Origin of the sequence: Algoriphagus halophilus (assembly GCF_041729275.1) — a bacterium.
GTDB classification, from domain to species: domain Bacteria; phylum Bacteroidota; class Bacteroidia; order Cytophagales; family Cyclobacteriaceae; genus Algoriphagus; species Algoriphagus halophilus_A.
On the sequence record NZ_CP146486.1, the window covers coordinates 980,417 to 1,095,759 of the forward strand.

A 115,343-nucleotide genomic window follows, 5' to 3' on the forward strand; every position below is an offset into this window, starting at 1 on the left:
CAACCACTTTCCTTGGTCTTGCTTGATTTTCATTTCCCTTTTTTGGGCAAATGCCATTTCTACCAACCGATAATCTAGGAATGGTTCTCTCAATTCGGAACTATGCATCATACTTACCCGATCATTGAATCGGAGGGCTCTAGGAATTTTGGTAAAATACACATCCCTGTATTGCTTGTTTTGGAGTGGATTATCAAATGGTTCTGGATAACGTATTTCTCTCGCTTTGGCACAAAGCTCTGGGGATATCACATTTGGCCGTGTCAATGAACTTTTAATTCCCTGTACCAAAGCATTGGAATCGCTCCGGTAATAATCATAACCTGCCCAGGCCTCATCCATCCCCTGTCCATCCAGTAAAACCAAGAAGCCTTTCTGCCTCGCCCTTTCAAAAATCCTTGAATAGGCAATGGTAGGAAATCCCCCAAATGGCTCGTCCTGGAAATAGGCTACTTTCTCTATTAAATCCGGAACCTCGGATTGAGATAAAAGAACAGGGTTTAATGGACTTTTGGTTTTGGAAATTAAATCCTTGACCCATAGTAATTCATCATAGCGCTCATCTCCGGTGTAGAAAGAAAATGCTTCTATATTCTCCATTTCACCTTCCTTGATCCTAGAAATCATGGCCAAGAGAATCGAGGAGTCCAAACCTCCACTCACATTAAAACCGACGGGGACATCCGATCTAAATCTTAATCGGATGGAATCCAGTAACAATTCCAAATACTCTTCTTGAAGCCTTTTCTCGTCCTCAAAAACGGGCTGACTCTTGACCTGATCTACAAAGTCATAGTATTGACTGATCTGAGGCCTGTGATCTCCTTCTCGATACCTAAGACTATGCCCTGGAGCTAATTGGTAAATGTCTTTGAAAAAGTCTCCTCAGGATACCCATAACTCCCATGAACGAAATAATCTGCCCAAACTTCCTCATTCAGCCTTTGGTGGACACCTGCTGCAAATAAAGTTTTGATTTCACTAGCAAATACAAACTGGTACTGGACCATCGAATAATAAAATGGCTTGACTCCAAATCGATCTCTCGCAGCAAAAAGCTGTTTCTCCTCCATATCCCAAATGGCAAAAGCAAACATACCATTGAGATAATTGATCATATTATCCCGGTACTTGAGATACATTGCCAACAGCACTTCTGTATCAGATTTCGTTCTGAAAGGGTAATCCAAGGATTGCTTTAACTCTAGGTAATTATAAATCTCCCCGTTAAAAACAATCACAAACCGCCCGCAACTACTGAAAAATGGTTGGTTTGCCGCTTCAGATAGATCCAAAATAGAAAGCCTGTTGTGACCTAGGCAAACTTCTTCCCCAGACCACATTCCCTTGGCGTCTGGTCCCCTGTGGGTCTGCTTTTCAAGCATACGCTCAAGGGCAATCTTATTTTCAGGATTTCTTCCGACAATACCGGCTATTCCGCACATTCAACTATGTTTTTATACGTTACTTCTGCCTTCTTCCAATCTTCCTGGGTATCCAAATTGGCATAATAAGACTTATCTGATAGCTGGCCTACTGTTTTGCCTCCAACAAGTACTCTGTGTTCCCTGATCAGGGAGACTTTGGAAATATATACTGATCCATCTCTGTGGTAGGCCATGGGCAGCTCCTGTCTTCTTGGGATCAAAGTGGGTTCCCCTGTGGCAATGGATAGGCTTCCTTCTGGATCCATTTTAAAAGTCCAATGTGGATTGTATTCATGGGGAACCTCCAAAACCGAAATAAGTGAGTCTGCATGGGTATCCACAAATTTTTGGATACAGGCATCTATAAAACCCTTGGGACGGAAGGGGCTAGTCGGTTGCAACAAACAAACCGCCTCGAATACCTCTCCGTTTTGCTCAAAAAATCCAAGGCATGTAGCACTACATCTATGGAAGGGGTTTTGTCTTGTGCCAACTCTTTAGGTCGCAAAAATGGAACTTCCCCTCCATAGGATTTTGCAATCTCGGAGATCTTTTCCCCATCTGTACTGACCGCTACTTTGGTTAAATTCTTCGAGGCGAGGCCGTCTTTGATGGAATAGGCAATTAATGGTTGATGACCGAGTATTCTGATATTCTTCCCGGGAATTCCTTTTGATCCTTCTCTTGCGGGGATCAGACCTAGTATTCTCATTAAAAGGTGATGGTTTTATGAAAAATCAAGGGGAGTTCTGCTAAGTGCTGCGCAATTTTCTCACCTGCATCTCCATTTCCGTAGATGGTAGAGATTTGTGGTTTTGGCGAATTTTCTATTTCATTGAGCGCCTGAAGAATTTCTACTCGAGAATAGCCAACATCTTTGACATTATTCCCTCTTTCTCTACTGTTTTGTCGGGAACCGATATTCACGACGGGCACTCCCATAAACGCACATTCTCTAATTCCTACAGAACTATTTCCTATGAGGCCTTTACTGGAGTAAAGCAGCTTTAAGAAGTCCTGGGGTTCCATATTTTTAAAGAAATGAAAATTCTCCAAGTCATGTGTTTCCCTGAAAGATCTGATTCCTGTACTGGTTCCATCCGCTCCTGCATCGACATTTGGCCAAAACCAAAAAACAGGTTGATTTAAACTATACATAGCATGTAGGGTCTCCTCAATATGAAATCTTGAATTACCTACTTCCGTGGTGACAGGGTGTTGCATGACTACCCAATACCCATTGGAATAATCCAGTACTTTTCCTACTCCACCATACTTTTGAATGGGGTCAAAGTCTAACTTGGGGCTTTGCTTTATTTCATAGGCCAAATCAATACTGGGACAGCCCGTATTAAAGACATAAGATGGATTTTCTCCCAGTTTCACTACTCTTTGATACGCATCCTCGGATGCCACGAAATGGTAATCAGATAATTTGGTAATCGCATGCCTCACTTTCTCATCTATATTTCCCGTTACTTCACCTCCTTGGATATGTGCCAAAGGGATGTTCATGTAACTGGCGGAAATTGCCGTGGCCATGGTTTCAAAACGGTCTGCCACCGTCACCACAATATCAGGGTTCAGGTTATTGAAAACAGTGGAAAGCTCCAGAATGCCTATTCCTGTTGTTTTTGCAGCAGCAGTCAAGTTCTCTCCCTCCAGTACATTAAAAACTTTTGCAGAAATCTTAAAGCCGTCTTTCTCAATATTATTTACTGCATTGCCATACCGGTCCAGTAATGCGGAAGCGGCTACTACCAATTGCAATTCCAAATCAGGATGATTGTTAATTGCTGCCAATGCAGTTTTAATTCTGGAATAGGAAGGGCGTGCAGTAATTACAACACAGATTTTTCTTTTCATGAGTCTGTCTTAAGATCTTCTGAATTCAGAAAATCCCATTTTTCTAGATTTCTATTTAACTCTTTTCCAAGGACTAATTGGTATTGAGAGGCAGGAATTCCTTTGTCCCCTGGTTTTTTGGATTCTAAGTCATCCACCGTCAGTAGATGACCTTTTGGTAAGTCTTTATTTACTGCCAGGGATTTTCCAAACATCACTTTCAACTCAGAATATTTCTGGTTTTCAGATTTCACCACTGGATTTCTTAAGGCACTTTGGATTTTCTTAATTCCCTCACAGAGCACCTTTGTTTGGTCTATGGTAATGCTGGCAGGGGAATCTGGTCCAAATTGCCTTTTGTCAAAGACCACATGAAATTCAAAAATCTCTGCTCCCAAAGTTGCCGCTGCTAGGCATGCAAAAATATCTCCACTGTGATCTGAAAACCCAACAGGTACCTGATACCGTGCTTTTAATTCAGCCATCACATTTAAACCCCATTGTTCCGGTTGTGTGGGATAAGCTGTAGTACATTGTAAAATACTTAGGGCATTACCAAAGGACCTTAAAAAATCAACCGTTTTGTCCAATTCCTCAAATGAACTCATCCCTGAACTTAGCATGATCGGTTTGCCGGTACGGGCAATTTTTTCCAACATCAACAAGTTTCCAATTTCTCCTGATCCTATTTTATAGGATTCCACCTGTATTGATTCCAGTAAGTTCACTGCTGCATTACTGAAAGGGGAAGAGATGAATTTCAGGTTCTTTTCTTCACAATGTGCTTTTAATCCCTTCCATTGCTCTGGAGTAAACTCCATTCTTTTCCAGTAGTCAAAACGGGTATCGTCCTGCTTTGAAAACTTCACCGAAAAGGTTCAAAACTAGAAGATTCTGCTTCAGCTATGTGGGTTTGAAATTTTACTGCATCTACCCCTGTTTCAGCCAACGCATCTATAAAGGCATGTGCATTCCCCAGGCTTCCATCATGGGCCTGGCCTATCTCGGCAATTATCATCTATCGAATTAAAATAAATACTCCTCCTTCATCAAACACATTTCCAGACCTGGTTTGGTATTTCACTTTATAAACATAATTACCATTTGGTGCTGGTTTGCCATTCAGTGTACCGTCCCAACCTAAATCTTCCAAAGAATCTGAATGGTAGATCAGTTCTCCCCATGTGTTAAATACATAAAAATCAAGACTGGCAAGTCCTCTATGCATCGGTTTATAATACTGGTTTTTGACACCATCCGGAGTAAAGGCATTTGGCATCATCAACAAATAATCATCCTTCACATCCACCAAAATCGAATAGACACTTTGACAACCAATGGAGTCTGTTGTTTTCAATGTGACAGTAAATGTACCTTTTTTGGAATAGACATGGCTTGGATTCTGTTCTGTACTGGTAGCACCATCACCAAGATCCCACTCCCAAATAATGACTTCCCCACTGGACATGTCTTCAAAATCAACTTTCTCAAGAATCTGAATATCTCCGTTGCTAACAATGATTCCATCGCCTTGGTCGGCATGGTATTCAAAGTTGGATTGTAACATCTCTTCAGCGATCCTTACCAGGATTCGTTGCGATTCTGTCCAACAACCTGAACCTTTCAAGGAGGAACTCACTTCATAATTTCCTGAAACATTTACGGCACTTACTTCATTTCCTGTCAAGGCATTACCCAATGGGCTAATGATATTGTATTCATACACGGATGGATTGTAGCCTTCAATGTAATTGGTCAAATCCACCGTTTCATTTGGATCACAAACGATGGAAGGGTTAGAAACTCTCAAATTCGGGAATGGGCTGACTTTCACTTCCACTTTTTAGGAATCACTCCACAGACTCCCTCGCCACTTACCATCGCATAGTACTCATAAGGTTGATCTCTGGAAGGCAATCCCGAAACAGTCATTTCACCCTCTGAATCAATGGTATAGGTAACTCCATTGACCACACCTGACTGCAGTGGATTATTCATTTCCCCATCAAAGAACCAAGTGAATACAGGAGCGTTGACATTGCTTGGAACTTCTGGAGTGAGAACCGCATCTTGCCCTTCACAAATTTGCTGATCTTCCAAACTGATCTCAGTAGGTACTTCTACCAAATCCAATGGTTCTGAAAGAGTGATGGTACATCCTAATGCATCTGTGATTTCAAAGACAAATTCCCCTTTGCTGATTCCAGATACCGTCACCTCCCCGTTTTGATCAGAAGTTTGGGTTCCCTGGCTTACTCCATCTTTGAGTACTTCTACAGTATAAGGAGCCATTCCACCTGTTAATGCTAGGGTAATCGATCCATTAGACATATCACAGGAGGGATTGATAATATCTATGATCTCTCCTTCCAATGGACTATCTGGACCTACTATTTCAATATTATCCAGTGTGATCTCGCAGGTTTCAGGAGTTGAAATGGTAATGCTATGAATTCCTCTAGGTACATTTTCAAACAAACCGTTATCCTGAGAAATCTGACCATCTAATGTAAAGGTATAATTCCCTGAACCACCTGTAGCAGTTACTTCAATAGTTCCACCATCCTCAAAACAAACTTCATCGGTCTTGACATAGGTAGCAGATGGTGTGCCATAAACCATGGCCTCTGCTTCCGCCACAAATCCAGTACAAACCTCTTCTCCAACAGCTATTACATAATATTGATAAGGGGTGGCTGACACAGACAAACCAGTGATGGTCAATTCCCCTGTGGAAGAATTGATTTCATAGGTAATACCTTGCCCATTAGGAGTAGAACTTGAAGGGATTTTTGGCTGATATTGGCATCGAAATACCACTCAAAAGTTGCCCCGGGCTGGCTGGATCAATAGATGGGGTAAATACCACTTGTTGTCCTTCACAAACAGCTTGATCATCCACCAAAACCTGGGAAGGCCCATCAACCAACTCCAGTTCTGAGGAAATGATCTGACAACCTTGTGCATCTTCAATTTCCAAGGAATAGATACCTGCTCCAAGTCCAGTCATCGCAATGGAACTTCCGGAGTCTTCAATCGTCTGAAGAATTGCTCCGTCTTTGATCACAGTAACTTGGTAAGGGCTCCAACCACCAGTTATGCTTGCTTCAATCTTTCCATTCAATGCTCCACATCCAGGGTCTATTCCCTCCAAAGGAGTAACTTCCAAGGCAGATTCAGGACCCTCTATAGTAAATTCCAGTTCCTGAGGACATCCTGCAGGCGTGGTCACTTCTACTTGATAAGTTCCTGCAGCAAAGCCCATCAACTCAAACTCGCTTTGTGAAATCGGTGCAGCGGAATTGATACTGTATTCATAAGCTGGATTCGTTCCTGATAGGAATGATACTTTTCCATCTTCCCCACCAAAACATGAAACTGGGCTTGTTTCCAGAGCCACTGTTGGTACTGCAAATACCTCTACATCTACTTTAATTTCCTGACCAGTACAAGCGACATAAAAATAGTATTCATACACACCTGCCGGAAGTCCATCGATGAGCAGTCTCGGGTTTAACCAATCCGAGTCGTCTACAGTATAATTCACGCCTGGGATGCTAGTATCAGGCCCTGTCGTGATCAATCCTTGTTGTCCTGCATCCTTGTACCAGAAAACCTCTGTAAATGCTGCTGGAGGCAGATTAGGATCTGGTGCCAAATGAATAGGTCTGATTTCTACTTGCTCCTCTACGCAAACGTCAATTGGTGGAACAATATCATACACTGGATCTGAAAGTGTTCCTACTTCAAATTCAAACGAAATGGAACAGCCTATGGCATCAGTAACTACAGCATAATAAGTGTCAGGCAATAAGTTATTTGCTCCGGTCAGGTCACCCGGAACCACAGGGCCATCAAGGGCACCTTTATGCCATTCTATTGTATAATCGCCCCAACCTCCACTCAGCTGAATATCTTTGATTACACCATTAGCCAATCCACAGGATGCCCGCTCGATGGAGTAATTCGTATTGATGGATATTGGAGCTGCTGGTTCTTTTACCTCAATTCCATCCAAGGTGGTAATACAATCCAAATCATCCTTGATACTTACCTCATAGATGCCTGCAGGTAACCCAGTAAACAAACCATCATTTTTAGAAAAATCCTCAAAAATTCCGTTATCCCCTGACAGGCTAAATTCAAAATCTGAGTAATTATTTCCTGGAATTTGTGCTTGAATACTTCCCGTAGATTCCCCAAAACAAGTTTCAGTCACGATCGGAGGATTCAATTCAGGGCCTGGAGTCACTAAAATTTCTGTAGGAATATATCCTTGATCACAGATTCTATCTCCAGTAACCAGTAAATAATAGATATAAGGGCTTGGATTGGATGTCAAACCGGTAACAGACAGTTCCATGTTTGGACTGATCTCATAAGAAAGATCACCCACTGTCAATCCATCCGTAATTTGTTGATAGTTTCCGAAGCATCTTCATAATACCAGCCATAGGTCGGAGTTCCGGTAGAAGGATCATTGATATCAATGGTAGCAGTCCCTACCTTTCCCTCACAGATTTCAGAACCAAGAGTGGTAAAATTAGATGGTTCATCTCCCGGCACCTCCATAGAAATGCTTGTGTTACAGCCTTGCGCATCTATTACTTCGATCGTATAACTTCCCTCTGCTAGTCCAGAGACAGCATAAATTCCATTTGAAGTGACAGGAACATCTACTCCCCCACTTTGACAGACTGATAAGGCATGTTACCTCCGCTTACCACAAAATCAATCTGCCCATTTGGTAGTTCGCAATAGGCATTGTCAATTTGCGACGGGGTAATTACCAACCCTTCTGATGGGCCTTCTATGATCACCTCTTCCACAGGAGTACTACAGCCTAGGGAAGGTGAACTTCCATAAATTTGATAAGTCCCTGCAGGTAAACTTGAAAATTCTCCCGAGGTGTTGTTTCCAATTGGATTACCTGTTTCATCCAATAAATAGTAGGTGACATCGGTAGCTCCAGTGACGGTACCAATAATTTCCCCTACGTAAGCCAAACACCAATCATCGGTATGTGAAATGGTAAATTCTATTGGTGGGTTTACTAGAACAGTCGCTTTGGTAAGTACGTCCCCTATATATGGACAAAAATTACCTCCAGTTTGAGATTGTGACGCTGCCTCCACATAAAACTCATAAGTAGATGTACCTGCGGAATATTTCAATCCGGATAAAGTCAATTCTCCAATGGAAGAAATAGAAACCTCCACTGGGTTACCTCCGATTGTCACAGTAGATCCATTCACCAATGCTCCTCCTGCCCGATTGGCATTTTGATACCATAAAAAATTAGGCGTTTCTCCTGAAGGATTATTTGCAGGATCAATCAAAGGCAAAAATGAAACATCCTCCCCTTCACAAATGGTTTGATTAGGCACTTCTATATCCACGGGAGTACCATCTTCTTGATCTACAATTACCTCTACCGTTTCGTAACAACCGCCATTTTGGGAGTCTGATGGATTCCAAACGTTTAAAGTATAGATTCCTAAATTGATTCCATCCAATTCAAAGGTGGCTTCACCATTCACCAAAGGACTTACAGAAGCTCCGGATTTTCCAATTGAATTACCATTGTAGAGCCATTCATAATCAAATCCATCTACTAGATCACCTACAATGATGTCAAAAATTCTACCATCTTGCTGACCATCACAAGTAGGATTTTCTATGGAGGCATCTTGAACCTTTACGGGAAACGGATTGGCAACCACTGTAATCTTTGCTGGTTGTGAGGTCAATCCATAATTATCGGTTACATTATAATAAACTGATGCCTCTCCGGTGAAGCCTGGTTCAGGCTCAAATCTAATTGTTGCTTTATTTCTTTCGTCTTCAAAATTACCAGTGTTCAACTCCTCCAAAATGGAGTAAAAGTCCCTATTTTCACACCATTCTGAAATACAGGAACTTCATAATTATCCGGATCACATTTTGCAGCACATAATGAACCGTCAAATCCACAGTCATAATTTGTAGGCGGAACCGTGTTATCAGGTGGACCTGGATTGTTTTCAAATAGCTGCATACAGGTAATAAAAGCATCTGAACCTGCTTGAAGAACGACTGGAAACTCAAACTCTAAATCCTCATCGATACAAATAATTTTATTCTGATCGGAAACTTGTGGTAAAAGTGCTTCAGAAATATCTGCAACGTTTACGTTTACATTTCTAATTTCATGATTATTCTTTCCATACCCAGTGCTCCCTGCAAATCCTATTTTTAATCGATCGGGAGCATCGAATGGATAATCAATGGGGGAAATGAAACTAACTGCTGACCATTCGCAGTAGTATTGACCAGCATTGTAATTTCAATATTGTATCCAATCCCTGAACTTTTAGGGGTCAGTTCAATAAAAACTTTTCTATAACCCGGCAACAGACAATCCGTAGTTCTTACTACACTACTGTGATCAATATCAAACCATTTTGTCGGATCAGCATCTAAAGGTGGCGGTGGGAAATAGTCAATTCCAAATGCATTGACTTTTTTTGTTACATACCTCTCATATACATCGTAATTAAGAATTTCTGGCCCTCGAATGGTAATACTGTTTGAAATTCTAGGGTCCCAGTTTGCAAAAGGTTCTCCAACTGTCCCTACTCCAAAATTCCCCCATTCATCAAAACCTATTCCTACGTATCCACCGGAAATCCCTGGCTGCAAGACAGAACCATCTAAATCTATATAGGGGGCATAAGCCAATGAACCACCTAAGTATCCAATGTCAATGGGCTGATCGGCATCAAACATGAAAAAACTAATACCATCGGCGTTTCCCCTTGGATCAGGAGGGCCGTAAGAAAAATACTCGAATGAGGCTTTTATACCAAACTCCGAAGAAAATGGAATATCAACTATCGCATAGCCTGAATGCCAATATTCCAGGGGAGTTAATTGTAATGATTGTCCTGTTGGATTTGCGGAAAAAGGCTTGATGATTGTATTAGGTGTTTGATTTTCTGGCAATCCTTGATTTGCAGGAATTCTTATTTCTCCTCCAAGAATTGTGTAATCAAAAGGCCCGCTTCCCTGAAAAGGCTGACAATATGGGAATCCCTCACGAGGAATAACAATCACCTGAGCCTCTGCTGAACTCAGTACAAAAATTGAATAGCAAAAAATACTGGCCGCTAAAGCAAACAGCTGAGTCTTCTTTTGAAAAGAAGTCATTACGAGTCTAGCAAGGCCAAGTAAAATTTTTGCCATTTACTTTATTTTATCCATCTATAATTCCTCAAAGGTGTGTAAAAACGCAACCTCATGCAATTGATTTTTATGATATTCAACCTGCAATTTAAGAGTCTAAAAAGTAAACAAAAACTATGCAACTTAGTAGAATAAGCAAAAAAACTATAAGGAACTCGCTGTGAGTTCTTTTTCGGAAGTGCTTTTGATGGTCGTATACTTCGATTTTAGCTTTAAAAATCTTTTTTCAAAATATTGGTAGGAAAGGTAAGATATTACGATAGTCAATACCAAAGAAAGAATGCCCAAGGACGCTAATTTTAGACCTTTTGGAAATGGTAAGAATTGAATGAAGGGGACTAATAATAACACGATCAGCTTGTGGTATACATAAATCCCGTAAGAAAGCTTTCCGATGAAATTGAAAAATTTGTTTTCCAAATTAAGGAGGGGTTTTTTGAGGGTGATGTTTGAAAGGATCAATGAAAGCGTGACCAAGGCCACCAACTGGTGATCTACTAACATGGAAAATCTGAATTCCTCTAATAGCATCACCATTAGGCTGATCAGCACGGTCCACTGAGCAACTTTACTGGTAAAAAATTTAACCATTTTACTTTTTTGGTGATATAGAACGGCCCCAATCCCTCCTATTCCCATGCAATCAAACCGGTTTACTTTCAATACTGAATAAAAAATATCACTATCTGTGTATTTAAAGATCACTAGTGCAAACACTTTTAAGGCATAAAATGCCAAAACAAACACAAAGAGCTTGGTCAGGATTTTTTGGTGTTCTTGAACAACCAAGGCCAGAATATATAAAATTGCTCCTCCACCCCTATGGACCATAAATGACTGATTGCCATCAGTCCCGCTCCAAGAATAAAAGGCACATTGGCAAAAAAGGTTAAGTAATAGAGAAGTTCTGCTTGAATAATACTGGTATCTAGAAAAAAGTAAAGGCAAGCAGCAGAAATAAAAATATAGAGGTAATAAATCGGCCAAATCCTCAGGATTCTCCGAATGTAAAAATCCTTCAGTTTGATGGTCCCTGACTTTTTTTGCTCCATCAGTAATAAACTGGAAATCAAAAAGCCACTTAGGGTAAAGAACATGGTGACTCCATAATTGGCAATGTCCAATTCATCGATCTCCAATTGCGGATAAATATAATTGGCTCCTGTGATAATATGCGAAAGAAGGACTGACAAAGCTGCAATCGCTCTGATTCCATTTAAACCTTTGTAATAAAGGACCTTCTTTGCTTGAACCATTAATTTCTAGGAGAAAAATTAAATTTGATGGGGATCATAAACTTTTAAATTGAACAGTCAACTCTGGGGCTGGAGGCCTCGAATCATTTTTTATTTTAAATAGTTTTGCATATATCCGATGTTCCAATCGGTTAATTTCACCAGTTTTTAATTCTGGAAGGCTGATCAATTCAGGCACATGGTTATTTCTTACAACTTTGTCAAACACCAGATTGTTTTCGGGAGTTAATTGATTTCCCATATGATGGACCAATGTATGTAAGGTACTTAATCTCCAAGTACCTAATTCGTTGATCGGTTTATCAATCCAGTTCAATTCACTACCCGATCCAATTTTGATAAAACTAGGTTCTTTGGGCATTCCAAAAAACAATTCCCTTCTAATGGTAAACACCTGATGGCCGCTTCCCATTACAGCTTGTACTCCTTTGCTATCCACTACAGGCAACAAGCCATCATACCCAGGATCATAATTCCAACCATAGGATTCATACACCTCTTTGATCATTTCATGCTCCGAGGTTTCTTTGAACTTAAATCCCAATTCCCCTTTTATGACCGCTTTTTGGGTGGAAGAGGAATGATAATACATATGTCTGGCGATCGGAAAAGGCGCCACAGAACCTGCTTTGGGAAAATTCATGAAAACCTTTTCCACTTCCTCCTGCCAACCATTCCTAAACAGTATATCACTATCAGATAAGGTAATCAGTTCCTCCCTACATCCTCTGGCTGCGCCCATGATGGCATCAATTTTACCCACATTTTCTCGGTGGGTTATCAAGGTCTCTATGACCCCTTGATCCTGCAAATCCCTCAACCAAGTTTTCACTTGATCGCAGGAACCATTGTCTACCACCGTAATTGCAGATCTTCCATGCTGAGTCAAATGCGCTGATTCAATGCACAATCGGTACACTTCCATCAAATCCTTGAAGTAGCCAGAAATCTCCGGAATAAACACAGGAATGATGATCCTGTGATGATATTTTTGGGCAATTTTGGAATCTAATTTTGCAGGGTTAATTCCTGTTCTCATGACTTCTCCATCTTTTTGGAATTCATTCCAGAGCGTTTAAAACAATATTTATTCAGATTCTTCCACCAATTTCCGGACAACTCTGGCAGGTCTTCCCATTACCAAGGTATTGGGAGGCACATCATGGGTGACCAAAGATCCTGCTCCTACCATGGAATTCTCACCGATGGTACAGCCTCCCAAAATCACCGAAGCGGCTCCAATGGAAGCACCTTTCCTGATAATGGTGCGTTGAAATTCATCTGGATATTGTTTGGAACGGGGATATTTATCATTGGTAAACGTGACATTCGGACCGATGAAAACATCGTCCTCTACCGTCAAGCCATCCCAAAGGAAAACACCGGATTTCACGGTCACCCGATCCCCAATCAACACATCATTTTCAATAAAGGTATGACAGTTGACATTACAGTCTTTTCCAATGGAGGCTCCTTGCAAAACAACTGCATATTGCCATATACGGGTATTTTCTCCAATCTTTTTGGTTTGGACGTCAGCTAGCGGATGAATCATTGGATTGTATGAATTTCAAATAGTCAGAATAATCTCGTATGTAATCCTTCTCATTGTATTTTTCACTTGCCAACACCAAGCAAACCGCTCCAGAAGAAAAATTGATTTCGGAAGCCCAAATACCTGCAGGAATCATCAATCCCAAGTCAGGTCTATTCAATAATACTTGCCTTTTGGAATTCCCATCATCCAATAGGACTTCGAAAGCTCCACTGACTGCCACTAAAAATTGATGGCACTCGTAGTGGGCATGGGCTCCTCTACTTTCCCCTCCCGAATATCATATAAATAGAATACTCTTTTGGTTTCAAAAGGCAATTCTTTCAGGTTGGTGACTGGAGTGATATGGCCTTTTCGATCTCCTAATTTTGGGAGATACACCAAATTGCAATCCCAAATTGTCTTATTCGCCATTTTTTAAGGTTTGGTATTGTTGAAAATCCCGAATATAATCTTCTTTCAGGTATTCTGAATCAGATAAATGCAGCGCGACAGAATTGGTTGAAAAATTTTCCAAATGCCTCCAGGTCATCTTTGGCAAGAACAAGGCCTGATAGGATCTATTCAAGGAAGTTCTGGTTTCATTCCCTTGTTCATCCGTAATGACCACATCGAAGGATCCACTTAAGGCAATAATAAGTTCTTGTTGCTTCCTAAATGCATGCCCTCCACGGATTTCTCCACCTGGAACATCATAGGTCCAAAACACTCGTTTGATTTCAAATGGAACTTGTTCCGGGTATTGTAGAAAGGTTAAATTCCCCTAGGATCGAATATTTGCGGAAGTTTTACTTGCCCATTATTCTGCATGTCTTGAATCAATTTTCAATGGTAGAAGGTTCAAACTTGGTCTGATACCACAGGGCGGTAAAGAATACCTGCCGAATGGTAGGATAATATAATTTAGGGTGCTTCTTGAAGTTCTCAACAATCCCCTTCACATCCAAATAACAATAAGGCTTATAAGAAAACAATTCGGAATTCGGTAAATTTTCCAGCTGTTCCCTCAACATGGGATTTTGTAAAATCAATTCATCCCAAGGAACCGACAACCCTACTTTTCTATGCTGCGTGATGTAATCAGGAAGCTTTTTACCAATACTGTTCATCAGCAAGTCTTTGCCTTTTCCTTTGATATGAAAGTACCTATCCGGAAGACTTCCCACACCTACCACTAGGTTAGGATCCAGAAATGGATCTCTACACTCAATGGATGCTCCCATGGTGGTGCGGTCATTTCTGTCGTTCAACGTGTACAGATGAGTATGTTGCTCCAGGTATAGCAATTGCCGTAAACGGTTGTTGGGATATACTTTCTTGGCCTCTTCCAAAATTCGAACTCTAAAATCCGGAAGCAAATTCGAAGATAGAACTCCCAGTTTTTTTAGGTCGGCCAGGTAGAGCTCATTGGAATTCATGAGGATTTCTGCCTCTATATTCCCCATTCCCAAATAGCGTTTCATTTTTCTCAATCTGTCATTTTTCAACCATTTGTCCGGAATAAACCGAATTAAATTGAGCAGTCTATATCGGAGTTCGTTGTCATGAACTTTATACCTCACATAACCCCCAAGGATCTCATCCGCTCCTTCCCCAGAAAGCAACACTTTCACCTCGGACTTTGCCTTTTCGGATATTCCCAACAAATGACCATCAGAAAAATGCATGATGGGTTCATCGTGTTGGAAAATAGATCTGGTGGTCAAATCTACAAGTTGCTCCCGATCAAACTCATAGCTATGGAAATTTGCCCCAAGCTCATTAGATAGTTTTCTGGCTAAATGGGACTCATCATGCTCTTTATTGCTGAATGAAATATTCCATGCGCTTAGATCCTCGAATCCTTGGCTTGACTGGCTATATAGGGTACTGCTACTGTCCAAACCTCCACTTAATAAGGTGCCTACAGGCACATCAGCGATCATCCTCAAACGGATGCTGTCATGGAAGGTCCCCTCAAACCATTCGTAGGGATTGGAGATGGTTTGTTGGGCAGCGATCTCATTCCCCAAGTGAAACCAGCGTTCTGAATGAACCTGATTTCCTGAATCTTTTAATCGAATCAGGTATCCTGGCAACAACCGGAAGATATTTTTGAATACGGTGTTTTCTCCGGAGGTATATCGGTAAAGGAATAATTCGTCAAGCTGAGATTCCTGGATCTCTTTGGGAACTTCTCCTGCCCAAAGGGCCTTGATCTCACTGGCAAAATAAAAACCACGAGCATTGTTGGAATAGAACAATGGCTTCACGCCGAATCTATCCCTTACCAAAATCATTTCCTGATTTCTTTTATCTAAAAAAGAAAATGCGAAAAATCCATTGAGTCGGCTTAGGCAATCTGTCCCATATTCCATCAACAGGAATAAGAGAACTTCGGTATCAGAGGTGGTTTTAAAGCTGTACCCTTTATTTTTTAGCTCTGGATAAAAGGTTTTGAAGTTAAAAATCTCTCCATTAAACACTAAAATGTAGTTCCCACAAGGAGACTCGAAGGGCTGGTTGGCCCCTTCACTCAAGTCCAAAATGGAAAGTCTTCTATGTCCCAAGCCAATTTTACCCTCAGCCCAATGAGAGCCTGCATCGGGCCCTCTATGAATCAAAGATTCCCGCATTGCCATCAGAGTGGATTCTGAAGCAGGTAACTCTTTATTCCAAAACCTACAATTCCACACATGTATTGTTAATTAGTTTGCATTAAGGATATATACCTATCTGTGATGATTTTCATGTTGTTACAATAATCCACATGCTGCTCGATATACCTTCTGTTTTCTTCCAAAGCCTCTCCCACCTGAGTTCCGGATTGTAATGCGGACTCTATGGCATTTGCTAGTTCAATGGGCCGACATGGAGCTACCAAATGTCCGTTCTTTCCATTTTTGATAAATGGCTGATTGGCGGGAAGGTCTGTAACGACAGGGTAACAGCCTGATGCCATCGCTTCAAACAAGGAACTGGAAACTCCCTCTGTGGTGGGAACCGCAACATAATAGCGACATAAATCCATCAGTTCCGGTAATTGATCATTAGGAACATGCCCCTTTAAAATCACCGCCTCCTCCAATTGATATTGGTGGATTAAGGATTCTACTTCCGCTTTTTCTGGTCCTTCTCCGACCATATATCCTTTTATAGGAATCGACCTGTCCCGTAAGATCTTAACTGCCTCTACGATATCGATATGCCTATATAGATCATAGAAGGATCTGGTCACAATAAAAGCAGGCGTCAACTCCTCCTTATCGGGACATTGGTATCGGGATAAATCAATCCCTTTGGGCAACACCATGATTTTGTAAGGGCTAGCTCCTGATTCCAACATGGCATAGGTCATCACATTTCCCCAAGCATGGATCAAATCCGCTTTTTTGTAAGCTAACCTCTGGAGGATACTTTTATAGAAACCTGAGAATCCACCTTCTGGATAAACGTCGGTGATTCCCTGTTGTGCCACTACTCGCTTTTTGGCATGGACGAATAAGGAGAAAAACCCATAACTGGTCGCACGCTCTGCCAAAACCAAATCATAAGGTTTGGAGAATCGGGTCAGAAGCAACTTGCCAAAAAAACCCAAGGCAGCAAGCATTCTCAAAACCCTTGAATTTCCTTTCGGCAATTCCCTGGTTTCCAATTTTACTCCCAAGTTGGCTTCGACTCCCTTTATCCAACTGATGGCGTCTGCCCGGTAGGTTTCTCCTAGAAATAAAATTCTCATGAAATAATGGAGGTGTTTTTCAAAAAGCCAAGCACACTGTTTGGCTTCCAGTTAAGTTCATCAATCGCCTTCTGGGTATCAAAGGTCAGCGTACTGGAAAGCTTTTTTACTTTCAAGGAATTTAGAGGAAAGAATGGGAAAAGGTCACCGATCTTGGCAACCAGCTGTATAGGAAGTTCCGGTATGGTTTTCACACGATACCCAAATCGTGACGCTATTGATGAGTCAATTTCCGATAAACTGGCAGGTGCAGGATCACATAAATGATAAATACCTGGAGTTTTGTGCGCTAGTTCACCGATCAGCTTGGCCACATCTTCCGCCAAAACCATGGACTTTTTGTTGAGTCCTTTCCCGATCCTTAAATACATCTTTTTCTTGATTGCCTTCGCTATGGCCGATAGGTTACCGGGAGGGTTTTCACCCACCACCAACGGGAGCCTAAAAATAAAAGTCTTTACTCCATTTTTTTCAGCCCATTCCAAAATCAGGTTTTCTGCCTCAATTTTACTTTTCCCATAGGGGGTTTCCCCTTTGAGAGGGGTCGATTCCTTGACCATATATCCTTCATCCAATCCATAAACCGCCACGGTGCTGATGTAAACAAAGAGTTTAGGGATCTCTTTCAGACTCCTTAATAGTTTTTCTGTACCACCTACATTGACATCAAAAAAGGACTGTTTTTCGGACTCGGTTTTGGGGATAAAATGAGCTGGACTCGCAGCATGGATCACCCAATCCACCGTAGGAACCGAGGGCAAGTCCTTGCTGAAATCAGCCTGAAGGGTGTTCTCTGCTGATCTACCCATGGTGATGACTTCATAGTCTTTTTCCAATGCCCTGAAAATATAGGTTCCTAAAAGCCTGTTCCTCCCGTTAATAAAATCTTCATGAATATACTTCCTCGATTCCTTTAAGCATTTTTCGTGCAAGGAAGTCTGCATCAAATTCCTCTTTGGCTATTGCCATACTTCTTGCCCCCATGTCCTCCAAAATGGCTCGATGATCCTTTAAATAAACCAACAGATCAGCTAATTGGGCTGGATCGTTGGGCGACAGTGTATAACCGATTTTATTCTTGTCTAAGAAATCCCTCATCCAACCTTGGGTGTTTTGGACTACAGGTACTCCGGCTGATAAGGACTCAAAAAACTTATTGGGGGAAGAGGTATCCAAGACTGGCGTTCCTTTTAATGGAACCAACGAGACCATGGCATGCTGAATGAGAGGAACCAATTTATATTTTGGCATCAATCCTAATCTAATGAGGGTATTTAATCCTTCCTCTTGAATTGCTTGATCGATCAATTCCCTTTGTTGTCCTTCCCCAATCATCAGAATTTGGATATCATTGACTCCTCTTTCCTGAAGAATTCTTGCAGCATCCAATAACCAAATTGAATTATTGACCTCTCCTATATTCCCTGTATAAATGGCATAATGATAGGGCTTGACCGATGCATCTGCCGGAAAATTGGCGGGGGTAGAAAACAAGGATATGTTCGCCGCATTGGTAACTGAAATCACCTTGGTTTGAGGGGATTTTTCCAAAATCTCCGACTTCATCCCTTCTGAAAGCGCTACCACAAGACTGGAGGATTTGTAACAAAACTTTTCAAAGGCCAGGGATAATTTCTTGAGCAATGGGTTCTTGATGATCCCAAGCTCTATGGCTCCATCGGGCCATAAATCCCGAACTTCAAACACCAATTTCCTTCCACGAAAATACCTCGCTATCAAACCAGGCACCCCTACGGTGATGGGGCCACTGGAGGCAATAACCAGATCACAGGAATAGGTCAAGGCATACCAGCAGGAGATAAAGGAATAAGCAAGGAATGAAAAATCCTTTTCAAGAATGGCTGTCTGTTATCAATTCGTACATTAATGATAATGACTTTCACCCCTTCATAATAGTTCGTTTGAATAAACTTAGAAGCAGAAATATCGGATTTTGAATACACACTGGTAACCACCGTCACTTGATGTCCTTCTTTTACCCATTCTTTGGTAAACTCATGAACTCTTGTACCCCAAGATCCTTTGGAGGTGGCAAAATATTGATAGAAATAAAGGATGTTCATGAATTTGGCTCCTCCAATAAGGATAAAAAATGTTTTAGCTTCCCGGACTTCTCCCGATTGATCCGATCCACTTTTTTGATGACAATATGAAGCCCCTTTTCCACATATTGATCGAATGCTTCGTTAATAGTCAGAATGGTATTTTGATCTAATTCCCTAGATAAAACCAAATCCACCTCAAAGGTGTCGCGCTTGGTCTGGCGAACCTGATATTCTTGTAATGTTCCCAGCTTGGTGTTCAAATGCTTGGAAATATAATAAAGACAAAAACCGGATGCATTTCTACCTGATGGTAAAACAATGGTATCATTCAAACGACCGTTGAGTTGGGTCAACTCATCTTGGATTGAATTCCTATCCCTTTTAAAAGCACCTAAATCCCCCACCTCGTAGCGGATAAAAGGCATGGCTCTGTTGTAAATGTTCGTAAAAATCAAATTCCCTCCTTTTTCAGGATTCAAAATCTGATTGTTTTCATCCGCCACTTCAGTAATCACTGTTTCAGAGGAAAGCCTTCTTTTACCTTCTAAGTCTGTCATGGCAAGAAATTCCAATTCAGAAGCTCCGTATTCATTGTAAACTGGGAGCCCAAATTGTGCTTCAAGAAATACCTTATCTTCTTCTGTACATTGCTCGGAAGTCACGATGGTACCTTTTAAAGTAGGGCAGATGTCCTTTAGAACGATCCCTTTTTTCTGTAGATACCGGGCAAAGTACAATTGGGAATTGGTATACCCATAGGTATAGATAAACTTCTTTGTTTTGAAATTCTGGATATAAAACTCCATGTTTTGATCTGAAAAATCAAAAACGATGAACCTGTACCGGTTCATGAGTTTATCTTTTAGCCTTTCCTTATGGTACTGGGGAAACCCTAAAGGGATGCCATAAAATCTTGCCTGAAAATCATTTTGCGAAAACCCGATTCTCTGGTATCGATCCACGATCAATGCCCAGGTCATGCTATGACAGAATTTATCCTTGGCAAATTTTAAGGGAATTCCAGATGAGCCTGAAGTATTTCCAAAATGCAGGTCTTTTTTGGAAATCCCTTGACTCAGTTTCTCAGAAAAATCCACTTGAACATCCTTTTTCTTGACAATGGGCAAATCTTCCCATCTGTTTGGAAAATGCTTTCCTACCAGTTTTTTATAAAGTGGATTATGTTCATAGTGGAACTTGGCAGTTTCCCATCCTTTTTTGGTTCTCCAATCTTCAAACTGGTCTTTGGAGTAGGATTGTAGGGTTGCCAACTCTTTTTGGGCCGCTTCAATAGGGTATCCCTGAAACTTTAATAAATCAAGAATATTCAACATGTCAGCTTACAGAAACTGGTTCAGGATGAATGGGTTCAAGCTTTTTAACTCCTTTAGCAGGTGTCTTTTTCCCCATAGTAGGTTTTACATAAAGTAGACTTAACCCAATAAAAAGTGGCGTAAGATAAGTCCTCATGGCTGCGTGAAAAGTGGTATACAAAGCGATGATGAAAAAGGCTACCATGATCCCTTTTTCCATTGGCGTTTGTTTTTTCAGTAGTATTTGAAGCAATACATAGAGCAGCAGCACAAAATAAATGAGGCCCAGTAATCCATGTTCTGATAGCAAACGGCTCATCTCCACATGGGAAAGGTAGAAATAACTAAAATTCCGCATATAGGAGGATGCTCCTGCCCCAACCCCTAAAATGGGGGAATCTCCCCATAACTGCATATCCTCCAAGAAAATCTCTACTCTTCCTGTAGTGATCGAGTTGAGTGACTTTTCTTTGGTTCCTGCCAAGGTCCCTTCTGTTTCTCCCAAATATCTTAGGCTCAATAAGCCTCCTGTTAAACTGTCGGCAACCTGAAATGTAATCAATACCAAAAATAAAGAGAGTAAGAAGGCCTTCCCTAAATTAGGGAGCTTGAAGAGGGTTTTATGTCTCTTAGGGGTCTTTATCACAAAATAAAACACGATCATGATCCCTAAGGCACCTCCCAGGATTCCACCTCTGGAAAAGGTCAGCAACCCCTGGAAACCAAATAGGAAAAACAACAGGAAGTCTGTGATTCGGTATCCTGTCAAATTCCATTTGTTGATAAGGAAAATGAAAGAGATAAACATTCCCAAGCCCAACACGGTGGAAACCTGATTGGACCCACCCCCACCACTGGTTGCGAAATTTGCTCCCAAGGTAAATTCCAGCTCATTATAGGAAGGCGTTTTAAAAATAGTCGAAGCAAGAATCGCTATCAAGGGAAGGATACTGATCCTTAATAACCGAATCAATTGAAGTTTAGAAATCGATTTTCCATAAAAAAGCCAGATGGCCATGGCCACATTGATAGGTCCCATCAAATTGAAAATCAATGAACCTCTGTTGACCTCTCCTGAAAGATCGAAGAATGCAGAGGGCAGGAGTAACAGGACCATCACCAGCCCAATATGGCTTTTGGTCTTAAACTTATATACCCCAATGCAAAGCATCAGAAACAAGAGGTATTTCCCCAATTCATAGGGAATAAAAGGGGAAGTTTGAGACATCCTTGCCAACAGCTCAAACGAGGTCAGGTAGGCTATAAACAGGCAAAAAGGAAAGATGGATTTACTTTTGATCACGACATAAAACGAAGTCGCAAACACCAAATAAAACCAGGCAATTAAGCCCCAGGGAGTAATCGAGGAGGCGATCCCCAAAAACACATGGAACAACACCCACCCAAATCGGGATTTAGAACTGATAATCCGCTTTATCATACTGGTTGGGGCTTAGCCATTTTTGTTCAAACGACGGTAAAGCAATCGGTACATACTTTTTAAAGAAGTTTGAAGGCCCATAGTTGGCTTCTGTCTGCTCCTGAAATTGATACCCACGCTGAATGGCCTGAGGGTACTTATTAAACACCTTAAGAATTGCTTCATGGAGCTGCTCCGGTGATTTAGAAGGGATCAATTCTCCCAAGGATCCATTCCCCAAAACATCTGCACATTGTCCTACATTCGTGGCAATGGTAGGCAAGGCCCCCATTCCATATTCCAAAAGGGCAACAGGTAGTCCTTCGGATTCTGAACTCAAAACCCCCAAATGTGCCATTTCAATATAGGGCGTGACATTCACAACGGGTCCTACAATCTCTATCTGTTCCTGAAACCCAAGCGCATCTATTTCTTCTTTGATGGCTGTCACCCAATCTTTCTCCACAAACTCTCCCAGCAAATAGACTTTAAAGTCTCCCAGTTTCTCTTGTAATCCGGTAAGGGACCTGATAAGTGTTAACTGATCCTTTTGCCTTCTGAAATTCGCAATATTGATGATTTTAAAGGTGGAGCCCAGTTTCCGTTCGGGAACTGCTGTAAGTTTTCCTGAAAAGTTCTCGATGAAATAGGTGGAATCTGCCATTATCGGAAATCTTGATTTCCAATAACTTTCAATTTTCTCATTGACAGAAATGATCAAATCCACCGAGGAAATCAGGTAATCCATTTCCTTTCTTGGATGTTGATCCAACTGTTCACTCATCCCAAAATGATCATGCCATATCAGTTTGGTATTGGGGAGGAACTTCTTCAGCAATGCCCCCCAAAATATGGAGGTCTGGTGTACATGTAACACATCCGGAGCCTCTTTTTTCAACAAGCTCAAAATTTGGAAGAAGGTGAAAACATCCAGCTTTCCTTTCTTCTTGAATATGAATTTCTTTACAGAGGGTAGTAAATATTCCTCCAATCCCCGGATTCTCTTGTGACAATCAAGCCACTCTCCACCCCTATTTCAGTTAAGCCATTGGCAATATTTACCGACATTCTCTCGGTTCCTCCCATGCTAAGGGAATCCACCAATTGAAAAATCTTGGGCTTATTTGAGCTAGTTGTCCTCATTAATTTGATTTCGCAATCACTACTAAGCTGAATCCAAAGATTCTGGAATAGATCCATGGATTCAACGCCACTAGGATTCTTTTCAAGGGAGAAAAGAGTTTTTGAAGGACTGTTTCATTATTCGAGGGAGCCTTGATCGTCTCTCGGGAAAAATCATAATCCAAAATCTGTAATCCTGCCATGGTAATCATATTTAAAGCAGAGTTTACATTCAAAAATATCAAATGACCAGGATTCTGGATTTTCTGTCTTTGAAGATTTCTCAGGTTCACACTTAAGCAATCATCCAAAGGAATATGAAAGGCGATAATCTTTCCTTTCTTGGAGACATTTTTGATAAAATCCACTGGATCTGTCACGTGTTCAAACACATCGGTTAAGGTAATCAAATCCGCATCGGTCCCAATTTCCACAAAATCCCCATGTTCAAAACGAATAGGATCCATCTTCATGTCTTTTACATGTGGGGAAACATCATAGCCCTTGACCTCTTGGATCGGATTGCCTTTTTGGGTAAAAGCTTCTGAAATACCGAGTAAAACTCCTCCAGCACCACAACCAACATCCGCATAGGAATTCACTTTTACATCAGCTTTGTCTAAAATAGGATTCAGTAACCTTAGAATCGCACTGACTTTGAAATCAGCATCTTCCAAGTGTCGCTTGGTATCAGAAAAATAGGTGCCTTCTTTATACATTCTTAATTAACTTCTTTATTTCCAGTTCAAAACTTTCCTTGGTAAAAGCTTTGGACCACTCTTTTGATTTGTTAGACTTTCTAAAAAATCTTCTGGGTTTGCCAGGTAATGGTTGATTCTCTCTACTACTTTTTCTGGATCCTTATCCACTAAATCTCCCCGCTCTCCATTTGCCAACATAAATGGAACGCAAGATACAGGAGTTGTAATGGGTAGACAACCAAAATACATGGATTCGGCGACAACTTTAGGCCATCCTTCACTTTCCGATAAAAATATTAAAAAGTGGGATTGCTTGTACTTATTCTTCAATCGTTCACTGTCCAAATTCCCACAAAGTTCCACTTCTTCTTCCAGTCTATTTTCTTTCACATATTGACGAAGAGGTTCCATTTGATCCCCTTCTCCACAAAAAGTCAATTTAAAGTTCACTTGCTGCATTTTTAATAGGCGGGCTACCTCCGCAGCCATGAGGGGTTTTTCCCGGGAACCAGCGCCCCTACAAAAAGTAATTGTAGTTTATTGCTTTCATTTAGTGGCGCTCTATTATCCTCCTGAGGTTCAGTCTGGCTATAGGAAAAGGTAAAAAAAGGAACAATATTCTGACTTTGATTGGGCCATTTCCCATAAACCAACACGCTCATGTTTTTTGCAAATGTGGGGTTGGAAACCAATCGCTGTTGGAGCTTATAGGTATAAGGCTGATCGCTTTCCGGGTCCCAATTCCCAGCATATTTGGCTGTTTTTGCTTTGGATGGGAAAAAGTACTGAAAAACCGCTCCAGCCAATCCCATGTTTCCAGGACACCTCAAGTGAATATGGTCTGTTGACCTCATCGCCTGAAGTATTTTCGCAAGGGTCCCTGGTAAGGAGGCTAGGGTTTTGACTCTCCCGCTCCAAGTGGTCAAGTTGATTTCCTGAACAGGTACAAAGCGGATATTTTCATGCTCGTAGGCAATCTCTATGGGATTCAATTCTCTATCTTCTGACAGCGGTGCCAGGATCGTGACGGAGGTGAAAAATTTAGTCCAGATATTCATTTCCCTTACATAGGGACCATAGGCATAATAGTTCCCTCCCTTTTTGACATGATGCACATGGGTAAGAATCAAAAAATTCATCCAGCTACTACTTGCCTAAATAGGTCTATGTTTTTATGGACCAATTTGTCAATGGAAAAGCGTTCCAATACATCTTTTCTTGCCGCCTCTGCCATTTTCAGATTTTTTCCTTATCGCTGAGCATCTCCAACAAGACCCTTTCCACACTTGCTACGTCTCTCGGATCACATACCCTTCCGGTCACATGATCCTTCACCACTTCTGGACCGGGCCCTAAAACTGATCCCAAAAATGCTTTGCCCATACTCAACACCTCAATCCAAGCCAAGGGCATCGCTTCCATATGGGAGGGATAGGCACAGATTTCTGCTGCTTCCATGTATTTTGGAAGCTCATGGTTTGCAACTGGTCCCAAGAACTTGATGGAATCTTTTACGGCATCCTGAATTTGAGAATCTTTCAAATACTGAATATAGGACCTTCCATCCGGGAAAAACCAATCTCTTCCAGCGATGTACAATTCACTTTCTGGAAATCGCTCTTTGATTTTAGGAAAGGCCAAGATCAATTGCCTCACTCCTTTTTTCTCGCATACGGTACCCGCAAAAATATTCTTCCAGGCACCATCTTACTGGGGTCTGCCTGATAGAAATGTTCAAGGTTCGCAGGGTTGTAAATAACAGGTCCTTTCTTATCTGCAAAATCCAGGTAGTTGGCAGTATGGTTAATCACGTATTCACTCACCCCAAAAACCATGTCCGCCTTTCTAAATGAGCACTTTTCCTGGAAGCCTTTCCAAGGATCAATGGGCCGATTCTCTGATTCTGCAAAGAAATGATGGCCTCCATTCATCCGTATCAAATACTTGATGCCAGGAATCTTTTTGATAAATGCCAGGCCCAATTCTGTGGACTCTACGATAGATATGGGATGCTTTTGATGGATTTCCTTGATTTTGGAGTTGATCGCCTGAAATGTCAAATACCAGGTAATGGGTTTTACTTTTCTGGGCTTTAATCTATAAACGTGCACTCCTTCATCAAGCGTCTCTTCGTATTCGTCGGTATAATTCAACCCAACAATGGAAACACGAATATCATGCTTTACAAGATTCCTAGCCAGAATCTGTAGAAAAGTTCCTACTCCTCCATGGGGAAACCCTGCTTTGGGGTATTCACTGGATAAAAAGCAAATATGCATGATCTTTTTCTTAACGAATTGATTTGAGTTATTCCTGAACTGCCTCTTTTTCAATCAATAGGGATTCCAAAAAAGCAGCGATCTGTGCGGATGAAGGCGCGTTTTCTGTATTGGCAGCGATTTTATCTCTCCACAGATGTTTTTGGGTAGAAAACTGGCTTGGGTTTTCCAATACCTGCTTCAAGAGGGTAGCCAAGTTTGATTTTTCTTTTGCAAAAACCACTGCATCCAATCCTTCAAAGGATCGAAAGTGCTGGAACTGATACACCACCTCGGTACTCCAGTGTTGATCTTGCACCGTATCATATGCCAAAAACACCGTTGGCTTCCCAAAATATGAAAAGTCCAAGCCGATGGTGGATCCAATATTTACCGAGTATTCACAATGGTGACAAAGGTTCATCAAGAGTTTCACATCCTCGAAGAGAGGGTAAAACGACATCCAACTGGTTCCTTTTTCCCATTTAGGCGGAATATGAATGATATTCGGATACTGATCCAATACTTCTTGGTATCGATCTACGGTACAAACAGGGACCTGCCTAAACAGAATGGACACCTGAGGATCTGAAGCCAAGGCGGATGCCACATCTTTCAAATATTCAGGATCATGAGGGGAGGTCAGTTCATCATCGCCTGAAAAAAGAATCCATTTTTTGAACTATCCAGTCCATACCTGGCAGCAAATTCTTCTCTGGATTCCAACAGTTCCGTTTGAAAATGGAAATCGAATTGTGGGGTACCTACTACAGCGATGGTGCTTTCGGGAATTTCTGGATAATATTCCAGTAATTCATTTTTCATGTATTCAGACCATACTGCATAGTGATCGGTACGGATGGGTAGCCTGGCTTTTGGGAGATTATCCCAAGAAAATATGGCCGTAACCGTCTTTACTCCCATATCCGCGGCTGCCAGGCAAAGGGGTTCCAGTGTAGCTACTCTTTGATGGGTAATAAAGATCAAATCGGGTTGAATTCTTCGGAAATCTGATCTGAATTCTTTGTAGGCAAGACTACGCCTCCACTTAAATCGATTGGTCTCTTCCAGGTATTTGATCCCATCATAGGAAGACAAGGAAACACTAGCCAACTCAGTCGCCTTTTGAAATACCCGTTTCAAAGGATTGTTCTTTACCTTAAACCAATTGGTGAGAATGGTAGGGTTTTGTTTCAGCTTGGAGTTATGTTTCAACCTAGCATAGGTAGAAGTCTCCCTCAAAAATTGCTGAAACCTGGATTCGCTGACCTTTCTTACCGGTTCATCGCTAAAATCAATCCCTCTTTCATTCTTTACATAATTCAACACCTGAGGTTCTAGATGATGCATCAAATGAATCTGAAACCCTTGTTGCTTCAGGTGATGAAATACATCAGAATACAGGTAATTTCTGATTCCTACCCCATCGGGGATGACAAATAGAATTTTCTTATCCACTAATTACTTTTTGAACGGATGATGTCCCAAATACTTTCCTTGAAGATTTCTTGGCAGGCTTCTTCTTCAAATTCTTGTAAAAGAGCTCCCTACTTCTCTTTCCTTGCTTGGTTACCAAATCTGGTTGATCTAAATACTTTTCCATCTGCTGGGACAAAGCGTAAGGGGAGGAATCAACCGGCAGGACATAGCCATTTTGATCCTCAAACACCCGGTTGGGAACATCTCCCACCAGGGTGGTAATAATTGCCTTTCCAGCTGCCATTGCTTCCAAAATCACCAATGGACCTCCCTCAAATGTACTTGTCATCACAAAAACATCCAGTTCGGTAAAACAGGTATGTCTTTGTTCAAAAGGAAAACTTCCCTTGAATTCCACTTGGTCTTCCAATCCAATTTTTTGGGTTAATGCTTTTAGATTAGCCATCTCAGGTCCATCCCCAAACAGTAAAAATTCAAGCACATGATCTTTCTCCTTCAAGATTTTTACGGCTTCCAGAATCACCTGAAGATTTTTCCCCGAATCCATTCTACCTACATAGCCAAACTTGATGGGATGCTGGTTTCTTTGGGGAATTTTCAAGAACTCTTCCTGTCCAAGGTATATCCACTGCTTGATGATCGAATAATCAGCATGAGGGTAATGTTCCAAGAGATAGTCTTCTTTTGCCTTGGCTGAAATCAAAAAAGATCCATTTCCTTCCATTAATCGATAGAAATAGTCGTTTTTGGGATGGAAAATCGAAGACTCATGATAGGCAAATGCCAGGTTATTTTGAATGCAGCTGTTCAAAATATGGGGCAATAAACCCGTGGGACTAATTCCTGTGAAGCAGAGGTCAAACGTGTTGAGTTTGGCATTCAGCCAAGCATCAAACAGCTCAGGAAAGTTTCGAAAACAATTCCCCAGACTCATTTGAAAGTTGAAGCCTGATTTCATCCAGATCTTCAGGAATTTTATATTGAAAACCACTTGCTTCAACTGGTACAGGTCCCAGTCCAACTTGGGGAGATTTTCCAATTCTTTCACCTGAAAAGGAGCATAAAAATTCAGGATTGCAACCTCAAACCTAGCATCCGAATGGAGGCATTTTGCAAATCCAATATTCTCCAATTCTTGCCCTCCAGGTCCCAATAGCTCGGGCAAAATGAAAAGAACCTTTCTTCTTTGGGGCATCAACAGGTCAATAGTGTTTTTTGAATTGGGATTTTAGGAATTTCTGAATCCCAAGTTGCAAGGAATAAACTAGGTTGAGTAAGGAAGACTTTGCCCGGTGGGCAATTAAAAATTGGTGGGTTATAAACCGGTCCCACTCCCCTTTTTGCCCCAGGTATCCTGAATAAATTTTCAACCTGGTTGCTTGCCTATGGAAGGGATCAGTCGATCGTAACAAAGAAGTCTCTAATATACGGTATTTCACTCCTACTTGCAGGATTCCTTTGAAAGAATAATCCTGCGCCATCTTCAAGAACAAATCCAGATCTTCCATCATGGACTCTGGATTATACCCTCCTACTTTTAATGCCAATTCTTTCCTGACCAATACCGTAGGGGCACAGATGAAATAATCCATCAAAAGTAAAGGGAAGATCATCCCAGCAGGCAATTGGGAAGCTGAAGTCCAATTCCTCTCCTGAAAAATGTAGGTACTTGCATGGATTTATTTTCCCTATCGATCTTCTCTGCGTCACAATAAACTACCCCAAGTTTTTCATCAGATTCCTGAAATACCTTTACCTGATCCTGGATTTTATGGGGAAGCAACACATCATCACAACTTAAAATCTGGTAATATTCACCTTCAACCAATTTCAATGCATCATTGGCATTCTCGGTAATCTTTTTGGTCGAGGATTGGAAAATGGTTTTGACTTTTACACCTGGGTTTCTGGCGATCCATGTCTTGATTTTGGAAACGCTTTGGTCTTTGGAGCAGGCATCCACTAGCACAATTTCAATCTCCGGGTAGGTTTGGGCAATGATACTGTCCAGCGCTTCTTCCAAAAACTCCTCATGGTTATACGCAATGGCAATGATACTGACCAAAGGGGAGTGTTTCACTTGATTATCCAGGTTGATATTCATTTAACACGCTGATGACCTTATCTACTTCTGCCTCTTCCATCACCGGACTAATCGGAATACTTAAAATCTCCTCATGGATCTGTTCCGTAATAGGAAGATGCAGAGAGGAATATTCCTGGTAAGCCCCTTGTTTGTGAAAAGGAATGGGGTAATGGATCAAGGTTTGGATTCCATGAGCATCGGTGAATTCGATTAATTCCTTTCTGTTTTTGGTTCGTATGACGAACACATGAAACACATGATCCAAACTATCCGGTTGGGATGTAGGTAGAATCAAATGCGGATTTTTTATGTCTGTAAGGTATCTCTTCGCAATTCTTCTCCTGACGGCATTTTCCTGATCGATGTATTTCAGTTTAACCAATAAAACTGCTGCCTGTATTTCATCCAATCTGGAATTCACCCCTTGTACCTCGTTATAATATTTCTTCTGGCTGCCATAATTCCCCATAGTTTTGACCATATCAGCCAAGGGTTCATTGGAAGTAGTGACTGCTCCGGCATCTCCCAAGGCTCCCATATTTTTGCCAGGGTAAAATGAAAAAGCGGCAGCATCGGAAAGGTTCCCAGCTTTCAAACCTCGTTCATCCATCGCTCCATGGGACTGGGCACAATCTTCCACCAACAATAGGCCCTTCTTCTCAGCCAGTTCTTTCAGCTCCTTCATCGGGGTCAACTGACCATACAGATGAACTGCCAAGATTGCTTTGGTTTTACTGGTAATAGCTTTTTTTACATTTTCGACGCTTAAGTTATAGGTATCCTCATCTGGCTCCACAAAAACAGGAACCAAGCCTGAAGCGGTAATTGAAATGATGGAAGCGATATAGGTATTGGCCTGCACAATTACTTCATCTCCGTCTTTGAGCAGACCTAATTCCTTAAATCCTTTGAAGATCAAAATCAATGCATCCAAACCATTGGCTACCCCAACACATCTTGAAGTCCCACAGTATTCCGCAAACTTCTGTTCAAATTCATCATGAAATTTACCTCTGATATACCAGCCATTTAATAAAACCTGATTCAAAGCTTCTTGGATTTCTGCTTTGTGAGCAAGGTTTATTTTTAGAAGGTCTAGGAATTTTACCATAGATGTCTTGGAGGGTTTAATTAAAACTCTTGGAGTTCCACCATTGATTTAAAGGTTTCACTTTCGTCCAATAATTGACTGAAAGTACCCCTGCATTCCACTTCTCCATCTTTCATCAGTAGAATCTCATCTGCATTCTTTACGGTACTTAATCGGTGGGCAATCAAAACAATGTTGCAGCTACCTTTTAAAGAGTCAATATTTTGTTGAATCATCTTCTCTGTTTCACTGTCCAAGGCTGAGGTAGCCTCGTCGAAAATCAAGAGCTGAGCTTCTTTGAATAATTCTCTGGCAATAGAAATCCGCTGTTTCTGCCCTCCACTGATCAAAGCCCCGCTGTCACCTAAAATGGTTTCTTCTTTCAAAGGAAGTGAATCTACCAACTCGGTGAGATTCGCAAGATTCAAGGCATGTTCGAACTTCTTGTAGTTTTCTTCTGTCTTATCTGACCAAAAGGTCACATTGTTAAAAACGGTATCATTGAAAATCACTGCTTCCTGGGTGATATATCCGATTTTGGAGCGATAACTTGCCAGGTTAAAAGATCGCAAGGGTTCCCCGTTTAGGAGGAATTTTCCGGAAGTTGGATGTACCAATCCCACCAATAAATTGGTGAGTGTGGTCTTTCCACTCCCACTTTTTCCTACCAAGGCATAGGACCTGTTATCCTCAATGGTCAGATCAATCTGATGAAGAACTTGTTTTTCAGGATGGTAATAAAAACCCACTTTTCGTAAGGAAAGGGATTTGATAGTTTCCACCTGTTTTTTGGAAAGATCTTGCTCTTTGCCCTTTTCTAAGTCTTTTAACAGTTCCAAGCCTACATGTAGCCCTCCTAGATTGGCCGTAAATGCCTGCCAGTGCGTTTGTACCAACATAATGAAATTCAACGCCCGGTAGAAAAACATCAAACTCAAAAAGATAGCGGCGATGTTTCCGTTCAGGAGTTTTATTTCCACCAGAATGGCACCCACTACAATGGCGATTACCAAGGGTTCTCTAGCGGCCAATAGAATCGCATTAAATATCCCAATCTTCTTCTGTTCAAGCTCTATTCTATCCACATAGTCCTTGAGCTTAATTTTATACCTCTGAAAGTAATTGGTAGCCTTGAGGTATTTGAAATTATGAACCGCCTGGATCAAGGAAGATTGATATTTATGACTGAGCTGGCTGTTATTGAGAGAAGCTGATTCGGTGTATTTAAAAATTACTTTGAAGATCAGATTGGATAAATACCCGCCTACACTTACTACCAATGCGAATTGAAAATTGGCCAACAGGGCCAACACCACATATACCAATAACAACACAAAGGATTGCAGCGTATTAAAATAGGCAACATAGGCCGAAACGATCTTATAGATCTCTCCTGAAAGGGTATTTTGGACCCTACCGGCATCCAATCCCAAAAAGTTTCGGTACTCCATATCCCCAAGACTATCCACCATTTGGTAACGGATCTTCTTTACAAAGAACATCTGTACCATCACTTTATAATGGCTTTCCAGGTATTTAAAAAGTCCTTTGGCAACAAATATAGAAAGTAAAAAAACAAGGATGACTACCGCCGTCAGTTCCAAACCGGTCCATGTAATGAAGTCCAATAAGAAACTTAAGGAACCCAAAGATTCGGCTGCCTCTGATTTATCTATTTGATCTTTGCCAGCAACCTGGATTAAAGGAATAAATAAAGCCAGGCCAAATCCATCCAAAAACCCTCCTACTAAGCTTAAGCCTATTAACAGGATAATCCTATTTCCTAAGTAGGAATAAAAGAAGAGGAAATGCCGGAAGTATTTTGAAATCAATTTCACTTAGAATTGTTTCAGATTACTTCTTGACTTGTTTATCATCACTATAATATCCATAGCCATAGCCATAGCTATAGCCGTAGCCATAGGTGACTCCTTTTCCTTCTACTCCGTTGAATAAGGCGTAGATATTTTTGATCCCCTTACCGGTTTTCAAGCCATTCAGGGCATCTATGAAGTTTCGCTGGCTATAATCCTGTCTAAAGACAAACAAGGTCAAATCAACAAAATTCAATAATTCTATGGTTTCACTCACCAAACCAATCGGTGGAGTATCCAGAATGATGACATCATACACTTTTTGAGATCGTTCACCAAACTTTCAAATTGATCCCCGGACAATAATTCCGCCGGATTCGGAGGTATAGGTCCTGAAACCATGATATCCAGGTTATCAAACTTGGAGTTTTGAACGGCATCTCTCCAGCCATCTACCTGATTACTTAGAACCGTGGAAAGTCCTACATCATTTTTCAATCCAAAATCATCAAAGATCTTCGGCTTTCGCATGTCACAACCTACCAAGATGGTTTTCTTTCCTGTCAAGGAATAGACGGAAGCCAGGTTCATGGCACAGAAGGTTTTTCCCTCACTAGAAATAGTAGAGGTAAGCATCAGGGTTACCTGCTTATCTTTTTGCATCAGATAGCGGATGTTTGCCCGCAAGGATCTAAAGGATTCCGCGATACCTGATTTCCCGTTATTAAAAACTACCAGGTTGTTTTCTTCCTTATTTTTAGAATGGTGGCAATCACCGGAATTTTAAGCCGCTTCTCCAGATAGGAAATATCTTCGATTCGTACTCTAAACAACTCCCTTCCAAATACAAAAAGGATCGGAAGCATCAGTCCACAGAAGAATGCAAAAAGGTAATTCCGTTGTGGTTTAGGGGTAATAGGTCCTCCAATTACTTTTGCAAATTCAATGATCTTGTTATTGGGTCGATTGGAAGCCTTGGTAATCGCAGACTCTGCCCTTTTCTCACTCAAGAAATTATAGATGCTTTCAGAAAGATCGGCCTGACGCTGAAGGGCAATCAAGTTCTGCTCTGCCTGAGGCAAATTCCTAAAGGAAGATTCGATTTCGTTCTTTCTTTGTTCCAAATCCTGGATCGTCATCTTGTTGTTCAGATCCACATTGTCCAAAATCTCCCGAATGGATTTATTTAAATCATCGAGCTTTTTATTGGCTTCCCTCACTGCTGGGGAAAGCTCTGTTTGGGTGGCCATCAATCTGGAACGCTCCACTTGTACAGACAAGAGGTTTTCAATCAATCCATTCAAATAAGGATCTTCAATACCCAAACCGGAAGGAACTACGATTTCATTGTAGTTTTCCCTTACCAAATAGTCTTTCAAACTTTGGTAGTACCTGCTCTTGAGATTGGCATTGGCTAATTCAGATTCAATTTCTGTCAACCTGCCATAAACGGTACTACTCTCATTGTTGAGGTTATAAATCTTGTTACTGGATCTGAAAGCCTGTAGCTTGTTTTCAAATTGAGACAATGAATCGGCCACTCCTGCCACCTGCTTATCAATGAAGTTGATGGTTCTATTGGCGATCTCGTTTTTTTCCTGAAGCTCCAGTTCCAGATAGGTTTCCATCAAAGCATTGAGGTAGGTTTGTCCCTTGTCCACATTAGGAACCGCCATACTCAGGTTTAGGATGGTAGAGTTCTTCTCCTCCAAATCAACAATGAGCCCACCGGAATATTTGTTGATCAAATAGTTATTATCCCTTACAATATAATAGGCCTCTCCAGCATCCTGATTGGAAGTATTGTTGATTTTAACTTTGAATTGAGGAGTTTCTATCCATTCATTGAATTGATAGGTGCCCCCTTGGTTTGGAACTCCTACCCCAAAACTACCATCAGGAAAATACTGGGAATAATGTTCATCGTTAAAAACCAAGGAGTATTCATTGGCATTCTCCCACTTCACTTCTACCAATCCATTGACCAGTTGGGGAAATCCCCAATCTACCTCCACCACAATAGGAGTTTTCCTAAATACCTCTCTTTTGATGAATCGACCTTTTTCGTAGTATTCCACATCAAAATCCAATTGGATCAAGGTGGCTTCTGCAATCGGTCGGGATTTTAGGATGATGATCTCATTGGTGATCCCAATTCCTTGCTGATTTCCTAAAGCTGGGTTTTCAAATAAGGATAAGGCACTTTCTTGTTCCTTGATAAAAAACTTACTTGACACCAAATAAGTAGGAACGGTAGTACTGGTATAATAGTAGGCAGCACCTAGAAAAAGGGCTACAGTTCCTAAGATTATCGGCCAAATTTTTAAAATTTTAGGAAACAGCGTTTTTAAATCAAAACTGCTGTCATCCTCTTGGAAAAAATCGCTTTCCTCTTGATCGAAACTCATATTCTTGGAAATATTAATTTTTAATTAAAGTAAGAACCAAAGCCACTGCCGTGATGGTCGTAGTCAGCAAAGTCAATGTTTCTACTAAGTTTGTTCCTGCTCCCAACTCTCTAACTTTCATTGGCTCAGCATAGATTAAATCATTAGGCTTCAAAAAGTAAAATTCTGAGCCAAGTAAATCTCTATCCAATAAATTGATTTTATGGATCTGGGAACCATCAGGATATTGTCTCACCAGGAGCACTTGATCTCTTTTGGCAACCCTGTTCAAATCTCCAGCAAAAGCAATTGCTTCAAATATTGTCACTCTATTCTGTAAAATCGTGTATTTACCAGATCTGGTAAATTCCCCCAACGCACTAAAACGAATCCCTCCTAACCTTACTCTGACAAAAAACTCGTTCGCTTTGACATATTTCAACACCTCTTTTTCAATCAATTCTTTTGCTTGCTTGGTATCAAGTCCCAGCAGTTTCACCTCCCCGATCAACGGAATCTCCACCATCCCTCTCTCGTCTATGGTATACCCATTTAAGAAAAAGGCATCTCCTGCCCCCTGGCTTCCTCCCATTTGGGCAGAGGTCTGATTTTCATTACTGATGGCCCCAAAAATCAGGTTCAAGTCCTCATCAGTAGTTTTAATGGTGATTTCTACATTATCGTTTATCTGTAACAGGTATTCCTCTGTTTCATAGGAATATTTTTCGCTGGACTCAATCAGAGGACCCTGACTTTCCTCTAACTGCTGCATATAAATCATTTTCTTATTGGGAACGCAAGAGTAAAAGCCCAAAGCGATTACCCCAAAAAAGAACAGGTTTCTTAAAATTTTATTCATGAATTAGGTAAATGTAGAAAAAGGATCTCTTCAGAATTTGAATACGGGATCAAAAATAAGAATTAATCAGAATTTTAAACTTTTATTTATTTAGGCAGGTGTTTCTGCAAAATTATAATCTGGCATCCACGTCAGATTTATCCAAAAATCCCTTCACATCAAATACCACTTGAGCATCAGATTTCTTGATTTGCAGTTGCTTAAATTCTTGATGGGAAACCGCTAAAATGACTGCTGAATAGTTTGCTAAGTCCGGAGCTTGCTTACCGGAAATGATCTGAACACCATATTCATGCTCCACCTCAGCTGGGTTGGCCCATGGATCGTACACATCCACTTCCATGTCAAAGGATCTTAACTCCTTGTAGATGTCAATCACTCGGGTATTTCTGACGTCTGGACAATCTTCTTTAAAAGTAAACCCTAAGATGAGTACCTTGGAATCAATGACCTTCAGGTCCTTTCTCATCATCAGTTTAATGACTTCTGTGGCGACATGCTTCCCCATGGAGTCATTCAACCTTCTTCCCGCCAGGATAATTTCAGGGTGGTATCCCAATTCCTGCGCTTTTTGAGCAAGATAAAAAGGATCCACTCCAATACAATGCCCGCCCACTAATCCTGGTTTAAACTTGAGGAAATTCCATTTGGTCCCAGCTGCCTCCAACACCTCATTGGTATCAATTCCCATCAGGTTAAAGATTTTGGAGAGCTCGTTGACAAATGCGATGTTGATGTCTCGTTGGGAGTTTTCAATCACTTTTGCAGCCTCAGCAACTTTGATGGAAGAGGCCTTGTGGGTACCAGCCACAATCACTGTTTTATACAGCTGATCTACATATTCCGCTATTTCCGGAGTACTTCCAGAAGTGACTTTCAAAATTTTTGCAACGGTATGCTCTTTATCACCGGGATTGATTCTTTCCGGAGAATACCCCGCGAAGAAATCCTGATTGAATTTCAATCCAGAAACTTGCTCCAAAACAGGCACACATTCATCTTCGGTCACCCCAGGATATACCGTCGATTCATAGATCACGATATCTCCCTTCTTTAAATACTTTCCAATATTTTCAGAAGCCTTGAGCATAGGGGTCAATACCGGTCGATTGTGTTTGTCTGTTGGGGTAGGAACAGTCACGATATAAATATTGCAATCAGCCAAGACCTCCGAATCAAAACTAGGCAATAACCCTGTATCACCATTTAAAGAATCAGTCAATACGGATTGAAGCAGCTCATCTTCTACTTCCAGTGTATGGTCCACACCGGCTATAAGTTCTGAAACCCTCTTGGCATCAATATCAAAACCGACAGTTGGATATTTTTTGGCAAACTCTACTGCCAAAGGAAGACCAACATACCCTAAGCCTATAACGGCAATTTTAACTTCTTTGATAGGTGTCGACATTAAAAATACTATGTTTTACGTTGTGTTATTTCAATTTTTACATTCCTGCTTTAGGTAGCAGGAATACATATTCAGTTGGCTCAGCTTCGCCCTTTCGGTCCCATGAACCCAGCACTATTTGACTTACTTTTTCTTTAAATAAATTCTCAATGAATCGTGGAAACTCCTCCTAAAAGACGTTTTTGGTTCATTGGAAATCGCCCGAAAGGAATTGATTTAAAGATAGCTATTAAAATGAGTACTAAAGTTACTCATTTGAGCATGAATGCAAATGTAATAGGTTTTGGAATAAATAAAATCCATTAACTACTTACTTCTTTAACTGGTAAACAATATTCAGATTCCCGTAAAAAGAAAAGACTTTTCTACCGTTGGGATAATCATCAGTACTTATTCCTTTGGACTGCCACTGATAATTATGGGCTTTCACAAATTGGGCTTTCCCACTGAGAACAAGTCTATCAAATCGCTGGTCCCAAAGCAATCCAAAGCTTAAATCTACCCAAGGTTTTTTCTCTGTATTTTGCCCAAATGCCCTGAAAAAATAATCTTGGTTATTTTCCAAACGCTCTAATAAAATTCCTCTTTTCATCATTCCCTTCACCTCGGTTATCTCGAGTGTTTGAACGTTTGAACCTACCCCTATCCCTACTCCTAAATTTTCCCCATAATTGCCAAAGGCCCGCGCCAAACCATGGGTGTTCCAAGTTTGATTTCCAATCAGCCCAGGATATCTCACATACCTGTTCACAGATTCTTGCTGTTGGGTCATTTCCCCTCTCACCTGAAGAAATGAATTTCTTTCTGGGATCGGGAAGAGTTTTTGAAACCCAAACAAATAGGCTCTTGCATGGTCTGGATTTAGAATAAAGTCCCTCCAATTGTAGGCATGATCCCTTCTCCCATATTCTGCATAGATTTCAAAATTCGCTTTGGGAACCACATACCTCATGGATAAGGAGACCTGTTGATCCTGCCCTCTTCCGTCATAGGTAATTGAATTACCATTTTCAAACAATGTTTTCTTTTGAAAAACCTCAAAGACAGGGAAATAATCTTTAAAAGAATCCCCCATGTACTTACTATATTGATGAAAAGTTCTACTGAACCCTAAAAAGAAATTCTTTAAAAAGAGGGGTTATAATTTATTTTTAATCCATTCAAATAGCGCCAATCCCCATCAAATCTCCGGAAGTACCTTCTATTTAACACCTCGTTTTGAGAAGGAAACAATCCCGAATCTTCGAGTCTCCCCATAATTACCTGCATTTCAAAATTCCCGACCACCGTCTTGAGAGGTCTTCGAGTGGATAAGGACAAATGAGGAAATCCTTCAGAATTATCCGAGAAAATCAGGGAATTAAATTGGCCTGGCCCCCACCATATGTTTTGGGTGGAAACACCCAGAGCCATAGGCCCCATTAATATATTTACGCTTGACTGGCCCCACCAAAATCTATGAATGGACTCATTCCCAAATCGTTCTGGGTTATCTCCATTATTCCAGTAAAAATACCTGGAATAATTTTCGAAGCCGGAGAACTGAGCCTCAAATCCATCAAATGGCTTGTTTTGGGAATATGAAAATTCTGGTTGGAATTGGATTTCCAAAAACTCAAATCGAGCATAAACACCAGCACTTAAGTAGGTTTGGATACCTACATTGGGCACCAAACCCTTATTCCCCCAACCATAAGGCCTTTTGGTATTAATTTCTGTCGTAGAAATCAGAGGTAATACATTGATACGCTTTTGCGGATTATCAATTTTGGATATCCCTGTAAGTATCTCAGAAACGGTATTGGTTGCTATTGTAGAGTCCCTCCCATCAAAGCGAATGGGCCTTAACGTAAAAGAATGCTTAAGTGGAAATTCTCCCAGTAATTGTTGCCTCCTAAGGTATTCTTCCAATACTGGGAAATCCGCATTCAGGATTTGGGCTTGAACATCTACATAAAAAGAAAAAAGCGTGAACAGGAGTAAAACACCAAATCGTAACTTGGATCGATTTACACCATTTTCAGCTTTTTTAAACATGATTATTTTCGACCAGGTTTTTTACCCAAATAAACACGCATTGATTCATTTGCTTCTACCCACCTTAATCGTTGTTTGATCAGGAAAAAGACGAATTTATCTGAGATCCCATATCCCGATAGGTGATAAACCTGTTGAATATCAGTGAACCTTATTCTGAACTTACCGATTAATTTCAAGATAATTAAGAGTCTGCTTTTTCCTTTGGGTAATCTTCCTCCAAATCGGATGGCTTTCACTTTCATCTCTTCCCAACTTGACCTTGCCGGGTGTTTCAACGACATCAAAGGGCTATAGCTTATTTTGAATCCTGCTTTCACAGCTCGATTGCAAAATTCCGAATCTCCCCCTGTCATTAAAGACGGATTAAAACCACCGATTTTATCTACAACCTCTTTTTTTACCAAAAGGTTAGCAGTAACGCTAAAACTGCCCTGTTCTACATAAAATGCATTGGGGAAGGCAAATGCTTTCTCAAACTTGACGTATTTGTTTTCAAGGTGAGAGAATACTTCGATCTGTCCTCCATATAAAGCTGCCTCTCCCTTTTCAAGAAGGTTTTTGGCTTGGTAAATCCAATCAGGCGCTGGAATACAATCTGAATCGGTAAATAAAACTCCCTCCCCTGTTGCTTCAGTCAACCCTTTATTTCTTGCTGAATAGGAACCTGGGGTAGATTCAGTCAAGAATTTAATTGGAAAAGAAAATTTTTCATTGGGTATGTAATCATCCAAAGGATCATTATTAACGATAATCACCTCAAAGATTGAATCGATATTTTCTTGATGATCCAGCGCTTTGAGGCATAAATTCAAACGTTCCCAATCTTGATAAACAGGAATTATTACACTAATAAACACGCCGCCGGATCTTATTTTTCGCTTTATGAAAGTAGGTTTTCAATACCCCAAAAAAGGTGTAATGCATGAAATAATAAATGGATTTAAAAAGACTTAGGTGTTCAAATTCACGATAAACAATCCATTGGTACTTGGCAGCCTTGAATTTATTCCCTGAAATAGAATCATCCCTTAGCCTGTATTTTGCCAAGGGTTGATTAATACCATAGGCGAAAGGGATTAGCTTCAATATTTTAAGCCAAAGTGCAAAGTCCTGTCTTTTGGATATGATCGGCATATACACTTTCCCTAGCTGTTCTGTATCGTACATGGCTGTCAAACAACCAATGGAGCAGGTTTTTAATAAATCATGGTGATTAACTTTTGCGGGAACCTCATGTTCTCCTACGATGATATCATTCTTGATTTTAAAATAACCTGCAAAAGTAAATGCATGCTTATTTTCCAACATAAACCTCACCTGGGTTTCAAGCTTATTGGGCTCCCAAAGATCATCACTATCTAAAAATGCGATAAACCTGCCTTTCGCCATTTCAATCCCTTTATTTCGACTGACGGCAGCACCTAAATTTTTTGGATTTTCATGCAAATGGATTCTTGCATCCAATTCTGTATAGCGGCTAAGAATATGAATACCATTATCATTAGAATAGTCATCTATCAAGATCAATTCCCAATCAGAGTAGGTCTGAGCAATAATAGACTGTATCGTCTCCTCGATATGAGAGTGGGCATTGTAAACAGGAGTAATTATTGATACAAGCATTATCCTTTATTGATTGAATTGAAACCTATCAAACTTTCTTTGAATGAACTAAAAAAAGAAATAGATTTTTGCGGTTTTAAGTATTGCTTTATTAAAAAAGCCATGCCCAACACTAAATTAAAAGAATAGCCATACAACCTTTTTATAAGCGCTCCTTTACTTTTATAATAGCTTGCATCCAGAATTTTCCCGGAGCTTTCAAGTGGATGCATCACGATATATTCTGGTACAAAATAGATGTTTAGACCTTTATTCATTGCGTCGTTTAAAAAAATGGTTTCTTCCCCACTTGGATAGGAAGCCCCAGGCCAAATCGTTCATCAAACTTAATTCCAGCTTTTTCAAACGTTCAAGCTTGAATACGATTTCTACTGAGGACACGGTGTAAATACTCTTTCGTGTATGTTTAAAAGAACTCTCTGGGTAATTTTTATAATTCTCTCCTGTTGGAGTCAATATTTTGAAGGTAATAATATCGGCATCCGGAAATTCCTGAAAAGCTTTTTTGATTTTAGCGTCAAAATTCTCGCAGAAAGCCACATCATCATCGGCAATTAAACCTAATTCAGCCTTCCCATTTTCCAGGGCCCGGTTTCTGCTCTTTGACAATCCTTTTTCATCAAAGGAAATAAACTCTAAGTTTTCATCCTGGAAGTGGATTCCAGTTTGGTTTTGAGAAATCACCAAAACATCAAATTTTTCCCTTTGAACGAATCTGGCGATGGATTCATTGTGGAAATCAGTACTTGAAAATCCATTTATATTTTGGCAAGTAATACGCTAATGCTTGTGCAGCAATACTCAATATTAATAAAGTTGCAGGCAATCTATGACGAACTGCACCAAGCAAATGAAATTCAAAAAAAGCCGACATACCCACGTAAACTCCAATATAGATCAACCATAAGGAATATTTCTTAATGTTTTTTATGAATGTTAAACATATAAATAACAGGAAAAGCAGATACAGTCCATCCGCAAAATAGGCCAATTTTGTCCAAAATGGGATGAAAATAATTACCGGAAAAGGAGCCAGTAAAAATTGAAAAAACAAGCCTGGAAAATCTAATATTAGGTCCAACCATGTTCTCCAATCCACTTCTGGGTAGGTAACTCCAGATTCAAAATAATTCATACGTTGTACGTTTCTAAACAACGACAAACTCTCAGGTGATATGGGGATATTTAAAATACTGGTGGACAAATAATTCAAGGAAACGAAAAATAATGGAAATAAGACTAAAATAAGACCAATTACCATTTTTCTGCTCAACTTCAGTTGCACTAAATATTGCAACCCTACGATGATAAAAAAATACAAAAGAAGCTGGATCCTAAGAATCCCTGCCAAAATCACTCCCAATATCAGAAAGTAATTGAGTTTGTATTTTCCTGTCATTCCGTAAAAGAATAACCCCAAGGCCAGGACAAAATAACTCTCTCGAAGTGGCGTGAAAGAGTAAACCACTATGGAAGGGGCCAATGCAGCAAGTATTAAATAAAACCGCTGAACCCACACATCCTGAATTCCATAGGTTCGATTAAATGCCCCCGCCAAGAAAATCAGTCCAAGTTGGAAGAATAAAATATTGAATAAGAAATAATTAAATATGGATTTCAGTGAAATCAAATAGATTGGAATGGCTAGAAATTTATAGCCTATTTTCACCCCTATCGATTGATTGTGTGGGGTTACACCGGTCTCTAAAATCCTGGTAAATAGATTCGTATCAGGGAAATAAGGAATCAGTTTGATTTTAAAATCAACTAAGCCGATAGCAAGATAAAAAAGCAGCAGACCAAGAAAATGGAGGTTGATATACTTATTGTCTGAAATTAAAATCCTTTTGGCAAACGTCGTCAGGATTAAATAAACCAAAACGAAGTAAATGGGCAAAGTAATTAAATGCCAAAACTCAATATTTTCATAATAGGCTTTCAATGGTTCAACTTCTTTCGGATTGAGTAAGCATATTTTTTGAAAACCATAAAACTCAAATACTTTCTAAATCGGCTGGAATTGGTCATCCAAGTTCCATAAACCCAAACCAGAAAGCTGAATTCATTAGCTAGTTTAAGCGACTTCGAATCCTCAAGATTCGCTTGCATAAGGTTTTTAAGCATCTTTACATCCTCTAAGCCAAACACTTCCTCAAACCTGAATAACAAATAAATAAATAATCCCTGGACCCGTAGATAGTCTTTAGGGGGCAATACCGACTTCAATTCAGTGGCAAAAGCAAGCCCTTGATTCAATATAAACCTCCGTTTTTCTTTGGTGACTTTTTGATGAAACTCGGATTTCCGGTAATAGGATGTAACAGGTGCAACATCATCCAGTTTGAACTTGATGGCAGGAACTGATAATGCTCTTACATGGATATCCACATCCTGAAACCTCAACAATCGTTCGTTAAACCCATTTATTTTGGTGAAAAACTCTTTCTTCCAAATCCCACTACTGGTATGCCATGGAATCATGTATTCCAAAAACATGTTCCGGTATTCAATAGCAGATAAATGGATATTGAGGTTTGGGAAAAGGGGAGTTGCCTGATCTATATCTTTCGTAAAATGGGCTGTCGAATGAATTACTAAATCTTCATCAGCTATTGAATTCACTCTATGTTCAAGGCAATTTTTACTCAGTAAATCATCCGCATCAAGAAATATCAGATATTCTCCAGAACTCTTTAGGACTCCGAAATTCCTACATGAATTGGCACCTTTGGGAAGTTCACTAGGCCTATTTAACAGTCTGAAACGATCATCTCTATCCACATAAGCCTGAGCCTTACTCACGGTACCATCCTTGGAGCCGTCATCTACTACGACACACTCCCAATTGGAATAGGTTTGTTGGAGAATAGACTCTAATGTGTCAGCAATTAACCGTTCGTTGTTGAAACAGGGTACAACTACAGATACTTTCAAATCAGGCTTCAATTTCTTGATGTAGCTTGATGTATTGCTTGATGTAAAGAATAAAAATGAAAATCAGCCCAAAAACAAAACCTAAGGTGATGCTGAATGCCAAAGTCAATGGTAGGTTTGGAGCAATAGGCCTATTTGGTATAATAGGGGGTTCAATCTCCGTAAATATGGGCTTTTGATTGTTTAGTTCAATTTTTGAGGTTTCTAACTCTTTTGCGATGGTTCTATATAATTCAAACTTTAGGTTATATTCCGAATTTAAGTTTTGCTCTATGGCTTTCATACTTTCCAAAAACAAGCCTTGATTCCTTTCCCTAAAAGTGGTCAAGGCGTTTTGAGCTTCTTTAAAACCCTCCTCGCTTTTTTGGTATTGAACTTCTAAATATTGAACCTGACTTTTTTGCTTTTCTTGAAGATATCTAGTGGAATATTCTACTAATAAATCTTTTACCATTTTGGAAAATTGGAATGCCAAATTTGGTTCTGGCATGGTAGTAGAAATGATTAACAACCTACCCTCAGAACTTGCAGTGATCCGCTCAGAAATTCGATACAAAACATACATCTCCATCGGTTCATACTTTGTTCTGTTTTCCATTTTGATAGAGTCTCTATCACTATCATTTACTTGAATACCTGGTTTAAAAACTGAAAGCGGGCTTTTTAAAAACTTGTAAATTTCATTATCAGGCCTTGTTTCCACGAAATATTTGAAAAGAGAAACTGAATCTGGATAGATTTCAGATTTAATTTTTGAATTCATCAAATCCTCCAAAAATGGCTTGCTCTGCAAGATCATAGGATATAGTGCAGGATCCAAGGTGGCCAATTCCGCTGAGGAACCCGGAACGGCAAATCCTGCCACCTGTGCCAAGGACCCTAGACCTCCGGCAGAACTGGTGTTTTGGCTTTCTACTAATAAAATCGTCTCTGAAGAAAATGAGGTTGGAGTAGAAATATAATAAGCAAGCCCTATCAGTATAAAGATTACAATGGTAGCTATCAGTACTTTCAACTTAGCTTTACCTAATTTCACTAAGTTGAGAAGTGTAAAATCATTTTTTAGCAGGATAGTATTTAGTTGATTTTTCATAGAATAAAATTCTGATTTACGAAATCCTGATCTTTTTGAACATGTCTTTTCATTCTCTTTCTGCTTTTTTATGACCCAAGTCCAATTTCAACATTTCCTTCATCCCAATGCATTCTACATACCAGGTGGCAAAAAACAGCTTAGTTTTTTCTGATAAACTTAGATTAGGATAACCAAAGATAGAAACATGAGGCCTGATAAAATGTAGTCCGAAAAGGAGTTTTTGCTTCGGAGTATAGAATTTATAAAATCTGGAATACATACCTCCAATCGTCCTTTTCTTTTTCTTAATTAGTTCATGTAGATTTTTTCTAGAAGGGTGAGCCACTACCACATCATGACCATATCCCATTTTGAATCCACCGTCTGTTGCCCGCTTTGTCCATTCAAAATCACCCCCAGACATCAGTGTTTCATTAAACTTCCCGATTGTTTCTATGACTGATTTTTTACAGATCAAGTTGGCAGTCACGCTTTGACCTTTTTGAGTCACATTTTTAAATTGATTAAAAGAAAAGGCCTGTTCGTAAATAAATGCCAAATGGTTTCCTCCATTGGGTTTAAAAAGCGTCATCCTTCCTCCCACCAGATCAAACCCCTTCTCTATTTCCTTGACCCCATTTTCTAACCAATGGTTGGATGGAAGGCAATCAGAATCAGTAAAGGCAACTAAATCGGACTGAGCTTCAGCTATCCCTTTATTTCTGGCAGCATAAGAGCCTGGTTTGGCTTCTTCCAACACCCTCAAATTGCCTTCAAAAGGCAAATCTGGAATCGGTGATCCAGGCTTATTGTTAATAATCAATACTTCAAACCGGTGTTTTTCAAAGGTCTGTTGATTCAAAGCCTGGAGACAGGCTTTGAGAAGCTCCCAATTCTCATAGGTGGGAATGATCACTGATAGCTCCACCTGTGACATCAAAACTTCAATTTTAAAATCATGCTTGAATAGGAGAACGCAAGCCCCCAAAACTGATTTTTCAAGCTTTTCTTCCAAAGCATGATTATTTCAGGTTTGCAATACTTGAATATATCCTGATTAAACTTTCCTCCAGAATTTGAGCGCAGGGAATCATAAAACCGGAACTTAGAAATCAGGTGCTTTTTTAAATCACCTTCATCGTAGTTGGATTGGATGGAGTTCTCATGCATCCTCCTATAGCAATGGACATGATCAAATACCTCAAACCTTGGTCTGGATAAGATCAGCCTACTATAGAATTCCCGTTCCTGCCTTCTTTCCAATTTTTCGCTGAAATGGATGGGAAACTTCTCCAGGAATTTCCGCTTAAATAGTGGTCCTGGGGTAAGAAAGAAAATTTGATAGGTCAAAAAATCCTGAATGAAGTTATTGGAATGGAGACTGTATTCTGGGGCCAAAAACGCTCCATTTTTGAAAAACTTACCCATCTTGGTAACCACAAAATCAAGTTCTTTTCCTTCACTTAGTAATTCAACTTTTTCCTCGATCATGTTTTGGAGCATCAGATCATCGGAGTCAAAATATTGAATGTATTCTCCCTTTGATTGTTCGAAGCCAAAATTCCTGCAGGCACAGCCTCCTTTTATTCTATCGTTTGGCCTGGAATAAACCCGAAATCTCGGATCCGCTTTGCTGTATTCCTCTAATAGTTTAAAACTGTCATCCGTGGAGTGATCATCTACCAGCACACACTCCCAATCCGTAAAAGTTTGCGCTTTGATCGAATCCAACGTTTCCGAAATCAAGTCAGATCTGTTGTAAACGGGAATAATTATCGAAACCAGAGGGGAATGCACTTCCAAATTTTTAGCTGGACTTGAGTGAGGAAAAGTGTTTTATATCCTTTTTTATCTCACCTTTCAATCCAAGGAGATACATCGCTGCCATTAAAATAAAGGTGATGAAATAATGCAGCCCCAGAACCTCCCTGGACAGGATTCCTATAAGAATCATGGCGACAATGAAAAACCATGTTTTTTTCATGAATGCAAAGACCTCTCGATAATCCAACCCAATGAATCGCTTTAAAATAAAGACTCCAATCACCACTTCTGTGGATTTGTTTATGAGAATTGCGATGGATGCTCCATTGATCCCATAGTAATAGATACCGATGGTGAGCATTGGAATAAAAATAAAAACTGCTTTGAAGAGTTGAAGTTTAAATTCCACATCTGCTCTCCCAATCCCTCTTAATAGCACCGTATAACTATTAGCCATCATATGAATGAGGATGGATAGAGAGATGATTTTCAATGGAAAAACTGCTTCCAGCCATTTTTCTCCAAATCCATACCTGATTACTTCTTCTCCCAACACCACAAAAACTGCCATGATAGGACTGATAATCATACTGTTGTATTTCAATACATTGAGGTAATTTTTCTTGATTTCTACCGGGTTATCCTGGATGGTGGAATAAACAGGAAACATCACCTTATTTATAATTTGAAGTACTTGACTTCTGAACGTATCGGTAAGTATGAATGCAAACGTATAGATACCTAGGTAATAGGCACCCACCCATTTACCTATTAGTAAATAATCGATTTTTGTGATGAGGTTATTGAAAAATTTAGTACCCGTAAAATAGAAGCCGAATCCAAAAATCTTATTGAAATCCTCTTTTTCCCAGATAAATTTTGGAGTCCATTTAGTGGCATGCATAAACAGTGGAATGGCTACAATAAATCCTGCCACTGAATTAAAAACCAAAGACCAATACCCTGCCCCTAAAAGCGCCAACGTAATCGATAATACCCCGGAAAACACATTGGAAATATTACTGATGATGGCCATTTTCTTAAAGTCCATGATCCTGGTCAGCTGAACTTTGTGGATGACAATAATGGAGTTAGAAATAATCCCAACAGACATCACCGGAATGATCTGCAACAAAACGGGTTCCTCGTAAAAACTTGACGCCAATGGAGCCACGATAAAGGCAACAGCCAAATACGTGAGAAGAGACCACCCTAAATTGGTCCAAAATGCGGTGTATAATAGGTTAGGAGTATAATCCGTCTCCTTTTTTGAATCAGTGCTGCCCCAAATCCCAGGTCATTGAACACCTCTACAAAACTGATAAACACGATCGCCATCCCGACTACCCCAAATTCCTCGGGTACCAAGAGTTTTGCTAAAATCAACTTGATGATAAAAGCAAAGGATTTGTTTATGATCAATTGGAGGGCATTCCAAAATACCCCTTTAATTATCTTTTTCTGTCCCAACGCTCCTTGATTTTGCCGGTATTCCTTTGATCACCATTCCTTTTCCAAAAAACTTTTGGTTACCACTGCTCCAGCTCCCACGATTACTTCATCTCCCAATTCTACTCCGGGAAGGATTACTGCCCCAGCTCCAATCCTGCATTTCTTTCCAATTTTTGAGGCACCCAGTAACATGGCCCCGGGACCTATTTCACTGAATTCTCCCACTGTACTTTCATGATGCACACTGGCTCTGGTGTTGATCAGCACACCTGTTCCAATCTGAGTCTTGGGTCCAAGAAAACTGAATGGGAAAACATCAAACTGAAACTGGTGTATATCCTCTTTCAACGATGAACTGCCATGGAGCCCGGTATAGATCCCCCAAGATTCGTCAATAAATGGTATAGCTTTTCTCTATGGATTGGATTACCTACCCCCAGCATGAACCGGGGATCCTTTTGGAAGGCTTCCTTCAATTGCTCCTCTCCACAAATCAAAGTTGGATGCTCCTCCAGATTTTTGTTGGATGGATGTTCATCAAAAAAATGATTTCTGAATCGGAAATACCTTCCTGTATGAGGCAATATTTCAATTCATGGCCATGTCCTCCAGCCCCAGCTATTACCATATATTTATATGTAATAAGACATAGTTATGCCCCTGAGAAAGAACCCAGGGGCAATTAGTATTACTTCGATCCGATATTGTATACCTCAAACCCAAGAGTATTCAAGTATTTTCTATCATAGATATTTCTACCATCGAATATCACTTTGTTTTTTAGGAGTTTGGATACTACATCCCAACTTGGAATTCTGAACTCAGACCATTCGGTCACGAGCAACAAGGCATCGGCATCCACCAATGCATCGTATGAATCCTTACAATACGTCACTTTATCAAACAGGTAATGTTCCTTCGCCTCTTCCATGGCAACGGGGTCGTAAGCCCTCACGCTTGCTCCTGCTGCTCTTAACTCATCAATGATCACCGCTGCCGGTGCTTCCCTCATGTCATCGGTATTGGGCTTAAAGCTCAACCCCCACATGGCAAAAGTCATCCCTGATAAATCTTCTCCAAAATGTGCTTTCACTTTATTGGCCAACACATGCTTCTGGTCATCATTCACATCTTCCACAGCCTGAAGCACTCTCAGATCATATCCATATTGTTTGGCTGTCTTGATGATGGCTTTGACGTCCTTTGGAAAACAGGATCCACCATATCCCACTCCAGGATAAATGAATTTATTTCCAATTCTTGGATCTGTTCCAATTCCTCTTCTAACCATATTGGCATCGGCCCCAACTTTCTCACATAGGTTGGCAATGTCATTCATGAAAGAAATTTTTGTCGCCAACATCGCATTTGCCGCATACTTGGTCATTTCTGCTGAAGGAATATCCATATAGATGATTCGCTCACCACTCAACTGAAACGGCTTATACAAACGCTTCATGATCTCCTCTGCACGGGTATCATCCACCCCGATGACAATTCTATCAGGTTTTAAGAAATCCTCCACGGCAGCTCCCTCTTTCAGGAATTCAGGGTTTGAAGCTACTGCAAAAGGAAGATCAGATCCTCTTTGATCCAAGGCATTTTTGATGGCCCCTCTTACCTTTTCCCCAGTAGTCACTGGCACCGTACTTTTGGTAGCTACCACAATGTAATCTGACATCTTTTGACCAATCTCATCAGCCACTGCCAATACATATTTTAAATCGGCAGAACCATCTTCTCCAGGAGGGGTGCCAACTGCGATAAATGCAACAGATGCACCTTGAATTGCCTCCCCTAAGTCTGTGCTGAAATGTAATCTTCCACTTTTATAGTTCCGAACCACAATTTCTTCTAGACCTGGTTCATAAATGGGCATGATCCCATTCTTTAATTTCTCGATTTTCTTTTGGTCAATGTCCACACAGGTAACTTCGATACCTACGTCAGCAAAACAAGCTCCTGATACCAAGCCTACATAGCCGGTACCAACTACTGCAATTTTCATAAAATTATTCCTTAAATATTAATTTAATAATCGATCAACAAGGATCCCTAACGTTGCTAAACTTGAGGCAAGTCCTATCCAACTTGCTGCACTAAGCCTATTTCTCTGAGGTTTTTTGGGTACTACAATTTCAGCACCAGGTTCCAGCTCAGGGTAAAAATTTATCCCCAAAAAGTTATGCGTCCGTTTGGCATCCCCATTCGCATAAATCACATAGGTTTTAGATTTTCTAGCCTCTTCCGTGAATCCACCTGCTTTTGAAATGTAATTTTTTAAACTATTCTTTTTATTGTATCGGCTGGTAGTAGGTAACAATACCTCTCCTACCATCCTGACTGTTTGTAACTCTTTCGGTACCCGGATGATATCTCCTTCCAATAGGAATAAATCCTCATCTGAACCCGGGTTTTGCATAATTTTCTCCAAGTCAATCCCTACCAGATCCTGCTCTGAGATTCTTACTTGATTGATCGTGGAGTCCAGTGAAATGGTATCTTTTAAATTGGTGGATTCAAACAACTTCATTCTCTCCTGCTCCCTTTCCCTCAAGAGTCGCTCTTGCTCTTTTTGACTTAGCTTGGTGTTGATTCTCTCAAACATCAGTTCCTCGGCTTCATTGATGTTTCGGTTTCTTTCCGGATCCAAATTATCCTTTAGATTTCTTAAAGAGCCTTCCTTGATCTCTTCTTCCGTCGGGCCTTTATAGTACACGGTTCTCCTGATCAAACTAGCGCCCTTTGGATAAGCAAATTGAGTCAATCCACCCGCTCTTTTGATCACGTCAGAAATTCTTTCATCCGCTCCAGAGATTGCAAATTCTCCCGGGTGTACCACCTCTCCCTGCAAGGTAATTAACTGCTCTCTCTCAAAACCAGGACTTCTCCGAATAAAAACGTGATCAAATGGTTTTAAAGGCATGTTCGACTCCTCAGGAGTCAATTCTAAATTAGGATCTATAGACAGAGTGGAAATCTCTGCAATTTTTCCAGAACTAGGGTCTCGAACTCTTCGGGCAATTTCAATAGAGGCGTTGGAGGCGGATTGCAATAATCCTCCGGATCTTAAGATCAGGTCTCCTACCGTCATATTAGAAGCAAATGGATAGGTTCCGGGAAAATTGATTTCTCCGGATATTTTGACATAATATTCTTCTTGAATATCATACCTACTTGGGATAAATAACAAATCCTCGTTTTGGAGGGTAATATCAGGCTTGGTGCCATTTAAAATCCCCGCTAAATCCAAGGATTCGGCAGCAAGCGTCAAATCCGTACTCGTTCTATATAAAGTAGATCTATTGGTAAAGGCCTCTGGTTTCAATCCCTCAGCTTTCTCCACCAATCCTTTCACCGTTAGCTTGCCTTCTTCAAAAGAATATTCTCCAGGACGATTGACAGATCCTGAAATCTGAACTCTATTTACAAATCGATCCAAGGCCTCTCCTATTAGAATTTCATCTCCATCTTGGAGAGGAAAGGTGTTAAATTGACTTGAGGAAACATCAATTACTTTTCGTTCATTATCCTCAATCCTTCTGATGGTCACTCGGTCTTTATAAGCCAAGCTTTCAAAACCTCCTGTATAGATATATAAATCCGTTAAATGCTCTTCGGGCTTCACTTCGAATAATCCCTCCCTCCTAACGGGACCAATCACTTCAACCCTAGCCTGAACAGGTGGAACAATCACCACATCATTATCCTGTAAGGTAATATTTGAACTTTGCTCCCCTTTGGAGAGGAATTCATAGATATCTACTGTCGCTACTAATCTACTGTTTCTGTAAACTTGAATATTTCGAAATGCTCCGTTCTCATTGGGACCACCCGCCGCATACAAGCCGTTGAAAACGGTGGCAAAGGAAGGCAAGGTATAGGTACCGGGTTTCGTCAATTCACCGACCATGGAAACTTTGATGGATCGGATATTCCCCAATCGCAATTGGATGAACGTATTAGGATTTGCACCATTTAGCCCAGAGTATATTCTTCCCAAAGCAGTTTTGATTCTGGCTGTTGCAGCCTCAATGGTGGAGCCTCCTACCTGAATTGGCCCTATATTGGGCAGATAGACTCTTCCTTCTGGAGTCACATTCAAATCGAAAGACTGTTGAGATGCTCCATAAACATCCAGTAATAACTGGTCTCCAGCTCCAATCACATAGGATAAAGGAGTAGGAAGGTTGAGACTTGGAGAAAAATCCAAGTTTTTATTGTGGAATAACTTATATCCAAAAATCTTCTTCTGAACTGGCGTTAAATCATAATAAGGGTCCGATCTTCTAAGGGAGTCAAATACATCATTCTCTCCACCCCCAACTACTGACCTACCAGATCCTAATGGAGTCACACCTTCTGCAGGACTGACAGCCATTTGTAGTTGATTGATCCTCTGCCTCAATTTTGCGGCTTCCACAGCAGGCATGCCCCTTTCTCTCGCCAAGGCTTCCAATTGATTCACCGTCAGCCCATTTGCCTCTGCCCGTTTAAGCAATTGCTCTAACTGAGCATCCGAAAGATTATCTACTTTCAGGTTTTGGATATCCGAAAGATTTTGGGCCTGTACCACTAATCCTATCAAGAAAAACAGGATGGTAAACATAAAAACCCTGATATCTATTGTCTGATATCGCCTTCTTAAAGCATCTGCGATCATTATATTCTGGGTATTAACCATATAGTATTTGCAATAAATTTTCCTAAATCAATTAGCTCCGGCTACAGCTTCGCCCTTTCAGTCACAAATTTGTACTTAGCAATTGAACAATATCTTGTTGCAGGATTTAGATCCCTGCCTCTTTATCAAATAGTACCAAACCTGAAGAAGCTATCCGTTCTCCATGCAAGGTAAATACCACTTTTCTATCAATCAGCTCCTCCACTCTTGTAGTCAGGTGGTTAATATATTCCGCATTTAAGCTTTCACCTGCTACCAACACTTCTATATTCCCGGAATCTCTTCCTTCGGCAATATCTCCAACCAACACCACTTGCTCCACTTCACCCATCCTTTCTAAAATCTGTTCCAACAACTTATCCAATCCCAAGTATTTTCGAATGATCTCCTGGATATTGGAAAAGAAAGGGTGCTTCACATTTGCCTGGTATTCAATTTTATTTTTATCGGTATGCCTTTCCAGTATCCCTGCCTGGGTCAGGTTATTTAATTCCTTTCTAATGGCATTGGTAGATTCCCCAAACTCCTCAGCTAACCCTCTCAAATGGCTATGAGTTTTGGAATTGACAAAAAACTTGACCAAAAGTCTCAGTCTGGTCTTAGAAGTAATTAATGAATCAAGCATAAAAAATCACTTTTCTAGTGAGTAACAAAGGTACTCATTAGTACGAACTGAAAAACAAAATGATTATTTTGAAACACTTGTTGAACTAAGAAACTTAAATGATTAGAAATTTTAACCTCTGTAAATATTATCCGGCTTCTTTTTGAGCATTCTTCTGAACAAACTGCCCGAATAGGCACTAAAGCCTCCTAATAAAAAGCCAATCAAGCCAGTGATTGCGGAAAGGAAAACTCCACTACTTGCCCCCATAATCTCAGCCATTTGATCTGGAAGTGGGCTTCCGGTCATATAACTTAGGTATACGGTATGACCTACCCAGGCAAGTCCCATCCCCAGGCCTCCAGCTAAAAAGGAAACAAATCCCTTCAAACCAAATACAGTGGATAGAATCCCTATCAAAATCATGACGATCCAGTAGGGGAAAAACGGATTGATAAAAACCACAATCAAAGCACTTACTATTGTTAGTGATATAAACCTCATGACGTTACTTTAAAGTAGTTTGAAACAGGACCTCCTCTAAATTTTCCGGGGCTCTCAAATCGAAATTCAAATAGCCCCCTCCGCCCAAATAGGCAACAAATCAGCATAAAATCTACTACCAGGGTTACCTGACTGACCTCCGGGATATACCCCAGAGGCATTAGGAACATCCCCCAGCTCTACGACCATTCTCCAACTGGCCCCATGTCTACCGCTGGTGGCATTCACTATTCCAGATCCTCCTCCAGTAAATACATGGGATTTTGAAAATGAAGTAAACTGTGGGACGAGATGCTGGATGGTGGTATTCTTAAAATTAGCCCAGCCATAATCTCCCTCTTTTGAAATATATTCATTCAATTCTTCCACCATCCGTTCAAATGATGTCCTGACAAGTGTGGTAGCAGTTTCTTTTTCTGAGGTGCCCTTCTTATCAAAAATCGCTCCCTCCGGTTCTTGAATCAATAGCTGGATGGTACGATAACTATTTGGCTTGACTACAGGCACACCAAACTCATCCCACCTCTCCCATATTAGGTCATATAATTGATTCCACCAGACATAATAAACGGTTGGAGCCTTTTGGTTGGGATCCGCATAATAATCCCATTCTTGAAGCTGCTTTAAAAAGGTCTGTACATTTTTCCCTTCAGGGACTTGATCCCCCAGGAGCTTCAACATGGTAGGAAGAACTTCTGATGCCTGCTGGTAATAATCGTCAAACTGCAGTTCTTTCATGTCCTCTACCGTAATTTGATCCATGGCCCGAAGTCTTCCATTAATTCGATGATTTCTGTAATGTTCATAACTATTATCAAAGACATAGTAGGGGTAATTTGAACTTACAGGTCGCTGGTTGGCAGAGGAAACAAAACCTCTTTCAGGATTTAAGGTACTTGGGTTTTGATCGTTCGGAATAAACTGTTGCCATTCCATTCGAGGGTCGGAGCCATCCATCAAAAACTTTCCTTGTTCAGGCCATTTAAGGGCAAATTTCCCTTGTATTCTCATGGCAATATCTCCGGAATTGGAGGCAAAAACGAAGTTTTGGGCAGGGGCTGTAAAATGATCCAATGCCTGATTATAATCTGCATGGCTTTTAGCCTTATTGAGTGATAAAAACGTCTTCTGTTCATTTGAGCCCATATGAACTGTCCACTTCAAGGCAAAATTGACATCCTGCCTTTCCCCGGAAAATTTTTATCATATACAATGGGGCCATAGTGGGTATAGACTACGGTATCCAAAAATCCTCTTTTCCTTTGACCTTGATTTCTTCTATCCGAAATGTGGTTACCCTCCACTCTTCTCCATATTTATATGCTTTTCGGCTTCCATCCCGAAAAGTAATTTGATACCAATCACGAGCATCTTTAGTCGCATTGGTGACTCCCCAGGCAACATCTTCATTAAAACCGGAAATGATGCCTAAGGCCCCGGGAAGTGAAGCTCCTTTTACAGAAAATTCAGGGGTAGTCAATTGCAATGCATACCACAATGAGGGCAGGTTTAGACTAAGGTGTGGGTCGTTTGCTAAAATGGGTTTTCCATTTTTCGTTTTGGCACCGGATACTGCCCAATTATTTGAACCTATTCCTTCTACGGGTTGAGGTAAAGGATCCAGCATCAAGGAATCGGTTGGATATGCCAGCCCTTCAGGCTTTTCAATTGGAATGGGTTCAAAGTCCCAAATCTTTTCTTTTTCGATCACAGGATCAGGTTCCTCCGGAAAATCAGGATAAAGTTTGGCCAACATCTCTGCCCCTAAAATCTTGCGAAGGTTGGTGTATTCTAAATCCCGATCACCCACCAACATGTCAGACATGTATTTTAAGAGCAATAAGGTTTTATAAGGAGTCCATTCCTCAGGTCGATAATTCAATATTTTGTATTCCACAGGAAGTTCCCCTGGACTTAAATCATGAATATATTGATTCACTCCTTGGGCGTAAGCCTCAATGTATGCTAAAGTTTCAGGGTCATTTGCTTTCAAATATTCCAAACCTAGCTCTGCTCCATAACCAAGTCCTTTTCTTCTGGTCATTCGATCTAGGTCTAATGCGATATCCCCAACAATCTCAGATAGCCTTCCAGCGGCAGCTCTGGTCTGGAATTCCATTTGCCAAAGCCGATGCTTGGCGGTAATGTATCCCTGGGCTTGATATAAATCCTTGGAGTTCTGGGCAAAAATGTGGGGGATCAGGTGTTGATCATAAATTACCTGAACAGGCGCACTTAATCCTGGAAGCGAAATTTCAGATGCTGCTTTTTCATCCTCACTGATCATATTTTGCCAAAATCCATGATAAGGGTCCAGCAGTGGTGCAATCGGGGGAATTGGGCCAATAGGTCTTGAAATATAGATAGCCAAAGCGATGCTGATCCCGAGAACAAAAAGGAAGGAAAAATATTTCATGTGTCTTAAAACAAGGAACCTGAATAGGATGAGGGGGAATCAAATTACACGATATACCAAAGAGGTAACATGGAGCGAATTTAACCCATTCTTTCATAATCTCTATACTTGAAATCAAGTTTTGACATCTATCAAAAAAAGCCCTCAATGATGAATTGAGAGCTTTGGATCTAGTGATTATGGTTTGGATCTAGTGATTATTGTTTGGACCTAGTGATTATTGTTTGGATCTATTGATTATTCTATTGAATGGTGATGGGAAGCTTTAATTTTTCCCAACGGATCACTAATCCAGGATTTTCTAAATCAATAGATAAACGTTCTTGTGAATTTTGTTCCCAAATTGGGTCAACTTTCACCCTTAATACATCATTATCCTCATCATACTGAAAATGGCCATGTTCCAAATCCCACTCAGAATTGAAGATGACAGTCCAGGAAGCGTTTTCTTTTGGAATTGTAAAAAGTGAATATTTTCCAGCTTTCAACAACTCTCCTTCCACGGTCATATCCTCAGTCAACTCTACATAGGTAGCCTCGTTGGCCCCAGTTCGCCAAACCACATTATAGGGAACCAAATCTCCCCATAATACGCGCCCTTTGACTGCAGGGGAACCATAATGTACCTTAAAGGCTTTTCCTGATACCGTTCCATCTTTCACTTCAAGTGGACTGGGCCTATTCTCTACTTCCTCTGATTCAGAATCCGAATCAGACAACGCAGACTTTTCAATGGACTCAGAGGATTTTGGATCACATGAAGTAAATAGAAGGGTAGCAATCGCTGATACCCAAATTAAGTATTGTATTTTCATGATATAGAGATTTCTCTTTCAAATAAATAATTAACTTCTTCCTTACAAAATTCCAGCCTATCTTAATTTAAACGACAATTTTCATACCCATGAGGGTCAAGCAACTAATTTTTCAACAGTTAACCCAATTTACCGTATTACAGACGAAAAAGGCCAAGAATTTGTTAAAACAAATTAAACCCTTCAGATATTCTGATTTTCAATTTTGACTCATTTAATTTGAAGTCCACTTCGATTACCTATGAAATACCTCTCAGGACTCATCTTTTGCCTTTCACTGATTTTATTTTTAAGTGTATATGTTTCACCCGAATATTTCCCCTACGTTGGCTTACTACCTTTCTTTATCCCCATCATTTGGTTAGTCAACCTATTCCTGTTTTTTATCTTTCTTTTGTCATGGAAAAAATGGGCTTGGTTTCATGTTGCAGCCCTATTGATTGGCTACAAATTCGCTCTGATTACACTTCAGTTCCATCCGAAAAATGAAGATTCCCAAGGGCTTAAGGTGCTTACTTACAATGCCCATAATTTTGATTTCAAAAGGGATGCGGAAGGCAAAATAGATCAAAATGTTTTCACCTGGTTGAATGAACATCCAGCGGACATCAAGGTTTTTCAGGAGTTTTACCAGGATTATACCTCTGCTTCCAGAAATGCCATAAAGCTGCTGGGCAAAGACAATGGTTTTTATTCCTTCTACCACCCTGTGGATGGAAACCCTGAAAAACGGTCCATTGGCCTGGCGATTTTCAGTAGATACCCGATCATCCATGAAGGAAAAGTCTTTGATAGAAGTGGAACAAACGGGGCAATTTTTGCCGATGTTTTGGTGGATAGCGATACGATCAGGATATATAACGCACATTTGGAATCCATGAGAATCGATTCGGATGGGTTGGAAAATCTGGAAGGGGTAAAGGAAAACTACCGACAAACACTGGGAAAACTTCATAGGGGCAGCTTGGAACGGAGCAAGCAATTAGGGGTATTGGTGGAACATCTAAAAAACAGCCCCCACCCGATTATCTTAATGGGTGATTTGAATGAAATCCCCTATTCCTATACGTATTTTAAACTTGGGGAGAATTTGGACAATGCATTTGAAAAAGCGGGCAGAGGCTTTGGCTTCACGTATAATAAAGTTTTGTTCTTTTTACGAATAGATCACATCTTTTCCTCTCCTAATCTAAAAGCCATCGAGTTTAAAACACATAGGGAGGTGGATTATTCAGATCATTATCCAATATCAGCTACCTTCTCAACCGGAACCTCACCGGATTAATTTCCTAGCTTTTTTCTCCCAAACTTTTTTCATGGGTAGCAATAAAACAGGAAGTAGCAGTAGGTCTGATAAAAGTGCAACAATCAAGGAAGCTGCGATCAATAATCCTGTGAAATGAGTCACTCCAAAATCACTGGCGATTAAAAGTCCAAACCCCATCACCAAAATCAGGGTGGTCAAAACAATGGCTCTTCCCGTTTCCATCACTGTTCTTTTCATCGCATAAATCAAACTTTTACCTTTCCCCAATTCAAATCTTAGCCTGGTCATGAAATGAATACTGTCATCCACGGCGATTCCAAAGGCCACTGTAAACAGAATTGCTGTGGTCAACTTAAATTCTATCCCAAGCAAAATCATCATTCCAAGCATCCATATCAGTGGGATCACATTGGGTATCAATAGAATCAAAGATATTCTCCAGGACCTAAATAAGATCCCTGCAATCAGGCCTACCACTAAAAAAGCAACTCCCAGCCCTTTAGCCATTTGAATGGTTACAGATTGATGCCCATGATCTATCAGATAGGCGGTACCTGTCCATTGAATTGTCAATAATTGAGGGTCAATTTCTTGACTTACAAATTCTTCAAACGCTGCTCGGATTTGGGCCATTTTATAGGACCCAAAATCAGGTGACCTCCCACTGATTCGCCCCTCCTGATGATCATTGACTAATAGTTTGAAGTTTATTTCCTCCCCTGCTCTTTCCAGATACCTGCCCATTCTCTGAAATTGTCCAGGAGAAGGAAAAACAAATGCCTTGGCGCTTCCTTGGTTTTGTGCCTGATTGATGGTTTTCACCAATGTCAAAGGGGAAAGAAATTGATCGGTACCTGTAAGCTCCGTCAGTTTGGATTCCATTTTTTCAAGTGCCTCTAATACCTGGTAATCCATCAGGGAGGAGGCCTCTGGGCCTGCTTTTAAATAGATTTCCAATGGATTGGACCCTCCATATTGCTCATCAAAATAGTGGACATCTTGTTTTATGGGATGGTTTTCAGGCAGATTATCCAAGAGATATCCGTTCACATGAATCTTTGATCCTCCCCAAATACTTATGAGACTGACCAGTAAGAAAACCATCAAAATCCATTTCCTTTTTTTAGGACCTCAATAAATAATCCTCTCAAAAATTTGGGGGAAATGAATTTTTCTGTTCCGGGATTTGGCTGGATGCTACTTAGATATAATAAACCGGGGGTCAATAAAATCAATGCTCCAAATACGACCAACACCCCAATCCCAGTACTGATCCCGAATGATTTTAAGGCAGGAATGGTCGTGAAGTATAAGGAGATAAATCCCAATGAAGTGGTCAAAATAGTCAACCAGACTGGGATAAAGAGCTCTTTAAAAACTCCTTGAACCGATTTTTCCACCTGGACGCCTTGACGGACTTTTTGGTTCAAGTGTGAAACAAAATGGATGAAAGCACTCAAGCCTACAATCAAAAAAATCGTCGGTTGCATCACGGACATCACATCTAGTGCCTTTCCGAAATAAAGCATCAGGGCAAAAGACCAGAGAGTTCCTACCAGTAACACCACACAGGGAATCCAAATGGACCAAAATGTCCTGAAAATAAAGAAAAGCATTCCAAGGATCAGCACGATGGAAGCACCAAAAAACATCCCGAATTCTTTTTGCATCAAACGGATAAAATCCCCTTGGGCTTGAATTTTACCTGCAATGGCCTTGGGTTGGATTCCAGCTTGTTGAAATACTCCTTTGATCTCGGAATAGAGCCTGTCCCCATTTTCCTTACTGATGTTTTGAGCGTTCTTTACCCATAGCAAAAGGGATTTTCCATCTTTTGAAATCAATTGAGATCTATAAATCCCTAAGTCCGAAGAAGATTTCGACAATTGGGTTTCTGTTTCCCATTGCAATACTTTCTCTTTTCTTAAGCCAAATAGGCCGATGATGGGCTTTTCTAGGTTTAGAATCGATAGGACGGTATCTACTCCTTCCAAGTCCTTCATCTTGCTTTGAATAGACCAGATGGATTCCAAAAATTGCTTTTCCAATAAATCTCCTTTCGGATTTTCAAACGCGATCAGCAAATAGTCATTGTCGTTTTCAAACTTCTTTTTATAGGCTTCATAAAACTCCAAGTCTTCATTGTTTTGAGGAAAAAATTGTTCAAAATCATAATTAAAGCTGATTTTAGGAGGAAAGATTAAAATCAAAACAGTAATTAAAATCCCAATACCCAGTGATATAAATGAAGTTGATTGATGGAACATGTGAATAATTAAGTCTTTACCATTAGACCTCTAGCACTTAATAATACAAGATAACTCTGATCTTTGTTAAAGATTGTTCCTTTTCTTGGTCGAACTGACTAAATTGCGGGCAAAGAAATCTCCCAAAATCCATGAAGCAATACCACGATTTAATGAGAAAAATCCTTGAAGAAGGAACTCAAAAAGGCGATAGAACCGGTACAGGAACCAGAAGTATTTTTGGTCATCAGATGCGTTTTGATTTATCTGAAGGATTCCCTTTAGTCACTACCAAAAAACTTCATTTGAGATCTATCATTGTGGAATTGTTATGGTTTTTAAGAGGAGATTCCAACATTGGCTATTTGAAAGAAAACAAAGTCTCTATTTGGGATGAATGGGCTGATGAAAATGGGGATTTGGGTCCTGTATATGGATACCAATGGAGACATTGGCCTGATGGAAAAGGGGGAGAAATTGATCAAATCAAAAATTTGATCCATCAGATCAAAACCAAGCCGGATAGTAGAAGGCATATTGTCAGTGCCTGGAATGTTGCCGATGTGGACCAAATGGCGCTACCACCTTGTCATACCATCTTCCAATTCTATGTAGCCGATGGGAAACTCTCTTGCCAATTGTACCAAAGAAGTGCTGATGTGTTTTTGGGTGTTCCTTTCAATATTGCCTCTTATGCGTTGTTTACCATGATGATCGCTCAAGTCTGTGACCTGAAGCTGGGAGATTTTGTTCATACGTTTGGTGATGCTCATTTGTATTCCAATCATATTGAGCAGGCAGAATTACAATTAAGTAGGGAGCTAAGACCACTTCCTTCCATGAAAATCAATCCGGAAGTAAAAAACATATTCTCATTTAAATTAGAAGATTTTGAATTAGTGGGATATGATCCACATCCACATATCAAAGCGGCCGTGGCTGTGTAGCATCCTGAGAATTCTTATTACTTTGATACGCATTAAAAAAGCCCTTGGGAAAAATCTTCTCAAGGGCTTTTTGCATTACTCAAGTATTGAAAGGAACTCATCCAATTCGGTTTGATTTTTCCAAATGAGTGTATGGGAATGTCCAAAATGACTGAAAAACACAGCGTACTCATTCGCCTTGATACAATGGGCAGTTTCTGAGTTTCCCTCCAGATTATATTTTTCAAGGAAGCTGTTCATAAATTGACGGTGAAAATCACCATAATCATATTTTCTGGTGAAAATCGCAAAGGTTTCCCCATCTACATGGTAGGCATAGATGCTCACCGAGCGATGTTGATGTTTGGTCACATATCGCTTCACCAGGTAGTTGTTATGATTCACCCTAAAGGTGGCTTCATGGGTAGGTATCAATTGCTCCACTGAAAAATTTTTCTTTTCCCAACAAGGCTTCAAATCAACCTGTTTTAAAGATTGAATGGGGGATTTAAGAAGCTCATGCTTGATACTTTTTAAAGGTGCCAAAGGATCTAATGTTGAAAACCTTTTTTGACATGCCAGCTTGATCTCTATTTCCCCTAAGGTTAACTTTTTGATCTTATAGCCGGTGACAATGGATTTAATTTTGTTGTACATGAAAAGTATATGATCAAATAGGTAATTGAATTATCCATAAATATAAATTAAAAAGTACTTAATATCATTAAAAATGTAATTTAAAAACTAACAGCTTGTTAATTAAGGGTAAAAAAAGGGTCTGGACTAAACCCAGACCCTTCATATCAACGGATCTTTTTCTAGTTAATTGTCACTCAGTTCATATTTGAGTGTTTTCCCTTTCTCTACAGCAGGAAGCCCTTCGGTCATCCACAAAGGAGCAGGAGCTCCTTTCAGGTAATGATCAAAGAATTGGCTTAATCTCATAGATAAATCCTTGCGATTTCTACGATTGACCAAATTGTGGTCCTCCCCGTTGTATTGTAATAACCAAGCAGGTTTACTTAACCGCTTTAATGCCATAAACATTTCTATCCCTTGATACCATGGAACGGCTCCATCTTCATCATTATGCATGATCAATACAGGAGTTTCTACTCTATCCATAAAAAACAATGGTGAATTCTCTATGTAATAAAGAGGCTTCTGCCATAAGGTACCACCGATTCTTGACTGGGTCTGTTCATACTGAAACATCCTACTCATTCCGGTACCCCAACGGATCCCACCATAGGCAGAAGTCATGTTGACTACTGGTGCTCCAGCTCCCGCAGCCTTGAACATATTGGTCTGTGTAATTAAATAGGCTACTTGATACCCACCCCAACTCTGACCTTGAATGGCCATATTATCTGCATCAACAAATCCTTTTGCAACGACTGTCTGGACTCCAGGAATGATACAGTTATAGGCACTTGGTCCTGGTAATCCCAACTCATATTTGATATCTGGAACAAACACCACATATTCATTGCTTACAAAATAGGGAATGTTGATGGTGGAAGCACTAGGAGCTGGCGATCGATAGGAATATAGCCCATCACTACTTCTTTCATAAAAATAGACCATCATCGGATACTTCTTGGTAGGATCAAAGTTTTCAGGTTTGAACAAGATCCCTTGAAGTGGGGTGCCATCATTTGCTAAATAAGAAACCAATTCTGAAGTACCCCAATTAATAGTAGCCTGCTGGGGATTCAGGTCAGATGCCTTGGTTAGATTTTGGAAGGTCAAATCTGTTAGATAAACATCCGGATTTTCCACATAGGTAGATTTTCTTACCAATACCTCCTCAGAATTTTTGGCCTTTGTCAAGCCATAATAACGATTTGGAGTAAAAATCAGCTTTTGGGTGCAGTCTTCGCTTCTATTCTTGTCGTGAAATACCCGGATTCCTTGGTCATCTCATGGAAGGCATTTAAGATCAACGGTTCTTCCGGGTCAATACTCAATACCTCTCTGTCAAGAACCTCCACTCGAAATTCAATTTTGTTCTTTCTTCCTTCTCCCAATGTAATCCTGGATGCGGCCCCTGGATTTTTTGGATCAATTTTCCAGATATCATAGCGGTCATTTACCAAAATAGCCTCATCCTCATCCAACCAACCGCTAGTACCATAACTTCCAGGATTCGATGGGGAATCATGGAGTTCTTCATAGAAAGGCACATCAAGTCCAGCAGTCAAATTGATTTTTTCTTCATTCTGAATATCATAAGCTACCCATGCACTATCTCTACCTGCATACCAATAAACATACTTCCCCCAGGAGAAATACTGGGGAAACCACTTACATCTTTTTCAATGAGTTTTCTGGAACCATCTTTGAAATCAACTAAATAAACATCCCTGCCAATTTGAATATCCCAGCTGTAATTCCTTTCATAGGGAGCATTGGTAGTCCCTAACCCAACCTCTCTTGTAACTTTATTCTCCAAGGAAACATCTTGTAAATCAGGAGTTTCTAATTGAGCTATTTTTCCGAATTCAAATCCATGGTGGCCAAATAAGACCTGCTTTCCTCCCTGGATTTTCTCCTAAGTTGCATGGGCTGAATTTGCGAATCCTGCCATCCCCAAATATCCAACCTTGGTCTTTCATCATCCAAAATGGTACTATCCTCTTCATAGGGGTAATCGATATACTCTGGAGCCGTCCCAAAAAATATTCTGGATTCATCTTCAGAAAACTTCAACGAACCATTTTCACTGATCCTGCCGTTTTCTAAAATACCATCAGTATGCTCATCGGCGATTTGACTCAGGCTCTTATTCTCAATATCATAAAGCTGAAGTTGATAATGAGGTTTTTAGCTTTTGTGGAATCATCTGAAGTCAGGAATGCCAAATATTTTGACTGGGGAGAAAACTTATTCATGGTATAGGAGGTCATCCCCTGATGAATTTCCTGACTTTCCCCGTGGCTAAGTTCAAAATATGAATTGCAGCATTGTCTAAAGTATCTTCCTCTGCCAATTCAAAATGAAAATAATCCCCATTTGGTGCAAACCCATAAGACTTTACACGTTCAAATTCAAATGACTGATCCCCACTAAGACTTCGGACAAGCAGCTTCGTACCATCTGTCTTTTTTGGTTTTTCTGCTTTCGAGGTGGAGTCCGCGGGGTCTTTCTTCGCAGGTTTTTCTTTTTCAAAGAGTATGGCCACCCAGCTGCCTTTTTCGCTTGGAGTATCAAAGGACTTTACCCTGGCATATTTTTCCAGTTCTCCAGTGCTCATTTCATAAATAAAAAGGCTGTCGGTAGGCATATCCTCCTTTTTTGTCTTTTTCACTTTGAGCAAATGAACAGTATCCTCTTGAGGAAGGATTTTCCCTACCACGAACTGATCGTCGGCGGTGAAACTAAAGGAGGTGCCTCTTGGGATGACATATTTGTTACCCGGATTTTTAAAGGGAAAAATTTCAATTCTCCCATCCCCTTCCTGTGGAGAAATCTGATAGCTTACCCAACGTCCATCCTTGGTGATTTTTTCTGATCTGAGACTTTCCCAGCCATCGTAGTCCTGATGCGTCAAGGATCTTTTCTGTTGAGCCTCCAGATGGTTGATAAGGCCCACAAAAAAGAAACAAATCACTACTGTTTTTTTTAACATAGTTGCTTATTTTAAAGTAAATTCTTTCTCAAAATACCCTCCTCTCGTAGAGGACAATCTAATTTTCCCGGAAACTTCTTCGGTTGTTTCCACTTTCACTTTGAAAGTGGCTGATTTCTTCTCCCCTACACCAGTATATCCCGCATAAATAGTTTTATCATACAATTCAGGAGTAATGATTTTAACCTTTGCATGCTCATACCCTTCGGTCAATTCTTTTTCAAAGCTCAGGGACACCCGATCTTCCTGAACAATTTTGACCAATTTAGCCTGCTCTAGGGCCACAGGCAGACTTCCTGTATTCTCCCAATTCAGCGTGATTTCAAACTCTCCATCTCCTAAATCAGTGACCTCCACCGAAGAAACCGTCAACTCGGGCAGCTTCTTGGCCATGGCAAGATTAAATAGGGCCTGCTTTTTGGCCCAATTTTCCAATTGCCAGGTAGGTCCGTTTTGTCCAAAGAATTTTGGGTGAAATCCACCAATTTCCACTTCACCCAATTCAGGGTGCTGGAAAGGTGTCCAAGATTTAAATCCTTTGCCTCCGTTTTCTTCCTCATCCCATCTGAGACCATCAAAATCATCATAGATGCCATCTCCATTGTAATCCTTCATCGCTCCGTTATTCCAAAGCTCATCCCCATACCAGATACTTCCATAATAGAAGTATCCAAAATCTGGTCCGTGACCAAACAAGGGGCTTGGTTTTAAGGGATCGCCGGTCATGCTATTCACTTTGTATCGAGTGGCATAGGTTTCATACACATCTCCGGCCCATGGATAGGCAGTAAAAGACAATCCTAATTCATCCATTTCCTTATAAATCTCCAAATCTTCCGGATACATCCTTTCTTCTGCCTTAGAAGTAGATGGGGCTCTCAAATGCATAGGAACTCTTGTATCCATCGAATTGACCACTGAGATATTTGGATGGCTCAACATCCATAATACGGTATATCTGGATTCCAGCTCACTCATGGGGTATTCTCCAGCTCCATATTGGGTATACCCGCGACCTGTTAAATCTCCACCAATATCCGGCCTCCAGTTTTCTGGGTAATTCCTGTGTAAGTCCAAACCACCGATGCCATCTTCATTATAGGAACCATCTCCATCATTATCGAAGCCCTCCGTATACACCAAGTATTCACCTTTCCCTGGAAAAGTCCTTTTCATTAGCTTTTGACTAGGGTCTTCAGGATCAACAATGAAATTGGCCTTCTTCTTCTCCTCTTTTGTAACTGCCTTTTTCCTCATTTGATAAATAATGCCATCTCCGTCCAAGTCTTCTTCGGGATCCTCGTCAATCAATCCATCCCGATCATTATCATGAGGTTTAACTGTGCTCCTATTTCTTTGTTCAGTTCTTAAGTAAAGATTGGATCCATCCGGATTGTTTTGTGGACGCAGGTAAATTGCCTTGGTATTTACCAGTTTTGTGATCTCTGGATCAGTGCCATAATTCTCAAGGATGTGTTGGGTCAGCCAAAGGATAGACTCACTGGAGGTGATTTCACCAGAATGTCTTCCTCCTTCAAAATAAGCTGCAGGCTTGTCAGTATCTTTCCCAGTTTCCTTGTTGGTAATCGTCATTTGAAGAATGGGTCTTCCCTCAAAGGATTTCCCCACTTCATATACATCTACAATTTCCGGGTATTGTTCAGCCCAGGTAGTATACCAATGATACATCACATCTACCGTGTGGTATTGGTCAAATGTCAATTCCTCTCCTGGCGTATATTGAACTTCTGGGAAGGTGAATTTTTAAAAAACGAAGGCCCGTGCCGCTCTCCTGAAACCGTATAAAACTTGGATTTGGAATTTTCTTCTGGAAAAATTTTGTCTGGAACAAATGATTTTACCTGGGAAAATGAAGCATTTGCAGCCAAAGCAAAGCAGATAATCAGTAACGTTTTTTTCATTTGGTCTATGGTTGGTTATCTCAAAATAAATAGAGTAGAGATAAACCACCCAACCGCTCAAAAAAAGCCTGACTTATTTGAAGGATATCTATTTTCGAATGGTCAATTCAAAGACTTCAGGATTATAATAGGCATAGCCAGGTACCGGTTTGCAATCAGGAAGTTTGCGAAGCATGTGATCCAATCGCTCTTTTAGCCCATGATCCACCTCCCTAAAATCTCAAAACCACTTAATCTCCCTTTTGAATTGATCTGAAGCAATACTTTTACTTCCTCTAAAGCAGCTGATTTTTTTGTCCTAAATAGAAAAGGTGAATAACTATCTATCATATCCAAAGTATACTCTGGCCAAGTCCAATGTGAATTTAAATTCCGGGCAACATTTTCCTCTATCATCGTCAGAGGCTCTATCGTTAATTTTTCAGCTTTTAGCCCCTCGGCTTCATGAATATCTTCTTCCAGGTTGCGAAAGCTTAATCGATTATACTGAATGTAATTGATTCTGGTATCCGGGAAGTCTCCGGAATTCTGTGCTTTTAATTCACCACTGGTTAATGGAAACAGGATGGTAAGCCCTAAAAGGACCATAGAAGAAAAATCTGAAAAATCACTTTTGAGTTCATAGCTGTAAGATATCCAACAAAAATACATCAATAAAACTTTCAAATGCAATTTTTTGTATTTTAAATTTTAAAATAGAAACAAAAAAGTCTCGCCATCAGCAAGACCCTTTTCAGAATATAAACCCAAATATAACTTTAGAGATTAAAAGTTTCTAGTTTTTTATGATCGAACATTTGGCTATTCGAAAATCAACCAATTTTAATTTGATCATTCAAGATGAAAACCAAATATTCAACTATTGTTTCATCTAGCTCCCAAAGTAAATAGATTTATCATTCAATTACAAATTGAAAAAAAAATTTTGGTATTTTTTGAAGAACCTCTAATTTACAGGCACATTCATTAACAATCATCTAAATCCAATAACCGAAAATGGATAAAATTTTAGATATCGACAACATAGACCTAAAAATCATCTCCTTATTAAACGAAGATGCGAAGACCCCTTACACGGAAATTGCCAAAAAGTTTTCGTTTCATCCGGTACCGTTCACGTTCGAATGAAGAAGTTGGAAGATATGGGAATTGTGAAAAGTGCCACACTCAACATAGACTTCTCAAAATTAGGATATGACATTTCCGCATTCTTGGGGATCTATCTTGAAAAAGTTCTCTTTATGACAATGTCATTGAAAAATTAAAAACCATTTCTGAAGTAGTAAGTGCTTATTATACTACAGGTAACTATTCCATTTTTGCAAAGATCATCTGTCGTGACACCAATCACTTGCGTTTGGTTTTGGACAATATCCAAAAGGTGGAAGGAATAGACAGAACCGAAACATTAATCGTCTTGGAAGAGAGCATTAACCGACCTATTCAATTCTTCGACAAAGAGAAATAACTCTATTTGGATTAAATCCAAATAAATAAAAATCAGTCTTTTAAGACTTTTCAAAAAAATAAGTGTTGAAAATTCAGCACTTTTTTTTGCTTTTATAGGGCCAAATTGAAGCAAAACACCCCTTTTTATTGAATTATTATATCAATCATAGATTTTTCGAATGATTCTGAACATAATTTTTTCATTATATGTTGTACCTTCGCAGTTAAAATGTAATTAGTCTAAATAACTTAGCTAATATGAGCAAAGACAATCAGATTTTAGAAGAATTTACCTCCAAAGAGTACGAACACGGCTGGTCTGTAAATTTTGAGGCGGATGAAGCCCCTATCGGACTCAATGAAGAAATCATCAAGTGGATTTCTGCCAAGAAGGAAGAACCACAATGGTTGCTTGAATGGAGATTGAAGGCTTTCAAAACCTGGCAAAATATGACTGAGCCCAATTGGGCCAATGTCACCTATCCTAAAATTGACCTTCAGAGCTTACGATATTATTCGGCTCCTAAGCAAAATAATAAACCTAAATCATTAGATGAAGTGGATCCTGAATTGCTTCAGATCTATGAAAGACTAGGAATCAACCTAAATGAGCAAAAGAAACTTCAAGGAATCGCTGTAGATGCGGTTTTGGATTCAGTTTCTGTGGCCACCACGTTCAAGGGTACCTTATCTAAACTTGGTATTATTTTCTGCTCCTTCAGTGAGGCAGTCAAAGAACATCCAGAGCTGGTAAAAAAATACCTGGGTTCTGTGGTTCCAATGACTGACAATTATTACGCAGCACTAAACTCAGCGGTATTTTCCGATGGTTCTTTCTGTTATATTCCTAAAGGGGTAAGATGCCCCATGGAACTCTCTACTTATTTCAGAATTAATGCCGCAAATACCGGTCAGTTTGAAAGAACGTTGATCGTGGCAGAAGATGATTCTTATGTTTCCTACCTAGAGGGTTGTACTGCTCCACAAAGAGACGAAAATCAGCTGCATGCTGCCGTGGTTGAAATTTATGCTTCTAAAAACGCGGAAGTTAAATATTCAACGGTGCAAAACTGGTTCCCAGGTGATAAAGAAGGTAAAGGCGGTATCTACAATTTTGTAACAAAAAGAGGGATATGTGCCGGAGATCATTCTAAAATTTCCTGGACTCAGGTAGAAACTGGATCTGCAGTTACTTGGAAATACCCTTCTTGTATTTTAAAAGGAGATAACTCTATCGGAGAATTTTATTCAGTTGCAGTTACCAATAATTTCCAACAAGCTGATACCGGAACCAAAATGATTCACATTGGTAAAAACACCAAATCACGAATCGTATCCAAAGGTATTTCTGCAGGGAAATCTCAAAACTCTTATAGAGGACAGGTTCAAGTGATGAAGAGGGCAGACAATGCAAGGAATTTCTCTCAATGTGACTCTTTATTAATGGGTGACAAATGTGGGGCTCACACATTCCCTTACATTGACATCAACAACTCAACTGCGAAAGTGGAACATGAGGCGACCACCTCAAAAATTGGAGAGGATCAACTTTTCTATTGTAATCAGCGAGGAATCTCCACTGAAGATGCAGTAGCCCTAATTGTCAACGGTTATGCAAAAGAGGTGTTGAACCAATTGCCAATGGAATTTGCTGTAGAAGCCCAAAAGTTACTTGCTCTTACACTGGAAGGTTCCGTGGGGTAAGTGAGTTTAAAAATTAGAAATTGAAAGATTAAGACGAATATGTTAAGTATAAAAAACCTGCATGCCTCCATCGAAGGAACACCTATTTTGAGAGGTATCAATTTGGAAGTTAAAGCTGGTGAAGTTCATGCGATTATGGGACCAAATGGTTCTGGTAAATCCACATTGGCTTCTGTATTGGCTGGAAGAGAAGAATATGAGGTGACCGAAGGAGAAGTATCTTTCAAAGGAAAAGATCTGTTGGATCTGGCTCCTGAAGATAGAGCGAGAGAAGGAGTATTTCTCGCATTTCAATATCCTGTAGAAATCCCTGGAGTAAGCTCCACTAATTTCCTTAGAACTGCTGTCAACCAAGTAAGGGAATACCGAGGTTTGGAAGCGTTGGATGCAGTGAAGTTCTTGACCATGATGAAGGAAAAGATGAAGTTGGTTGAAATCGACCAAAAACTTCTTAGCAGGTCCTTGAATGAAGGTTTTTCAGGTGGTGAGAAGAAAAGAAATGAAATTTTCCAGATGGCCATGCTTGAACCTACCCTTTCAATTTTGGATGAAACCGATTCAGGCTTGGATATCGATGCATTAAGAATCGTTTCAAATGGAGTGAATCAACTGAAATCCAAGGACAATGCAACCATCGTTGTAACTCACTACCAACGTTTATTGGATTACATCGTACCTGATTTTGTCCACGTGCTTTACAAAGGAAAAATTGTAAAATCCGGCACCAAGGAACTGGCTTTGGAATTGGAAGAAAAAGGCTACGACTGGATTAAAGAAGCCGTAGATTCTGAGGCAACTGTCTGATATTCGCATCAACCCCAAAAACATGAGTACGCTGACTAAGGAAAATCTATTTGAAGGATTTTTGGAATCTTCTTTTGCCGGATTTGAAAAAATCAGGGAAGAAGGTAAAGTCTGCTTCACCAAGCAAGGCCTTCCATCTCTCAAATCAGAAGAATATAAATTTACTTCAATTACCAAAAAGCTGGAGCAATCTCTTACTTCTATTACCGGAGCTAAGCCTTTTGAGGTTAGTCCTGAAGAAGTGAAAGCAGGTATCCCAACGGGATTTGAAGGTTCTGTATTGGTTTTTGCCAATGGACATTTACAACAACACCTGTGCCTGGAGGCTGAAAGTCTAAATTTCGCTCCCCTGAACGAAAAATCTGATGTAGCCATTGGAAGAATTGCAAAGGCTGAAAAAGATCCTTTTGCGGCCTTAAACCAAGCATCTTTCGAGGGCGGAGTTTTTATTTCCATCCCTAAAAAAGAAGTGATGGAAAAGCCTATTCTGTTGCTTTCTTTTAATAAGAGCAATGAGGGCGATGTGATTTCTCCAAGAGTGTGGATTGAAGCAGGTGACTTTGCCGAGGTAACTTTTATTACCCATTCAATCAATAAGAGTGACAAGCCTTATTTTGTCAATAAAGTAGTAGAAATCAAAGGAGGCTTAAACTCACAGATTAGGTACTATAGACTGCAAAATGAAGGAAAGAATGCCATCGAGGTCAGTAATATAGAAACAAACCTCCTTCAGGATTCCCGTTTTACTTCTGTGACGATCTCCCTTTCCGGAGAAATGTTGAGAAATAACCTTTCCCTGAATCTCCTGGGAAGTAATTCAGAAGGAAACATGTATGGAATATATCTTCTGAATGGCAAAACACATGTTGATAATCATACGAATGTGGACCACACCATTCCCCATGCAGAATCCAATGAATTGTATAAAGGAATCTTGGCAGATCAGTCCAGAGGGGTTTTCAATGGTAAAATCTTCGTAAGACAGGATGCTCAAAAAACAATGCGTTCCAACAAAACAATAACATCCTTCTTTCTGAAGATGCAATTGTGAATACCAAACCACAATTGGAGATCTGGGCAGATGATGTGAAATGTTCCCATGGTTGTACTACCGGTCAACTGGATGAGGAGGCTTTGTTTTACCTACAAGCGAGAGGAATCGATAAATTACAAGCGAAAGGATTACTCCTTTATGCATTCGCCGGAGAGGTATTGGAGCATATCCAAAATGACAGCTTTAGAGAGTACTGCATCAACTTGGTACAACATAGGCTTGGGAGTAATTTCTAGTAATTGAATGAGTTTCCCTATTGATAAAATTAGACAACTGTTCCCCATACTTCATCAAGAGGTACATGGGAAGCCTTTGGTCTATTTTGACAATGCAGCGACCACGCAAAAGCCGCAAGCGGTCATTGACTCTTTGAATGGGTATTACCTCCATGACAATGCGAACATTCATAGAGGAGCCCATGCCTTAGCGGATCGATCTACCCGTTATTTTGAGGATACAAGGGTGGCTGTTCAGCATTTTATAAATGCCAAAGAGTCCGCCGAGATTATCTTCACCAAAGGTACCACTGAAAGCATCAATTTAGTTGCCTACACATTTGGAAGAAAATTCATCAACCAAGGTGATGAGATCATCATATCCACGTTAGAGCATCATTCCAACATTGTTCCTTGGCAACTACTTTGCGAAGAAAAAGGAGCGATATTAAAGGTGATCCCTATTAACGATGCCGGGGAAATCCTTTTTGAAGAGTTTGAGAAACTTCTCAGCCCAAAAACCAAATTGGTCAGTGTGGTGCACGCTTCAAATGCGTTGGGCACCATCAATCCTGTAGAACGGATGATTGAAGCGGCTCATGCCGTTGGTGCCAAAGTCCTCTTGGATGGAGCACAATCCACCAGTCATTTGGAAATAGATGTCCAAAAATTGGATTGTGATTTCCTTGCGTTATCTGCGCATAAATTATACGGACCTACTGGCCTTGGGGTACTTTATGGAAAAAGAGAAGTTTTAGAGTCTATGCCCCTTTTCAGGGAGGTGGTGAAATGATCAAGGAAGTAAGTTTTGAGAAGACTACTTTCAATGATATTCCATTCAAATTTGAAGCAGGAACTCCAAACATTGGAGACGTCATTGCATTTAAGTATGCCCTGGATTTTATCCGTGAAATTGGCAAACCCAACATGAAAGAGCATGAAGATAGTTTGTTGGCTTATGCCAATGAATTACTTTTGCCGATCAAAGGCTTTATCCCAGTGGGAACTGCGGCTGAAAAAGTAAGCGTGCTATCATTTAACATCAATGGAATGCATCCTTTTGATGTAGGTGTGATGTTGGATGCAAGAGGAATTGCCGTAAGAACTGGTCATCATTGCACGCAACCTTTGATGAAAAGACTTGGCCTCGAGGGAACTGTTAGAGCTTCATTTGCTGTTTACAATTCCAAATCAGAGATTGAACAATTGGCCGAAGGCGTTGCCAGAATCGCAAGAATAAAAAATAAATGAGCAGTATTCAGGAAATTCAAAATGAAATAATCAGTGAATTTGAAATCCTCGGGGATGACAAAGAGAGTACCATTTATTATATAATGGAACTTGGTGCCAACCTTGAAAGTTTTCCTGATAACGAACGGGTGGAAGAAAATATCATCAAGGGTTGCCAATCAAAAGTTTGGCTAATCGCAGATGATAAAGATGGGAAAGTCCATTACCAAGCTGATTCGAATACGGATATAACCAAAGGGCTGATTTCATTGTTGATCAGAGTACTGAATGATCGGACTCCAAAGGAAATCATCGACGCTGATTTAGATTTTATCAATCGAATAGGCATGGGTGGCATTATTGGAAGTCAACGTTCCAATGGGCTTGCTGCAATGATCAAACAAATGAAATTGTACGCATTGGCCTTACAAACCAAACAAAACGCCTAATCCATGGAAACTGAAAACAATACAAGTGTGGGACAAATAACAGATTTGAAGGAGAAAGTAGTGACTGCTATCAAACAGGTTTATGATCCTGAAATACCTGTAGACGTTTACGAATTGGGGTTGATTTATGAGATTACAGTATACCCTGTAAACAATGTTTATGTACTCATGACATTGACATCTCCGAATTGTCCTTCAGCGGAATTTATTCCTTCAGAAGTGAAAGATAAAATCCAGCAGATTCAAGGAATTAGTAATGTAGAAGTTGAACTTACTTTTGATCCGCCTTATTCTCAAGATATGATGTCTGAGGCTGCGAAATTAGAATTAGGTTTCTTATAATATAGAATTTAAATAAAGAACATATGTATCCAGAAGAATTAATTGCTCCCATGAGAGCAGAGCTTTCTAATGAAGGTTTTGAGGAGTTTAGAACAGCCGATATCGTTGCTGAGAAACTTGGCCCAGACCAAAAAGGAACCACATTTGTAGTAGTTAACTCAGTATGTGGGTGCGCGGCAGGAGCTGCAAGACCTGGAGTGAAATATGCTTTAGATCATGCAAAAGTAAAACCTGATGTCCTAGGAACTGTATTTGCAGGAAATGATAGAGAAGCAGTGGAAAAGTTCAGAGAAATTGTACTTCCTTACCCTCCATCTTCTCCAGCTATGGCTTTATTCAAAGATGGTGAATTAGTTCACTTTATTGAGCGTCACCACATCGAAGGAAGAAATGCTAAAATGATAGGTGATCACCTAGTGGAAGTATTTGAGCACTTTTGTGCCTAATAAAAATAGCCCTGCGGGGCTTTTTTTATTCAACTAATGGAGATGGATGGTTATTCGGATAAAAAACATGCAGTTTATTATTCAAAATATCCTATAAACTTTCTGCGATTAAGTCAGTTTATCAATTAATCGAAGAATTATATCTCCCTTAATACAATTATCGTCCAAAAAACAACATGCTTTTATTAACTTAACCCCGAAATTCTAAGTTTTTCTTAAGAGCAATCCAAACAAACCTGTTATATGTCTGAATCCGCTAAGTTGTCCTTCAAAGGACAAGAGTATGAATTCCCGGTTATTACCGGCACAGAAAATGAATCTGCAATTGACATTGCAAAGCTTCGAGGAGCTTCCGGTTTAATCACCCTTGATCCGGATTCAAAAACACTGGTTCAACTACCAGTGCAATTACATTTTTAGATGGTGAAGAAGGTATACTTCGCTACAGAGGTTACAAAATTGAAGATCTTGCAGAAAAGTCAACTTTCTTGGAGGTCGCTTACTTATTGATCTATGGTGAGCTTCCTACCCAGGCTGAGTATGAATCCTTTTCGAAAGAAATCACTCACCATACATTAGTACACGAAGACATCAAAAAATCTTGGAAGGTTTCCCTTCTAATTCTCACCCAATGGGAGTACTTTCTTCTTTGATCTGTTCTTTGACTGCATTCTATCCAGAATCATTGAACCCAAATCGAAGTGAGGAAGAAGTAAATATGAGCATTATTCGTCTACTAGCGAAAATGCCAACATTTGCCACCTGGGCGTATAAAAATGAAATCGGTCATCCGGTAAATTATCCTGATAATTCATTGGATTACTGTTCGAACTTCTTAAAAATGATGTTCGCACTTCCTGCTGAAAAGTACGACGTAGATCCTGTCGTTGCTTCTGCTTTGGATAAATTATTGATTTTACATGCAGACCATGAGCAGAACTGTTCAACTTCTACAGTTAGAATTGTTGGTTCATCTCAAGCAAGTATTTATGCTTCTATTTCTGCAGGTATCAATGCACTGTGGGGACCACTACACGGTGGAGCAAACCAGTCAGTGATCGAAATGTTGGAAGCAATCAAAGCAGATGGCGGAGATGCCAAGAAATATCTTGACAAGGCTAAAGACAAAAATGATCCATTTAGATTAATGGGATTTGGACATAGAGTTTATAAAAACTTCGATCCAAGAGCAAAAATCATTAAAAAAGCGGCTGATGATGTATTGACCAAATTAGGTGTAAATGACCCAGTTTTGGATATCGCCAAAGAATTGGAACATGCTGCATTGAATGACCAATACTTTATCGATAGAAAGTTATATCCTAACGTGGACTTTTATTCTGGTATCATCTATAGAGCCCTTGGAATTCCTACCGATATGTTTACAGTGATGTTTGCACTGGGAAGACTTCCTGGATGGATTGCTCAATGGAAAGAAATGCGTGAAAATAACGAGCCTATTGGACGTCCAAGACAAGTTTATGTAGGAGCTAACGAACGCGAATATGTATCCATGAATAAGAGATAAATTATCTCTGTCTTAGGATAGAAAAGGCAAGCATGAGTGCTTGCCTTTTTTTATGCCGTTACATTTCATTTATTCTGAAATTGGCGCAATATTTGGAAACTAGAATAGCCTAAACCAGTTTACCATGAAATTAGAAAATCTAAATCAAGCGATTGATTTAACGAAGAAGTTTACGCAGAAGCCTTCGAATGAAGAGCTCCTCAAACTATATGGCCTATATAAGCAGGCTACCGAAGGGGATAACGTGGGGGAAAAACCAGGAGGATTCGACTTCAAGGCGGCAGCGAAATACCATAGCTGGCTAAACTTGAAAGGAAAATCTAAATCCGAAGCAGAAGAAGAGTACATTAAACTAGTAGAAGAACTTTCTAAATCTTATTTATAAAAAAGGAGGTCTGAAAATTTTCAGACCTCCTTTTTTTCTTGAAAAACTTAGGTTATTTTTTTCCGTATTTGGAACCAAATGGCGTTCTTTTGATCATATAATTAATACCATTTTCGTAGGAATTTACATCGCTACCAAACACATGTCTGGAATCCGAGTATAAGTTTGTGCCATGATTATTGAATAGTCTAAAATCCACAGAAGTGTCATACTCAATGGTCGTGGAAGAACTTGATGAGGTAAAAGCACTTCCTTTTGTTCGTTCATCAGACTTTCCTCTGTTATAATCTGTTTTTTCTCGCTCTTTATAAGTAGTACCTGAGCTGCCATAAGTGGAGGCCCCTTTATTTGTTAGGTTAACAGTACCATAAACCACATATTCCACCCCCAACAAATTAGCTACTTCAGCTGGCGTCATGGTAGTAATATTGGATTGATCTATATTCTTCTTGGCCAGCAGTGCGTTCGTAGTCACTGGGTCTTGCAAAATCAGGTTCCCATATTGCTCTCGAATAGAATTAGCAGTAGTGTTTTGGGCTAGATTACTTAAAGAGTTAGCATCCATACCGGGATCATTACTGATAAATTGAAATGGTAACACTGCAATCTTATTATGGGCATCTGCTGCATTGGCAGGAGCTGGAATAGTGCTTACAGTGGCTCCAGTTTCAACCACCTCAAATACCTCTTCCCTCCCACTGGAAAATTGAATCTTCGCTAAATCAGTTTTTGGAATTTCATAATCAAATTCCTCCCCAGTATACCTGAATTTAACATGTGATTCAGTAATTCCAGTTACTTTACCTTCTTTCTTCTCCCCGCTTTTTAAGAATAGAACATCTATTTTTTCTTGGGCAAAAACTTCATGGTTTTGAGAAAAACCCATTGCAAAAATCAAGAAAAGCACATAAAACACCCTCTTATTAGCTTTCATACCTTTTAGAAATTTATTTCTGTTTAAAATACAAAATATTTAATTCGATCAAAAAACCGGAAAAAGTAATAGTTTGTTTTTATCTCCTTTTTCCCATACTAGATGCAATAATTGACCCCGCTATCAATTGTTGAATATGATAAAGCATAACTGGAAGTAATACCAATCCTAAAATTGCAGGATCAGGAAAGATCACCTTCCCAATCACAACACCCTGAACCAATGATTTCTTAGATCCGCAAAAAAGAGCGGTAATTTTATCCTCCCTGGAAAACCTCAAAACCCTGCTGAGGAGTTCTACCACTCCCATCACCAAAAAGAATAATCCCAACATGGTCAAACTTACCTCAGCGAGTGTTGAGTAGGTATAAGGTGAAAATACCTGTTGGGCAAAAGACTCCGCAAAAGAGGTGAAAACAATGATCATAATGACTGTCTGATCCAGGTATTTCACCTTCGCTATATGTCCTTGGATTTTTGGGAACAACCAATTATGGCACAATATCCCTATAATCACGGGCAACAAAACTTTCACCGACAACTCTCCTAAGGTTGCGGCAAAATCAATCTCAAAATTGGAGGAGCTCCCCAATACTTCCATCCATGCAGGAGTAATAATCACTCCCAACAAACTGGAAATACTTGCATTGAAAATTGCTCCCGGGATATTGCCTTTTGCGATAGAAACCATCACGATGGAAGCACTAACCGTGGAAGGCAATACAGAAAGATAGGAGATCCCTAGCCTAAAATCCTGATTGATAAATGGTAGAAGATTAAAAATCAAAAACACTAAAAGGGGAAATAGCAAGAAAGTGGTCAATTGTATCAATACATGTAACCTCCAGTTTTTTAACCCTGACTTCAATTGTTCAGGATTTAATTTGACCCCATAAAAGAAAAAGACCAAGCCAATCCCTACATTGATGATGGGCTTCCAAGGAATCATTGATTCAGATGAACCAAAAAATGGTAATAAATAGCCCAAAAATATGGCGGCAAATATTCCCAATAAAAACCCATTAATTCCGACCTTATTTAAGGTTCCTAGTAATTTTCGAAACATTAGACTCCCAACCTACTAAAATTGTCACACAGTATTGCAGTGGCAATTGCTACATTCAATGACTCGGCATTTCCAGACCCTGGAATGGTCAATTTATTGGTGACCATGGGAGCAAGCTCTTCTGAAATTCCTTTGGACTCATTCCCCATTAACAGAACTCCAGGATTCACCCGGTCTATTTGATGGATATTCTCTCCATCTAAGTAAGCTCCATAAACAGGACATTCCCACTGAGCAAAAACCTCTGCCAAATCTCCATAATAAAACTTCACTCTTGTGAAGGAGCCCATACTTGCTTGAATGACTTTTGGATTATAAAATTCCGCAGTTTGTTCTGAGAAAAGTAAATGCTTGATCCCATACCAATCAGCAATCCTGATAATGGTTCCCAAATTCCCGGGATCTCTCACATCATCGAGCGCTATCACCAACTCATCCTGGGGCCTATCAAAATAGTGATTGGGTTTCATACAAACTACCGCCAATGCACTGTCGTTACTTTGGAATTGCCCAACACTTTCCAATTGTTTTTGGCTCACATTCAACAGCTCACCCCGGTAGGATTTCATGGTTACTTCGTTACTTTCCATGAACTGATCTGTGGCAAGCAGTAATTCAATCTTAAAATCCGAATCCATGACCTCTAAAACTGATTTTTCTCCTTCTAAAAAGAACTTTTGTTCTAGGTTTCGGTATTTCTTTTGATGTAAGGTTTTTATAAACTTAACTGTATTTTTGCTAAGCATTCTGATCTATTCTCCCGTTTTGAAATTCACCAAATATATACTTTTTATCTGTGTCCTTTTAGTCCAGGCAGGCTGTTCTGTGACTAAAAACATCCCTGAGGGTGAATATGTGATCTTTCAAAACGACATCACTGGCCTTGACCAAGTAAATCAAGGAGACCTGTACCCCCTACTCATTCAGGAACCCAATACAAGAATCCCATTGACCAACATTTCTTTGGGAGTGAATATTTACAGGTTTGGAAAAAATTTTTATGACAGTGCGAAAGTCGCGGGAAAGCTCGAGCTGAAGAAAGAAGAATTGGATTCCATTAGAAGGGCACGGGGAGAAAATCCTGACAACAGGAAACTGATTAAAAAGCAAGACAAGTTAGAATCAAGAGTGGAGAGCTTGGAGAAGAAAGCTGAATTTGGAAATCTGGTCATGCGAACCGGAAATCCTGCTACAGTTTTAGACAGTGCAGACACCAAGGTTTCTGCCACAGAAATTAGAAATTACCTCTACAACAGGGGTTACATGGATGTTTCCACCAATTTCAAAGTGGAAACCAAAAAGAAAAAAGCATTTGTAACCTATGAGGTAGAAGAAAATGAACCTTATCTCATCGACTCTATCTATGTCAGATCTGATAATGAAGAAATTTTAAGTTTATTAAATAGCTCAAAATCAGAAAGCCTTCTCAAGCTTCATGAAAATTACAATCAAAACAACATCGTAGCGGAAAGAAACAGAATTGAAGACCTTCTGAAAAACAACGGGTTTTTCATGTTTTCGAAATCATTTATAGAATACAATGTATTCCAGGATACAAGCAAGAAATCGGTGGTCATTGAAGAGTTGATCAGAAAACCCACCTTTGCGGAGAAACATGAGGTATATACCATCGATTCAATCTACTTCCGGGTAAACCCACCCAGCAATGATTTCATAGATCAAAAAATTTCAAGAAGCTATCGAGACATCGACTTTTCATTTTATAAGGATCGTTATTCAGAAAAAATTTTCTCCTCAAGAGTATTCTTGGATAGTGGCAATGTGTATAACAGATCCGAGGTATTAGAATCCCAAAGACAATTAAACAACCTAGACTTATTTCGATTTGTAAATATTTCTTTTGATACGGTTGGGACTTCACTCACTGCCAAAATTCAAACCCAACCCAACCAAAAATATCAACTGACGAATCAATTGGGGCTTAGCATCACCGAGCAGTTGCCAGGCCCATTCTTCTCTGCCTCTCTTAGGAATAGAAACTTTTTAGAGCTGGAGAAATCTTGGAATTCAATTTTAGAGCTGGATTGGAAGGGGTAGCCTCCGCTACTGATCAAGGGGTTTATCAAAGCCGGGAAATAGGAACGTCAGCTTCCGTGATATTCCCAAGGTTCCTGATGCCTTTCTCTCCTAGAAGTCTGGAAAGATACGGTAGGTACAATCCCAATACCCGGACCCTGATCGGATTTAACTATACCAATAGACCGGAGTACACCCGATCAGGTCTCAACGGGTTAATTTCTTACACCTGGGCCACCAGGTCCAATCGACAGCAATACACATTCAACCTGCTTGACATCAATTACATACGAACACCGCAAATCACCCAGGACTTCCTGGATGTATTAGAGGAATTAGCCAACCAGGGGAATAACTTAATCTGGTCTTTTCTTCCTTCGATTGTGAGCAGTATTTCCGCCCAAACCATCATTAATTTCAACCGATATGGTGAATTTGAAACCAACCGCTCCTCCCTATTAAAACTATTCGTTGAAAGTGGCGGTACCTCGTTTAACTTCTTTAATGCACCCTCCAATAACGAAACCACCGACTTTGCAAGGTTCCAATGGCTGAAACTACAGGCAGATTTCAGGAAATACCTACCAATAGATAAAAACAAACGATCGCTTATCGCTTGAATTTTGGAATTGCCCAGCCCTATGGAGTGAGCAACGGGATCTTACCTTATGAAAAATACTTCTTTGCGGGAGGCGGTACCAGCATCAGGGCCTGGCAGGCAAGAAGACTTGGTCCCGGAAGCTATACTCCTCCATTGAATGAAAATGGATATTTTGATTACCGGTTTGAGCAACCTTCTGAGATGATCATTGAATCCATGCTCGAGTACCGGAGAAAACTGGTGGGTTATTTTGACATGGCCTTATTTATAGATGCCGGAAATGCTTGGAATATAGGGGTGGAAGATTCCAGACCAGGTGGTGATTTCCAGATCAATCGGTTTTATAAGGAAATTGCTGTTGGAACGGGAATCGGACTCCGAATGGATTTTGACTTCCTGATTATCAGGCTTGATATGGCTACCAAAGCCATTGACCCAGCAAGACCTGAAGGGGAACGATGGATTCTCAATAAATTAAGTTTTAAAAGACCCTTGGGTGAAAAAGGGCAAACAGTGTTTAACTTTGGCATTGGCTACCCTTTTTAATTCAAATCAGATGATGACTAGAAAAAGCAAGGAAGAGATTTCTAAAATATACCAAGGTATTCAAGACCTTATTTGTAACCAGCTTGAAATTGGAGATGGAAAAGGGAAATTTCTGGAAGATAAATGGGAAAGACCTGAAGGCGGTGGTGGGAGAACCCGGATTTTTCAAGGTGGGGAAATAATCGAAAAAGGAGGCGTTGCTTTTTCAGCAGTCCATGGACCAACCCCACTAAAATCCTGGAAAAACTGAAGCTGGAAAAAGCCAATTTCTATGCCACAGGGGTATCGATCGTATTGCACCCAAAAAACCCTATGGTCCCTATTATTCATATGAATATCCGCTACTTTGAAATGGATAATGGGGTGCATTGGTTTGGAGGAGGGATAGACCTCACCCCTCACTATATCAATTTGGAAGATGCTTCTTACTTTCATTCGGAAGTAAAAAAGTCTGTGATCAATTTCGTCCGGATGCTTACTCCAACTATAAAAAATGGGCCGATGACTACTTTTTTATTAAACACCGGGATGAAACAAGGGGGATTGGCGGGATTTTTTATGACCATTTGAAAGCCAATTCAGATCAAGAATTTGAGGACATTCTTAATTTCAGCCTCAACGTGGGAAAACTGTTTCCTGAGGTTTACACCTATTTTATGAAAAAGAATCACCAAATTCCGTACGGTCCAAAAGAAGTGGCTTGGCAGAAATTGAGACGGGGTAGATATGTGGAGTTCAATTTGGTTTGGGATGCAGGAACAAAATTTGGCCTGGACACCAACGGAAGGACTGAAAGTATCTTAATGAGTATGCCTCCGGAAGCCAGTTGGGAATACATGCATCAACCAGAAATCGGTAGTGAAGAAAGCTTTACTTTAAAGCATTTAAATAAGGGAGTGGACTGGATAAACTTTTCTTTATGATTGAAACCATCAAAAAATGGGACGAAAGTCTCTTCATTTTTTTAAATTCTTTCCATTGGGATTGGATGGATCCTATCATGTACCAATTTTCTCAAACGGTAACATGGATCCCCTTTTATGCCGTTTTAATCTACTTTATCTACAAAGCTGACCCGAAAATCAGCTGGTGGGTGTTTGGTGGAATTGCATTATCCATACTTATCGCAGACCAGACTACCTCTGGCTTCATGAAACCCTTCTTCGAACGCCTGAGACCTTGCCATGATGAGCGCTGGGAGGGTATTATGCACAACTATGAAAGATGTGGAGGCCTCTATGGTTTTGTATCTTCACACGCCGCAAATACTTTTGCCGTCGCCACATTTTTAAACCTAAAAGTTGGGAAGAGAATCAAACACCTGAAATGGCTGTTTCTTTGGGCTGCGATTATTTCCTACACCCGGATTTATTTAGGTGTACACTACCCTGTTGATGTGTTGATTGGGGCATTCATAGGCTTTTTAGCAGGGTTGATCAGTTGGTTTTTGATTGTTTTTATCAAAAGGGAAATCCTTAAATCATTACTCAAATAAGAAATTCCTAAAAGTGTAAGTACTGGTAGTTAAAGCTGATTCTTATCAGATATCATTAATATTTGACAAGTTTCATTGAATCATCTAAAGATTAATTGTTACTTTATCCTTATAATTAAAGTACTTTTCAATTCCAATCAGTTGATTTAAACTTTCTCATAGTGAAAAATACCATACTATTTCTAGCGCTATTTGTCATTTCCGGAATTGCCATGGCACAGGAAATCAGAGTAAATACCTATGGCGGGTATATATTCAAGGACAAAGTAGATTCTTACTATTCCAGCTCCTCTTATTTTAATGGGCAAATTCAAGATGGATTCCGATGGGGTGCTGGTCTGGAATACCACATACCGAACCGCGGAGCAGTAGAGATTCAATACTTGAGACAAGATACAAATGCACCTACCACCTATCTTGACACTGGGTTTCAAGGAGGACCTAGATTCACTGATTTTGATATGGCCATCAATTGGATCATGTTGAATGGGACCCGTTACTTCCCAGTATCTGAACTTATAGAACCTTTTGCTGGAGCTGGTATTGGAATGGGTATTTTTAATGTTTCAAACCCTGACACCCGAAACAGTAGCTCCGCTACAAAATTCTCTTATAACATACGAGGTGGAGCTAACTTTTGGTTATCTACCAATGTCGCATTTAGAGCACAAGCTAGTTTATTCTCTGCCACACAAGCCATTGGAGGAGGGCTTTACTTTGGTACTGGGGGTTTAGGGGCAGGACTTTCATCCTATAGTTCCTTATTCCAGTTCGGTTTTGAAGGAGGGCTGGTATTTAGAATCCCTGGGAATTAATTTTCTTCTCTTGGAAAAATCATAAAAATGCATTGGGAAAATATCATATTCTCAATGCATTTTACGTCTTTTGCCTTCGCAAATTTCAAAATCAGAATTTTAATGGATTTCTTTAGGGACTTACCTATTCCAATTAACTTCAAATTCCTGCTCGGACTATCTTTTATCCTTCTCAGCTTTGGTTCCATCGCTCAAGAAAAAGATTCAATCAAACAAGAATCCGTTTTAAAAGAAAAACCTATAAAACACACATCCAAAGGTTTTGTATTTACTACTGCGGATGAAAAATTTGAATTACAACTAGCCAGTAGACTCCAGTTTAGGTTTGCTGTTCCAGACGATCAGGACCCAATCACTTTTAATGATTTTAATAATCAAGATGTAAAGCTCTTTAAAATCAATAGAGCTCGTTTAAAAGTGGGAGGCCATGCTTATCAGCCTTGGTTAAAATATTACTTTGAGTATGAACTAGGCCAAAGTATCCTGTTGGATTTCAGATTTATGGTTGAAAAATTCCCTTGGTTAAAATTTAAAGCAGGGCAATGGAAAGTTGAATTTACCAGAGAACGTTTCATCAGTAGTGGTAGCCAACAATTGGTAGATAGGTCTTTATTGAATAGATTTTTTACTGTGGATAGGCAGCAAGGTTTGTCAATTTACGGAAACTTAGATGGCGGAGGAGCTGCCAATTTTAATTATTGGCTTGGCGCTTTTACCGGAACAGGAAGAGGATCAAGATTTAATGATGATTCCAAATTGATGTATTTTGGAAGATTCCAGTGGAATTTATTAGGTAGAGAAGTACCTTTTTCAGGTGGAGATTTAACTATTTCAGAGAAACCAGCTGCATTAATTGCAATAGCGGGGATCACTAATACTAGTCCCTACACCAGATTTTCCAGTTCGGGAGGAGGTAACTTAGCAGGATTTGAAGGCACGAATGATGGTCAATACACCATTAAGCAATATAATATTGAGACTGCTTTTATTTACAAGGGGTTTTCATGGGCAAGTGAATTCCATAGAAAAAACATTGTCGATAACTATGAAGACAGCGGAAGTACTACCCTAGGTGGCGTATACTTCACGGCTGGATATTTCCCGAATCAAGTGGTGGATTTTTGGCCCAAACCTTTGGAAGTTGCCATGAGATTTGCTGTTATCAGGCCTGATATGTCCATTTCACAAAACAAACAAAGAGAATTGGCTCTGGCATTTAATTGGTTTTTGTGGGACATTTGAATAAACTTACCACAGAAATCACGAAATTCACTTTTGAGGATAAGGAACTTCCTCAAAGTGATGAATTAAGATTTAGATTGCAATACGATATATCCTTCTAATGAAACGACTCCTGACTGTACTCATTTTTCTAATGCACTTTGGAAATAGTTATGCTCAGGACTCTGTTACCTACCAACCAAATCAAATTAGGGACTTCAAAATCGTCCCCTTGCCCGCCATAGGTTCCAACCCTGCCAATGGTTGGTTATTTGGAGTGGCCCCATCAGCTACTTGGCGTATGGGTAATCCTGAAGACACCCATTTATCTAATTTGGTTGGTAATTTTTTATACACCACAAAAAAACAATGGATTTTTAGTTCAAGGTCGAACATTTTCCTTTCTGAAGATAAATGGATTTTATGGGGAGACTGGAGGTATTTCATTACCTCACAGCCTACGTTTGGATTGGGAAGTGCTGCCCCAAATGACCCGGGAGAAAATCCCAATCAGGCGGGGGTTCTTTGGGGTGAACAGCAAATGGACTTTTCCTGGTTTAGATTCTATGAAGCGGTTTTAAAAAGAATCAGTGACTCAAAATTCTATCTCGGTATCGGTTACCACTTGGACATTTATTCCAAGATTGAGAATTTCCTTGACACGGAAACCGGTCCATCCGAATTGAGGTTTTCCCATGATTACTATAATGCTCAGTTGGGGTTTAATGAAGATCGTTATACATTATCTGGTATCACCATCAATGGACTTTATGAAAATCGAGATGTTGCAGTTTCTCCCTATGAGAAAAACTTTGCGCTGATTTCTTATAAAATAAATCCATCATTTTTAGGATCTGACAAAACTTCCTCTACCCTCCTTTTAGATTATAGGCACTATTTTAATCTAAGCGAAAAACGGAAAAGGCACCTGATTGGAATTTGGGGATTAGGGAACTTTTTAGTTTCAGGTGATCTACCTTATATGAGTTTACCTTCCATAGGCTATGACACTTTTGGACGAGGAGGAAGAGGCTATGCTCAAGGAAGGTTTAGAGGAGAAACCATGGTTTATGCAGAAACAGAATATCGCTTCCCTTTACAAAAAGAAAAAGATACTTTTGGAGGAACTGTTTTTTTTAATGCCTCATCTTTTGGAAGTAAAATGACACAGGAGAAACTTTTGGAAAACATTAATGCTGCATATGGGATTGGTCTACGAGTAATGATCAATAAGGAAAACAGAACCACCATTACCGCAGATTATGGATTTGGGAAAAAAGGAAATTCAGGATTTTACCTGAATGTGAATGAAACTTTTTAATTCTTTGATATTTTTCAGTCAATTTTAACGTATAACCCATTAAATTTTTATCTTTTCACAGAATAAATAAACTTGAAGCTTTATTTTTAATAAAGATTATCACTAACTCATCAAAATCATGAAAAATTATTTAGCTCCACTGGTAACATGCCTATTTTTTACTGTCAGCTTTAGCTATGGTCAACAGATGACGGTAGATGATGAAATCACTTTAATCCAAGAAGCTTTTGGTAATGATAAAAAAATGATTGTAGAGTCTTATATGGATTTACCTGAAAGTATAGCACCGAGCTTTTGGACGATATACCAAGCATACGAACTAGAACGAAAAGCTATTTCCAGAGACCGTATCAAGATTATAGATGAATATCTCAATAAATATAACTCTTTGGGAGAATACGATGCGGATGATTTAGCAAGGAGAACCATTAAGAATGACATGGATCTCTCAAAGCTTCATTCTAAATACTATAAAAAATTCAAGAAGGCCACCTCTGCCATGGATGCTGCGAAATTTTTACAAATTGATACTTATATCCATAATACTATACGGAATGCACTACAGCAAGAACTTCCATTTATAGGTGAAAATTGATTAAACCAACAAATTAAAAAATGAAACAAAAATTACTCAAAATCACATTAATTCTTACTCTAGGGGTATTTGCACTATCCTGCAGTCCGGGTGGAGCGGATTTCATCGACGAATTGGACTTAGTTTACACCAATTATGATGTAAGCTATGACTTTCAATCTAAATCAACCTATTCACTCCCAGACAAAGTAGTATTAATCACAGACGACTTTATCGGTGGAGAGCCTGGGGATGAACCGGAATACCTTGACCCAAAGTATGGTAACCTAATTTTATCTTCCATAAGAAGTAATATGAATGATTTAGGATACACAGAAGTTAATTCATCTGTAAATCCTGATCTAATTATTTTGCCTTCAGTTTCTCAAACAGACAAGATTTATTATTACTATGATTGGTGGTATTGGAGTTGGTTTTACCCTGGATGGGGACCAGGATGGGGCTGGTGGTATCCAGGTTATTATCCGCCCACTATTTCAAGATATAGGACAGGAACTTTGCTGATGCAAATGACTGATCCAAATGCAATAGATGAGACTGAAAAAGTCCCAGTTTTTTGGACAGGTATTTTTAATGGATTAATAGAAGGAAGTGAAAACAGCATCAACAACCGTGTTAATGCCAGTATTAATCAAGCCTTCGATCAATCACCATATTTAGCAAAATAAGTCATGAAAAATATAGTTATTACTACCCTATTATTTATAGGTATATCCTTTGTTACTTCCGCTCAAAACTCTTTATTTTCTGTCAACTATGTGGTAACTGTTCCTTTGGGTAATACCTCAGATTATATTGATAATCCTTCTGGTAGAGGAATCAATTTTGAATTCCAAAAATTTATTAACCCTCATGTAGCTGTAGGTCTAGAAGCCGGACATACCACACTATATAAAAGAGAAGAAGACAAGGTATATACAGAAGGTTCAGCATCTATTTCTGGAGTACAATATCGCTACCAATATACTTGGCCAATTTTAGTTACTGCTAATTACTATGCGCTTAGAACTGGCCTATTTAGACCATATGCTGGTATAGGCATCGGAACTATGGCAAGTAACAGAAGACTTGACATGGGGATTTACACTACCAGCAAAACCCATTGGCAATTTGCTATTAAACCTGAAGTGGGAGCATTAATCCAACCTAACTCAAGTATGGCTTTCAAAATAGGTGCTAAATATTTGATGGGAACAGGTGGCGATAATTTTGATACTCAGTCAAATATCAATTTTAACATCGGCTTTGTAATCTTCAATTGATTAACTGATCCATCTTACAACAATTTTGTTACATCTAATTGATTGATTTGCCTTTTGAAGGTATGGGTTCTTTTTTGGATAAGGTCAAACCTTCAGTAATATCCTTAGTATTAGTAATTGAATTAAAACATCAATGAAATGAAAATCAAAAAGCTACTATTTCCATATCTAATTTTGTTAGTCAGCTTTGGTTGTACTTCTTCTTTGGTGACCGTGGAAGGTGAGGACTACCAAGACTTCAACCTTTCCAGTTATAAAAGTTATGGTTACATGGAAATTGAAAATACCGCTCCAGATAATCCAAATTTTCAAAAAGCAATTGAACTGATCAAAAATAATATCGACTCAGAGATGAGTACTCGTGGATTAAGTGTTTCTTCCAATCCTGATTTATTGGTAAATATTGGCCTATTGGTGGAGGATAAAGTACAAACGAGAACGACTAGTTTGGCGACAGATCCATTTACCTATACGGGACAAAGGCGTTATACATGGAAAAGTGAAGAGGTGCCCGTTAATACTTATAAAGAGGGTAGCATTACCATGCATCTAATTGACCCGAAATTAAACACAGCAGTTTGGGTAGGTTCCATCGATCGAGTAGTTCCAAAAAAAGACGATAAAAAAGCAGAAGCTATCCAATTCGCCGTGAGTGAATTGTTCAAAGAAATTGACCAAAATTAAATCTTCTCTATTCAACTATGAAAAAGAATAATATAGTATTCACTTTGCTTATTTTGGCATTTGCCATTTCATGTTCTCCAAGTTCCAAAATTATTGGATCTTGGACGGGTCCAGACACTCCATCTGAACCTTATAAAACAATTTTCGTCACTGGGATTTCCAGTAACTTGGTGGCTAGACAAACCATTGAAAGCGATATCAACACTCATTTGAAAGAGAGAGGAGTTACTGCTGTCAGCTCTTTTGATATTATTCCTCCCGGTTTTAAAGCTACAGAAGAAAACAAAGATGCTACATTAAAAGCCATCAAAGATGGGGGTAGTGATGCGATCTTAACAATCGCCTTATTGGACCAAACCTCTGAAACCAGATATGTCCCAGGTACTACCATGTATTCACCTATGATGTATGGAGGTTATTATGGCAGATTCTATGGGTATTATTCTTACTATAATCCTGTCATGTATAACCCCGGATACTATTCTACAGACAAGAAGTATTACTTGGAGATGAACCTCTATGATGTACAAACTGAAACACTTGTTTGGTCTGCCCAATCAGAAACAACTAATCCTAGTTCGATCGAATCCTTTTCCAGAACTTTTTCTGAATTGGTGGTTTATCAATTGATCAAAGACGGATTAATAGCAGGCAAGTAAACCAAAAAAAGCCGCTTCCATTTATTGATGAAAGCGGCTTTCCTTTTTTATGATTTTTTAGGCAGCATTTCTTGCCGCATTGATAATTCCAAACATACTTCTCAGAATTAATTTCTGAAGTAGTTCTGAACTCTTTCCAGATTCAAGCATCGATTGAATCGCATATTGCTGAATGGTAATCAATGGCAAAACTATTTTTTCACGAATTGCAATAGATTTTTTACTTACTTGATTATCTCCCATCAACTCTTCCATTTCAGAAACCTCTTTCAGCTTCAGAATTGATTTATTGTATTCATCAAACATTATTTCCCAAAACTCTCCGTACGTCTTATTTTTCTTTAAATAAGCGGTTGCTGGATAAAAACATTTATTGAGAGACTGCATGGAATTACCTAATAAGGTTCTGAAAAACAAGCTATTTTGATAGAGTTCTTTCACCTCATCAATTCGCCCTTCGGATTCAAGCTTTTCTATAGCGGTTCCCACTCCATAAAAACCAGGGATATTCTGTTTCATCTGTGCCCAACTACCCACGAAAGGTATTGCTCTTAAATCTTCAAATTTAAGACCTCCACCCTTTCCTCGTTTGAGAGGTCTAGATCCAATGTTGGTCATTCCAAAATATTTCAGAGGAGTCACGTGTTCCAGATATGGAACGAATTTATCGTGGTTTTTGAAGTCCTTATAAGACTCATAAGCTTTATCGGCTAGTTCCTGAATCAAGGCCCTTTGGCTTTCACTGAGGTTATTTTCTGAATCTGAATATAAATGATTCTCTAGCCCAGCACTTAACAACTGCTCAAAGTTATAGGTGCAGGAAGCCTGTTTTCCATAATTGGCTGAAATGGTCTGTCCTTGGATCGTAACTTGGATTTCAGAGTTTTCAACTTTCTCACCTAAAGAAGCATAGAAATTATGCATGTTTCCTCCTCCTCTAGCTGGAGGGCCCCCTCTACCATCAAAAAAGGCTATCTCAATATCATTTTCCCGAGAAACTCTTGTCAATTCCTCTTTTGCACGCAATATGGACCAATTAGCTTGAAGGTAACCACCATCTTTTGTCCCATCAGAGAAGCCCAACATGATCGTTTGTTTATTACCTCTGCTTGCCAAATGTGCTCTGTATTCAGGTAAATGATAGAGGGAAGTCATGATCTCTGGAGCTTCCGCCAAATCATCAATGGTTTCAAACAGAGGAACGATATCCAAAGGCAAGTTCTCCTTCCCCTTTCCTACTGTAAGCTTAGCCAATTTATACACTTCTAATAGGTGTTTTCTAGATTGACAATTAGAAATGATATAGCGATGCAATGCTTCTTCTCCATTGGATTTTTGGACTTGCCCAATCACCCCAAATGTTTGAAGCATTTCTTTATGAAAATCATCTTGAACTTCTTCTACGGCAGGTAAATCTTTGATGGCTAAAATTTGCGCTATCTGTTCATCTTCTGTTTCAGCCCAATCAATTCCTTTCAACTCAAATATTTCTCCCCAAAGACTATCATGCTTTCTGCTATCTTGCCTTACATCCATATAAGCGAAATGGAGGCCGAAAATCTTAATCTTTAGAATAAATTGGTCTAGAAGATCTACAAACATTCCATTATGATCTTGTATCAAGGTCTCCCTAACTGTAAGCAGATCTTCCAAAAGTTGCTCTTTGGAGGTATAAACTGCCTCATCCTCAAAGAGCGTTTTATAGATGGACCGTTCAATATGCAGTACTTTATCCTCTACATTCTTGAAGGTCAACCTTCTTTTCAATTTTCTAAGATCTCGGTAATAACATCTTAAAATCCATTTCTGAAGCCTTTCAGCCACTTTGACGGTGGTATCATGAGTCACAAATGGATTTCCATCCCGGTCTCCACCTGGCCAGAATCCTATTTTTAATAAGCCTGGATTCTCCCAGGTATGAAGTGGAATATCAAGCGTAGAAAGTAACCTGATGGTGATATCAGAAATGCTTTGATAAAACACATTCTCCAAATACCATATCAAGCTGATGGCTTCCTCATAAGGTGTTGGTTTTTCCCGATTGATAAAGCCTGTTTTACCCAATTGCTTTAATAACAAATTGATTTTCCCAATATCATCAGAACGAATAGCATTCTCGAGATCAGTAATAATCCCAAGTACGCTTCCTGGATAAAATTGAGTCGGGTGGGCAGTCAACGTAAGTCGAACTGAAAAGCTCTTCAATTTCTCAATCAATGCCTCTCGTTTGTGATCATTATCTGCTCTTGCTATTAAAGCTTTGATAGAACCTTTTCCAGTCAGGTCATTGATTTTTTCAAATGCAGCATCCTCTATAGAGTCAAACAATACCACTTGCCGCTCCACATATTGGATCATTTTAAACAAAAGGTTGGTTTGTTCTTTCTCCGAATTATTTGACATCATCTCTTCAAAAACCCTTCAATGATCTGTTTTGGAGTTAGACCGGATTGAAAGCCTTTCTGACATGCTGTACCTAAAATTGGCAATAAAGTACCTGTGCGGAAAATGTCATCAAAAGGTAGATCTAAAAATAAACTGTTGTAAATCGTAAATCGCTTCGCGACTTCGGTATCATAGGTTTTATGCATCAGGGTCTGGTTTAATAAGCTTACCAAATTAAATAAAATTCTAAGTTTTACCCAATTATTTACCTATTCAATAACAGAAAAGGCAAATCATTTAATTTTTTACATGAAAATTATCAATTCTCAGCATTTTGAGCAATCATAAACAATTGAATATTTTTCTATCTTTCCCAGATGAAATCATTAATTAGTATCATCCTTTTATGTATTCTGTGTTTTTCTTGTAAAAACCCTTCCAATTCCACTATGGGCCAATCCGAAACTACATATACCTTTCTAATAGGTACCTATACAGATGCTGCGGATCAGGGGATCAACCTTTTAAAATTCAATCCGGAAAAAGATATTCTTGAAGTTACCTTATTAGCGCCTGATGTGCAAAACCCTTCTTTCGTAATAGCCAACAAAGAGGGGAAACAAGTATTTGCATTGGAAGAATCCGCTGGAACAAAGGGAGGAGAGGTACTTAGTTTCAAGCTAAACATAGCTTCCGATTCTTTAGAGACGTTGGATAAAGTACCGTCTTTCGGTGACCACCCTTGCTATATAGGTTTATCCCCCAATGAAAAATATCTTACTGTAGGTAATTACACGGGAGGAAGTCTAAGTATCTATGAAATCACCCCAGAAGGAAAGCTGATCCATCAACAAACCATCCAGCATCATGGAAAAGGAACAAACCCTGATAGACAGGAAGGTCCCCATGTTCATAGTACCGTTTTCAGCCCTGATGGGTCCAGGCTATTGGTGGCAGACCTTGGAACCAATAAACTATACAATTACAAGGTAAGCCCGGAGGAAGAAGAGCCTTTGTCTCTGGTCAATGAATTGAGTCTTTCCGCAGGAGATGGTCCAAGGCATCTAGTTTTCTCAAAAGATGGCAACACCCTCTTCCTAGTGCAGGAAATGTCTGCAATTCTCGAAATAATTGGGTTCAACAATGACACGTTTACTCCCAAACAACGGCTCAGTTTATTGGATGAAAATTTTGAAGGAGCGGTCGGTGCTGCTGAAGTGAAATTATCCCCAGATGGTGAAAACATCTATGTTTCCAACAGAGGGGATGCCAACACCATCTCCGTATTTAAAAAGCCCAAGATGGAACATTCTCAAGAATCCAAAATACAAGCTCCGGCGGACTCATGCCGAGAAATTTTAACCTGACCCACGATGGAAAATACCTGTTAGCTGCGCATCAGGCTAGCAATGATATTGTGGTATTCAAAAGAAATGAAGAAAATGGGTCTTTAACCTTGACAAACTGGAAAGTGAAAGTCCATAAACCAGTTTACTTGTTTCAATTACCTTATTAAGAGGGCAATTCCCAAGGAACTTCGACCTCGTAATAAATATTCCCCTCACGAACAGTTAGCGGAGAATTCAGATTATTGTGAAACAACTTCCCAGTTCCCAACCCCTGTGGAATGGATGGCTGATATTGACTTGTCAACTGACTAATGGCATTTAAGCCTATATTGCTTTCCAAAGCGGAAGTCATCCACCAGCCAATCCCACGTTTTTCGGCTTCGCTGATCCAAGATCTGGTTTCTTTAATACCTCCCAATAAACTTGGCTTCAAAATAATATAAGGAGGATTGATCTGATCTAATAACCCGGCTTTATCCTTGACTCCGATGAGTTCCTCATCCAAAGCAATCGGTAATTCAGAGGCCATGCATAGCTTCTTCATTTCTTCCACCTGCCTGGACCGAATCGGCTGTTCGATGCTATGCAGATCCAATTGATGTAAAGCAGTCAGTTTAGAAAGTGCTTCTTCGGGTGCAAATGCTCCATTCGCATCCACTCTCAAGGTGATTTCTGAAGCGGAATAATTGCTGCGGATATAGTGTAATAAATCAAGTTCTTTTTCAAAATCAATGGCCCCGATTTTCATTTTGATGCAGTGAAACCCTTGAGCCAACTTTTCGTCAATTTGCTGTTTCATGAATTCTGCACTTCCCATCCAAATGAGCCCATTAATAGGAATTGGAAGCCCTTTCTCATAAAATGGATTCGAGACAATCTTTTGATTACCGCCATTCAACAAATCCAACAATGCTGTTTCCACTCCAAATCGAATACTCGGTAATTCAAATGGGATCAAATCACCTACCTTTTTCAAAATTAAGGCTTCTTCCATGGACCAGGATTCCTTTTCCAAATCCCGGAGCGTTTTTTCCAATATCTGCTCAAAATCAGGCCTGTCATCTGGGCTTAATTTCACCAATGGAGCCGCTTCACCCCATCCGATCAATTCGGGTTCACTTTCGCGAAAGGCCTTAATCCAAAACACTTCTTTCGTTTTCAAAACCCCTCTTGAAGTTCCAGCATCGAATCGAAAAATTAGATTCCTTTTAATGAATTCAAATCGGATGGTTGGAATAGTCTGCATAGTTTAATCAGTAAGCCAATCGGTAATTTTGTTTACAAGGGCTATATTTGCCAGCGAATTAGGAAAAAGTACATGAATATCCCTCAGATAGATTTAAAGGAATACGAATATACATTACCAGAAGAGAGAATTGCTAGGTTTCCGCTTGAAAAAAGGGATTCTTCCAAACTACTTCATTTTAAAAATCAGGTAATAGCACATCAACGATTTTCGGACATCCCTAATTTATTGCCGGAGGATAGTCTTTTGGTTTATAACAATACCAAAGTCATTCCTGCACGCCTTATTTTTCAAAGAGAAACAGGTGCCCGAATTGAAATTTTCCTGCTTCAACCCATCGCTCCCACTACCGTGATTCCTGAAATTATGCTAGCGAAGCATCCAGTGATTTGGGAGACCATGATCGGAAATTTAAAAAAATGGAAAGATGGAGAAATCCTTCAGGGAAGGATCATCTATCAAAATCAGGAAATCATCCTTTCTGCCAAATTAATCAATAGGGACCGTAGAGAGGTTGAGTTTTCATGGGATCAAGAACAGATTGCGTTTGTCGATGTGGTGGAAGCCAGCGGCGAAGTCCCTTTACCCCCTATTTAAACCGTAAGCCAGTAGCCGAAGATCGGGATAGATACCAAACAGTCTATTCCCAAAAAGAGGGGCAGTGGCTGCCCCTACCGCCGGGCTCCACTTTACAAATGAAGTATTGGAAAAACTCCGAAAAAAGGAGTGAAAACTGAGGAAGTAACATTGCATGTCAGTGCCGGGACTTTTCAACCCATCAAGTCGAAAAATATCACCGAACACCCCATGCATAGCGAACAGATCCATGTAGATCGTCATACGATCAGGAACCTGCTCCAACATCAAGGAAAGATAGTGGCGGTAGGCACCACCTCCATCAGAACATTGGAAAGTCTTTATTGGTACGGTGTGAAGCTATTGAGAAAGGATGGAGAGGAATTCAACATTCCTAAACTTTATCCATATATAGAATCCTCCATTCACCCTCAATACAAAGAATCCTTTCAAGCTATCCTCGATCATATGGAAGCCAAAGGAATGGATACCTTAGTGGGTTCAACGGAAATTTTCATCTTCCCAGGCTACCAATTTCAAGTTGTTAATGGGTTGATCACCAATTTTCACCAACCTGGATCTACCTTGATTCTTTTAATAGCGTCTATCCTAGGTAATCGTTGGAGAGAAATTTATGAGGAAGCATTAAATTCTGGTTATAGATTCTTGAGTTACGGGGATAGCAGTCTACTTTGGATCAATTAATTTCCTTACGAGGATAAACGTGCATAGCAAACTCTCTTTTGTACCGGCCATGAGGAAACTCGTCTTTAACCTTTTATTATTCTCTTTTTTGCTTTCATGTAAAGAAGATGAAAAACCAAGGCCTGGTAATGGAATACTTACGGTTACAGGAATAGATTTAAGAAACACCCCACTTTCTAACGATAATGGAACAAATTGGACACATGTGCTGACTAATTCCCTGATTGTCAACCTCACCAATGAAACCAACCAAACCTTTCAACTAGAGCTGAACCCCAACACTCTTGAAAAGTCTTTTTCAATTGAACTACCTTTGGGGAATTATACTTTTCATTCGATTCCTGTCAGTACAGATTTTTCGGATTTTTTGCCTTTAAAAGCTGAGGGGCAACTAAACCTCAATCAAGAAAAGCAATCATGGAGATTACCCGTAGACACCGAATATGGTTTATTGACCCTCTCACAAAGTCCTGACTCACCCGCACCACTGTTTACCTCTCATCCTTCCTTTCAATTCAATAAGAATAATGAAGTATATTATTCTTATATCAAATCAGGAATAAAGACAACTGTTGAGGTTTCTTCAACTTCCCCATCTAATAGTTTTCAGGTAATCAGTCAATCAGTGCCTTTTCAGCACGTTTCAAAAATCATTCAGAAGCAGCATGAAAATGTTCTGGATGCATTTCAAAAAACGGACTTTGATCTGGTTCAGGAGAAAATCAATCTGGACTTGGATCATCAACCTATCAACCTATCACCCTGGATTCAAGCTGAATTAGGAACTTCTCTCAATGAAAGTTCGGGACTTGCCTATATTGACGGCAGGTTATTTTCCATTAATGATGAAGACAATGACCCTAAAATCCAAGAGTTGAACCCTGAAGACGGACAATTGATACGGGAAATAACTATTGAAAATGCCTTCAATGAGGATTGGGAAGAATTCGCCCAAAGTGAGTCACATGTTTTTATAGGAGATTTCGGGAACAACCTAGGAAGAAGAAAAAACTTAAGTATTCTTAGAGTCTCAAAAGATGAACTCCTTCATTCCAATACCTTAGTGGCTGAAAAAATAGAATTCTCATTTGCCGATCAGGTGAATTTTTCCGGTCCAATGGAGAGCAATAACTTTGATTGCGAAAGTTTTTTTCCTGAACAATCAACTTCATCTATTTACCAAAAATCGCGGGGATGGAAAAACCAGGCACTATGTGATTAAAGATGAGATAAGCACACAAGAAGTTTCTCCTACGGAAGAATTTGACACCCAAGGCCTAATAACCGGTGCTGATATCAGTCCAGATGGAAAGGTCTTTGCTCTTTTGGGCTATGAAAATAAGGGAATTGCTAGCCAGTCTTTTATCTGGTTGTTTTCTGATTTTAGTACTACTGGGTTTTTCAGTGGAAATAAAAAAAGGATTTATCTGGGAAGCCCTTCCATTCTATCCCAAACAGAAGGCATCGTTTTCAGGACATCGAATGAAGTCTATATCTCAGGAGAGGAAATAAACTTTGGAGGCGTTTATGTCCCTGGCAAACTGAGCGAAATGAACATAAAGGGGCTTTATTAATCAAATACACTCATGTTTTTGGCATTGGTCCGGATGACATCATCCAACTCTTTTGCCAATGGCTTGAGGTATGAAAAATATTTTTGATTTTCTATATCCAGTTGATGAGGGTCGATCAAATCCAAAAGCCCCAACATGGAAGACAAGGGAGAGCGCAACACGTGGGAAGGCTTTAATGCCAGCTCTTTCAGCTTTTTATTTTCATGCTGAATCTCCACCAATTTATTTCCCCAAGCAGAAATATCTATCGCTTGTATCAAAGCCGCAACTCGATCTCCATTTGGATTCAAAACAGGTTTTACATTCACTTTCCAAAACCCAAACTCCTCCTCATTCAGTTTGAGATTCAGTTCTATTTCGGAGGAACTTCCTTTTAAAAGGCATTTTCTTACATTTTCCTTTAATTGAGTAAATCTAGAAGAATCGGAAGTGAATTGGAGCTTTGATCCCTCTTGGAATTTCGAGCCAGACCAGGATTCTGAAAGCACTTTACCCGCATTATTTTGCTGGATCAAATTCATATCCGAATCCACCACCCAAACAGAACCAGGAATTGCTGTTAACTGAGTTTCACTAAATGGTTTTGTAGTTTGAAGAGAAAATGGTTCTTTCATTTTTGGAAGAAAAAAAAGTTGATACCCTTTTTTATGTCGGACTAGTAAGCCCGTGAATTCATGACCTAGTTTGGAATCTTTTAGAGGTAGAAATTGGGAGCTTTCATGACTCAACGACAGGCTTCTCCAGGAGGTATTGGTTACTATTTCCAAACCAAGCTCGGAATCAAAAATTCGTTTATCAGAAAATTCATCTAAGTCTATACCAAGCCAATTTCTGACAACATCCTCTACTTCAATTACGAAGAAATTCTCGTCTAACAGTATACTTGGTAAACCCAGGATATCACAAAGATTATCCAAAGGTATTTCCTGCTTTAGAAACTGAAAATCTATCCCTATCCCAACTACACCTAATAAGTCCATGTCAAGATTGGTAATGACTGAAAACTCAATCCAAACCTTCGGATTACTTCGACCTCCTCTTAATTCTAATAACAAGTGCTGCTTTTCTTTTGGACAAGACAATAACTCATCCATGGTCCTTGCAAAATCTCTACAGGAGCTTTCAGACAAATACGAAGACAAGGAAGCAGTTTCTACTCCCTCAACAGTCTCTTTAAAGATTTTATTAGAGTCCAATAAATTTCCTTCCACATCCATCAGGATGAGAAAAAATGATTGGAATCCATTAAAACCTCCGGAATAAGATTTTCTATTTTTTCAGCACTAATCACAGCATTAAAGAAGTACTAGGTGATAACTTCTTGATTCTTTGAGCTTAAAGATTGATAAAAATTATCAATTAAAAAAAGGTGGTTTTGAAGAATTTTATACTATAAATAGTCATAATTCGAATTAAAATTTTTATACGGCAGAAAAAAAGTAAGTGAATAAATGAAAAATGCTTTTCATCCCTGAAAAGCATTTCTAAAAAAATCAATTTTTTTTGAGCTTACCTGTTTACAAGCACTTGGCTAGTAAATTCAGAGTATTCTATCTCTTTTACCATCAGAATCAGTGCATTTGCAAATTCTTGCTTACAAGCAAAAATATGGTACGGATAATCTGGATTCGAAGTAAAAATTATCTGATTTGAGCCAAAAAAACGTTGCAGTTCTTCTTTTGAATTAGTTTTAATTTTCACAGAGTCTGATTTCAAACTATTTCTTTCTATTAAAAAATTTCCGTTGCTCGTTTGTATTAACATAGTTTTAAAAGAGGATTGATCACAAATTTATAAAAGCGAAATTCAATAGAAATACCCAGTACTGGGTATTTTTCCCAAAAAAGGAATTACGAACATGTAAATTATTTCTTTTGATTACCAGTATTTTAACAAAAAAGTAAAATAGAAATGATTTCTAAGCCTCTGAAGCTTGTTATAATCTTATCAATTGATTTATATTTGCAACGCCTTAGGGAAACAAGGAGATTTATTCAAGTAAAGTCCTGTGCTCCTTAAGTCAAAAAGAGGGTTGGGTGAGTGGCTTAAACCAGCAGTTTGCTAAACTGTCGTACGGGTCAAACCGTACCGGGGTTCGAATCCCCCACCCTCTGCAAAGCAAGCCTTTTCGCATAGCGGAAGGGCTTTTGTTTTTTAGCTACCAAGCTTGCTTGAGTGGCTATGAAATAAAAAGACCAAAACGAACCAAGGGAGTAGGCTTGGTTTGCACCTTTCCCCCAACTAGGGAAAGGCGAAGCCAATCCCCCACCCTATGCCTGAACAATCCCTAACTAATTTTAAGACAAGTAGTTATGGTTTAATTTTTTTTAATAAAGTAGCGAAATCAGTAGCGAATTCATCTTATTTTTGAATTCTGATTATCATAATATCTTTTCTCTGGTTAGGTACATTTCAACTACTCGTACTATTCGTACAGTACGAGGGGTACGAAATTAGGAATACGTATTTTAGATAAATTCCCAATACTCTAAACTAGGAAGCTGTTGATTTCTGAAAATATTTAAGCAAATCGTTTCTGGTGTAACACATCAGAAATGGCCAGCTGCCAGGTGATCTAACCACATACATACATTCCTACCAGCATTCGATAGCTGCTTCCTCGCTCACTTGGGTACTTCTCACCAGTGTAAAATGTTAACCAGTTTGGTTGTACCTCATCCGGCACAAAGTGATTGTCTACATCCACTCCAATTTCTTGTCACCAGGCACGAAGATCTTCCGAGCTCGCCTCATATACCCTCCATAGAAATAGAAAGGCTTTATAAAATGAGCACCTTGAATTAGGGATTGCAAGAAAAGATAAAAGTTTCGAAGTTTGGTTTGATTTTCTCAGTTACATAAAGCTATCTGAAGCTTCGGATTTTAAGGCATTCATCTTGAACAGCACTGCCAATCTACCTTTCGCCTGATGCTGGAAATTTTGAAAGAAAACGAGAATGTCGACCTATATCTGGATAATGATGCAATCGGTGAAAAGTATATTAATTCCTGAATTAAAATCGCTCAGTTGTATCGGTATTGCAAAGAAAATGGTGTGACGACAGATTGGGATTTATATGGCTCAAAAGGTAGTCGTAACAAAATCGAAAAATTAAACTTCACTTGCAATCGATCCATCCGAGGAGAAGTTGATATGAAAGTTTCAAGCTCTTATTTCGGATCAAAGAAACCAATATGAAGGCTTGGAGGATTTGAATGATTATCTTAAGTATTATCAAGAAAATTGAAAGAATTTCAATGGTATAGAATTTCATTTCAGCCTCGTCATGTGGTACGAGGTTTACGAAATGAAACTATTGCTATCTTCTCTTAAAACATGATTGACAAATCAAATAACTCATTAAAAACTAAATTTTCAATAAACACTTTATTCACTTAAAAGAGCCATTGATTTCAAATACCGGTTTTACTCTTTATAAGAAGGATTATCTTCTACTGTGGTTATCAAAAAACTTTAGTGTACTCTCCAGATGCTTTTGCCAATATGCCCACTGATGCCCTCCATCAAATTCCTCATAGGAATGCTCCACTCCTAATTCTGATAATAGCTCATGCAAAAGTCTATTCCAGCAATCAATTCATCTTCTTTTCCGCAATCAAAGCGAATGGCAGGCAAAGAATTTATGTTCCTTTTGATCAAGTCAATTACATCATTGTCTGTATTTCGAAGCTTATAAGAATCGGGAAATTCTTCAACAAATAAGGACATTTCAGAAAACCTCTTGATGTCACTATGAGCCGAAATAGCAGAAAAAACCTCTGGATATTGAGCTCCAACTTTCAAGGCTCCAGCACCATTGGTAGAATCCAGTACAAAATCTCATCTAATCATTGTCAAAAGTCTTTTTAAACTGTAATCTCTCCTCAAAGTAAAATACGTTAATTAGCCTCCCTTAACTCCCCAGTCTACGAATTTGATTAATACTATTCTTTTAATCCCAGGTAGTTTTCCTCCTCCAGATTTTTATTATAGACTACCTAAAAGACCATCTTCTAATTTTATCTTTTTGGTTTCTTTGCAGCAGCAAGCACAGATTCCCAAGTAGGATATTTCTCATTTTCACTGTCGCTCAGGTCTTGCACAATCTTATTAAATCTGTCATCAAAAAATTGTGCATATTCAAAAAGCTCCAATCCCGATATAGGATCCCATGGCGTACCTGGCTTGTAATGGTCATTTCCCTCAGCATATCTCAAACTATCAAAAGCCACTTTTGAATTCGTCCATTGGGGATAAATTTTCTCCCCCTAGCATATGGGATAACCAGTTCAACAGACTTTTTCACAGATCCTCCGACTGAATTCTCATAAGAGTATAGATTGAGAATATCCTCCTTCAGTAACAGGATAATGGATAATAAAGGCTTCAGACCTCCGGAATGATATGAAAGTGCGTCTCTTTCTCTCAGGTCAAACGTGGACCCATCGGAATTGAAATTCTTTTCAATATACTCCTCCACTTCTGATCTGGTGAAGCTCAATAGATTCTCATTATTCGTCAAACTTCCCACCATCGCTACAATTTTGATCCGCTTACTTCTCCAATTACCCAATTCCTCAGGATAGCTTCCGTTTAATTCAGCCTTCGCGATACTTTCCATCCAATCAAAGATTTTGGATCTTTCATTTGACTCCAAGGCATCTTTGATATAATCCGCTACCACAAAAAAAGGAGTGAGTTTATTCTCATTGATCGGATTACCCGTTGGTTTGTAGGAACTGGCCCAGGCAAGTATAAACTCCTTTGCTTTGATAGCATATTCTTTCTCTCCTGACACCACATATGCATATCCTAGATAATGTGCTTTCTCTACGTCTTTTAGCTTGGCAATGGTCTCTTGTCTCAATGGATTTTTGTCATGCAGTCCTTCATAATAAATGATGGATGCAGGATTTGGAATATCGTCTAAAGCCTCATCAGCTTTGGATTTTATTTCCAAAAATGACTCATAGGCTAATTTGTCGCTGGCAATCAATTTTTTAAGACAAAGTTTATCCTGGTCTGTCAAAGGGATCACAGGCATCAACTCAAAAGAGCAAAGAGTAAAAATAAGCGCTATGGAAAAGAAAGTTTTCCTCAAATTTTGGATGGTTTTAATCAGCATAAAATTCTGGATGACACAATGAATTGAATTCTTTTAATGACTTTTGATTTATCCAAACTCAAAATTAAGAGTTGAAATATGTCAAGTCTTTTCATGTTATTTTAATTGATCAATCCAATTTCTAAAGAAGTATCGATTTTCCCTGGAGCAGTGAATACTTCTTCGGCATCATCAACAACCAACACCCAATCATTCCCCTTACCTGCTGAAGGAGGTTTTATTAGAAATGCGTCAGAGGTATTATTAAATTGAACCTCATAGGAATTTCCCGTTCTTGGATCAAACCACCATTTTCTTAAATCCTTACTTTTCAATCCCGAAAAATCAATTTTAGTAGGCTTTCCCGTTGGGAAGTAAACCATCGCATAAGTCCCCTGATCATCTCTGGTCGCAAATACATAATTTTCATCATCGATTTGCTCGTCCAAGATCATGGACTGATCTGGAATCCTAGTCAAAAAGGACGAGATAGCATCAGGTTTTTCAAGTGTTTCACCTGATTGGCCATTGGCAAATCCAAAGCTACTTTCCAAGGACGAAGTGGCTGATTGATAGGATCTTTATCAGTATCGTACATTTGCCACACATCGTGGCAGCCATAAGTCTGCCCAAATGCTCCAGCGAAAACATTCCAGTACATAATTCTTCTTATATCTTCCGGAACACTATGTCCTAATTCTTTAGCATTAAAACAATTGGGGTGATCCTCATAAAGTGGCTCTCCATCTAGCACTGGCTTTACTGAGGCAAGATTGTAATCATAGGTAATATGGGAATAGGTGCCTTGATTGGCACAATGCCCCGTCTGATGCATATTGAAATCCAGCCAATCCTCATTATGAAACCAAGTTGAAGAACCTCCATCTTCTTTTGGCTGTGGATGAAAACTCATCAAAGTGCGGTCATATCCACCTGCTTGGGTTACAATACCTTCAGCCATGGCATTCCATACTTTCACATCATCCGAATCCAACCGGGGGTTTCTATCTCCACCGATTACCCAGATGATATTGTCAAAATCCTTCAATCGATTTCCTATCCACTCACCGAATTTTCCGGCATTTTCTACATCAAAAATTTCTGGCCCTACACCCCAACTTTCTGTAAATAGTTTATCTCCCCAAGTTGGCAGCAAAGCCACATAGAGCCCTAACTCATCTGCCTTCCGAATCGCATATTCCACATGTTCAAAATATTTTTCATTTGGTAAAAGAGGATTATTTTCAATGAGGGGATTTTCCCCATAGGGATTTGGTGAATTTAAGCCATCCAATTCTGCTAAAGCCACTGTTTGAATCACGGTAAATCCTTGTGACTTACGTTTTTCCAAATACATATCAATTTCTTCCCTATCACATCGATGAAGCAATTCCCAAGCTGTGTCGGCTAACCAAAAAAATGGAGCTCCATTTTCAGTAACTAAAAACCTTTTATTTTCACTCACTTTCAACCTTTGAGCTAATAAGCATGAAGAACATAAAAAGGTGAAAATTGAGATAAGTATATACTTTTTGTGAATGTCCATGTATTCTTTAATTGGTTATTATATGCATTATAAAGGTATAATTTTCTAGAAAAAAGTCGATTTTCTTATATCAAACAAGATTATTATATCATCCTAATCCAAAGACTTAATAGATAACTTTAAGCTATTTGATTCACTTTTATTGATGAAGAAAAATCCACATCCAGATTTCTCAAAGATTTGCAAATTCTTGACTTATTCTCGCTATTTTTTCCTAGGCTGATGCATCATGAGCTTATTGATCTCCTTCTCGATTTGCATCATGTTCTCTTTTCCTACTAATCGGAATTGTCCTTTTGCAGAAGTATCCCAGGTATTTGAACCATCATCTGCGACGACCATATTTCCTTCTTCCAAATCAAAGAACTTTTCATGACCTAAAGCCGCTACATACACAGCTGTTTGATCCCAACTCATCCGCCCATTTTTATCTTCCTCGGCCATAGGAATAGAGATCGCAAAAACATCCTTCACAGGGCTATTCTTGATCTTTTTGTTTTCTATTAAAGGAACGCCCGTATGTATTCTTTCACCAATCTCAAAACCACTATAGATGATCGGCTTTGGCCAATTAGCTATAGTATACTGTGAAGAAGATACATCTTGATTGACATTAAACTCTGAACCAGAAGGAAATTTACCAGCCATACTTACCAGCTTTACAACTTTCTGTTTCACCAATTCCACTCCGGTCAACGGAGAAAATTCATCTGGTTTAGATTGGAGTAAATTTGAGATATTGGTAAGAAATCCTACCGTAACAATGGTAACACTTGCGTCAGTCTGTGCAGCGAGAACTTTTCGATACAAGCTTACCGCATCTGGTGTTTCGCCGTTCTTTATAATCTTGTGAGGGTAGTTAGCCAGTAAAGTATCTGTCCAATGCTGCCAATCCTTCTGCTCAATTGCCTTGGAAGTCGGCACTCCTATTGGCATTTCTGGTCTGTTAAAATAGGTATTCAAAACATTCAGCACTCCTGCTACTCCTTCGTATTTTGTACTGGCTATCGTAGCTAAAATCTCAATTTCACCTTGATCAGCAAAAGCATGAAGCATTGCAATAGCTCCCACATCGTCATAATCAGGGCCCATGTCAGTATCGAATATTACTTTATCTGCTTCCTTCTTTTGCCCATAGCAGCAAAAAAATGTGAGGATTAGTAGTAAGGTTGTCACAAGGTTTTTGTAGTTCATTTTCGAGTTATTTAGGGTCTGTTTCTTTTTAATCAATATTCTGTACACTTAGTATTAGTTTTTGAAAGATTAAAAAACAATCTCTTTTCTAAAAGGAATCGAAGTCTGTGCTCCTTCTTTAGTGGTTGAAATTCCAGCAAGCTTGTTGTCTGTTTCCAATGGAGTTTAGAGTTGGACGAGAAAATATTCCGCGCCACGAATTTCTTCCTCCTCCAATTGAAGGTCTATTGGGCTCATCGCACTATTTGCTCCTGAAGCGACTCCGATGGTATTTTCACCTTGATCATCAACTATAATAATCGCTATACTACTTAGCGAAGATTCTGACCTTTAATAACTCCAATTTGATTCAAATTCAATAGGAAGCACCTGGCAATATAGAAGGTAATATACTCGGTATGAACCTCTGTCTTAAACTTAATTGCAAGGAGATTAACATCATCGAATATTTGAATACATCATCTACTCGACTAGGATCAATGTATGCGTCTTGGTTTGCAAGTACAACATAAGGACCATTGGGGTGTCTTACACAATAGGAGAACATGTTTTCATGCCTATTGAACATATGCACAAACTGACATAAAGAAGACGTTTTAATATCATAAAATTTGATTTAGTTAAAATTTAAAAATCAATTATAATGGAAGGATTAACTTATTAGAGCCTTCATTTAATTGAATTAATTTTCCATTATATAACATACTACCTTTTAACCCTAATGGTAATTCTACTTCTGCCACTAAATCTTTACCAGTTACTTCATAACTGACATTAATTATCCCTTTAGGATGTGGCATAGATACAGTTAAATCTGTCAGTGAACCTAAATGAGGAGAAATCAAAACAGATTTAAAACCTACTTCTGCTGGTTTTATTCCTGCCACTGAATTTATCATATAGTAAGCGGGATGTGCGCTCCAGGCATGACTATCTGATCTGTCATGCGAGGCAAAACCTGTTTCTCCGCAGGTGGTTAATCCCCTATCCAAAAAGTCGTACCAAAAGTCAAGGTTCTCTAAATACAAATGTTCCTGATCGGTTTTCTGCATGGCTTTGAATAAGAAGAAGGAAAAATAGGAACTGGCCATCTCTTCGAATCCATCATAGTTCAGCACTTTATTCAACAATTCTTTCTGCTCATTTTCAGGAATCACATCAGAAAGAATAGCCATGATATTGGTATGTTGAGAGAAAACATCGCTATCAGGGTAGTCAGAAAAAGACCTTTCTCTTCATCCCAACTGTTGGCACGTACGGAAGACTTGATACTTTCAGAAATACTTGCCCACTCGATTGATTTATCCCCTATTCCCAAATAGTTGTACAGTTTCACCGCACAATCCAACGTATGTACATAATTCATGGTTAACATGGTAGACTGTACCATTTCCATTTGTTCATTTGCTCTTGGAATTGAACCTTTGGTAATACTCCAATCCATGAAGTTCTTATTTCTAACAGCACCAATAAGACCAGTTTCCTCATCTAGGTGTCTTTCGTAGAATCCAAGTATCTTTTCTATGTTTGGAACAAATGGAATAATAAATTCTGCATCACCCCGTAATTCGTAGTAATCGAGTAAGGTTTGGATCCAAGCCATTGACCAAGTCCCTTGATCAAAATCAAATCTGGAAGGGTATGCAGATTTAAAAAGACCCGTTTCATTATTCTCAGACTGGGTATATAGTCGAAGCATTTCTCTTAGAAGACGATCATCTGTTGAATTATAAGTAGAGATATTAGCTATGGGTCTATTATCACCGCCATAACTCAATTGCTCATAATAAGGTGTATCATAGTAGGTTTCTCCCGAGCACATTTGCAAGGTCCGCTGACTGATCGTAAAAATCTCATTCAGTTTTGCATCATTACTTACAAAAGTTGCCATTTCTGGATAAGGATACCCTGAATATTCATTTACAAATGATGATATCTCCAGCGGCTTATCTTTTGTTTCTATTTCCAGTTTGACATAACGGAAAGCTCTTTTCCATAAGGGTCTAAATGTCCTGGAGGGCTTTCCATCAGTCTGAAAAATATCCCAAACTCCAAACATGGTTAGATTAGCTACAGAATCCCTGTGCGCCTTTAGATTTACTTTCTCATAAAGTGCCTCTGCATATTTAATTTTGATGGAACTGTTTGCTCCTCCAGAAGTGGTCAGCTCAGGATAGCCCATAGTCAACAAACCAAAATCTATCAATACAGTAGCTTCAGTATTGGCAGGTATGGATAGTTTACTTCTCCCTCCCAAGCGCCAGTACTTTTATCAAAACCTGTTATTTCTCTTATGCTCTCTGGGTAAACCGGGTGATTAGCCATAAAGGGGATATTCCTAGGAACCAGGTTCCATGGTGCTGATCCATCAAAATGCAGTGCTTCTGCATTAAGCCAGGAACTCTCATCAAACTGTATTTCTTCCCAGCCCCATGGGTATTGATTTCCATCCAAATGATCTCCTCCCCCACAAGCATAGAACCCATAAAACCAACGTTCATCAAAGAGCATTTCCTGATAAGAAATTACTGAATAGGCAGGATTCTTATATACCTTCCAACTTTTATCTGTCCTTAAAAAATCAAAATCTTCCTTTTCTACATCCAGCATAAAAGCCGTCTGAGCTGAAAAAAAGGACAGTGGTTTATCTTTTCCCCCATTGTAAACCAATGCTGCAATTACATTCTCACCTTTAGTCAAATAAGATGCAATATCCAAGACATCATATTTATAGGTCTTGAAATCACCTTTTGCAGGGCCATAGGAAACCCGCTGCCCGTTGACAAATAGATTATACCTATTATCAGCAGAAACATGGATCAATAGACTTTCAGGGGTTTCTTTTAATTCAAATGACTTCCTAAAATGATAAACTCCATAATCCGTCACATTGGCAGAAGGGTATGAAATCCAAGGAGCCTTTTCTTTGGTCTGAGAATAGAGAAAAAAAGGACTCAAAAAAAACACAAGGATGGTAAGATATCTTTTCATCATTTCAGGTCTTTTAAATTTTTATGATTCCGGGTAAAATCTCTGGAAAATTCAATAAGGATTTATAATCAATTCTTGAATGAGCTTTCCTAATCTTTAAGAAATACCCTCACTGGTTTGTCTATCAGTGATTGATCGACTCCAATATCCCTTGGTTCGCAAAACCAAACCAACTTTCCTTCCAATGTTAGATTTTCGGGGCAATCAGCTGCATCAGGATGGGTTTCCATAAATCGTTTCAACATTTCATTTTGTAATTCAGAGAGTATTTTTTCATTCTCCGGATTTTTGGAGACATCATTGGATTCGCTTGGATCTCCTTTAAGATCATAAAGTCTATGTACAATTCCAGAGGGTCCAAATCCGGTCTGATAGCCAATTCCTAAATCCCTACTCCCAGTGGTAAATATATATTTCCAATCATTGGAAGCCACCATGGCCATGTTATCCTCTAAATATTCTGAAAAGACATAAGATTTATGTTCATCTGAGCTGTCTTTTAAAATCGGAAAAAAACTTTTCCCTTGAACAAACGGGACCTCTGCCAAACCAAGCCAATCAATGATTGTAGGAAAAATATCAATGTACTCTACCAAAGCAAATGCTTTGGAGACATTACTTTGAATGTCTGGAGATTTCACAATTAAAGGCTGCCTTACAGCTTCATCCCACATGGTATGCTTTTCAAATCGTCTATGATCATTTAAAAGGTACCCGTTGTCGCTGATATACAAAATCATGGTGTTTTCTTCTAAATTATTATCTCTAACCGCATCAAGAATAATCCCTACGTTTTTATCCATGTATTCTGTTGAAGTATAATAAGCAGCTATAATACCTTTTCTCTCCTGATCAGATAAGCCACGGAATTTTGCAGGAATCCATCGTTCATCTTCTGGGCTTCCCACTGGAAGGACCATATCTTCAGTTCGATATTTATCTGCATATTCAACAGGATAGTAATAAGGATGATGAGGTTGAAAAAAGGCTGTCCATAAAAAAATGGTTTTTCTTTATTTTCTGATATGAACTTGGCAGCCTCCTTTGCATAAAAAGTTCCTTGGCTATACTCGTCTTGTATTGGATGAGGAAGATTTTGACTATTCATCCATTTCGCAATTTCATTTGCCGGATCTCCTCCATGATAGGTTTGAATGCTTGAAGGTAATTCTGGAGGATTACTCTTCTTTAAAAATCCTGATAGGAGGCATTTTCTATCCATGTATCAAAGCCATGGTTAGGAAGACCATCCGTGTAAAGTTGTGACCAAAAACCATTGTTGAAATAACTCTTCCCTACCAAAGCTGTCTGAAAGCCTTGATCTCTTAGGTATTCAGCAATTGTAACATTGCCTTCATCTGGAAATGGGGTAAAAAGCAAATTAACTCCAGTGGCATGGGGATATTTCCCCGTAAGCAAAGACTGTCTTGAAGCGCTGCAAATAGGAGAATTACAATAGGCATTGGTAAACCTCACTCCTTCATTAGCAAGCCTGTCAATATTTGGAGTCCTAATTAAATCATTACCATAGGCCCCAGTAACCTTTAGGGCGTGGTCGTCTGCAAGAATTACAATGACATTTTTTATTGGCCTGAAGGGAGCTTCTGTTGGCTTTTGGCATGAATAAATTAAACAGGTCAAAAAAAGTAGATTGAAGGATCTTTTCATCTTAATTGACAGTTATCTGTTCCCCTAATTCCTGAAGTGCCCACTCCAAAGCCCAGCTCGTAAATGAGGCAAAATTTGCGTCCTTATACTTCCGTTGAGAACCGGGTTGGCTTAAATTCTTATCCAGAACCTGATACATTACAGGAATTGCAGGACGAGCTTCTGGACCAATCAACAACAAGTTCCTTGCCGCCATCAAAGCTAACCAAGGCCGATCGTCCTGCACCCATTTTTCCAATACTTCTACAACTCCTTCCTGATATCCAAAATGAGATAAAGTCTCAGCAGCTACTATTTGTACAGAAGCAGATTCATCTTCTAAAAGGTTTTTAAGGATTTCTGAGGTATTCTTTTCAATACTTTCCAATTGCCTGATTCCCATCACAGCCCAATATCTAACACCACTATCTCTATCTTTTAAATCTGATACAAGTTCCTTTTCAGAAGCTATACCAACTTTTTCGGCCTGTGACAAAATTCTATCTAAATCAAAATCCCGACTTTTCCCATATTCATAAGGAGTGGAATTACTGCTTCTTATCATATATTCAGGTTCTGCCAATAGTCCTAGATCATGCGTTTCCAAAATCCAATCATGAAGCTGGTTTTTTAGCTTTGATTTGATTTGTTCAAAAGCTGGGTCATTTGCAAGATTCCTGGTCTCATAAGGGTCTTGGTTCAAATCATACAATTCCTCAATCGGTTTTGGCTCCCATAATTTCTGCTGTTCCGCATTGGTTTTTCCAGCTTTTTCAAGATCCCTCAGTGCTTTGAAAGCAACTTTTACATCAGAAAAAATAAATCCGGGTTGGATATAGGGTAAATGAGGCATATAGTGCCTGATGTATATATAGTCTCCATCTGTCACGGAGCGGGACATTTCTACCATATCATCAGCCCTGTCCCGGGCTCCAAAAGCAAATTCTCTTTGACTGTTATCTTTTGCTTTGGGACCTAAAAAAGCCTTCCCTTCCATCGAAATTGGAATTTCCGCTCCAGCAAGTGAGAGTACAGAAGGCGCTAAATCAATAAAACTGATCAGCTCATCCTTTTTTCCTACTAAGGAATCCAAACCTGCCCATTCCTGATATTTTTTCGGAACTGACAGGATAAAAGGAACATGCATCCCTGTTTTGTTTAACCATCTTTTGTAGCGCGGCATCCCAAAACCATGATCAGCGATAAAAAAGATTATCGTTTCCTCCAGTAAACCATCTGCCTCAAGAGAGTCCAGCACCTCCCCTACGTTTCTATCCAAAACCGTCAGAATATCATAGTAATGAGCCCAAACCTCCTTGGTTTCTTTACTATCAGGGTAATAAGGTGGAAGTTTTACTTTATTGGGATCATGAATCAAGGCAGGGTCTAAATCCTGAGTAAACGTTTTATAATTTTCAGGATTATTCACCGACCCTTCATGGGAAGGACCAATATTTATAAAGCTGAAAAAAGGTTCACCGGATGGTCTATTTCTCCAAGGAGTAATCTGAGATGACCAATGATCATAGATTCCTTCTGCTGTAAAATTATAATCTGTTTTATCCCGGTTGGTCACAAAATACCCTTCAGATTTTAGATGTTCCGGAAGGGTCTGAAGCTGTGAAGGGAATTTCACTTCTGACCTTAAATGTTGTGTACCTAGAGAAGTGGCATAAATCCCAGTGATCAAGCTAGATCTGGAAGGAGCACAAATCGGTGCAGTAGTCCAGGCATTTGTATATGCAATTCCTCTGGAAGCTAACTGATCAATAGCTGGAGTATGGGCAAAAGAATCACCATAAGCGCCAAGAGCGGGGCTGATATCTTCTGCAATTAACCAGATGATATTAGGTTGCTTACCCGTTTCCTGAGCAAACAAACTAATTGATTGAAAAAAGGAAAAGATCAGAATTATCAGCAAAATATTATTCTGGGCAATTGAAAACTGTTTCAGCGTCTTTCTAATATTCATGGCAAATTTCATTTAATCAAGTGATCCAGACATTTTGTAAATCAATGCTTTATCTCTATTCAAAATATTAAAAAAGACTTCATCTCCGGAGGCAAGTTTAATTTTTTCTATGCTTTTGGCATTTCCTTTTATGGTCAATCCACTCTCAAAACTTGGCATAAATTTAAATCCTTCAGTAGGGTCAAACATTAAAACTCCACCCAAAGAAGCGTCTTGCCTTCCTGATTGGACTTCCATTCCAAAGTCATTTCCCACATAAACCAAATCCAGATATCCGTCGTTGTTAATATCGACAAGCTCTCCGTCCAAAATCGGAGAAAACTGAGCTTCAATAGGAAGAGGAATCAAATTAAAATTCATGTCACCTAGATTTTCAAGAAAAATCGATTGAGCATATTCTACTTTTTCTCCACAGCCTGAGCGAGTTCATCCTCTCTAAAGGTTTCCCGTAAGCTGGCTTTTGCATAACTTTTATAGTTTGGGAAGCGCTTCTTAATTACCGGAATTTGACTGATCAAAAGGTCCCTTGGCATTTTAACCACTTCTGTCCCCTGATTATAGTAAGTGATGATAGGTTCAGCAGTACCATTTTTATCAAAATCACTGTAATATACTTTAGCAGCTTGATCTGGATTAGGTTTAAACAATTGGTTCTCCCCCATATTACCGATTATAAAATCTTCATCCCCATCCTGATCAAAATCTCCTAGTATTATACTGCACCACCAGCCAAGAGGAATCAAATCGGTTTGTCCGAAATCAGATTCTTTCAGCTGTCCATTTTGATTTAAAAAACTCTTACTCTTCCCCATTCCTCAGCTATAAGCAAATCCAAGAAACCATCTTTGTTGATATCTGAAAGCTCCAGATCCCTCACAATTCCAATCTTATGTGCTATGTTTTTAAGCTCAATCTCTTTCCTACTGAATTTACCGGATTGATTGATCAGAATATAGGTATCCGCTGCAAGAGGGAAATAACCTGGTAAAACACCGCCTCCAACTATTAAATCCATATCGCCATCTAAATCGACGTCTCCAGCTTTGATCACTGAGGTATTGTTTGGATGTAGAGGAAATGCAGTTGAATCATATTCAAAACCTCCATCTTTGTTACCTAAATACAATCTGTCAAAATATCCAGAGTTTCCTGGTTCAAATTGTCCGCCTCCACTTCCTATTACCAAATCCGGGAAAGAATCTCCATTGGCATCCATGATCAAAGCACTTGCATCATGAAATGGAATTGAGGGATCAAATTGCTGAAAATGAAAATTAGCTTGCTGATCTTGGAGATAAATGCTTGCAGGAAAACCTGTGGATCCACCTATAAAAACGTCAGACAACCCATCTCCATTTAAATCTCCAACAGCAGAGCTTGGTCCGTCCTGCGAAAACTTTCTTGGGATGGCACCCTGAATTTCAAAGTCATTGAAATCATCTTCAACATGTTGAAAGTCTAATCCCAGGATATTGGTTTCTTCGAAATAGGTTTGATTATTATTAGAAATAAAAGAGGGTAAGACAGGTTGATTGGGTTGATATTTTATCAGCATCTCAGTATTTAGATCAGGAATCTCCACTGATTGAAAACTGCCATCAGGCCATTGAACGAAAACTAAATCAATATCTTCTTCTTTCTTGATTCCGAAAATCAATCTTGGGTCAACAGAAGATTTATAGCCCCTAACAGGCGACTTTTCAAGTAATTGAATTCCTTTTGTAGTTTTTATCCAGATTTTAGCTCCGATAGCTTCTAAGTTTCCAGGAGGACCTTCAAGGTTTATCCGAATAAAAGAAGGATTCCCAATTGAATTTTCGATGGAATTGTTTTTAAAAAGAGATGCTTCCTGATCAATATTATTGGTTACCAGGTCCAAATCACCATCGTTATCCAAATCAGCATAAACAGCTCCATTGGAAAAAGTCTCTTGATCCAATCCCCAATTGAGACTTTGGTCCCTGAACGTAAGATCTCCCTGATTTTGAAATAAAAAATTATGAAGTTTTACTCCTTCCAGATTATTCATCTCAGAAATAATATCTCTCTTATTGGATTCTTTTGTCCCAAATGCGGATTCACTTTGAGTATAAACGATGTAATCTAAATTGGTAACATCCTTTCTATATCCATTGGTAATAAGTAAGTCTTTGTTCCCATCTAGGTCAAAATCCGCAAACAAACTAGCCCAGCTCCAATCTGTTTTTGCAATCCCTGCCAATTGGCCAATTTCGCTAAAAACTCCTCCTTGGTTCAATTGAAGTGTATTCCTGACATATTGAGGCTGATATCCTTGCTGCAATGACATTTGAAACTGATTGTAACTCGCGGGCATGAGCATCATTTTCTCCCTGTAATTGTCTATCGGCAACATGTCCATGACCACTATATCAGTCCAGCCATCATTATTATAATCCGCCACATCATTCCCCATTCCATTGAAAGTCTGATGACTGACTCTACTGTTTATTTCATCAGCAAATGTCCCATCCATCTGATTGATGTACATCAGATCATTCGATAAAAAATCATTTGACACATAAATATCCGGCCATCCGTCTCCATTTAAATCCGAGACTGAAACTCCAAGTCCCCAACCTTCTTTTAGAATTCCCGCTTGAACTGTGACGTCTAGATAATTCCCATTGCCATCATTTCTGTAAAGCCTGTCATTGCTCTTCGCAGATCCATCTAAAACTTTTGGTTTGATATTACCTCTGTTGAAGTTTTCTAAAGCGTTATTTAAGACATAAAGGTCAAGATCACCATCTCTGTCATAATCGAAAAACACTGCTTGTGTACCATATCCCGGATCATCGATCCCATACTTTTTTGCTTCCTCCTTGAATGTTAAGTCACCTTGATTGACATACAATAGATTTCTGGTCTCATTCTTGGAATAACCCGCTACACTAACATAAATATCAGGATAGGAATCTTGGTTGATATCCACGATACTGACTCCTGTACACCAATTATTTTCTGTATTTATTCCTGCGTTGATGCTGATATCTTCAAACTTTAAGTTTCCCTTATTCAAATATAGCTGGCTAGAAACTTGATTTCCAGCAAAAAACAGATCCATTAAGCCATCTTTATCAAAATCAGCTACACCTATGCCAGCTCCATTGTATACATACTCAAAAACCAAAGCATTCAAAGAATCTGTTATTGCTATCGTATTAGAAAAAGTGATTCCAGAAGAGTCGGAATCAAGTAATTCAAAGACCCTAGAATCTGATGATTGGCAACCAAAAAATAAGAGGAGGATAAAATAAGAAAGATTCCATCGGATCATTTCAAGGGTTCATTTTGG

At 39.4% G+C, this 115,343-nt stretch carries 122 protein-coding genes, 1 tRNA gene and 8 pseudogenes (1 of these 131 cut by a window edge); 30 read left to right on the forward strand and 101 right to left on the reverse strand.

Annotation, left to right across the window (positions count from 1 at the left end; all coding sequences use genetic code 11):
- The 68 genes from V8V91_RS05260 to V8V91_RS05595 all read right to left on the reverse strand — a co-directional run.
- On the reverse strand, window positions 1-726 hold the 5' portion of the coding sequence (locus tag V8V91_RS05260) for an asparagine synthetase B (RefSeq protein ID WP_373399141.1). Its footprint begins 252 nt before the window's first position; 726 of the gene's 978 nt are visible here — the first part of the coding sequence; it begins with the start codon at window positions 724-726; its stop codon lies beyond the left edge, outside the window.
- A 128-nt stretch (window positions 727-854) separates the two neighbouring features.
- Entirely contained in the window at window positions 855-1,445 is a 591-nt protein-coding gene (locus V8V91_RS05265) for an asparagine synthetase B (RefSeq protein ID WP_373399143.1), read from the reverse strand.
- On the reverse strand, window positions 1,433-1,768 hold the full coding sequence (locus V8V91_RS05270) for a hypothetical protein (RefSeq protein WP_373399145.1): 336 nt from the start codon (window positions 1,766-1,768) through the stop codon (window positions 1,433-1,435). The genes V8V91_RS05265 and V8V91_RS05270 overlap by 13 nt, the downstream gene beginning before the upstream one ends.
- Before the next feature lie 20 nt (window positions 1,769-1,788).
- Window positions 1,789-2,139: a cytidylyltransferase domain-containing protein gene (locus tag V8V91_RS05275; protein ID WP_373399146.1), complete on the reverse strand. Its 351-nt coding sequence runs from the start codon at window positions 2,137-2,139 to the stop codon at window positions 1,789-1,791.
- Window positions 2,139-3,293 carry a UDP-N-acetylglucosamine 2-epimerase gene (gene neuC / locus V8V91_RS05280; RefSeq protein WP_373399148.1) on the reverse strand — a complete coding sequence of 385 codons (1,155 nt, stop codon included), beginning with the start codon at window positions 3,291-3,293 and terminating at the stop codon, window positions 2,139-2,141. Before neuC ends, V8V91_RS05275 begins: the two co-directional genes overlap by 1 nt.
- On the reverse strand, window positions 3,290-4,141 hold the full coding sequence (locus tag V8V91_RS05285) for an N-acetylneuraminate synthase family protein (RefSeq protein WP_373399149.1): 852 nt from the start codon (window positions 4,139-4,141) through the stop codon (window positions 3,290-3,292). The genes neuC and V8V91_RS05285 overlap by 4 nt, the downstream gene beginning before the upstream one ends.
- Window positions 4,138-4,290, reverse strand: a complete 153-nt coding sequence (locus V8V91_RS05290) for a hypothetical protein (RefSeq protein ID WP_373399151.1) — start codon at window positions 4,288-4,290, stop codon at window positions 4,138-4,140. The genes V8V91_RS05285 and V8V91_RS05290 overlap by 4 nt, the downstream gene beginning before the upstream one ends.
- Entirely contained in the window at window positions 4,291-5,112 is an 822-nt protein-coding gene (locus V8V91_RS05295; RefSeq protein ID WP_373399153.1) for a PKD domain-containing protein, read from the reverse strand. It abuts the gene before it with no gap.
- The gene (locus V8V91_RS05300) at window positions 5,103-6,092 is read right to left on the reverse strand and encodes a SprB repeat-containing protein (protein ID WP_373399154.1); all 990 of its coding nucleotides are present in this window, start codon (window positions 6,090-6,092) and stop codon (window positions 5,103-5,105) included. Before V8V91_RS05300 ends, V8V91_RS05295 begins: the two co-directional genes overlap by 10 nt.
- Window positions 6,040-7,674 carry a hypothetical protein gene (locus tag V8V91_RS05305; RefSeq protein WP_373399155.1) on the reverse strand — a complete coding sequence of 545 codons (1,635 nt, stop codon included), beginning with the start codon at window positions 7,672-7,674 and terminating at the stop codon, window positions 6,040-6,042. Before V8V91_RS05305 ends, V8V91_RS05300 begins: the two co-directional genes overlap by 53 nt.
- A complete protein-coding gene (locus V8V91_RS05310) occupies window positions 7,671-7,844 on the reverse strand; it encodes a hypothetical protein (RefSeq protein ID WP_373399157.1) in 174 nt (57 codons plus the stop codon). Before V8V91_RS05310 ends, V8V91_RS05305 begins: the two co-directional genes overlap by 4 nt.
- 104 nt (window positions 7,845-7,948) lie before the next feature.
- A complete protein-coding gene (locus tag V8V91_RS05315) occupies window positions 7,949-9,136 on the reverse strand; it encodes a hypothetical protein (protein ID WP_373399159.1) in 1,188 nt (395 codons plus the stop codon).
- A 370-nt stretch (window positions 9,137-9,506) separates the two neighbouring features.
- Complete coding sequence (locus tag V8V91_RS05320) at window positions 9,507-10,496, reverse strand: hypothetical protein (RefSeq protein WP_373399161.1); 990 nt, start codon at window positions 10,494-10,496, stop codon at window positions 9,507-9,509.
- Window positions 10,497-10,640: 144 nt separating this feature from the next.
- Window positions 10,641-11,327, reverse strand: a complete 687-nt coding sequence (locus tag V8V91_RS05325; protein WP_373399163.1) for an acyltransferase family protein — start codon at window positions 11,325-11,327, stop codon at window positions 10,641-10,643.
- Complete coding sequence (locus V8V91_RS05330) at window positions 11,255-11,752, reverse strand: acyltransferase family protein (protein WP_373399164.1); 498 nt, start codon at window positions 11,750-11,752, stop codon at window positions 11,255-11,257. The genes V8V91_RS05325 and V8V91_RS05330 overlap by 73 nt, the downstream gene beginning before the upstream one ends.
- A gap of 34 nt (window positions 11,753-11,786) precedes the next feature.
- Window positions 11,787-12,791, reverse strand: coding sequence for a glycosyltransferase family A protein (locus tag V8V91_RS05335; protein WP_373399166.1), 1,005 nt, complete (start codon window positions 12,789-12,791; stop codon window positions 11,787-11,789).
- 48 nt (window positions 12,792-12,839) lie between these two features.
- Complete coding sequence (locus V8V91_RS05340; protein ID WP_373399168.1) at window positions 12,840-13,307, reverse strand: acyltransferase; 468 nt, start codon at window positions 13,305-13,307, stop codon at window positions 12,840-12,842.
- Window positions 13,288-13,530: a WxcM-like domain-containing protein gene (locus V8V91_RS05345; protein ID WP_373399170.1), complete on the reverse strand. Its 243-nt coding sequence runs from the start codon at window positions 13,528-13,530 to the stop codon at window positions 13,288-13,290. Before V8V91_RS05345 ends, V8V91_RS05340 begins: the two co-directional genes overlap by 20 nt.
- A complete protein-coding gene (locus tag V8V91_RS05350; protein WP_373399172.1) occupies window positions 13,530-13,721 on the reverse strand; it encodes a WxcM-like domain-containing protein in 192 nt (63 codons plus the stop codon). Before V8V91_RS05350 ends, V8V91_RS05345 begins: the two co-directional genes overlap by 1 nt.
- Complete coding sequence (locus tag V8V91_RS05355; RefSeq protein WP_373399173.1) at window positions 13,711-14,016, reverse strand: WxcM-like domain-containing protein; 306 nt, start codon at window positions 14,014-14,016, stop codon at window positions 13,711-13,713. The genes V8V91_RS05350 and V8V91_RS05355 overlap by 11 nt, the downstream gene beginning before the upstream one ends.
- A 109-nt stretch (window positions 14,017-14,125) precedes the next feature.
- Window positions 14,126-15,982 carry an asparagine synthase (glutamine-hydrolyzing) gene (gene asnB, locus V8V91_RS05360; RefSeq protein WP_373399174.1) on the reverse strand — a complete coding sequence of 619 codons (1,857 nt, stop codon included), beginning with the start codon at window positions 15,980-15,982 and terminating at the stop codon, window positions 14,126-14,128.
- A gap of 8 nt (window positions 15,983-15,990) precedes the next feature.
- The gene (locus V8V91_RS05365; RefSeq protein ID WP_373399175.1) at window positions 15,991-17,025 is read right to left on the reverse strand and encodes a glycosyltransferase; all 1,035 of its coding nucleotides are present in this window, start codon (window positions 17,023-17,025) and stop codon (window positions 15,991-15,993) included.
- Complete coding sequence (locus tag V8V91_RS05370; RefSeq protein ID WP_373399176.1) at window positions 17,022-17,969, reverse strand: NAD-dependent epimerase/dehydratase family protein; 948 nt, start codon at window positions 17,967-17,969, stop codon at window positions 17,022-17,024. Before V8V91_RS05370 ends, V8V91_RS05365 begins: the two co-directional genes overlap by 4 nt.
- On the reverse strand, window positions 17,914-18,828 hold the full coding sequence (locus tag V8V91_RS05375) for a glycosyltransferase family 4 protein (protein ID WP_373399177.1): 915 nt from the start codon (window positions 18,826-18,828) through the stop codon (window positions 17,914-17,916). Before V8V91_RS05375 ends, V8V91_RS05370 begins: the two co-directional genes overlap by 56 nt.
- A complete protein-coding gene (locus V8V91_RS05380; protein WP_373399178.1) occupies window positions 18,825-19,109 on the reverse strand; it encodes a hypothetical protein in 285 nt (94 codons plus the stop codon). Before V8V91_RS05380 ends, V8V91_RS05375 begins: the two co-directional genes overlap by 4 nt.
- Window positions 19,106-20,425, reverse strand: coding sequence for a phenylacetate--CoA ligase family protein (locus tag V8V91_RS05385; protein WP_373399179.1), 1,320 nt, complete (start codon window positions 20,423-20,425; stop codon window positions 19,106-19,108). The genes V8V91_RS05380 and V8V91_RS05385 overlap by 4 nt, the downstream gene beginning before the upstream one ends.
- A gap of 1 nt (window position 20,426) precedes the next feature.
- The gene (locus V8V91_RS05390) at window positions 20,427-21,845 is read right to left on the reverse strand and encodes an O-antigen ligase family protein (RefSeq protein WP_373399180.1); all 1,419 of its coding nucleotides are present in this window, start codon (window positions 21,843-21,845) and stop codon (window positions 20,427-20,429) included.
- Window positions 21,820-22,815, reverse strand: a complete 996-nt coding sequence (locus tag V8V91_RS05395) for a glycosyltransferase (protein ID WP_373399181.1) — start codon at window positions 22,813-22,815, stop codon at window positions 21,820-21,822. Before V8V91_RS05395 ends, V8V91_RS05390 begins: the two co-directional genes overlap by 26 nt.
- Entirely contained in the window at window positions 22,788-22,967 is a 180-nt protein-coding gene (locus V8V91_RS05400; protein ID WP_373399182.1) for a hypothetical protein, read from the reverse strand. The genes V8V91_RS05395 and V8V91_RS05400 overlap by 28 nt, the downstream gene beginning before the upstream one ends.
- Entirely contained in the window at window positions 22,967-23,665 is a 699-nt protein-coding gene (locus tag V8V91_RS05405; RefSeq protein WP_373399183.1) for a class I SAM-dependent methyltransferase, read from the reverse strand. Before V8V91_RS05405 ends, V8V91_RS05400 begins: the two co-directional genes overlap by 1 nt.
- A 15-nt stretch (window positions 23,666-23,680) precedes the next feature.
- On the reverse strand, window positions 23,681-24,136 hold the full coding sequence (locus V8V91_RS05410) for a glycosyltransferase (RefSeq protein ID WP_373399184.1): 456 nt from the start codon (window positions 24,134-24,136) through the stop codon (window positions 23,681-23,683).
- Window positions 24,121-24,786 carry a hypothetical protein gene (locus V8V91_RS05415; RefSeq protein ID WP_373399185.1) on the reverse strand — a complete coding sequence of 222 codons (666 nt, stop codon included), beginning with the start codon at window positions 24,784-24,786 and terminating at the stop codon, window positions 24,121-24,123. The genes V8V91_RS05410 and V8V91_RS05415 overlap by 16 nt, the downstream gene beginning before the upstream one ends.
- A 97-nt stretch (window positions 24,787-24,883) precedes the next feature.
- Entirely contained in the window at window positions 24,884-25,303 is a 420-nt protein-coding gene (locus V8V91_RS05420) for a glycosyltransferase family 4 protein (RefSeq protein WP_373399186.1), read from the reverse strand.
- Window positions 25,300-25,926 (reverse strand): glycosyltransferase, encoded by a 627-nt coding sequence (locus V8V91_RS05425; RefSeq protein ID WP_373399187.1) that lies wholly within the window; start codon window positions 25,924-25,926, stop codon window positions 25,300-25,302. Before V8V91_RS05425 ends, V8V91_RS05420 begins: the two co-directional genes overlap by 4 nt.
- Before the next feature lie 28 nt (window positions 25,927-25,954).
- On the reverse strand, window positions 25,955-26,524 hold the full coding sequence (locus tag V8V91_RS05430) for a hypothetical protein (RefSeq protein ID WP_373399188.1): 570 nt from the start codon (window positions 26,522-26,524) through the stop codon (window positions 25,955-25,957).
- 23 nt (window positions 26,525-26,547) lie between these two features.
- Window positions 26,548-27,363: a hypothetical protein gene (locus V8V91_RS05435; RefSeq protein ID WP_373399189.1), complete on the reverse strand. Its 816-nt coding sequence runs from the start codon at window positions 27,361-27,363 to the stop codon at window positions 26,548-26,550.
- Window positions 27,356-28,510, reverse strand: a complete 1,155-nt coding sequence (locus tag V8V91_RS05440; RefSeq protein ID WP_373399191.1) for a glycosyltransferase family 4 protein — start codon at window positions 28,508-28,510, stop codon at window positions 27,356-27,358. Before V8V91_RS05440 ends, V8V91_RS05435 begins: the two co-directional genes overlap by 8 nt.
- Before the next feature lie 37 nt (window positions 28,511-28,547).
- Entirely contained in the window at window positions 28,548-28,958 is a 411-nt protein-coding gene (locus V8V91_RS05445) for a hypothetical protein (RefSeq protein ID WP_373399192.1), read from the reverse strand.
- Entirely contained in the window at window positions 28,955-29,425 is a 471-nt protein-coding gene (locus tag V8V91_RS05450) for a glycosyltransferase family 2 protein (protein ID WP_373399193.1), read from the reverse strand. The genes V8V91_RS05445 and V8V91_RS05450 overlap by 4 nt, the downstream gene beginning before the upstream one ends.
- A gap of 4 nt (window positions 29,426-29,429) precedes the next feature.
- Window positions 29,430-30,542: a DegT/DnrJ/EryC1/StrS family aminotransferase gene (locus V8V91_RS05455; RefSeq protein WP_373399194.1), complete on the reverse strand. Its 1,113-nt coding sequence runs from the start codon at window positions 30,540-30,542 to the stop codon at window positions 29,430-29,432.
- A 20-nt stretch (window positions 30,543-30,562) separates the two neighbouring features.
- On the reverse strand, window positions 30,563-32,359 hold the full coding sequence (locus tag V8V91_RS05460) for an ABC transporter ATP-binding protein (RefSeq protein ID WP_373399195.1): 1,797 nt from the start codon (window positions 32,357-32,359) through the stop codon (window positions 30,563-30,565).
- 16 nt (window positions 32,360-32,375) lie between these two features.
- Complete coding sequence (locus V8V91_RS05465) at window positions 32,376-32,612, reverse strand: hypothetical protein (protein WP_373399196.1); 237 nt, start codon at window positions 32,610-32,612, stop codon at window positions 32,376-32,378.
- Window positions 32,609-32,998, reverse strand: coding sequence for a tyrosine-protein kinase family protein (locus tag V8V91_RS05470; protein WP_373399197.1), 390 nt, complete (start codon window positions 32,996-32,998; stop codon window positions 32,609-32,611). Before V8V91_RS05470 ends, V8V91_RS05465 begins: the two co-directional genes overlap by 4 nt.
- Window positions 32,999-33,066: 68 nt before the next feature.
- A complete protein-coding gene (locus V8V91_RS05475) occupies window positions 33,067-34,743 on the reverse strand; it encodes a GumC family protein (protein WP_373399198.1) in 1,677 nt (558 codons plus the stop codon).
- Window positions 34,744-34,756: 13 nt separating this feature from the next.
- The gene (locus V8V91_RS05480) at window positions 34,757-35,581 is read right to left on the reverse strand and encodes a polysaccharide biosynthesis/export family protein (protein ID WP_373399199.1); all 825 of its coding nucleotides are present in this window, start codon (window positions 35,579-35,581) and stop codon (window positions 34,757-34,759) included.
- 112 nt (window positions 35,582-35,693) lie between these two features.
- On the reverse strand, window positions 35,694-36,992 hold the full coding sequence (locus tag V8V91_RS05485) for a nucleotide sugar dehydrogenase (protein ID WP_373399200.1): 1,299 nt from the start codon (window positions 36,990-36,992) through the stop codon (window positions 35,694-35,696).
- Between the two features lie 310 nt (window positions 36,993-37,302).
- Window positions 37,303-38,067: a hypothetical protein gene (locus V8V91_RS05490; protein WP_373399201.1), complete on the reverse strand. Its 765-nt coding sequence runs from the start codon at window positions 38,065-38,067 to the stop codon at window positions 37,303-37,305.
- Between the two features lie 50 nt (window positions 38,068-38,117).
- Window positions 38,118-39,029 (reverse strand): capsule assembly Wzi family protein, encoded by a 912-nt coding sequence (locus tag V8V91_RS05495; RefSeq protein WP_373399202.1) that lies wholly within the window; start codon window positions 39,027-39,029, stop codon window positions 38,118-38,120.
- A gap of 2 nt (window positions 39,030-39,031) precedes the next feature.
- Complete coding sequence (locus tag V8V91_RS05500) at window positions 39,032-39,889, reverse strand: glycosyltransferase family 2 protein (protein WP_373399203.1); 858 nt, start codon at window positions 39,887-39,889, stop codon at window positions 39,032-39,034.
- Complete coding sequence (locus V8V91_RS05505; protein ID WP_373399204.1) at window positions 39,879-40,655, reverse strand: glycosyltransferase family 2 protein; 777 nt, start codon at window positions 40,653-40,655, stop codon at window positions 39,879-39,881. The genes V8V91_RS05500 and V8V91_RS05505 overlap by 11 nt, the downstream gene beginning before the upstream one ends.
- Window positions 40,655-40,912 carry a hypothetical protein gene (locus V8V91_RS05510; protein WP_373399205.1) on the reverse strand — a complete coding sequence of 86 codons (258 nt, stop codon included), beginning with the start codon at window positions 40,910-40,912 and terminating at the stop codon, window positions 40,655-40,657. The genes V8V91_RS05505 and V8V91_RS05510 overlap by 1 nt, the downstream gene beginning before the upstream one ends.
- Window positions 40,905-41,339 carry a glycosyltransferase family A protein gene (locus V8V91_RS05515; RefSeq protein WP_373399206.1) on the reverse strand — a complete coding sequence of 145 codons (435 nt, stop codon included), beginning with the start codon at window positions 41,337-41,339 and terminating at the stop codon, window positions 40,905-40,907. The genes V8V91_RS05510 and V8V91_RS05515 overlap by 8 nt, the downstream gene beginning before the upstream one ends.
- Before the next feature lie 55 nt (window positions 41,340-41,394).
- Window positions 41,395-42,597 (reverse strand): hypothetical protein, encoded by a 1,203-nt coding sequence (locus V8V91_RS05520; RefSeq protein ID WP_373399207.1) that lies wholly within the window; start codon window positions 42,595-42,597, stop codon window positions 41,395-41,397.
- Complete coding sequence (locus V8V91_RS05525) at window positions 42,594-43,601, reverse strand: glycosyltransferase family 2 protein (protein ID WP_373399208.1); 1,008 nt, start codon at window positions 43,599-43,601, stop codon at window positions 42,594-42,596. Before V8V91_RS05525 ends, V8V91_RS05520 begins: the two co-directional genes overlap by 4 nt.
- Window positions 43,591-44,682: a Wzz/FepE/Etk N-terminal domain-containing protein gene (locus tag V8V91_RS05530; protein WP_373399209.1), complete on the reverse strand. Its 1,092-nt coding sequence runs from the start codon at window positions 44,680-44,682 to the stop codon at window positions 43,591-43,593. Before V8V91_RS05530 ends, V8V91_RS05525 begins: the two co-directional genes overlap by 11 nt.
- 49 nt (window positions 44,683-44,731) lie before the next feature.
- The gene (locus V8V91_RS05535; protein WP_373400625.1) at window positions 44,732-45,601 is read right to left on the reverse strand and encodes a glycosyltransferase family 2 protein; all 870 of its coding nucleotides are present in this window, start codon (window positions 45,599-45,601) and stop codon (window positions 44,732-44,734) included.
- Entirely contained in the window at window positions 45,601-46,461 is an 861-nt protein-coding gene (locus tag V8V91_RS05540; protein WP_373399210.1) for a glycosyltransferase family 2 protein, read from the reverse strand. The genes V8V91_RS05535 and V8V91_RS05540 overlap by 1 nt, the downstream gene beginning before the upstream one ends.
- A gap of 10 nt (window positions 46,462-46,471) precedes the next feature.
- Window positions 46,472-47,719, reverse strand: coding sequence for a lipopolysaccharide biosynthesis protein (locus V8V91_RS05545; protein WP_373400626.1), 1,248 nt, complete (start codon window positions 47,717-47,719; stop codon window positions 46,472-46,474).
- Entirely contained in the window at window positions 47,641-47,898 is a 258-nt protein-coding gene (locus V8V91_RS05550) for an oligosaccharide flippase family protein (protein WP_373399211.1), read from the reverse strand. The genes V8V91_RS05545 and V8V91_RS05550 overlap by 79 nt, the downstream gene beginning before the upstream one ends.
- Window positions 47,899-47,928: 30 nt before the next feature.
- Window positions 47,929-48,228, reverse strand: coding sequence for a DapH/DapD/GlmU-related protein (locus V8V91_RS05555; RefSeq protein WP_373399212.1), 300 nt, complete (start codon window positions 48,226-48,228; stop codon window positions 47,929-47,931).
- Window positions 48,225-48,464: a hypothetical protein gene (locus tag V8V91_RS05560; protein ID WP_373399213.1), complete on the reverse strand. Its 240-nt coding sequence runs from the start codon at window positions 48,462-48,464 to the stop codon at window positions 48,225-48,227. Before V8V91_RS05560 ends, V8V91_RS05555 begins: the two co-directional genes overlap by 4 nt.
- Before the next feature lie 104 nt (window positions 48,465-48,568).
- Window positions 48,569-49,888 (reverse strand): UDP-glucose/GDP-mannose dehydrogenase family protein, encoded by a 1,320-nt coding sequence (locus tag V8V91_RS05565; RefSeq protein WP_074224723.1) that lies wholly within the window; start codon window positions 49,886-49,888, stop codon window positions 48,569-48,571.
- A gap of 18 nt (window positions 49,889-49,906) precedes the next feature.
- The gene (locus tag V8V91_RS05570) at window positions 49,907-52,543 is read right to left on the reverse strand and encodes an SLBB domain-containing protein (RefSeq protein ID WP_373399214.1); all 2,637 of its coding nucleotides are present in this window, start codon (window positions 52,541-52,543) and stop codon (window positions 49,907-49,909) included.
- A 127-nt stretch (window positions 52,544-52,670) separates the two neighbouring features.
- On the reverse strand, window positions 52,671-53,189 hold the full coding sequence (locus tag V8V91_RS05575) for a DeoR family transcriptional regulator (RefSeq protein WP_074224724.1): 519 nt from the start codon (window positions 53,187-53,189) through the stop codon (window positions 52,671-52,673).
- Window positions 53,190-53,300: 111 nt separating this feature from the next.
- Window positions 53,301-53,672 carry a hypothetical protein gene (locus V8V91_RS05580; RefSeq protein WP_373399215.1) on the reverse strand — a complete coding sequence of 124 codons (372 nt, stop codon included), beginning with the start codon at window positions 53,670-53,672 and terminating at the stop codon, window positions 53,301-53,303.
- A gap of 66 nt (window positions 53,673-53,738) precedes the next feature.
- Entirely contained in the window at window positions 53,739-54,836 is a 1,098-nt protein-coding gene (locus V8V91_RS05585) for a penicillin acylase family protein (protein ID WP_373399216.1), read from the reverse strand.
- A 70-nt stretch (window positions 54,837-54,906) separates the two neighbouring features.
- Window positions 54,907-56,088, reverse strand: coding sequence for a penicillin acylase family protein (locus V8V91_RS05590; protein ID WP_373399217.1), 1,182 nt, complete (start codon window positions 56,086-56,088; stop codon window positions 54,907-54,909).
- Between the two features lie 242 nt (window positions 56,089-56,330).
- Window positions 56,331-56,903, reverse strand: coding sequence for a DUF2911 domain-containing protein (locus tag V8V91_RS05595; protein WP_373399218.1), 573 nt, complete (start codon window positions 56,901-56,903; stop codon window positions 56,331-56,333).
- 241 nt (window positions 56,904-57,144) lie between these two features.
- Here V8V91_RS05595 and V8V91_RS05600 point away from each other — a divergent pair, with 241 nt between their 5' ends.
- Window positions 57,145-58,188 (forward strand): endonuclease/exonuclease/phosphatase family protein, encoded by a 1,044-nt coding sequence (locus V8V91_RS05600; RefSeq protein WP_373399219.1) that lies wholly within the window; start codon window positions 57,145-57,147, stop codon window positions 58,186-58,188.
- Here the strand turns inward: V8V91_RS05600 and V8V91_RS05605 are convergent.
- Entirely contained in the window at window positions 58,177-59,220 is a 1,044-nt protein-coding gene (locus V8V91_RS05605) for an RND family transporter (RefSeq protein WP_373399220.1), read from the reverse strand. The genes V8V91_RS05600 and V8V91_RS05605 overlap by 12 nt on opposite strands.
- 53 nt (window positions 59,221-59,273) lie before the next feature.
- Window positions 59,274-60,437, reverse strand: coding sequence for an RND family transporter (locus tag V8V91_RS05610; RefSeq protein ID WP_373399221.1), 1,164 nt, complete (start codon window positions 60,435-60,437; stop codon window positions 59,274-59,276).
- A 131-nt stretch (window positions 60,438-60,568) separates the two neighbouring features.
- On the opposite strand from V8V91_RS05610, the gene V8V91_RS05615 reads away from it, so the two are divergent.
- Complete coding sequence (locus tag V8V91_RS05615) at window positions 60,569-61,363, forward strand: thymidylate synthase (protein WP_373399222.1); 795 nt, start codon at window positions 60,569-60,571, stop codon at window positions 61,361-61,363.
- Between the two features lie 75 nt (window positions 61,364-61,438).
- On the opposite strand, the gene V8V91_RS05620 is transcribed toward V8V91_RS05615, so the two are convergent.
- The 8 genes from V8V91_RS05620 to V8V91_RS05655 all read right to left on the reverse strand — a co-directional run bounded on the left by V8V91_RS05620 (window position 61,439) and on the right by V8V91_RS05655 (window position 67,567).
- Window positions 61,439-61,999 (reverse strand): hypothetical protein, encoded by a 561-nt coding sequence (locus V8V91_RS05620; protein ID WP_373399223.1) that lies wholly within the window; start codon window positions 61,997-61,999, stop codon window positions 61,439-61,441.
- Window positions 62,000-62,164: 165 nt separating this feature from the next.
- Complete coding sequence (locus tag V8V91_RS05625; protein ID WP_373399224.1) at window positions 62,165-63,175, reverse strand: alpha/beta hydrolase family protein; 1,011 nt, start codon at window positions 63,173-63,175, stop codon at window positions 62,165-62,167.
- Window positions 63,176-63,201: 26 nt separating this feature from the next.
- Window positions 63,202-63,546 carry a hypothetical protein gene (locus V8V91_RS05630; RefSeq protein WP_373399225.1) on the reverse strand — a complete coding sequence of 115 codons (345 nt, stop codon included), beginning with the start codon at window positions 63,544-63,546 and terminating at the stop codon, window positions 63,202-63,204.
- Window positions 63,547-63,578: 32 nt separating this feature from the next.
- Window positions 63,579-63,797 (reverse strand): hypothetical protein, encoded by a 219-nt coding sequence (locus V8V91_RS05635; RefSeq protein ID WP_373399226.1) that lies wholly within the window; start codon window positions 63,795-63,797, stop codon window positions 63,579-63,581.
- Window positions 63,798-63,832: 35 nt separating this feature from the next.
- Entirely contained in the window at window positions 63,833-64,054 is a 222-nt protein-coding gene (locus tag V8V91_RS05640) for a hypothetical protein (RefSeq protein ID WP_373399227.1), read from the reverse strand.
- A gap of 193 nt (window positions 64,055-64,247) precedes the next feature.
- Window positions 64,248-64,973 (reverse strand): hypothetical protein, encoded by a 726-nt coding sequence (locus tag V8V91_RS05645; protein ID WP_373399228.1) that lies wholly within the window; start codon window positions 64,971-64,973, stop codon window positions 64,248-64,250.
- A 6-nt stretch (window positions 64,974-64,979) separates the two neighbouring features.
- Complete coding sequence (locus V8V91_RS05650; RefSeq protein ID WP_373399229.1) at window positions 64,980-66,695, reverse strand: M14 family metallopeptidase; 1,716 nt, start codon at window positions 66,693-66,695, stop codon at window positions 64,980-64,982.
- Between the two features lie 392 nt (window positions 66,696-67,087).
- Window positions 67,088-67,567, reverse strand: a complete 480-nt coding sequence (locus V8V91_RS05655; protein ID WP_373399230.1) for a hypothetical protein — start codon at window positions 67,565-67,567, stop codon at window positions 67,088-67,090.
- A gap of 324 nt (window positions 67,568-67,891) precedes the next feature.
- On the opposite strand from V8V91_RS05655, the pseudogene V8V91_RS05660 reads away from it, so the two are divergent.
- The 10 genes and pseudogenes from V8V91_RS05660 to V8V91_RS05705 all read left to right on the forward strand — a co-directional run bounded on the left by V8V91_RS05660 (window position 67,892) and on the right by V8V91_RS05705 (window position 76,501).
- Window positions 67,892-68,363: pseudogene (locus tag V8V91_RS05660) on the forward strand (Lrp/AsnC ligand binding domain-containing protein).
- A 239-nt stretch (window positions 68,364-68,602) separates the two neighbouring features.
- Window positions 68,603-70,048, forward strand: coding sequence for a Fe-S cluster assembly protein SufB (sufB, locus tag V8V91_RS05665; RefSeq protein WP_373399231.1), 1,446 nt, complete (start codon window positions 68,603-68,605; stop codon window positions 70,046-70,048).
- A 39-nt stretch (window positions 70,049-70,087) separates the two neighbouring features.
- Window positions 70,088-70,852: a Fe-S cluster assembly ATPase SufC gene (gene sufC, locus V8V91_RS05670; RefSeq protein ID WP_074224736.1), complete on the forward strand. Its 765-nt coding sequence runs from the start codon at window positions 70,088-70,090 to the stop codon at window positions 70,850-70,852.
- Between the two features lie 22 nt (window positions 70,853-70,874).
- Window positions 70,875-72,142, forward strand: a pseudogene (gene sufD, locus V8V91_RS05675) (Fe-S cluster assembly protein SufD).
- 7 nt (window positions 72,143-72,149) lie between these two features.
- A pseudogene (locus V8V91_RS05680) lies at window positions 72,150-73,372 on the forward strand (SufS family cysteine desulfurase).
- Complete coding sequence (locus tag V8V91_RS05685) at window positions 73,369-73,800, forward strand: SufE family protein (RefSeq protein ID WP_074224739.1); 432 nt, start codon at window positions 73,369-73,371, stop codon at window positions 73,798-73,800. The pseudogene V8V91_RS05680 and the gene V8V91_RS05685 overlap by 4 nt, the downstream one beginning before the upstream one ends.
- Window positions 73,801-73,803: 3 nt before the next feature.
- The gene (locus V8V91_RS05690) at window positions 73,804-74,142 is read left to right on the forward strand and encodes a DUF59 domain-containing protein (RefSeq protein WP_074224740.1); all 339 of its coding nucleotides are present in this window, start codon (window positions 73,804-73,806) and stop codon (window positions 74,140-74,142) included.
- A 23-nt stretch (window positions 74,143-74,165) separates the two neighbouring features.
- Window positions 74,166-74,588 (forward strand): BrxA/BrxB family bacilliredoxin, encoded by a 423-nt coding sequence (locus V8V91_RS05695; RefSeq protein WP_373399232.1) that lies wholly within the window; start codon window positions 74,166-74,168, stop codon window positions 74,586-74,588.
- A 243-nt stretch (window positions 74,589-74,831) separates the two neighbouring features.
- Window positions 74,832-76,116: pseudogene (locus V8V91_RS05700) on the forward strand (citrate synthase).
- Window positions 76,117-76,240: 124 nt separating this feature from the next.
- On the forward strand, window positions 76,241-76,501 hold the full coding sequence (locus V8V91_RS05705) for an acyl-CoA-binding protein (protein ID WP_373399233.1): 261 nt from the start codon (window positions 76,241-76,243) through the stop codon (window positions 76,499-76,501).
- Between the two features lie 52 nt (window positions 76,502-76,553).
- Here the strand turns inward: V8V91_RS05705 and V8V91_RS05710 are convergent, their stop codons facing one another.
- The 3 genes from V8V91_RS05710 to V8V91_RS05720 all read right to left on the reverse strand — a co-directional run bounded on the left by V8V91_RS05710 (window position 76,554) and on the right by V8V91_RS05720 (window position 79,247).
- Window positions 76,554-77,435 (reverse strand): hypothetical protein, encoded by an 882-nt coding sequence (locus tag V8V91_RS05710; RefSeq protein ID WP_373399234.1) that lies wholly within the window; start codon window positions 77,433-77,435, stop codon window positions 76,554-76,556.
- 79 nt (window positions 77,436-77,514) lie between these two features.
- The gene (locus tag V8V91_RS05715; protein WP_373399235.1) at window positions 77,515-78,501 is read right to left on the reverse strand and encodes a bile acid:sodium symporter family protein; all 987 of its coding nucleotides are present in this window, start codon (window positions 78,499-78,501) and stop codon (window positions 77,515-77,517) included.
- Window positions 78,501-79,247, reverse strand: coding sequence for an RNA methyltransferase (locus V8V91_RS05720; protein ID WP_373399236.1), 747 nt, complete (start codon window positions 79,245-79,247; stop codon window positions 78,501-78,503). The genes V8V91_RS05715 and V8V91_RS05720 overlap by 1 nt, the downstream gene beginning before the upstream one ends.
- 79 nt (window positions 79,248-79,326) lie before the next feature.
- On the opposite strand from V8V91_RS05720, the gene V8V91_RS05725 reads away from it, so the two are divergent.
- The 13 genes and pseudogenes from V8V91_RS05725 to V8V91_RS05785 all read left to right on the forward strand — a co-directional run bounded on the left by V8V91_RS05725 (window position 79,327) and on the right by V8V91_RS05785 (window position 89,737).
- Entirely contained in the window at window positions 79,327-80,559 is a 1,233-nt protein-coding gene (locus V8V91_RS05725) for a hypothetical protein (RefSeq protein WP_373399237.1), read from the forward strand.
- Window positions 80,523-81,158, forward strand: a complete 636-nt coding sequence (locus V8V91_RS05730; protein ID WP_373399238.1) for a hypothetical protein — start codon at window positions 80,523-80,525, stop codon at window positions 81,156-81,158. Before V8V91_RS05725 ends, V8V91_RS05730 begins: the two co-directional genes overlap by 37 nt.
- A complete protein-coding gene (locus V8V91_RS05735) occupies window positions 81,155-81,685 on the forward strand; it encodes a BamA/TamA family outer membrane protein (protein WP_373399239.1) in 531 nt (176 codons plus the stop codon). Before V8V91_RS05730 ends, V8V91_RS05735 begins: the two co-directional genes overlap by 4 nt.
- A gap of 13 nt (window positions 81,686-81,698) precedes the next feature.
- A pseudogene (gene hemF, locus V8V91_RS05740) lies at window positions 81,699-82,608 on the forward strand (oxygen-dependent coproporphyrinogen oxidase).
- Between the two features lie 77 nt (window positions 82,609-82,685).
- Window positions 82,686-83,180: a phosphatase PAP2 family protein gene (locus V8V91_RS05745; RefSeq protein WP_373399240.1), complete on the forward strand. Its 495-nt coding sequence runs from the start codon at window positions 82,686-82,688 to the stop codon at window positions 83,178-83,180.
- A 161-nt stretch (window positions 83,181-83,341) separates the two neighbouring features.
- Window positions 83,342-83,995, forward strand: coding sequence for an outer membrane beta-barrel protein (locus V8V91_RS05750; protein WP_373399241.1), 654 nt, complete (start codon window positions 83,342-83,344; stop codon window positions 83,993-83,995).
- A gap of 102 nt (window positions 83,996-84,097) precedes the next feature.
- On the forward strand, window positions 84,098-85,237 hold the full coding sequence (locus V8V91_RS05755) for a porin (protein ID WP_373399242.1): 1,140 nt from the start codon (window positions 84,098-84,100) through the stop codon (window positions 85,235-85,237).
- A gap of 100 nt (window positions 85,238-85,337) precedes the next feature.
- The gene (locus V8V91_RS05760) at window positions 85,338-86,537 is read left to right on the forward strand and encodes a BamA/TamA family outer membrane protein (RefSeq protein ID WP_373399243.1); all 1,200 of its coding nucleotides are present in this window, start codon (window positions 85,338-85,340) and stop codon (window positions 86,535-86,537) included.
- A gap of 118 nt (window positions 86,538-86,655) precedes the next feature.
- Complete coding sequence (locus tag V8V91_RS05765; RefSeq protein WP_373399244.1) at window positions 86,656-87,132, forward strand: hypothetical protein; 477 nt, start codon at window positions 86,656-86,658, stop codon at window positions 87,130-87,132.
- A gap of 20 nt (window positions 87,133-87,152) precedes the next feature.
- Window positions 87,153-87,800, forward strand: coding sequence for a DUF4136 domain-containing protein (locus V8V91_RS05770; protein WP_373399245.1), 648 nt, complete (start codon window positions 87,153-87,155; stop codon window positions 87,798-87,800).
- Window positions 87,801-87,803: 3 nt separating this feature from the next.
- Window positions 87,804-88,394, forward strand: coding sequence for an outer membrane beta-barrel protein (locus tag V8V91_RS05775; RefSeq protein ID WP_373399246.1), 591 nt, complete (start codon window positions 87,804-87,806; stop codon window positions 88,392-88,394).
- Window positions 88,395-88,532: 138 nt separating this feature from the next.
- A complete protein-coding gene (locus tag V8V91_RS05780; protein WP_373399247.1) occupies window positions 88,533-89,078 on the forward strand; it encodes a DUF4136 domain-containing protein in 546 nt (181 codons plus the stop codon).
- Window positions 89,079-89,095: 17 nt separating this feature from the next.
- Window positions 89,096-89,737 (forward strand): hypothetical protein, encoded by a 642-nt coding sequence (locus V8V91_RS05785; RefSeq protein ID WP_373399248.1) that lies wholly within the window; start codon window positions 89,096-89,098, stop codon window positions 89,735-89,737.
- A gap of 57 nt (window positions 89,738-89,794) precedes the next feature.
- On the opposite strand, the pseudogene V8V91_RS05790 reads toward V8V91_RS05785, so the two are convergent.
- Window positions 89,795-92,328: pseudogene (locus V8V91_RS05790) on the reverse strand (phosphoenolpyruvate carboxylase).
- 243 nt (window positions 92,329-92,571) lie between these two features.
- On the opposite strand from V8V91_RS05790, the pseudogene V8V91_RS05795 reads away from it, so the two are divergent.
- Window positions 92,572-93,638: pseudogene (locus V8V91_RS05795) on the forward strand (lactonase family protein).
- Here the strand turns inward: V8V91_RS05795 and V8V91_RS05800 are convergent.
- Window positions 93,635-94,717 carry an o-succinylbenzoate synthase gene (locus tag V8V91_RS05800; protein WP_373399249.1) on the reverse strand — a complete coding sequence of 361 codons (1,083 nt, stop codon included), beginning with the start codon at window positions 94,715-94,717 and terminating at the stop codon, window positions 93,635-93,637. The pseudogene V8V91_RS05795 and the gene V8V91_RS05800 overlap by 4 nt on opposite strands.
- Window positions 94,718-94,789: 72 nt before the next feature.
- On the opposite strand from V8V91_RS05800, the pseudogene V8V91_RS05805 reads away from it, so the two are divergent.
- The 3 genes and pseudogenes from V8V91_RS05805 to V8V91_RS05815 all read left to right on the forward strand — a co-directional run bounded on the left by V8V91_RS05805 (window position 94,790) and on the right by V8V91_RS05815 (window position 97,572).
- Window positions 94,790-95,998, forward strand: a pseudogene (locus V8V91_RS05805) (S-adenosylmethionine:tRNA ribosyltransferase-isomerase).
- A gap of 49 nt (window positions 95,999-96,047) precedes the next feature.
- Window positions 96,048-97,220 (forward strand): hypothetical protein, encoded by a 1,173-nt coding sequence (locus tag V8V91_RS05810; protein ID WP_373399250.1) that lies wholly within the window; start codon window positions 96,048-96,050, stop codon window positions 97,218-97,220.
- A complete protein-coding gene (locus tag V8V91_RS05815) occupies window positions 97,213-97,572 on the forward strand; it encodes a hypothetical protein (RefSeq protein WP_373399251.1) in 360 nt (119 codons plus the stop codon). The genes V8V91_RS05810 and V8V91_RS05815 overlap by 8 nt, the downstream gene beginning before the upstream one ends.
- Here V8V91_RS05815 and V8V91_RS05820 read toward each other — a convergent pair.
- A complete protein-coding gene (locus V8V91_RS05820) occupies window positions 97,569-98,789 on the reverse strand; it encodes a hypothetical protein (RefSeq protein WP_373399252.1) in 1,221 nt (406 codons plus the stop codon). The genes V8V91_RS05815 and V8V91_RS05820 overlap by 4 nt on opposite strands.
- Window positions 98,790-99,598: 809 nt before the next feature.
- On the opposite strand from V8V91_RS05820, the gene V8V91_RS05825 reads away from it, so the two are divergent.
- Window positions 99,599-99,686: transfer RNA gene (locus V8V91_RS05825), tRNA-Ser, on the forward strand.
- Window positions 99,687-100,147: 461 nt separating this feature from the next.
- Here the strand turns inward: V8V91_RS05825 and V8V91_RS05830 are convergent.
- The 17 genes from V8V91_RS05830 to V8V91_RS05910 form a co-directional block, all read right to left on the reverse strand.
- A complete protein-coding gene (locus tag V8V91_RS05830; RefSeq protein WP_373399253.1) occupies window positions 100,148-100,279 on the reverse strand; it encodes a hypothetical protein in 132 nt (43 codons plus the stop codon).
- A 739-nt stretch (window positions 100,280-101,018) separates the two neighbouring features.
- The gene (locus V8V91_RS05835) at window positions 101,019-101,123 is read right to left on the reverse strand and encodes a hypothetical protein (RefSeq protein WP_373400628.1); all 105 of its coding nucleotides are present in this window, start codon (window positions 101,121-101,123) and stop codon (window positions 101,019-101,021) included.
- A gap of 2 nt (window positions 101,124-101,125) precedes the next feature.
- Complete coding sequence (locus V8V91_RS05840) at window positions 101,126-101,377, reverse strand: hypothetical protein (protein ID WP_373399254.1); 252 nt, start codon at window positions 101,375-101,377, stop codon at window positions 101,126-101,128.
- Window positions 101,378-101,592: 215 nt separating this feature from the next.
- The gene (locus V8V91_RS05845; protein ID WP_373399255.1) at window positions 101,593-101,805 is read right to left on the reverse strand and encodes a hypothetical protein; all 213 of its coding nucleotides are present in this window, start codon (window positions 101,803-101,805) and stop codon (window positions 101,593-101,595) included.
- Window positions 101,787-102,617, reverse strand: a complete 831-nt coding sequence (locus V8V91_RS05850; RefSeq protein WP_373399256.1) for an alginate lyase family protein — start codon at window positions 102,615-102,617, stop codon at window positions 101,787-101,789. Before V8V91_RS05850 ends, V8V91_RS05845 begins: the two co-directional genes overlap by 19 nt.
- A gap of 182 nt (window positions 102,618-102,799) precedes the next feature.
- Window positions 102,800-103,156 (reverse strand): putative collagen-binding domain-containing protein, encoded by a 357-nt coding sequence (locus tag V8V91_RS05855; protein WP_373399257.1) that lies wholly within the window; start codon window positions 103,154-103,156, stop codon window positions 102,800-102,802.
- On the reverse strand, window positions 103,153-104,142 hold the full coding sequence (locus tag V8V91_RS05860) for a DUF4038 domain-containing protein (RefSeq protein ID WP_373399258.1): 990 nt from the start codon (window positions 104,140-104,142) through the stop codon (window positions 103,153-103,155). Before V8V91_RS05860 ends, V8V91_RS05855 begins: the two co-directional genes overlap by 4 nt.
- 285 nt (window positions 104,143-104,427) lie before the next feature.
- Window positions 104,428-105,417, reverse strand: coding sequence for a nucleoside hydrolase (locus V8V91_RS05865; RefSeq protein ID WP_373399259.1), 990 nt, complete (start codon window positions 105,415-105,417; stop codon window positions 104,428-104,430).
- Window positions 105,418-106,055: 638 nt separating this feature from the next.
- Complete coding sequence (locus V8V91_RS05870) at window positions 106,056-106,592, reverse strand: alpha-L-rhamnosidase C-terminal domain-containing protein (protein WP_373399260.1); 537 nt, start codon at window positions 106,590-106,592, stop codon at window positions 106,056-106,058.
- Window positions 106,571-107,674, reverse strand: coding sequence for a family 78 glycoside hydrolase catalytic domain (locus V8V91_RS05875; protein WP_373399261.1), 1,104 nt, complete (start codon window positions 107,672-107,674; stop codon window positions 106,571-106,573). The genes V8V91_RS05870 and V8V91_RS05875 overlap by 22 nt, the downstream gene beginning before the upstream one ends.
- Window positions 107,620-108,375 (reverse strand): alpha-L-rhamnosidase N-terminal domain-containing protein, encoded by a 756-nt coding sequence (locus V8V91_RS05880; protein ID WP_373399262.1) that lies wholly within the window; start codon window positions 108,373-108,375, stop codon window positions 107,620-107,622. Before V8V91_RS05880 ends, V8V91_RS05875 begins: the two co-directional genes overlap by 55 nt.
- Window positions 108,376-108,497: 122 nt before the next feature.
- Window positions 108,498-109,412 (reverse strand): sulfatase, encoded by a 915-nt coding sequence (locus V8V91_RS05885; RefSeq protein WP_373400629.1) that lies wholly within the window; start codon window positions 109,410-109,412, stop codon window positions 108,498-108,500.
- 184 nt (window positions 109,413-109,596) lie between these two features.
- Entirely contained in the window at window positions 109,597-110,076 is a 480-nt protein-coding gene (locus tag V8V91_RS05890; protein ID WP_373399263.1) for a sulfatase, read from the reverse strand.
- A gap of 1 nt (window position 110,077) precedes the next feature.
- Window positions 110,078-112,027, reverse strand: coding sequence for a sulfatase-like hydrolase/transferase (locus V8V91_RS05895; RefSeq protein WP_373399264.1), 1,950 nt, complete (start codon window positions 112,025-112,027; stop codon window positions 110,078-110,080).
- 12 nt (window positions 112,028-112,039) lie between these two features.
- A complete protein-coding gene (locus tag V8V91_RS05900; protein ID WP_373399265.1) occupies window positions 112,040-112,387 on the reverse strand; it encodes an FG-GAP repeat protein in 348 nt (115 codons plus the stop codon).
- 38 nt (window positions 112,388-112,425) lie between these two features.
- Window positions 112,426-112,839: an FG-GAP repeat protein gene (locus V8V91_RS05905; RefSeq protein ID WP_373399266.1), complete on the reverse strand. Its 414-nt coding sequence runs from the start codon at window positions 112,837-112,839 to the stop codon at window positions 112,426-112,428.
- Window positions 112,815-115,325 carry a VCBS repeat-containing protein gene (locus V8V91_RS05910; RefSeq protein ID WP_373399267.1) on the reverse strand — a complete coding sequence of 837 codons (2,511 nt, stop codon included), beginning with the start codon at window positions 115,323-115,325 and terminating at the stop codon, window positions 112,815-112,817. Before V8V91_RS05910 ends, V8V91_RS05905 begins: the two co-directional genes overlap by 25 nt.
- Between the last annotated feature and the right edge of the window lie 18 nt (window positions 115,326-115,343).

Excerpts from the sequence above, each read along its gene's own strand:
- V8V91_RS05365 (WP_373399175.1), bottom strand. The coding sequence starts at position 17,025 with ATGAGAATTTTATTTCTAGGAGAAACCTACCGGGCAGACGCCATCAGT.
- V8V91_RS05575 (WP_074224724.1), bottom strand. The coding sequence starts at position 53,189 with ATGCTTGATTCATTAATTACTTCTAAGACCAGACTGAGACTTTTGGTC.
- V8V91_RS05470 (WP_373399197.1), bottom strand. The coding sequence starts at position 32,998 with ATGCAAAAAGATAAGCAGGTAACCCTGATGCTTACCTCTACTATTTCT.
- V8V91_RS05760 (WP_373399243.1), top strand. The coding sequence starts at position 85,338 with ATGAAACGACTCCTGACTGTACTCATTTTTCTAATGCACTTTGGAAAT.
- V8V91_RS05320 (WP_373399161.1), bottom strand. The coding sequence starts at position 10,496 with ATGGCAAAAATTTTACTTGGCCTTGCTAGACTCGTAATGACTTCTTTT.
- V8V91_RS05890 (WP_373399263.1), bottom strand. The coding sequence starts at position 110,076 with ATGAAAAGATCCTTCAATCTACTTTTTTTGACCTGTTTAATTTATTCA.
- V8V91_RS05685 (WP_074224739.1), top strand. The coding sequence starts at position 73,369 with ATGAGCAGTATTCAGGAAATTCAAAATGAAATAATCAGTGAATTTGAA.
- V8V91_RS05715 (WP_373399235.1), bottom strand. The coding sequence starts at position 78,501 with ATGTTTCGAAAATTACTAGGAACCTTAAATAAGGTCGGAATTAATGGG.
- V8V91_RS05410 (WP_373399184.1), bottom strand. The coding sequence starts at position 24,136 with ATGGCTGCGGAGGTAGCCCGCCTATTAAAAATGCAGCAAGTGAACTTT.
- V8V91_RS05850 (WP_373399256.1), bottom strand. The coding sequence starts at position 102,617 with ATGCCTGTGATCCCTTTGACAGACCAGGATAAACTTTGTCTTAAAAAA.
- V8V91_RS05335 (WP_373399166.1), bottom strand. The coding sequence starts at position 12,791 with ATGAGAACAGGAATTAACCCTGCAAAATTAGATTCCAAAATTGCCCAA.
- V8V91_RS05425 (WP_373399187.1), bottom strand. The coding sequence starts at position 25,926 with ATGCATATTTGCTTTTTATCCAGTGAATACCCCAAAGCAGGGTTTCCC.
- V8V91_RS05400 (WP_373399182.1), bottom strand. The coding sequence starts at position 22,967 with ATGAGGACAACTAGCTCAAATAAGCCCAAGATTTTTCAATTGGTGGAT.
- V8V91_RS05905 (WP_373399266.1), bottom strand. The coding sequence starts at position 112,839 with ATGGGGAAGAGTAAGAGTTTTTTAAATCAAAATGGACAGCTGAAAGAA.
- V8V91_RS05405 (WP_373399183.1), bottom strand. The coding sequence starts at position 23,665 with ATGTATAAAGAAGGCACCTATTTTTCTGATACCAAGCGACACTTGGAA.
- V8V91_RS05565 (WP_074224723.1), bottom strand. The coding sequence starts at position 49,888 with ATGAAAATTGCAGTAGTTGGTACCGGCTATGTAGGCTTGGTATCAGGA.
- V8V91_RS05600 (WP_373399219.1), top strand. The coding sequence starts at position 57,145 with ATGAAATACCTCTCAGGACTCATCTTTTGCCTTTCACTGATTTTATTT.
- V8V91_RS05510 (WP_373399205.1), bottom strand. The coding sequence starts at position 40,912 with ATGAATAAAGGTCTAAACATCTATTTTGTACCAGAATATATCGTGATG.
- V8V91_RS05720 (WP_373399236.1), bottom strand. The coding sequence starts at position 79,247 with ATGCTTAGCAAAAATACAGTTAAGTTTATAAAAACCTTACATCAAAAG.
- V8V91_RS05695 (WP_373399232.1), top strand. The coding sequence starts at position 74,166 with ATGTATCCAGAAGAATTAATTGCTCCCATGAGAGCAGAGCTTTCTAAT.
- V8V91_RS05785 (WP_373399248.1), top strand. The coding sequence starts at position 89,096 with ATGAAAAAGAATAATATAGTATTCACTTTGCTTATTTTGGCATTTGCC.
- V8V91_RS05385 (WP_373399179.1), bottom strand. The coding sequence starts at position 20,425 with ATGTTGAATATTCTTGATTTATTAAAGTTTCAGGGATACCCTATTGAA.
- V8V91_RS05390 (WP_373399180.1), bottom strand. The coding sequence starts at position 21,845 with ATGATAAAGCGGATTATCAGTTCTAAATCCCGATTTGGGTGGGTGTTG.
- sufB (WP_373399231.1), top strand. The coding sequence starts at position 68,603 with ATGAGCAAAGACAATCAGATTTTAGAAGAATTTACCTCCAAAGAGTAC.
- V8V91_RS05445 (WP_373399192.1), bottom strand. The coding sequence starts at position 28,958 with ATGATCTTCCCTTTACTTTTGATGGATTATTTCATCTGTGCCCCTACG.
- V8V91_RS05620 (WP_373399223.1), bottom strand. The coding sequence starts at position 61,999 with ATGTACAACAAAATTAAATCCATTGTCACCGGCTATAAGATCAAAAAG.
- V8V91_RS05380 (WP_373399178.1), bottom strand. The coding sequence starts at position 19,109 with ATGAACATCCTTTATTTCTATCAATATTTTGCCACCTCCAAAGGATCT.
- V8V91_RS05780 (WP_373399247.1), top strand. The coding sequence starts at position 88,533 with ATGAAAATCAAAAAGCTACTATTTCCATATCTAATTTTGTTAGTCAGC.
- V8V91_RS05770 (WP_373399245.1), top strand. The coding sequence starts at position 87,153 with ATGAAACAAAAATTACTCAAAATCACATTAATTCTTACTCTAGGGGTA.
- V8V91_RS05595 (WP_373399218.1), bottom strand. The coding sequence starts at position 56,903 with ATGAAAATACAATACTTAATTTGGGTATCAGCGATTGCTACCCTTCTA.
- V8V91_RS05645 (WP_373399228.1), bottom strand. The coding sequence starts at position 64,973 with ATGTTAAAAAAAACAGTAGTGATTTGTTTCTTTTTTGTGGGCCTTATC.
- V8V91_RS05485 (WP_373399200.1), bottom strand. The coding sequence starts at position 36,992 with ATGTCGACACCTATCAAAGAAGTTAAAATTGCCGTTATAGGCTTAGGG.
- V8V91_RS05615 (WP_373399222.1), top strand. The coding sequence starts at position 60,569 with ATGAAGCAATACCACGATTTAATGAGAAAAATCCTTGAAGAAGGAACT.
- V8V91_RS05865 (WP_373399259.1), bottom strand. The coding sequence starts at position 105,417 with ATGAACTACAAAAACCTTGTGACAACCTTACTACTAATCCTCACATTT.
- V8V91_RS05475 (WP_373399198.1), bottom strand. The coding sequence starts at position 34,743 with ATGAGTTTCGATCAAGAGGAAAGCGATTTTTTCCAAGAGGATGACAGC.
- V8V91_RS05340 (WP_373399168.1), bottom strand. The coding sequence starts at position 13,307 with ATGATTCATCCGCTAGCTGACGTCCAAACCAAAAAGATTGGAGAAAAT.
- V8V91_RS05275 (WP_373399146.1), bottom strand. The coding sequence starts at position 2,139 with ATGAGAATACTAGGTCTGATCCCCGCAAGAGAAGGATCAAAAGGAATT.
- V8V91_RS05775 (WP_373399246.1), top strand. The coding sequence starts at position 87,804 with ATGAAAAATATAGTTATTACTACCCTATTATTTATAGGTATATCCTTT.
- sufC (WP_074224736.1), top strand. The coding sequence starts at position 70,088 with ATGTTAAGTATAAAAAACCTGCATGCCTCCATCGAAGGAACACCTATT.
- V8V91_RS05580 (WP_373399215.1), bottom strand. The coding sequence starts at position 53,672 with ATGAGGTTTATATCACTAACAATAGTAAGTGCTTTGATTGTGGTTTTT.
- V8V91_RS05495 (WP_373399202.1), bottom strand. The coding sequence starts at position 39,029 with ATGTTTAAAAAAGCTGAAAATGGTGTAAATCGATCCAAGTTACGATTT.
- V8V91_RS05895 (WP_373399264.1), bottom strand. The coding sequence starts at position 112,027 with ATGAATATTAGAAAGACGCTGAAACAGTTTTCAATTGCCCAGAATAAT.
- V8V91_RS05370 (WP_373399176.1), bottom strand. The coding sequence starts at position 17,969 with ATGCAGACTTCCTTGCACGAAAAATGCTTAAAGGAATCGAGGAAGTAT.
- V8V91_RS05290 (WP_373399151.1), bottom strand. The coding sequence starts at position 4,290 with ATGATAATTGCCGAGATAGGCCAGGCCCATGATGGAAGCCTGGGGAAT.
- V8V91_RS05610 (WP_373399221.1), bottom strand. The coding sequence starts at position 60,437 with ATGTTCCATCAATCAACTTCATTTATATCACTGGGTATTGGGATTTTA.
- V8V91_RS05810 (WP_373399250.1), top strand. The coding sequence starts at position 96,048 with ATGAGGAAACTCGTCTTTAACCTTTTATTATTCTCTTTTTTGCTTTCA.
- V8V91_RS05505 (WP_373399204.1), bottom strand. The coding sequence starts at position 40,655 with ATGCTTGTATCAATAATTACTCCTGTTTACAATGCCCACTCTCATATC.
- V8V91_RS05480 (WP_373399199.1), bottom strand. The coding sequence starts at position 35,581 with ATGAATAAAATTTTAAGAAACCTGTTCTTTTTTGGGGTAATCGCTTTG.
- V8V91_RS05870 (WP_373399260.1), bottom strand. The coding sequence starts at position 106,592 with ATGGCTATTCTTTCTGATGTGATTCCTGAAAATGAGCAGAAAGAATTG.
- V8V91_RS05415 (WP_373399185.1), bottom strand. The coding sequence starts at position 24,786 with ATGAATTTTTTGATTCTTACCCATGTGCATCATGTCAAAAAGGGAGGG.
- V8V91_RS05530 (WP_373399209.1), bottom strand. The coding sequence starts at position 44,682 with ATGAAAAATCAACTAAATACTATCCTGCTAAAAAATGATTTTACACTT.
- V8V91_RS05535 (WP_373400625.1), bottom strand. The coding sequence starts at position 45,601 with ATGTCACAGGTGGAGCTATCAGTGATCATTCCCACCTATGAGAATTGG.
- V8V91_RS05745 (WP_373399240.1), top strand. The coding sequence starts at position 82,686 with ATGTACCAATTTTCTCAAACGGTAACATGGATCCCCTTTTATGCCGTT.
- V8V91_RS05265 (WP_373399143.1), bottom strand. The coding sequence starts at position 1,445 with ATGTGCGGAATAGCCGGTATTGTCGGAAGAAATCCTGAAAATAAGATT.
- V8V91_RS05325 (WP_373399163.1), bottom strand. The coding sequence starts at position 11,327 with ATGGTCCATAGGGGTGGAGGAGCAATTTTATATATTCTGGCCTTGGTT.
- V8V91_RS05350 (WP_373399172.1), bottom strand. The coding sequence starts at position 13,721 with ATGGCGAATAAGACAATTTGGGATTGCAATTTGGTGTATCTCCCAAAA.
- V8V91_RS05900 (WP_373399265.1), bottom strand. The coding sequence starts at position 112,387 with ATGAATTTTAATTTGATTCCTCTTCCTATTGAAGCTCAGTTTTCTCCG.
- V8V91_RS05705 (WP_373399233.1), top strand. The coding sequence starts at position 76,241 with ATGAAATTAGAAAATCTAAATCAAGCGATTGATTTAACGAAGAAGTTT.
- V8V91_RS05910 (WP_373399267.1), bottom strand. The coding sequence starts at position 115,325 with ATGATCCGATGGAATCTTTCTTATTTTATCCTCCTCTTATTTTTTGGT.
- V8V91_RS05820 (WP_373399252.1), bottom strand. The coding sequence starts at position 98,789 with ATGGATGTGGAAGGAAATTTATTGGACTCTAATAAAATCTTTAAAGAG.
- V8V91_RS05755 (WP_373399242.1), top strand. The coding sequence starts at position 84,098 with ATGGATTTCTTTAGGGACTTACCTATTCCAATTAACTTCAAATTCCTG.
- V8V91_RS05570 (WP_373399214.1), bottom strand. The coding sequence starts at position 52,543 with ATGATCGCAGATGCTTTAAGAAGGCGATATCAGACAATAGATATCAGG.
- V8V91_RS05800 (WP_373399249.1), bottom strand. The coding sequence starts at position 94,717 with ATGCAGACTATTCCAACCATCCGATTTGAATTCATTAAAAGGAATCTA.
- V8V91_RS05710 (WP_373399234.1), bottom strand. The coding sequence starts at position 77,435 with ATGAAAGCTAATAAGAGGGTGTTTTATGTGCTTTTCTTGATTTTTGCA.
- V8V91_RS05690 (WP_074224740.1), top strand. The coding sequence starts at position 73,804 with ATGGAAACTGAAAACAATACAAGTGTGGGACAAATAACAGATTTGAAG.
- V8V91_RS05590 (WP_373399217.1), bottom strand. The coding sequence starts at position 56,088 with ATGAAATATTTTTCCTTCCTTTTTGTTCTCGGGATCAGCATCGCTTTG.
- V8V91_RS05330 (WP_373399164.1), bottom strand. The coding sequence starts at position 11,752 with ATGGTTCAAGCAAAGAAGGTCCTTTATTACAAAGGTTTAAATGGAATC.
- V8V91_RS05310 (WP_373399157.1), bottom strand. The coding sequence starts at position 7,844 with ATGGAGGTGCCGGGAGATGAACCATCTAATTTTACCACTCTTGGTTCT.
- V8V91_RS05490 (WP_373399201.1), bottom strand. The coding sequence starts at position 38,067 with ATGGGGGATTCTTTTAAAGATTATTTCCCTGTCTTTGAGGTTTTTCAA.
- V8V91_RS05455 (WP_373399194.1), bottom strand. The coding sequence starts at position 30,542 with ATGGTAAAATTCCTAGACCTTCTAAAAATAAACCTTGCTCACAAAGCA.
- neuC (WP_373399148.1), bottom strand. The coding sequence starts at position 3,293 with ATGAAAAGAAAAATCTGTGTTGTAATTACTGCACGCCCTTCCTATTCC.
- V8V91_RS05765 (WP_373399244.1), top strand. The coding sequence starts at position 86,656 with ATGAAAAATTATTTAGCTCCACTGGTAACATGCCTATTTTTTACTGTC.